This window comes from Martelella lutilitoris, from assembly GCF_005924265.1.
GTDB classification, from domain to species: domain Bacteria; phylum Pseudomonadota; class Alphaproteobacteria; order Rhizobiales; family Rhizobiaceae; genus Martelella; species Martelella lutilitoris.
In genome coordinates this window covers 1-112,746 of record NZ_VCLB01000003.1, presented here as the reverse complement: position 1 = coordinate 112,746, position 112,746 = coordinate 1, and the positions used below count along the sequence as shown (strand labels likewise).

Here is a 112,746-nt window from a genome sequence, read left to right as displayed (position 1 = left end):
GGGGGAGACGTCGGTGGGCGGCATGAAAGCGGAGCCGCCGGCGCGTTCTCGGCGTTTGCATTTGGACTTTCTTCTGGTTATGTCTCCACTTTGGCAACATTTTCCCAACATTTCCGGGATGGAACCTGCCTTGGTCAGAAGAAGACAAGCGCCGCCTGCGTCCAGCAGCACAAAAGACTACAGGATCAATTCCGGCCTTGCGCGCGGCCTGGCGGTTCTCAAGGCGTTCGGCCCTGACAACAGGCCGATCGGCAATGCCGAAATTGCCGCGCGCGTGGGGCTGTCCAAGGCAACCGTCTCGCGACTCACCTTTACGCTAACGGAACTCGGCTATCTCAACTACGACGAGGAAGTGGGGCGCTATTCCCTGGGGCCGGCCGTTCTCACGCTCGGTTATGACGTGATGGCGCAGATGGAAATCCGCGACATCGCGCGGCCCTACATGCAGTCGCTTGCCGAATATGCCAATGCCAGCGTCTATCTCGGCACGGCCGATGGCAATGAGATCATCTATATCGAGGCCTGCCGCACCAAGGCGTCGATGGCCATCCGGCTTGGCGTCGGCTCGCGTATTCCGCTGATCTGCACCGGCATGGGCAGGGCCTATCTTGCGGCTCTGCCGGAAAAGGAACGGGAGGCGCAGATCAGCGCGGTCTCCGGAAATTTCGGCGACAACTGGCCTGCCGTGGAAGCCAAGGCGCGGGCGCAAATCGCCTTCGCTCAGGAGCACGGTTTCGCGCTGAGCGATGGCGACTGGATCGTTGAAGCCAATTCGGCGGGCGCCGTGGTGCGTCGGCCAGATGGGTATCCGGTCTACGGCATCAATGTCGGCGGGCTGCGTTCGATCGTTACCAATGAGCGGCTGGAACGCGACCTTGGTCCCAGGCTTCTGGACGTGGCCCGTGAGATAGAGCACGTCGCCCGCGGCATACTCTGAGCAGGCCGGTTTGGGCAAACGCCGGGCTCTTCTCCTTATGCCTTCGCGGCAGACCCGGCGAGCCTTTGCTCGACAGGCCGATGACGCGCGTCTGCACATTCTCGCGCATGGAGCAGAGGGGGAGGCGCCGCGCATGTTGCCGACCGTTCCCGAAGTCAAAAAAGAGTCAAAAAGGGGAGAATCGCGGCGGTTTGAGCAATTTATGCTGGCAAGTCCTGTCGACATATCCGCGTTTTTGAAATAGAATTTCAAAAGTGGCTGTTGTCCCAGGCCACGGGTTGTTGATCACACGGTGAGGAGAGCCGGCTTGATCGCTTCCCAGGAGGAGGAAACGGGGCTGGGAGGAATTTATGAAGAAATTTGCAGCTTTTGCCGTCGGTCTGTCGATGGCCGTCAGCACATTCGCCGCCGCTGCGAGCGCCGAGCCGATCGTCATCAAGATCGGACACGGTTCGGAGGGTGATCTGCACCTGCCGGGCGCCGGTCGCACGGCCTGTGTCGCGGCAATGAAGGACTATCTGAGCACGTCTTCCGACGGCCAGATCGAGCTTGATGTTTATCCCGACAGTTCGCTTGGCGGCGCCCGCGCGATGATCGAATCGGCGCAGGCCGGCGTGATCCAGATGGTCGGCACCTATACCTCGATCATGGTTCCCTTCTTGCCGGAAATGGCGATCACGCAGATACCCTATGTCTTCCCCGACAGCCTGACCGCCTGGCAGGTGATGGAAGGGCCGCTGGGCGATGAGCTGGCCGATGCTTTCCTTGAGAAAACCGGCCTTCGGGTTCTGGCCTGGCCGGAAGGGGCGGGTTTCCGCAACATCTACTCCGAAAAGCCGATCCACAGCGTTGCCGATATGAATGGCATGAAAATGCGCGTGCCCGAGAATCCCGGGCTTCTGGCCATGTTCCGCTCCTGGGGCGCCAACACGGTGACGATCAGCTGGAGCGAGCTCTATACCGCGCTGCAATCAGGCATGGCGGAAGGTCACGATACCGAGCTTTATTCGATGTATTCGCAGAAGCTCTATGAGGTGAACCCCTACGTCACCATGACCCGGCACAGCTACAACCTGCATCCCATCCTCATCAATGAGGAGTTCTTCCAGTCGCTGTCACCGGAAAACCAGACCTTGATGCTGAGGGCCGGCGATCTCTGCTCGCGCATGGGCAACGCCCAGTCCTATCTCAGCTCGCTGGTGATCCAGGAAGCAATGGAAGCCGAAGGTGCGACCTTCTATTACCCAACTGCCGCCGAACTCAAGGAGTTCCGCGAGCTCGCCCAGCAACCTTACATCGACATGGTGCTGCGCAAGATGGGCGATGACGGCCAGGAGTGGGTCGACCGCATCTTTGCCGCGACCGAGGAGGCTGAAAGCCAGCGCTGAGTTTGCTGGCAAGAACGGGGTTGGCGGCGCCGCGATAACGGTCGATTGATCGATAGCGGTGCCGTTTGCCCTGCGTACGGAAATGCGGGAACCGGGTGTTTGTCGGTTTCCGCAGTCCGCGCGCGCCTCTGGCGGCAGGGAGAATTACACAATGAAAAAGCTTCTTATCGGATACCAGACCGCCGTCGATGGCCTGGAAAAGGCCTGTATGGCCGTCGCAATCGTCCTGACCGGGCTGTTGTTCCTCGTCTCGGCCTACGAGATCATTGCCAACCAGGTCGTGGGAAACTCGCCGGTCTGGGTGGAAGAGGTCAGCAACCTGTTCTTCGCCTGGGCGGTTTTCATCGGCGCCGGCGTGATCGCGCGGCATGGCGGGCATATCGGTGTTGAACTCCTCTACGAGATGGTGGGCCCGTCCCTGCAGTCCGCTCTAAAGGCCGGGTACACGCTACTGACGCTCGTCGTCGTCTTCGTCATGGTCTATTTCGGCTGGAAGATGGCGCTCTTCGTGGGCAAGTACCAGACCTCGCTCTACCTCGATATCTCGCTCTTCTACTATTACCTTTCGGTTCCGGTCGGCGGTGTCCTGCTGGGGCTTTTCAGTGTCGCCGCCGCGCTCCCCGATCCGCGCGAGCAGGCAGACCTCACGCAAACCGCCGGAGTTTGAACCTTGATTGCTATCATTTTTGGCAGCTTCATCCCGATGCTTCTGCTTGGGGTTCCGATTGCGCTCTGCCTCGTGCTGATGACGATTTTCGTCTATGTCGATATCGGCGATCCGCGGCTTTTCCTGCAGATCCCGCAACGCATGTTCACCAGTACGGAGAACATGCTTCTGTTGGCGATTCCGTTCTTCATCATGGCGGGCGAGATCATGAACCGGGCCGGGATTACCGACCGGCTGATGACGCTGTCGTCATCGCTGGTGGGCTGGATTCGTGGCGGCCTTGCCCACACCAATATCGTTTCCAGCATGTTCTTTGCCGGGATTACCGGGTCGGCCGTCTCCGATACGGTCGCTGTCGGCAGCATCATGGTGCCGGCCATGAAGAAGAACGGTTATGGCGAGGACTACAGCGCCGCCGTGACGGCCGCGAGTTCGGTCATCGGTCCGATCATTCCTCCGAGCATCCCGATGCTGATCTATGCCTCGGTCATGAATGTGTCGATTGCCGGCCTGTTCCTCGGCGGCATGGTTCCGGGGGTTCTCGTCGCGCTGGCGCTGATGGTGACGGCCTATATCGTTGCCGTGCGCAAGGGCTATGGCGAGCGCGCCCCCTTCGTCGGCGTCGTCCGCCTGATCGTTGCCTTCATTCACGGCGCTCCCGCGCTATTGCTGCCGGTCATCATCATGGGCGGCATTCTCGGCGGCTTCTTCAGCCCGACGCAGGCATCCGCCGTGGCGGTCATGTATGGCCTGGCCATCGGTTTCCTGTTTTACCGCAAGCTCAAATTGTCGGACCTGGTCCCGATCCTCTCCCATACCGTCAAGGCGACGGCGATGATCATGTTCCTGATGGCATGCGCCAAGACCTTCAGCTGGCTGGTGACCTATTTCAATCTCGTGGAACACGTCACCATCGCCTTCGTGTCGCTGACGGAGAACAAGCTAGTCTTCCTGCTGCTGGTCAATGTCATCTACCTGGTCATCGGCATGTTCCTCGACATGGGCTTCGCCATCATCGTGCTGGGGCCGCTGCTCGCGCCGATCGCCTACAAATACGGCGTCGACCCGATCCATTTCGGCCTGATCACCTGCACCAATTTGACGATAGGATTGGCAACGCCGCCCTTCGGACTTGTGCTGTTCGCGGCCTGCGGGGTGTCAAAGGTCAGTCTGTCACGCATAAGTCGGGCCATCCTGCCTTTTATCGCCGCGGAACTCGTGGTGCTGCTGCTGATCACCTACCTGCCGGCGTTGACCATGTATTTCCCGCGCCTGTTTGGATACGCATAGCGCGCGTTTCGGTCTGATCGGGCAGGGCTGTCGCTCCACGTCCATCAGGCCGAAACTGTCGGCCCGCTCGGTCACGAAACCCATGGTAAAAAGTGCAATGAGGACTCGACATTGCGTCGGGTTTTCGACATGCTTGCTTAAACGATTAAGCAAATCATGGCCTGAATGCAGCAGCGCCCGCCCAAATTGTCCGAGATCGCTGAACGGCTGGATATTTCCGCCGCGACCGTCTCCAATGCGCTTTCAGGCAAGGGGCGGGTTTCAGCGGATCTGGCGAGACGCATCCGTCAGGTGGCCGACGATCTTGGCTATGTTCCAAGCCTTTCGGCCCGCGCGCTGCGCACCGGCCTTACGGGCGTGATCGGGCTTGTTCTGCCCGATATCGGCAATCCGCTTTTTCCGCAGATCGCGCAGGCCATCGAAAACGCGGCCACGGATGCAGGGCTTGGCGTTCTGATCGCGGATTCCCGCGGCAGTATCAAGGCCCAGACCGAGGCGATCCGGCATCTGAAGGATCACGGCGTCGATGGGATGATCGTCGTGCCGCGCCGCGGCACGCGGGTTGCCAATATCGGTTGTCCGGTTGCGATGATCGATTCCCCCTCGACGCCCGGAAATACGGTGTCGGCCGATCATTGGGGCGGCGGTTTCCTGCTGGGCGAGCATCTGGCCGCCCTCGGTCATCGCAAGGTTCTGCTGATTGGCAATAACCACGATTCCATCGTTCAGAACGACCGGCTCGGTGGCGTGCGCGCTGCGCTTTCATCCGGGACGACGGAGACGGTCTGGCTGGACAGCGTCTCTCTTGCGGACGGCGCCGGCTTCGATGCGACCCGATGGTATGCCAGAGGCTTCACGGCCTTCGTCACGGTTTCCGACCTTCAGGCATTGAAGGTGCTGACCCATTTGCAGGACGCCGGCGTCAGCGTTCCGGCCATGGCCTCTGTTTCAGGCTTTGATGACCTGATGTTTGCCAGTGCCGTAACGCCCGCGCTGACAACCGTGCGCATGGATATGCCCGCCGTTGCCGCCATCGCGATCGGGGCTCTCAAACAGGCGATCGAAACCAGAGCCGACGCGGATACCGTGCAGGCCGCACAGGACCGCGTTGCGATGACCCTCGTGATCCGCCGTTCCACCGGACCGGCCCAACAAGAAGAAAGTGAGAAAATCACTTTCACCAGAACCTCAGAAGGAGAACTGAACCCATGAAGACCTTTCTCACATCCGCCGCTATCGCGGCCCTGGCGCTTTCGGCCGGCGCGGCCAATGCCGCCGACAAGACGCTGACGATTTCCGTTTATGCTTTCGCGCAGGACGCGTTCAAGGAGATCGTCTACGATCCCTTCGAGGAAATCTGCAGCTGCGACATCGTCGTTGAAACCGGCAACAGCGTTGAGCGCCTGGCCAAGATGGAGGCCAACAAGCAGAGCCCCGTCGTCGATATGGCCGTCATGTCGATGGCTGATGCGCTTTCGGCCGCGCGCGCGGGGCTGATCGCCGATATCGACTATGCGAAACTCTCCAGCTACGACAAGCTTTACGATATCGCCAAGGATCCGAACGGCGATGGCAAGAGCGTCGGCTACACTTTTTACGCCACATCGATCGCCTACCGCTCCGACAGGGTCTCGATCGACAGTTGGGAAGATCTCCTCAGCCCGGAGTTGGCGGGCCGCGTTGCCTTTGCCAATGTCACCACCAATCAGGGGCCGCCGTCGCTCTACATGCTCGGCAAGGCCATCGGCAATGACGATTACGATCTGAAGGCGCCGATCGAAGCCGTTGCGGAACATCGCGATGATTTCGTCACCTTCTACGTTCGCTCCTCGCAGCTGGCGCAGTTGATGCAGCAGGAGGAAATCTGGGCCGCGCCGATCGGCCGTTTCGCCTGGGGCCGGTTCACTGATATGGGCTTTCCCATTGAATGGGCGACGCCGAAGGAAGGCCAGACCGGCGGTCTGAACGTCATGGTCATGACCAAGGACAGCGGCAATGAAGAGCTTGCCATGCAGTTCATGGATTTCTGGCTTTCCACCGATATCCAGACCAAGCTGGCCGAGGCGCTGGTGGACAGCCCGGCCAACAAGGAGGTCGTGGTTTCCGACGAGGTCGCCAACAATTTGACCTATGGCGCGGAAACGGCAGACAATCTCCACCTTCTGCCTTCCGAAGTTCTGCTCGATAACCGCGACATGTGGCTTGAGCAGTGGAATGAACAGGTCGGCCAGTAGGGCCGACCAGACCCGGCAGACCTTCATCCATCCCGGTTTGTCATATGCACGGCGGCAGCAAGGTCGCCGTGCTGCTTGAGAACAGAAAGTTACCTCCATGTTTCAAAGCCGCGTTGAGGCCATGGCGCTTGTTCTGCCAGCCGCCCTCTTCGCCGGAGTGGTGTTCCTGCTTCCGGTCGTGGTGCTGCTGGCTCAGGGCGTGCACATTGATGGCCAGTGGACGCTTTCGGCCTATGCCGATTTCTTCTCGAAATCGCTCAATCGCACGGTGTTCTTCCGCACATTGAGGCTGGCCGCACTGGTGACCGTCATTGCCGCCATTGTCGGTTATGCCGCGGCTTACGCCACCGTCAGCCTGCCGGAGAAGAGCAAGGGACGGATGGTCGGGCTGATCGTGCTGCCGCTGATGATTTCACCCGTGGCGCGCACCTATGCCTGGATCGTGCTTCTGGGCCGCACCGGCATCATCAACAAGGCGCTGGTCGCAGTCGGGTTATCGGACGAGCCGATCCGCTTTCTCTTCACCGAAACGGCCGTCACCATCGGCCTGTTGCAACTCTTCCTGCCGCTGATGATCATTTCCCTGATCTCCGCGCTTGAAAACATGCCGCGCGATGCCGTGCCGGCCGCACGCGTTCTCGGCGCCAACTGGTTCCAGGTGTTCTGGAAGGTGATCCTGCCGCTCACCCGCGAGGGGCTGATCATCGGCGGAACGCTGGTCTTCACCGGCTCCATGACCGCCTATATCACGCCGGCCATTCTCGGCGGCTCCAAGGTGCTCATGCTGGAAACCCTGCTTTATCAGCGCGTGACCGTTGCCAATGATCTGGTCTCCGCCAGCGTGATTGCCTTCATCCTGATGGCCATGGCCTTTTCCGCCAATTTCCTGCTCAAGAAAATCGCATCCGCGCGAGGTGGCAAATGAAGTCCAAGATCTTCGTCTTCCTGCCGCTCGCGCTGACGCTGGTCTTTCTGATCGGCCCGTTCATCGTTATCGTCATGGCGGGGCTTTCCTCGGGCAATAATCTTGCCTTTCCGCCGCCGGGGCTTTCGCTTAAATGGGTGATCAAGGTCTTCTCCATCGAAAGCTTCCGCGACAGTTTTGCCATGTCGATGTTTCTGGCGATCTTCGGCACGCTGGCCGCGCTGATCCTCGGCATTCCGGCGTCCTATGCCATGTCGCGCTACAAGGTGCCGGGCGCGGAAACCGTGCGGCTGATCGTGTCGTCGCCGATCATCGTGCCGGGCATCATCGTCGGTCTGGCTCTGTTGCGCTATTTCGTCGTGCCGCTGTCGCTGTCGATCACGCTGGCGCTGTTCGTCGCCCATACCGCGCTGATCCTGCCCTATGCGGTGCGCGTCGTTTCGGCGAGCCTCAACAATCTGCGCTCCGATATCGAAGAGGCGGCGATCCTGCTGGGCGCCAGCCGGGCAGGGGCGTTTTTCCGCGTGGTGCTGCCCAATATCCGGGGCGGCGTGCTTTCTGCCTTCATTCTCGGTTTCGTGACGAGTTTCAACCAGGTGCCGGTCTCGCTGTTCCTGTCGGGGCCAGGTGTTCGCACCCTGCCTATCGACATGATCGGCTATATGGAAACCACTTACGATCCATCCGTTGCCGCACTTGCCGCGCTTCTTGCTTTCCTCTCGATCGGCATTGTCTTTGTCGCCGAGCGTTTCCTGGGCTTTACCCGCTATGTCTGAACACACTCTGCTTTCCCTGACCGACCTTTCGCTTTCCTATGGCAAGAACACAGTCGTTGACCGTTTGAATCTTGAGATCGAAAAGGGCGAACTGATTGCGCTTCTCGGGCCTTCGGGCTGCGGCAAGACCACGACCATGCGCGCCATTGCCGGCCTCATGACGCCCTCCGGCGGGAAAATTGTTCTGGATGGCCGCGACATCACCCGCGTTCCGCCGAACAGGCGCGAGGTCGGGCTGATGTTTCAGTCCTACGCCTTGTTTCCGCATCTCTCTGTCTTTGAAAATGTCGCCTTCGGCCTGAAGCTGAAGGGAATGCGCGGCGTCGCATTATCCGAACGCGTGAATGAGGGGCTTCGTGCCGTGGGGCTTGGCGGCTATTCCGACCGGCGCCCCGCCGATCTTTCCGGCGGTCAGCAGCAGCGCGTGGCGCTCGCCCGCTCGCTGGTCATGGACCCGAAGGTGCTGCTGCTGGACGAGCCGCTTTCAAACCTCGATGCGCGCCTCAGACTTGAAATGCGCACCGAGCTTCAGCGCGTGCAAAGGGCCAATGACCTGACCATGGTGTTCGTGACCCACGACCAGTCCGAGGCCCTGTCGCTCGCCGACCGGATCGTGGTGATGCAGGATGGTGCTATCGAGCAGCTTGGCACGCCGGAAGATATCTATAACCGTCCGGAATCCGCCTTCGTTGCCGATTTCGTCGGTTTTGAGAACATCTTTGCCGCCGAGGCGGGCATGCTGAGGGGCAAGGGCGAGGCCTTTATGCTTCCCGAGGCGCTTCCTGCGGATGCAAAAGGTCTGGCATGGCGACCGCGTTTCGTGCGCCTTGGCGAAGGGGCCTTCTCCGGCACTGTGATCGGCGCTGCCTTTGTCGGTCAGATGCGCGAATACGTGCTGGAAACGCCGCTTGGCCAGATCAAGGTCGATGTCGACGCCGGCGACCCGGCGCACAGCCTCGGCAAGGAACTCGCCTTTGATCTTCGGGTCGAAGACGCCGTTGTCCTGAAACGATAGGCATTGATCATGGGCGTCTGGATCGACACGGATATGGGGTTTGACGACATTGCCGCGATCCTCACCGTTCAGGCAAGCGGCAGGGCGATTGATGGTCTGTCGCTGACCTTCGGCAATACGACATTGGCGAAAGTCTGCAGCAATGCCGCCTCGGCGGCAAAGGTTTTCGACTGGGCCTTCACGATCCATGCCGGGGCTGACCGCGCGGTGATGGGGGGCGTTGAAACGGCCGCCTCGATCCTGAGCGATGCCGGCATGCCGACTGCGGGGCTCAGCCTGCCGGAAGCGGCACTTCCGCCATCCGATCCGGCCTTCGCTGCGCTTTGCAACTGGCTTTCGAAGGGTGACGGGCCGAAGCGCCTTCTGGCACTTGGGCCTTTGACCAATATCGCAGCCCTTTGTCTGGCGCGCCCCGACCTTGCCAGCCGGATCAGCGAGATTGTCTGGATGGGCGGCGGTGTCACCAGCGGCAACCACACCGCTTCCGCCGAGTTCAACGCACTGGCAGATCCCGAGGCCGCCGCCATCATCCTGTCGCGCGGCATCCCCTTTGTCATGGCGGACCTCGATTTCTGCCGCAAGGTTACGATCAATGCGGACGATGTGGCGGCGCTGCGCGCTGAAAACGGCAGGAACGCACCGCTTCTGGCCGATCTGACGGAAGGTTTTCTCAACATAGCCGCAAAGCGCGGTGGCACCGAAATGGCGTTTTTTGATCCTGCGGCGGCAGTGGCTTTTTGTCACCCGTCGCTTGTTTCCTTGCAGCCGGTGCATCTGGCCTTTGAAACGGCCGGACACATCACACGCGGACGCAGTGTTGTCGAAACCCGCGCCCACAAGCTGGCGCCGGAGACAAGCTTCAACGCCTCGATCATCACCGAGGTTGATGCCAATGCCGCGCATGACACGATCATGGGCGCATTGCTGGCGGAGGCACGGCGATGAAAAGCATTGACGATCCCGCCATGCGTGCCGCAGCGGTTGAAGCTGCCCGTGGTGAGCGGCCATTCGACCTGCTGATTTCCGGCGGCACAGTCGTGGATGTTGCGACCGGCGAGCTGAGGCAGGCCGATGTCGGCCTTTCCGGCGGGCTGATTGCGGCGGTTATGCCGCCGGGCGCGCGCCGTGACGCCGTGGAAATCATTGATGCAGGCGGGGCCTTCGTCTCGCCCGGTCTGATCGACATGCACATGCATGTCGAAAGCTCGATGGTGACGCCTGCGACCTATGCCAAAGCCGTTCTGCCGCGCGGCGTGACGACCATTGTCTGGGATCCGCATGAACTGGCCAATGTCGCCGGCGTTCCGGCGGTCGACTGGGCGATTGAGGCGAGCCGTCGCCTGCCGCTCGATACCACCCTTCTGGCGCCTTCCTGCGTGCCGTCAGCGCCGGGGCTTGAACGCGCTGGCGCGGATTTCGGGCCGGAAACAATCGCCGGCCTTCTGGCAAGACCGGAAATCGGTGGCATTGCCGAAGTGATGAATATGGAGGGGGTCATTTCCGGCAGCCCGCGCATGAGTGGCATCGTCAATGCCGGACTTGACGCCGGGAAGCCGGTGTTCGGTCACGCGCGCGGATTATCCGGCGACAGGCTTTCCGCCTTCATCAGTGCCGGCGTTTCATCCGATCATGAGCTGACATCGGGCGATGATCTGCTCGAGAAGCTGCGCGCCGGCTTGACGGTCGAGTTGCGCGGCTCTCATCCTTATCTCTTCGATGACTTTGTCGAAGCGCTGAACCAACTGCCCGTCTGGCCGCAGACACTGACGCTGTGCACCGACGACGTCTTTCCCGATGATCTGATGACCGGAGGCGGTATGGTTGCTCTCATCCGGGCGCTGGTCGAGCGCGGTTTACCTGCCGTTCAGGCCCTGCAGGCGGCAACGCTGAATGCGGCGCGGCGTCTGAACCGAACCGATCTCGGGCTCATCGCGGCCGGCAGGCGCGCCAATATCGCGATCTTCGAGGATCTTGATACGTTTTCAACGCGTCATGTCATCGTGGATGGCAAGGTCATCGCCTCTGACGGGCGCCTCAATGCTGCTGTGTCCGATCATCCTTCCGGCATGCTCAAGGGCTCCATGAAGGTCGAGCCGCTTTCACCGGATGATTTCAGGGTCCAGACCGAAGGTACGCGTGTTGAAATCGCCACCATCGACCAGCCGCGCTTTACCCGCTGGGGCAGGACGGAGACGGAGGTGGAAAACGGCTTCGTCGTCGCGCCGGACGATGTTACGCTGATCAGCGTCGTCCATCGCCATGGCAAAGCTGAAGCAAGACCGAAAACCGGCTTCCTGCGCGGCTGGGGCAAGTGGCGCGGCGCATTCGCGACCACGGTTTCGCACGATAGTCATAACCTGACGGTGTTCGGCCGGAACCCGGAAGACATGGCAACCGCCGCCAATGCGCTGATTGAAAGCGGTGGCGGCATGGTTGTGGTTGCTGACGGCAAGGTGGAAGCACTGCTTGCCCTGCCGCTGTTGGGGTTGATCTCCGATGCGCCGCTTGAAGAGGTCGCCCGGAATTTCGAGGCCGTGCGCAATGCCGCCGGCACAATCGTCGACTGGGAGCCGCCCTATCTCACCTTCAAGGCGCTGGTGGGCGCAACGCTTGCCTGCAATGCCGGCCCGCACCAGACCGATCTGGGCATCGCCGATGTTGAAACCGGAACCGTGCTGGAAAGCCCTGTGCTGCGGCAGGTTTTCTAGCCGGCCTTGTTTGGCAGTTCCGTCTCGGTCAGCCGCACCCAGTAGGCCGCGCCATAGCCGATCGCGTCGTCATTGAAGTCATAGCCCGTATTGTGGTGCAGGGCGCCGTCGACGGCAGGGCCATTGCCAAGCCAGACATAGCAGCCCGGCACTTCATTTCCGAAAAAGGCGAAGTCGTCGCCTGCCGTTGACGGTGGAAAGGTCGTGCGCGCCTTCTCGCCGAAGACGGATTCGGCCGCCTTGAACGCCGTCTGCGTCGGTTCGGCGGCATTGACGACCGGCGGAATGCGGCGAATGAACTGATAATCCGCTTCAACGCCGAATGAGGCTGCCATGCCATGGGCCAGCCGTCCGATTTCCTCTTCCAGCTGATCGCGGGTTTCAGGCGAATAGGCCCGCGCCGTGCCGCCGATCTTCACGAAGTCGGGGATCACGTTGAGCGCATTCGGATCGCCGGCCGCAACGGAGCAGGCCGAGATCACGGCGGGCTGAAGCGGATCAACCACGCGCCCGACGATCGTCTGCAACGCGGCAATGAAATGTCCCGAAGCCGTCACCGGGTCGCGGCCGAGATGCGGCTTTGCGCCATGGGTGCCGGTGCCCCTGAAGGTGACCCGCCAGCTGTCGGAGGAGGCAAGCTGCGGCCCCTCGACCACGGCCATTTCATCGACATCGAGGCCCGGCATATTGTGCAGTCCGTAAACCGCATCGCAGGGAAACAGCTCAAACAGCCCGTCCTCGACCATCTTCTTCGCGCCGCCGCGACCTTCTTCGGCGGGCTGAAAGATGAAGTGAACCGTGCCGGAAAACTCTCTCGAACGCGCAAGATAGCGGGCTGCGGCCAAAAGCATCACCGTGTGTCCGTCATGGCCGCAGGCATGCATCTTGCCGTCGACCAGGCTTTTATAGGGTCGTTCGGCGGTCTCCGGCATGGCAAGCGCATCCATATCCGCGCGCAGACCGATGGCCCGGTTGCCGTCGCCAGCTTTCAGCGTGCCGACAACCCCGGTGCCGCCAAGACCGCGGTGGACCTCGATGCCTTCATCGCCGAGGAGCTTTGCCACGATCTCGCTGGTCCGCGTCTCCTCGAAGCCAAGCTCGGGATGTGCATGAAGATCGTGACGCAGGTCCCGCCAGTATTCGATATCCTGCATGATCTCGACAGGAACCGACCTTGCGCCTTCATCTTTTGCATTCATTGTTGTTCAGGCCTTTCGGATCGTTGTCACAAACTGGGGAAATCACGGATACGATCTAAAGCGGTTCAAAGGCAGGATCAATGTGGAGCGCCGCTTGTCGGACGAAACGAGGCCGCGAGATCGTGTTGCCGCCCATACCCGGACCGGGCAACCTTCCGCCGCCCGGTCGCATTGCGGAGGGTTTTCGCGGTTCTACTTGTCGTCTCCCATGCCGTCCATCGTTTTCGCCGCGAAGCTTTCGACCGGCAGATCGACTGTCGCGGAGCCGGCCTTTTCGAAGGTGAGTTCGACCTTGACCGTGTCGCCTTCGATGAGCGGGGCCTTGAGCTTCATGAACATCACATGCAGGCCGCCGGGGGCGAGTTGCACAGTCTCATGGGCGGGCAGGGGAATGCCGTTCTCCATCTGGTACATCTTCATCACCTCGCCTTCCATGCGCATGTTGTGCAACTGCGTCATGCCGGCAAAATCGGCCTTGGCCGAGACCAGCCGGTCATCGCTGTCACCCCGGTTCTCGATGGACAGGAAGGCGCCGCCGACGGGTGCGCCCGGCAGTGTCGCGCGGGCAAAGGCGCCGGTGATCACAAGATCGCCGACCGTCACCGCATCATTCATCCGGTGCATCGGGGCGGTCTGATCTGAAGTGGTTTCGGCGAAGGCGGCCGGGGCAAGGGCGAGCGAAAGGGCGCCGGCAATGGCAAGGCGCGTCAGAACGGTTTTCATCGTCATCTCCATAATTGTCATCGGATTTCGCGCCGCAGAAGGCGCGTCGGGATCAGAAGACAGGAGCCGGAGGGCCGCGCGGATGATAGGAGCTTTGCGCCGGCCTGACGGCACAAGGGCTGTCGTTGCCGCCGAAGGTCTTCGCGACGAGCGGCAGATAGGCGGGTAGCGCCTCTTGCGGCGGGGGCGGCAGGATCGCGGCTTTCAGTCGGCAGGCATGGCAGGGGCCGTGCGCGCTCTGATCGTCGTCAGGCGCGCCGCCGCAGAAGCTGAAATCGGCATTCGTCAGAACAGGAGCCGGATGGGCGAGGGCGGCTCCCGCGGGCTGATAGACAAACACCAGGGCAAAGCAGGCAATGGCCGCAAGGCCTGCCGCAAGCTCAACCCAGATCTTTCGCCAATTGCCGTTCACGCGTTCTTTTTTAAGGACCGGCGGCGCCGGTCTCTCCTCCCTTGCGGTTTGACAGTTCTTAAGCAAAAATGCGGGCTTCGCAAGCGCGACGTCTAGCGTTCGGCGGATTTTCGCGCGCGGCGGCGGCGCCAGCGCGAGCGGCGCCCGGTGGTCTCGGCCGGATTGGGAAAGGCAATCTCGACGGTCAACCCGTCGTCGCGGTAGTGCCGCTCGATCGTGCCTTGCAACTCACCGATGATGTTGGCGTCGATCAGGCGGGTGCCGAAACCCTTGCGTTCGGGCTTGGAGACGGGGCCGCTGCCGCTTTCCTGCCAGAAAACCCTCAGCTTGCGTGTCGCGCCGCTTCCCTCGTAGGACCATGACACGTCCAGGCTGCCGCCGTCGCTCGACATGCCGCCATATTTCAGCGCGTTGGTCGCAAGTTCATGGAAGGTCAGGCTGAAGGCCTGGGTCGCCTTCTCGTCGAGTTCCGCGGACGGGCCGGAAACCTCGTAATGGGCATCTGCGTCGCCGAAGACCTGTTCAAGTTCCTTGGAGAGCAATTCCTTCAAGTCGGCGCGCTGCCAGCGCGAGCGGGTCAGCACATCCTGCGCCGTGGACATGGCCTGCAGCCGGGCGGCGTAGGATTCCATGAACTGCTCGAGGCTTTCGGCGTGATAGGCGGTCTGGCGGGCAATGGCGAGCATGCGGGCGATCGAGTTCTTGATCCGGTGCTTCATCTCCTGAAGCATCAGCTCGCGTTCCTGCAGCGATTTCTGGGTGACGCGCTGGACTTCCCTTGCCGCCGCCAGCGCCTTGATCTGCCACTGGGCGGCAAGCGCGAGCGCCACCGCCAGAAGCAGGGCGACGGAGCCGATGACGAAGGGGGTAATGTCGAATTCGGCCTTCTCGAACGCCGCGCTCGGCGCTATTTGCAGGACCCAGGTCCGCCCTGCAATGTCGACTTCGCGGGTGACTTCGGGGGTGCCGCGTTCAGTCGCAGCCGCGAAATTCGAAGATTTGAAAAGCGGGGTTTCGGGCGCTTGCTTGTCGTAGGCCTCGATCGCGACCGGCGCGGCCGGCACGTCGCCCATCACGGCCTGGTAAAGGTCGCCGGCGCGAAACGGCGCGTAGATGAAGCCGGAGAGAGGCAGATTGCCGTCGGCGGAATTCGGCCCTTCATCCATCTTGAAGGGCAGGTAAAGCAGGAAACCCACCTGCTTTTCGGTTGTGATCTCCTGGACAAGCTCGACCGGGCCGCTGGCGCGGGGCGTGTCCGTGGCGAAGGCATCGGCCATCGCCTCCCGGCGCACCGGATCACTGTACATGTCGAAGCCGATGGCCGCGCTGTTGCGCTCGTCCTCCGGCTCGAGCAGGACGATAGCGGCGCGGTAGTCCTGATCGGTCTCCGGCCAGATCGCGACATCCTCGCCGTAGAAGCGCGCGATCATATCCTCGGCCTTTGCCTCGTTCCCGGTGTAGACCATGCGGGCAAAGCCGATGCCCTGAATGCCGTCATAGCGACCTTCGGTATCGAGCCCCGCGACATAGGTCCGGAAGGCCTCCCGGTCGACCATGCCGTTGGTCGCCTCGAAGAAGGCCTTGGTGGCCTCCAGCAGCGACATGTGCTGGTAGAAGCGCGAGACGATGCGGTCGACGGCATCGCCGGCAACGATTTCGAACTTGGCACGGCGCTCGACTTCCGAGGCGCGGTAGATCGAAAACGACATGCCGAGGCCGATCGCGGTCACGACGACAAACACCAGAGCCGGTAAAAACCGGTTCAGCGAAGGAAGGCTACCCGCTCCAAGTCTATCGAAAATCTTTCGCATGCTTCTTCGCGACTGACCCAAAATTGCAAGGCTTTAATGCCGTTGCCGTTTCATTTCGCCCGGACGGTGAAATGTCTGTTTTCAATGATGTTTCGCCGAATAAACGCTTTGATGGCAAACGTCCGGCCAAGGCGGCGGGTAAGCGCCTGCCGAACTGAAAAACAAAGCGCTTTGACGTACATTCCCTGTTTTTCGGATGTTGTCAATCAACCTGACGCCGCCTTCGAACCGCCGTCTAAACCAGCCGTCGTCACGGAACCCTAGCGATCCGTCGCGCGTTTAAACCACAGAACGACAAAGCAAGCTGAAAGGAGCAGGCTTATGAATTGGGACCGTATCGAAGGCAACTGGAAGCAATTTACGGGCGAAGCCCAGGCCCAGTGGGGCAAATTGACCAATGATGATCTGGATGTCGTCGCCGGCAAGCGTGAAAAACTCATCGGCAAGATTCAGGAGCGCTATGGCAAGGAACGCGATGAAGCCGAGCGCGACGTCGACAACTGGATGTCGCGCATGAACTGATCGCGACAGTGGCAGTCAAGTCAAAGGCAGTGGTGGCAACACCGCTGCCTTTTTTGTACGCGTTTCTGCTCAAGGTGTCCCGACATGAAAAAGGCGGACCGTCCGCAGAGGGTCCGCCTGCAAATTTAAGCTGTGAAGAAAGGTCTACCGGCTGCGCGCGAAATTGACGATCACCGCGACCGCAAAGAACAGCAGGAACAGGAAGAAAAGAATCTGGGCAATACCCGCGGATGCGCCGGCGATACCACCGAAGCCGAGTGCGGCGGCGACAAGGGCAATGACGAGAAAGACAACGGCATAGTAAAGCATGATACTCTCCTTGTGTTTCGTGAAAGTAGAACGCCTTGTCGCCGGCCCGGTTCCCATGAAACGCAAAAAGGCGGCCGAAGCCACCTTTTACGGTTTAAGCATTATAAACCGGCCTTGTCAGGCCGCCTCTTGCTGCCTTTCCTGGAAGAACAGGGCCTGGCTGATCAGCGCCTTGACCATATCCGGGTTGAACGGCTTGGTGACGAGGAATGTCGGCTCGGGCCGCTCGCCGGTCAGAAGGCGCTCGGGGAAGGCGGTGATGAAGATCACCGGAATGGAATCGTGCTCGAGAATGTCGTTGACGGCATCGATGCCGGAGCTGCCGTCGGCAAGCTGGATATCGGCGAGCACCATGCCGGGCTTGGACGTGTTGTAGAGCTCCACTGCCTCCTTGTGGGTGCGCGCGATACCGGTGACCCGGTGGCCGAGGCTTTCGACCATCTGCTCGATATCCATGGCGATCAGCGGTTCGTCCTCGATAATCATGATGTCGGTGGCAACCTGGCGGGCAATCTCCGCCGACGCCTCATCGACGAGGCCGGGAATCTCGTCGGGCTCGACCTCGAGGATCGCCGCCGTTTCCTCATGCGAGAAGTTTTCAAGCGAGATCAGCAGAAAGGCCTGTCGGGGCTTCGCCGGCAGCGCCATCAGATTGGCGGCGGCGCGCTTTTCCCATGAGTACGGCGATTCAATGTCTTCGATCTCGATCGTCGTGGAACTGAACAGGCGTGAAAAGAGTTTATAGAGTGAAACCTTGTCGTCTCCGTCCTCTGGAAAAAGAGAGACATCCTCGATCAGCGTTTCGAGAACGGCGGCAACATAAGCATCGCCGGAGGTTTGCGAACCGGTCACGGCACGGGCGTACCGCCTGAGATATGGCAAATGGGCAGCGATACGGGTTGAAAGCGACATATTTTATAGTCTCCTGCCTCTGTAGAACTGTTGGGAAGGCTCAAAGAGCACTTTCAATGGGATCAAATGCATGAGCGAAAAAAAAGTTCCGACATCGACGGAACTTTTTATCACCGCCGGCGTTTTCGGCTTGAACATGAAATCGAGTATCAACGGGATAAAACTGGTGAAAAGCAATAGCAGTCTGGGGAAAGGAGAGGCGCAGCCGGGCACGGCAAGAAGCCCGGAAGAAGCGATCAGTCGCCGTCTCAAGGCCCTCTACAATGCCGTCGAACAGGAGGAGATACCGGATCGGTTTCTCGACCTGCTCGAACGTCTCGACGCGGCCGAAAGCGCTTCGACGCGCAAAGCAAAAGGGTGACGGCCTTGGTCAGGGAAGACGATACGACCTTCAAGCGCGACATGCTGAAGACGGTGCCGAGCCTGCGCGCCTTTGCGGTGTCTCTGTGCGGGCATCAGGACCTGGCGGACGATCTCGTCCAGGACACGATCATGAAAGCATGGGCCAAGCAGGAAAGCTTTGCCGAGGGTACGAATATCAAGGCCTGGCTGTTCACGATCCTGCGCAACGAATTCTACAGTCAGATGCGCAAGAGCGGTCGCGAGATCCAGGATTCCGACAATGTCTTCACCGAAAGGCTGTCGACGCATCCCGCCCAATACGGCGCGATGGACCTTCGCGATTTCCGCAAGGCGCTGAACAAGCTTCCCGATGATCAGCGCGAGGCGATCATTCTGGTCGGGGCCTCCGGTTTCTCTTATGAGGAAGCGGCCGCAATCTGTGAATGCGCCATCGGCACGATCAAGAGCCGCATCGCGCGTGCGCGCGGCAAGCTGCAGGAGCTTCTCGATATCCAGGGCGAGATCGACTTCGGTCCGGATTCGAATTCCGCTGCCGTCGTCAGCAGCGCCTTTGTTACACGTCCGGCATGAGGATCAGCCGCGACCGTCCCGTCATGAAACGAAGAAACGCCGTGCATTCAGGGGGACGACCCCGGCGCACGGCGTTTTCCGCGTCCTCGGAATTAATTTCGCGGCGGTAGGGAACCTGAGCACTGGTTAGGCGTTGTTGAGCGTGATTGAAATTCCGCGCATCAACACGGTCACCCGAAATATGACGGGAGAAGCACTTTCTTCCGCTCCAGCATGAAGAGCCTAATAGCCAGTGGAACATTTGCCGAGCGATATTGTCGATGCGATCAAGGATCGGGAGAGGTTGGACACGCTATCGCAGACAATCATGCGTGCCGCCGAGGTTGACGAGGATTTCGTCGCGATCGTCGAATCGGCAGCACTTCGCTTTTCATGTCCGGCGGCGCTCATCCTCATTGCAGACTATGACGAGAATTGGGTGCAGGCGGTCCACGGCATAAAGCCGGAGACGGTTCCGACGCGATCGGGCCTCTTCGTCTATCCGATCGCGCTCAAGCGGGACCCGGCTCTGATCCTCAACAATCCGGACGAGCAGGAAGATATCGCGCCGTCCGTGCCGAACTATGAAGGCAGGCCCGTAAAATTCTTCGCCGGCGCGCCGATCAAGGTGCACGGGGTCAATGCCGGCTCGCTGTGCGTCATCGACGGCAAGAACCATCGCGACATTTCCGATGAAGATGCCGAGGCGCTTCGTCGCCTCGCCAATCTCGCCGGCTCGCTTTACGAGCTGAAGGATGCTGCGCGCGGCAAGGCGTCTGCCGACCTCGCCCTGTCTCGCGCCCAGAAGCGCCACTCCATGGCGCTGCGCGCGGGCAATATCGCCGCCTGGAGCTGGGACCGGAAAAGCAGCACGGTGGAGTGCGACAATGCGCTGAGGGAAATGCTCGGGCTTCCGGCCGGAGAGCCGGTCACATGCCGCAGCCTGCTTTCCGCGATCGCGCCCGAAACCCGCTTTCCGCTCATGCGCCGGTTCAAGGCGGCGCTCGATCGCGGCGAGGAGTATCAGTGCGAGTTCAAGGCCGCCAAGACCGGAAAATGGTTGCTGTCGCTGGGCGGCGCGTATGAGAGCGTTCTCGCCGCCGATCAGAACGGGTCGGTCTTCGGCGTCGTGGTCGATATCTCGACCACCAAGGAGTCCGAACAAAAGACGCGGCTATTACTGCGTGAGCTGAACCACCGGGTCAAGAACACGCTCGCCATCGTTCAGTCGATTGCCGGCCAGACGTTGCGGCGCTCGCGCACTTCGGCCGAATTCAACATGGCCTTTTCCGGCCGGCTGCAGGCCTTGTCTGCCGCTCACACCCTGCTTTCAGACGAACAATGGGGCGCAATAGCGCTTGACCGGCTGCTCAGGTCCCAGGTGGCGCCTTACATCGACAGCAACAGCAGGCAGATCGATATTCACGGTAGCGCTGTCTTCCTCGACCCCGATGAGGCGCTGGCGCTCGGCCTTGTCATCCACGAACTGGCAAGCAATGCGGCGAAGTTCGGCGCGCTTTCCACGCGCGCCGGCGTTGTCGATATCACGGTCGCCTGCGGCGACGATGAAAACGGCGCCTCCCGCCTGGAGCTCGACTGGGTGGAAGTTGGCGGCCCGCCAGTCGCCCCGCCCGAACAGCGCGGCTTCGGCAGCGTGCTGATCGAACGCAGCCTCGATAAGATCATCGGCAGCAAGGTCGATGTCGATTTTGCCGATACGGGCCTCAGGGTGCATATCCGTATGCCGCTCCGCTTCTGCTGAGTTCTTTCCTCATTGCCGCCTTCGGGCGCACCCCTCCCGCCGGGTCAGATGCCTCGGCGGGTTTTTTTGACCCCCGGCAGCAAAAAAAACGTATCGAAGCCGGAACAAGGCGTCTGGCGGTACGTTTTGTTGGTGTGCAGCGAGTAATAAAAACGAGAGTAAAAAAAATAATAAAAATGCGCTCGCAAAGAAACACCCCAGAAAAGAGGAGTATTTTTATGCTTCGCAAGATTCTTTCGACTACGGCACTGGTAGCAGTTGTTTCCACCGGCGCAGCTTACGCGCAGGATGCCTCCAATACCGATACGATGGACAAGAAGCCCGCCGCGACAACCGGCATGGAAGCCGGGATGGAAACGGGCGCGACGCCGGTCTTTCCCGAGCGTCAGGCTGCTTCCGAAGACGCAAAGAGCTTCTTCGGCGCCACCGACCAGCAGGTTCTCGCAAGCTCGCTCCTCGGCTGGCCGGTCTATGGTCAGGATGCCGATGATCAGGGCCGCGAACAGGTCGGTGATATCAATGACATCGTGATGGATTCCAACGGCAATGCAACCGCTGCCGTGATCGGCGTCGGCGGCTTCCTCGGCATCGGCGAAAAGGATGTCGCCGTTTCCTTCGACCGGCTCGGCTGGCAGCAGGGCGAGAACGGCAACTGGCTGACGATTGATGCCACCGGCGAGGAGCTGGAGAATGCGCCGTCCTTCGAATATGACGACCCGAATCTCTTGGAGAACGGCACGGCCGCAATGCGTGAGGAGGCTGACCAGCTTCGCACGGCAACCAATGACGCGGCCAGCAATGTCGCCGATGAGACGCAGGATCTCGCCAACACGGCCGGCAACGCCATGAACCAGGCCGGCGAAGCTGCCGGCAATGCGATGAACGACATGGTCGCCGGCGTGAACAAGATGGGTGAGAATGCGGCGGAGAGCATGAACGTCGACAACCCGCGGCTGGAGGGCATGTCAGAAGTCGACATGGCGTCGATTTCCTTCGACGCGCTTGAGGATGCCGCCGTGCTGAGCGCCGATGGCGACAGTGTCGGCGAAGTCTCCGACGTCATGACCCATGGCGACCAGAGCGAGATCATTCTCGTGGTGGATGTCGGCGGTTTCCTCGGCATCGGCGAAAAGCCGGTCGCGATCTCGGCCGATTCGGTCCGGGTCATGAGCGATGGCGACGATTACATCGTCCAGACCAGCTACGATCGCGAGACGCTGGAAAACCAGCCGGAGTTCTCCGAACAGGCTCTGAATGAAAATCCGGATGCCGTTCTTCTGAACTGATAACTCCGGGAGCCGTTCGTTGCGGAAGGCCCGCGATCTTCGGATCGCGGGTTTTTCTTTGGCCGGAGAAAGATCAGACGCCCGGCTTTTCATGCCATTTGCCGCCTTCGCCGCGCTGAAGAAACGGCGTTGAGAAACAGGCATGGATGTTTGCCGCAAGGCCGGGTTCGAAGTCTTCAAGCAGGGCGCGGTGTTTCATTGTCTGCAGCATCGCCGCGCCGACTGCGACCGGGCGGATGCCGCATTTTTCCAGAAGAGACAGACCGGCGATGATCGAGCGCCCCGACGAGATCACGTCGTCGACAAGCGCCACGCGCTTGCCGGTCATAAGCGGCAGCATGCGCGGATCGATGAACAGGCGCTTGTCTTGGTCCGGCGTGGTCACCGAGTTCATCGGCATCGACAGCGCGTCCTCGTACCAGAACTTGCGGGAATTGCCGAGGGGAACGAAGCGGGCGTGGCCGAGCGCCCTGGCAACGCCGGCGGCAAGCGTCAATCCGAGCGTGGGCAGGCCGACGACGATATCGGGGTTGGCTACCGCCAGCCGTTTGGCAAGGTCTTCGGCCAGCGTGTCGCAGACGGAAAAGGAGGCCTGGTTGATGATCAGCGAGGCGAGCCCGCCCTCATCCACCGTGCGGATCGGCAGCAGCAATTGCCGGCCGTCGGCAAGGGTCGCCGGATAGGCGGTGGCAAGCGGCGCATGCGGGTCGTGCGTCTGTGGGGGCAGGAATTCCTGCCAGAAATCATAAGGTTGCATCTGGGCATGTCCTGGTCATGTCGGTCCGTGTTTTCCCCCTTGCGGCCATGGCAAAGATGCCGCCTGGCGGCGCGGCGTCAAAAAACACACTTGCCCTGCCTTTTATGCTTGGGTAGCCAGTAGAGGCAAGCGCGAGGGCAAAAGGCGGGGTTCATATGATCCATCTCTACAGGGTCGGCGGTGTCAAGACGGCCTTGCCGTCGTCGGGCGCGGCGGAGCCGCTTGGCGAAGACGTGATTTGGATCGACATGCTCGATCCGACCGAGGCCGACATGCAGCACATGGAAACGCTTCTGGGCGTGATGCTGCCGACCCGCGAGACGCTGAAGAACATCGAGCCCTCAAGCCGCTATTACACCGAGGGCAATGCCGTCTACATGACCGCCTCGATCGTGATGAACGTGGATTTCGGCCTGGCGCAGCTCACCGATGTCGGCTTCATCCTTGCTGAAGGCCGGCTCGTGACCATCCGTCATGCCGAGCCGAAGCCGTTCTTTCTCTTCGCCGCCGATCTGAAGCGGCTCGATATCGGGCCAGGGCAGGGCGCGCGGGTTCTGGCCCACCTGCTCGACACCATTGTCGACCGCACGGCCGAGATACTGGAACTGGCGGTCGCAAAGATCGACAATATCTCGATTGCCGTCTTCGGCGAGGGGGTGCGCGGACGCCGCCGCCCGCCGGCCGAGCTCGAGGAGCGGCTGATCGAGATTTCGACCTATCACCGGCTTGTCAGCAAGACGCGCGACAGCCTGATCACGCTGGCGCGGCTTTCCACCTATGTGCAGGCGCTCGGCCGCGTGCGTGACGACAAGCCGACCAAGGACCTCTGCCGCATCGTCGCCCACGACATCCAGTCCTTGTCGGAACATGCGAGTTTCGTCTCTTCCAACATTTCCTTCCTGCTCGATTCGTCGCTCGGTCTCGTCAACCTCGAACAGAACAACATCATGAAGCTGTTCTCCGTGGTTTCCGTGGTCTTCGCGCCACCGATGCTGATTGCCGGCATTTACGGCATGAACTTTGACCGCATGCCCGAATTGCATTGGGCATACGGCTATCCGGCCGCCATCGTGGCCATGCTCATGACCGGCATTCTCGCCATCTACTGGCTGCGCTCGCGCGGCTGGTTCTAGGGCTTTGGTCGAACAAATCCTGTTGCGCGATTGCGGTTGCGTGGAAGCTTGACTAGCATGGCCGTGAAAACTATGGTGCGCGCGACTTGACCGGGGGGTCCCAAAGGCTTTATCGCATTGCTGAAACGTCCGCCGAGGCCATTTCGGCCAGGGCAGATTTTCCAGGAAAGCGGATTTGATGGCTGAGGACGGGCAGGAGGACTTGGAAGAACGCCGCAAGCGGTTGGCCAATGAACTTGGCGCGCTGCGGAAAGGGCAGGGTGGAGAAAACGGGAAGAAGGCGGAGACATCCGCCAATGACCGTCGCGAGATGTCGAAGGGCCTGAAGCTTTCGAGCGAATTCATGGCCGCCATTTTCGTCGGTTTCATGATCGGTTTTCTCCTCGACAAGTTTGCCGGAACCGGCCCCTGGGGCATGATCGGCTTTCTGCTTCTCGGTTTTGGCGCCGGGGTCTTGAATGTGTTGCGCTCCGTCGGTTATGTGGCTGAGCCGGAAGACCGTCTTAAGAAAGACGGGAAATAGAGTTTGGTTCTGCGCGCATGGCCGCCCCAAGCGGGCGCGCGCAAGGTGAGAAGAGAGAGCACAGGTGTCAAACGATCCGACCCATCAGTTTCAGATCCACAACATCGTACCGATCAATGTCGGCGGACTGGACTTTTCCTTCACCAATGCATCGCTGTTCATGGCGGTCACGGTGGCCGCTGCCGCCGGATTCATGTATCTGGCGACGTCCAAGCGCGGTCTGATTCCCTCGCGCACCCAGTCGATCGCGGAACTGCTCTACGAATTCGTGGCCTCGATGCTGAGGGAGGGGGCTGGAACGAAGGGCATGGTGTTCTTCCCCTTCGTACTGACGCTCTTCCTGTTCCTGCTGACGGCCAATCTGATCGGCATGTTCCCCTATTTCTTCTCCGTGACCAGCCAGATCGTGGTGACCTTCGCCCTTGCCATTCTGGTGATGAGCGTGGTGGTCGGCTACGGCGTCTACAAGCACGGCTTCGGCTTCTTCAAGGTGTTTGTGCCGTCCGGTGTGCCCGCTGCCCTGCTGCCGCTGGTGACGATGATCGAGATCGTTTCGTTTCTCTCGCGACCCATCAGCCTGTCGGTTCGTCTTTTTGCCAATATGCTGGCCGGCCACATCACGCTCAAGGTTTTTGCCGGCTTCGTCGTCTCGCTGAGCGCGATCGGCACGATCGGAACCGGGGGCGCTATCCTGCCTCTGGCCATGACCGTCGCTCTGACGGCGCTGGAATTCCTGGTGGCCTTCCTGCAGGCCTATGTGTTTGCAGTCCTGACCTGCATGTATCTTAACGATGCCGTCAACGCAGGCGATCACTAGGGAATAAACTCTGTCGGTCCGGCTGGACAGCGCGGACCGGCATCGCTATTAAGCCGCAACAACCCATTCTTTCGAAGGAGTTCTTTTATGGAAGCGGAAGCAGCAAAGTTCATTGGTGCCGGTATTGCATGCCTCGGCATGGGTGCAACCTCCATGGGTCTGGGCCGCATCTTCGGTGACTACCTCACCGGCGCCCTGCGTAACCCCTCTGCAGCCGACAGCCAGTTCGGCCGCCTGGTCTTCGGCTTCGCCGTGACCGAAGCGCTCGGCATCTTCTCGCTGCTCGTCGCTCTTCTCCTGCTCTTCGCCGTTTAAGTTTAAACGGTCTGACGTTTTGGTCACGGCGTTTGGTTAGAACGCCGTGACATCGTTATCGAAGACCTCTGGAGGCGAGCATGATTGTGACACCGGCTCTGGCGCAGACATCGGAAGGCGCGGAAGCGCATACCGAGACCACGCTGGCCGAACTCGAGCATCACGAAGAACAGGTGTTCCCGCCATTTGATTTTGTGACCTTTCCGTCGCAGATCCTGTGGCTGGCCATTACGTTCGGCATCTTCTATCTGGTGATGAAGAGGGTGATCGTTCCGCGCGTCGGCTCCATCCTGGAAGATCGGCATGACCGGATCGCCCAGGACCTGGACGAAGCCGAAAGGCTGCGCAACGAGGCCGATGCCGCGATTGCCGCTTATGAAAAGGAATTGGCCCGGGCGCGTGATGAAGCGCGTTCGATTTCGGCGGCTGCCGCCGAAAAGGCGCGCGCCGAAGCCGAGGCCGAACGGGCCGAGCTTGAAGCCGAGCTTGGCAAGAAGCTTTCCGAAGCCAATGCCCGGATCGAGAAGGTTCGCTCCGAAGCTCTGGCCGAGGTCGGGACCATTGCCGAAGACACCGCCGCCCAGATCGTGACCCACCTCATTGGCGGGCGCGTGGCCAAGGGCGACGTGGAAGCGGCCGTTTCATCGGCCAAGGAGGGCTGATCATGGCACTTGACGCGACATTTTATGCCTTTGTCGGCCTGATCCTGTTCTTCATCGTCGTGGCCTATTTCAAGGTCCCCGGCATCATGCTGCGCTCGCTCGATTCGCGCGCGGATGAGATTCGCGACGAACTGGCGGAAGCCAAGCGTCTGCGCGAGGAGGCCCAGCACGTCTTGGCCGACTACCAGCGCAAGCGCCGCGAGGCCGAGGAAGAAGCCAAGGATATCGTCGCCGCTGCCGAACGCGAAGCCCAGGCGATCAAGGAAGAGGCGCGCCGCAAGACGGAAGAATATGTCGAGCGCCGCACCGCCTTTTCCGAGCAGAAGATCCGCCAGGCCGAGCATGATGCCATCGAGGCCGTGCGTGGCGCTGCAGTCGATGTTGCCGTTGAAGCGGCCCGCATCGTTCTGGAAAAGAAGGCAACGCCTGCCGTTCAGTCGAAGCTGTTTTCGAAGTCCGTCGATTCGGTCAAGACACGGCTCAACTGAGGGCGCAGATGCCTTTTTGAAGAAGAATATCGGCAAGCGCTGCGGCGCTTGCCGTTTTTGTTTTCAGGGCCCAGACGAGGGCGTTGGCATTGACTTTCCGGGAGTGAACAAATGGCAGAACGCATTGACGGCAAGGCGATTGCCGCAGGGGTGATCGAGACGGTCAAGACGGCCACGGCCGAACTGAAACGCGCCAAGGGCGTGGTGCCGGGGCTGGCGGTCGTGATCGTCGGCGATGATGCGGCCAGCCATACCTATGTGACGGCCAAGGGCAAGCGCGCCAAGGAATGCGGCTTTCATTCGGTACAGGTGACGCTTGATGCCGATACCAGCCAGGAAGAGCTTGAAAGGGTCGTCGGCGAACTCAATGCCGATCCTGCGATCCACGGCATTCTCGTGCAGCTTCCGTTGCCCGGCCATCTTGACGAGTTTCCGGTGATCCAGATGATCCGCCCGGAAAAGGACGTCGACGGGCTATCGATCGTCAATGCCGGCAAGCTTGCCGTGGGCGATCTGAAGACCGGCCTGATTTCCTGCACGCCCGCCGGGGCTATGATCCTCGTACGCTCGATCCACGGCGATGACCTCTCTGGCCTAAATGCCGTCGTCGTCGGCCGCTCGAACCTGTTCGGCAAGCCCATGGGGAGGCTTTTGCTGCAGGCGAACGCCACCGTCACCATGGCCCATTCCCGCACCGCCGATCTGGCGACCGTTTGCCGCAGCGCCGATATTCTGGTGGCGGCCACGGGCAGGGCGGAAATGGTCAAGGCCGATTGGGTGAAGCCCGGTGCCACGGTTATCGATGTCGGCATCACCCGCGTCCCGGCGCCCGAGCGCGGCGAGGGCAAGACACGCCTCCTCGGCGATGTCGATTTCGCCGCCTGCGAACCCGTCGCCGGCGCGATCACGCCCGTTCCCGGCGGCGTCGGGCCGATGACGATCACCATGTTGATGGCCAATACCGTGATCGCCGCCTATCGCGCGGCCGGTCTTGAGGCGCCGCGTTTTTGAAGGCTTTCCGGCGGAGGCCGGAAGAGGCCTGGCGCTGATTTTTAGCTGAACGCCTTGAAGGTGACGAGGGTGAAAGTGTCCTTTACCCCGTCGATCGTTTGCAGCTGGTTCGTCACAAAGTGCCCGATATCGACCTCGGCCGGAAGGTAGAACTTGGCGAGGAGGTCGTAGTGGCCGGAGGTCGAGTAGATTTCCGAGGTCTCCTCAAGCGTGCGCACGACAACGTCGGCAACGTCATAGGCCTGGCCGGGATGGCATTTGAACTGCACGAAAATGGTCTGCATGGTTTATCCTGACAGGGGTCACCCGCACGGGCGGCAAGAAGCCACGACCGCGGCTGTTGAAACAGATGTCATCTAGCGGAAATTTGAAGGCTCCGCAAATGATCAACATCTATAAATTTACTATGTTGATACAATATTCCGATATATATAATTAAATAACTGTTCTACGCATTACAGGAAGGCGGAGGCATCTGTTTCGGTTAAGATGTCGAAGCAAGAGCTTTTGCCGGAAGAGCCGGAACAATGACCGCCGGGTTCGGCGTTGAGGAAAAGAGAAAACAGGGAGACGACCCATGGCCATATCGGAACTGCTTACCAGCCGCCTCACGGACAAGACGCTTGCCCGTTCCGGCGCTTTCATCGCCGGAAAATGGACGGAGGCCGCAACCGGCGGCAAGACCTTCAACGTCACCAATCCGGCAACTGGGGAGGTGATCGCGACCCTTCCGGATTGCGGCAGGGAGGATGTCGACAGGGCAATCACAGCCGCGCACGAGGCGCAGAAGAGCTGGGCGAAAAAGACCGGCAAGGAGCGCGCGGCGATGCTGCGCAAGCTCTACGACCTGATGGTCGCCAATGCCGATGACCTGGCAACGATCCTCACCGTCGAGATGGGCAAGCCCTGGGCTGAGGCGCGCGGCGAGATCCTCTATGGCGCGGCCTATGTCGAGTGGTTCGGCGAGGAGGCCAAGCGCGCCTATGGCGATATCATTCCCGGCCACCAGGCCGACAAGCGCATCATGGTCATCCGCCAGCCGGTCGGCGTCGTGGGCGCGATCACGCCGTGGAATTTTCCGAATGCGATGCTTGCGCGCAAGATGGCCCCGGCGCTCGCCGCTGGCTGCTCGATCATTTCCAAGCCGGCGCAGCTGACGCCGCTTTCCGCTCTCGCTTTGGCCTATCTTGCCGAGCAGGCCGGGCTGCCGGCGGGCCTGTTCTCAGTGGTCACGGCCACCTCTTCCTCGATGGTCGGCAAGGCCTTTAGCGAGGATGACCGCGTGCGCAAGGTGACCTTCACCGGCTCGACCGAGGTCGGGCGGATCCTGATGCGCCAGGGCGCCGACCAGATCAAGAAGCTCGGGCTGGAGCTTGGCGGCAATGCCCCCTTCATGGTGTTCGACGACGCCGATCTCGATGCCGCCGTCGAAGGCGCGATTGCCTCCAAATACCGCAATGCCGGGCAGACCTGCGTGTGCGCCAACCGTCTTTATGTGCAGTCCGGCGTTTATGACGCCTTCGCTGAAAAGCTGGCCAAACGGGTGGCGGGTCTGAAGGTCGGAGACGGCATGGCCGAAGGCATGGATATCGGCCCGATGATCGACGAGAATGCCGTCGAGAAGGTGCAGGATCACATTCAGGACGCCGTTTCGAAGGGCGCTGAGATCACGCTCGGCGGCGGGCGTCACGAAAAGGGCGGCCTGTTCTTCCAGCCGACGGTGCTGACCGGCGTGACGCCGGAGATGAAATGCGCGCGCGAAGAGACCTTCGGGCCGGTCGCGCCGTTGTTCCGGTTCGAGACCGAGGAGGATGTGATCCACATGGCGAATGACACCGAATTTGGCCTTGCCTCCTACTTCTTCTCCTCGGACGTGGCGAAGATCTTCCGCGTGGCCGAGGCTCTGGAATACGGCATTGTCGGCGTCAACACGGGTCTCATCTCCACCGAGGTGGCGCCCTTCGGCGGCGTCAAGCAGTCAGGCCTCGGCCGCGAAGGCTCCAAATATGGCCTCGATGACTATACCGAGCTGAAATATATCTGCCTCGGCGGCATCGCGTAGCGAAAACAAAAAAAGGCGGGCTTTGTGCCCGCCTTTCTCATATCGGCAACAAGGGGACATCAGTCCTTGGCGCGCTCCACATAGGAGCCGTCTTCGGTGAGGATCACCACGCGGGTGCCGGCGTCGATATGCGGCGGCACCATGGTGCGCACGCCGTTTGACAGCATCGCGGGCTTGTAAGATGACGAGGCCGTCTGGCCTTTGACCACGGGCTCCGTCTCGGTGATTTCCAGCGTGACATGGCGCGGCAGCTCCAGCGCGATGGCGACGCCCTCATGGATCGACAGGATCACCGTCATGCCTTCCGACAGGTAGTTGGCGGCATCGCCCACATCGTCCGGGCTCATGGTGAGCTGGTCGTAGGTCTGAGGGTTCATGAAATGGAACCCTTCGGCGTCGTTATAGAGGAAGGTGTGGTCGGTGTCCTCGACGAAGGCCCGCTCCACCTGCTCGGTCGTCTTCCAGCGTTCCGAAACCTTGGTGCCGTCGGCAATGCGGCGCATGTCCACCTGGGTCACGGGCGTGCCCTTGCCGGGGTGAAAATTCTGGGCGGTAAGAACGACATAGAGCTTGCCGTCGACATCGACGACATTGCCCTTGCGCAGCGATGAGGCAATGACCTTGACCATGAGACTTCCTTGCTTTGGCGGCCGGGACTATCTATAGACCGCGCATTCCCATTGAATTCGTGAGAGCGGGACTAACGCAAATCCGCCCTGAATTCCAGTGCCAAACGCCGGATTGCACCGAACGGGAAGGAAAGGCTTCAGGAAATATGCCGGACGAAAACGCCGCTGCTCCGTCATCGCCCTGGTGGCTGCCCGACAGGCACCGCGACCGGCGGCCGGCGCTTCTGGCGCGCAGCCGGATCATGGGTGCGATGCGGGCCTGGTTTGCGGATGAGGGTTTCATCGAGGCCGATCTGCCGGCGCTTCAGGTCTCGCCCGGCAACGAAACCCATCTCCACGGTTTTTCCACGGCAATGATCGGCAATGACGGCGCGGCGAAGCCAATGTACCTGCACACCTCGCCGGAATTTGCAGCCAAGAAACTGCTGACGGCGGGCGAGGAACGGCTGGTCACTTTTTCCCATGTCTATCGCAACCGCGAGCGCGGTCCACTGCATCATCCGGAATTCACAATGGTGGAATGGTATCGCGCGCGCGCGCCCTATGCGCGCCTGTTTACCGACTGCGCCGCCCTGCTGGCGCTTGCCGCACGGGCCGCGGGAACCGAGCGCTTCGCCTGGCGGGGGAGTGATTGCGATCCCTTCGCCGAAATCGAGCGGCTGAGCGTTGCCGAGGCCTTCGCGCGTTTTGCCGGGATTGATCTACTCGCCACGATCGGTGCAGATGGCGATACCGACCGCGACGGCCTTGCCGGGCAGATGAGCGGCAAGGGGCTTCGATATGGCGATGATGACAGCTGGTCGGACCTTTTTTCGCGCGTGCTTGTCGAAAAGATCGAACCAAGGCTCGGCCATGGCCGCGCCACGCTGCTCGATGCCTATCCCGCGCCGGAGGCCGCCCTCGCCCGCAAGAGCGAAGAGGAGCCGCGCGTCAGCGAACGCTTCGAGCTCTATGTCTGCGGCGTCGAGCTTGCCAACGGCTTCGGCGAGCTGACGGACGCCAAGGAGCAGCGCCGCCGCTTCGAGGCGGATATGGCGGAGAAAGCGCGCATCTACGACGAGACCTATCCGATCGACGAGGATTTTCTCTCAGCCCTCGAACATATGCCGCCGGCAAGCGGCATCGCGCTCGGCTTCGACCGGCTGGTGATGCTCGCAACCGGCGCGCGCCGGATCGAGGATGTGCTCTGGGCGCCTGTTGCCGGGTGACGCTCAGTCGCCTTCGCCGTTGCAGGCATGGCGGGTCATGTCATTGCCGGCGAGCACGGGCTGAAGCGTGCGCAACTGGGCGCTGCCGCCGTTTCGAAGATCCGGCTGGATGATCATCGGCGCGTTTTTCGGCCACCAGTCGCCGCTTGCCCAATAGGCCCAGCCGATCCAGGCCTTCTGATCGTTCTGGATAATGTCCACGATCTGCTTCAGGCCGCGCAGGCATTCGATCTGGTCGGACGTGCCGAACTCGCCGAGGAATCCCTGGTAGTCGTTGGCGTTCAGCCAGTCGGTGAAGCTCTTGATGGCATCGACCGCACCGTCGATATGGCTGCAGTCATCCGCCTTTCCGGAATAGTCGGCGTCGGAATACTGATGCACCTCGAAGGCAAAAAAGTCCTGAGGGTCAACCACGCCGGTCATCACCGAGGCATTGGATGGGCCGTAGAAGGTCTGTTCCCAGCTATGGGCGCCGGTCCAGGCCGTGCCCGGAACGAGGATCAGGTTGCCGGCTCCGATATTGCGGATCGCCGCGATCGCCGCGTTGGCGGCGGTCAGCCATTCCGGCGCCTCGATGTCGTGCGGCTCGTTCATCAGGCCGAAGATGATATCATCGTCATTGGCGAAGACGGCCGAGAGCCGCTTCCAGAAATCTGCGAAGGCGTCGACCGGAACATCCGGGCTTCCGATCACCTGGCCGCGATAGCGCGCATAATTGTGCGGATCGAGGATGACGACCATGTTGTTGTCGCGGGCGTCGGAGACCGTTGCCTGGATACGCGCCATTTCCGCCGGGTCGAAAACCCCGTTCAAAGAGGGCTGGAGCCTTTCCCAGAGAAAGGGCAGGCGGATGGCATTGAACTTGTCCTTGGCAAGCGAGTCGATCGTGTCCTCGGAAGGGTAGATATAGCCCTGGCCGTAAGGGTCTCCGGGCTTGCCGAATTCGGCGCCGGCGACGTTGATCCCGTGCAGCGTCATTTCACAGTTCTGCGCGGCAAGGGCAGTTGATGACATTGCCAGGGACAAGGCCGTCGCTGCGATGGCTGCGGTCGACAGCCGCGACTTGAACTTTGTCATAAAAGACTGGCATGGCGCGGATCCCCTCAAGCGACGCATATACTGATACTCCAATCATCCATTCCGCCTTCGGGCGGGTCGGCCCCTGTTATGACAGCTATTATCGGACTATAGCGCGTGTGGGCCCGCTGAAGTCAAGCCGCCCTCTTTGCCGGTAACGATAGTGTGCGGTCCGGCGGATGAAAACAAACGGAGAGGCGCGATTGGCGGCAATCCGCATCTTTGAGTCGTGGATGCTACAGCAGAGACCGCCGCGACATAGTCTGATGGCTCATCGGGCGGTTGAAAGCGCACCCGCCAGCCTTTATGACCGGTCGGCTGCCTGAACGGGCGGCGGCCGGCGCTCACTGAACGGGAAACGACAATGAAAGACTTCGTGCTCACGGTAACATGCCCTTCAACGCGCGGCATTGTCGCGGCGATTTCCGGCTATCTGGCGGCGGAGGGCTGCAACATCATCGACAGTTCCCAGTTCGATGATCTGGAGACCGGTCGCTTCTTCATCAGGATCAGCTTCATCTCCGAGACCGGAACCGGGCTTGAAGCGTTGAGGGACGGTTTTGCCGCGATCGCCGCGCCCTTCGACATGGACTACAATTTCCATGACGGCGAATACCGGTTGAAGACGCTGATCATGGTCTCGCGCTTCGGCCATTGCCTCAACGACCTTCTCTACCGCTGGCGCATCGGCGCACTGCCGATCGACATTGTCGGCGTGGTGTCGAACCACCTCGACTACCAGAAGCTCGTCGTCAATCATGACATCCCCTTCTACCACATTCCGGTGACGAAGGAGACGAAGCCCGCCGCCGAGGCGCGGCTTTTCGAACTCATCGACCAGACGGAGGCCGAATTGGTGGTGCTGGCGCGCTACATGCAGGTCCTCTCCGACGATCTGTGCCGCAAGATGGCCGGGCAGGTGATCAATATCCATCATTCCTTCCTGCCAAGCTTCAAGGGCGCGAACCCCTACAAGCAGGCCTATCAGCGCGGCGTGAAGCTGATCGGGGCGACGGCGCATTATGTCACAGCCGATCTCGACGAAGGCCCGATCATCGAGCAGGAGACGGTGCGCATCACCCACGCGCAAAGCCCGCAGGACTATGTCGCGCTCGGCCGCGATGTCGAGGCGCTGGTGCTGGCGCGCGCCATCCATGCCCATATTCACCACCGCGTATTCGTCAACGGCAACCGCACGGTTGTCTTTCCGCCGTCAGCCGGCTCCTACGCGTCGGAACGGATGGGCTGATCACAGTCCTTTCCGTCTGTTTTCTGCAGTCAAAGGTTGTATTCTTGAGGGGCGCTCGAATTTTCGGGCCGCCCCTCTTGTCTGTTGCGCCGACCTCTCTATCTAGAGGAAAGCTGCCTGCCGCGGTCCCGACGGAAGAGCATTCATTTTTCGTCATCGCCAGCGTTTTGACATGTTTTTGAAGAATTTCGACGATATGAACAAAATATAAGCTTGGTTTTGATTCGGGTTTTCGGGTAAAACCTGTTCCATCGCAATCTTGTCCAACCCTTCGCAATGCGGGAGCGTTCAATGTCTTTCGAGGCGCTGAAAACAACAAACATGAACGAAGCCGGATACGCGACGGGTGTACTCCGATGCTGTCGCACGAGCGCCAGGGCCATTCGGGTCGCACATCAGGGTTGAAACAAATTGGCCGGTCATTTGCAGGCCGGAGTTGATGATCATGAAAAAGCAGATGGTTGAATTCGGTGGTCAGCCGGTCGGGATCGTTGTTCCCGAAAACGGACGGCTGAGGTTTGTCGCCGTCAAGTTTCACGTCCACGCGCTGGATGGCGGTCTTTATGCCACAATGGAAGAATTGCGCGCCGCAATCCGGGAGCATCTCTCGCGCTGGTCGGGCGATGATCCTGCCCGGGTGGCTGCTGCCGGCTAATCGGTCGCGCGGCTTGCGTCCCGCGCCTTGATATCTATTGTGCCGGCCTCATGCCGGGCGTAAACTTCGCCTGTCGGCACGCGGCATTCATTTCGGTTTCGCGCCGGAAAATCGGCGTCGGCATGCCGGAACAAACAGGACGCTTGCGCGTTGGTGAGTGCAGTGGCCGAACTCAAATTTGGGAGATCCAATATGGCAGAAAGCAAAAGCACCGGTGGACAGGCTGGCAAGACGACCGAGGCCGACATCCAGGCGCAGATCGACCAACTGCGCGAGGATATTGCCGGCCTGACGAAGCTGATCGGCTCACTTGGCAATGAAAAGGCCTCCGACGCACGGGCACGCGCCGAAAAATTCCGCGATGACGCGACCAAGAAAGGCCAGGAGGCCTACGACCGGGCGCGCGAGGAAGCGATGTCGATCGAAGAAGATATCGAGGATCACATCCGCAGCCGTCCGCTGCAGTCCATCCTGATGGCTGCCGGTTTCGGCTTCCTGGCCGCGCTGCTGACGCGGCGTTAAGGCATGGATCGGTTCATCTCCCTGGCGGCGGCCATCATGGCAATTGATGGCCGCATGGTCGTGCGTTCAGCCAAGCGGAATGCGGTTCTGGTCGTCGTCCTGCTGTTTCTGTTCATGTCCGCCTATGTGAGCGGCGTGATAGCGCTCGCCATCTATCTGGCGGAGATTTTTGGCCCGTTGGGCGCGGCGCTGACCGTGGCAATCGCCTCGCTGACGCTCGCGATCTTGGTGCTTGCCTATGCGATGCTGATGAACCGCGCGGAGCGGCGGCGTTACCGCGCTGCAAAGTACGCGACCGAGGAAATGCTTGAAGGCGTCCTCGGCGTTGTTCCCGTGATGATGAAGCAGAAGCCGATCTCCGGACTGACTGCGGTCGCGGGGCTCGCCTTCGTTCTGGCGCGGGCCTTCCAGAAGAAATAGCGCCGGCTTTGGCCGGACCGGGCGGCGCGAGGCCGCCTTTTTGATGCTCCCGGCAAACGCGCCGGGAGGTCGCGTCAGCGTCCGTCGAACGGACATGGTTTTCTCGGGGGAGCTTTCATGACAATTGCACCAAAAGATTTGCCGAAACGCCAACTCGGCGCCACCGACATGATGATTACCCGCGCCGGTTTCGGCGCCTGGGCCGTCGGAGGCGGCGGATGGGCAGCCGGATGGGGCGCGCAGGACGACAGCGATTCCATTGCCGCCATTCGAAGGGCGATCGATGCCGGGATAAATTGGATCGACACGGCGTCCGTTTACGGTCTCGGCCATTCGGAAGAGGTCGTCGGCAGGGCGATTGCCGACATGGCGCCGTCGCAACGGCCCTATATTTTCACGAAATGCGGTATGGTCTGGAACGATGACGACCCGATGGAAACGCCGAAACGGATCGGCAATCCGGACAGCCTGAGGGCGCAGACGGAAGCCTCGCTGAAGCGGCTCGGCGTCGAGGTCATCGACCTGATGCAGATCCACTGGCCGTCGAACGATGTGCCGCTTGCCGAATACTGGGGCGCGATGTGCGAGCTGAAGGCAGAAGGCAAGGTGCGGGCAATCGGCCTTTCCAACCACGGCATAGACCAGCTCGAAGAGGCCGAGGCGATCGGTCATGTCGATACGCTGCAGCCGCCCTTTTCGGCGATCCGCCGTGATACGGCGGCGGAGCTTCTGCCCTGGGCGCGCGCCAACGACACCGGCGTGATCTGCTACAGCCCGATGCAGGCCGGCCTTTTGACGGGGCGCTTCTCCAAGGAGCGTGCTGCCGCGCTGCCCGATGACGACTGGCGCAAGAACAGCGGAAATTTCAATGGCGAGGCGCTTGAGGCCAATCTGGCGCTGGCCGAAGCGCTGAAGCCGGCGGCCGAGCGCCACGGCGTCAGCCAGGCGGCCATTGCCATTGCCTGGGTTCTGGCCTGGCCAGGTTTGACCGGGGCGATTGTCGGCGCGCGCAAGCCCGAGCAGATCGATGGCTGGGTTGCCGCCGCCAGCCTGGAACTTGATGATGACGACCTCGACGCGATCGCCGCTGCGATCGAGAAGACCGGCGCCGGCAGCGGGCCCAAACGCCCCTGAGCCGCCGCGACGCACAGAAGTCTGGAGACGAAAACATGAAAACCATCAACGGCATTCCCCAGATTGGCTTCGGCACATGGAAGAGACGCGGCGACGAGGCCTACAGGACGGTGCTTGCAGCCCTGGAGGCGGGCTATCGCCATATCGATACGGCCCAGGCCTATGGCAATGAGGCCGAGGTTGGCCGCGCGCTTGCCGATTGCGGTCTGAGCCGGGACGAGATTTTCGTGACGACCAAGGTGTGGATCGACAATTACGGCGAGGATGCTTTCCGAAAGAGCGTCGAGGAGAGCTTCGAAAAGCTCGGCGGCGCGGAAATTGATCTCCTTCTGTTGCACTGGCCGGGTCGCGCCGACGGGCCGGCATTCGAGGACTATATCGGCCGACTGGCCGACGTGCATGATGCCGGCCTTGCCAAACGGATCGGCGTTTCCAATTTCACCCGCGGGCTTATGGACAGGGCTGCCGGGTTGCTCGGCGATCGGAAGATCGCAGCCAATCAGGTCGAATGCCATGTCTTCCACCAGAACCGGCTGGTTGCCGATTATTGCGACAGCCATGGCATCGCCTTCACCGCCTATTCTCCTCTGGCGCAGGGCAAGATTGCGGGAGAACCGACACTTAAGGCAATCGGCGCGGCCCATGGCGTGTCCGAAGGCGAGATTGCACTCGCTTTCCTGATGGCGGAAGGCCATGTGGTGATCCCGACCTCGAGCAAGCCGCAACGGGTGAAGTCGAACCTCGCGGCAGCCGATATCGAACTCTCGCAGGATGAAATCGGACGTTTGAGAGCCCTCGACAAGGGCGAACGGCTGATCGACCCGGAATGGGCGCCGGACTGGGACTGAGCGACAACACGCTTGGCAGCACTTGCGGAGGAGTGCTGCCAAGCCTTTGAAAAATATCGCAAAAATCAAATTTCGGATTGAAGCCGTCGCGAAAATACGTCAGCCTTTGAAATTGTCAACGACAATGAGGTGGAACATGCGATTTGCTTCGGAACTTGAAATGCAGCTTGCCGGCTACGGGCTGACCACGGCCCATATTTTCTATCGTCTCCCCGACTTCGACAGCCTCCTGCAGACCTATCTCTGGCAGGACTACGATCTCGCGCCCGATTTTCCGCAAATGCACAAATTTCTCGATTTCTGGAAGCAGAACCTCGACGGTCCGCTGCATTCGGTCCGCTATGCCCACAAGCGGCTGATCGGCCCGAATGAATGGCGTCAGGTCTCCGGCGAGATCACGCTGCACTGATCGCGCTCAGGCTTCGCCGATCCGCTTGATCACCAGCGGGCGGTCGGCGGGCGCTTCATCCCCGACTATATAGGCGTCGCGCAGCGTCTGCATTGCGGCCTCGCAATCGCCCGCCGTTGCCGCGTGGACGAGACCCAGCGGCGCGCCTGCCTCGACAAACGCGCCGAGCGGCAGGAGCCCGGAAAAGCCGACGCGATGGTCGATGCGCTCGCCGGGCTTGCTGCGCCCGCCGCCAAGCGTGACCACGCCAATGCCCAGCGCCCGTGCGTCCGATGCGACGAGATAGCCCGATCGTCCCGCCGCGACGGGGCGGATGACGGGTGCTGCCGGCAGATAGGTTTCGGATTTCTCGATGAAATCGGACGGTCCGCCGAGTGCCGCGACCATCTTCGAGAAGGTTTCCATCGCGCGGCCGCTTGAGAGCGCATTCGCGGCAATGGCTTGGGCAGATGCCCGATCCTCGGCGAGACCCGCGCCGACAATCATCTCGGCGGCAAGTTCCATGACGACCGTCTCAAGCCGTGTGCCCGTCTTCTCGCCCCTGAGAAAGGAAAGCGCGTTTTCGATCTCGACGGCATTGCCGACCGCATCGGCAAGCGGCTCGTTCATGTCGGTCACCAGCGCGCTCGTTGGCAGGCCGGCGCCATTGGCGACCGTGACAAGGCGTCGCGCGAGATCCGCAGCGTCGGCGGCGCTCGTCATGAAGGCGCCGCTGCCGAACTTGACGTCGAGCACCAGCGACTGGAGACCGGCGGCCAGTTTCTTCGACAGAATGGAGGAAACGATCAGCGGCATGGATTCCACCGTCGCCGTAACGTCGCGGATCGCGTAAAGCCGTTTGTCGGCAGGCGCCAGCGCGCCGGTCTGGCCGACAATGGCGCAGCCGGCCTCGGCAATTGCGCGGCGCAGGCTTGCCGCGTCCGGGCTCACGTCATAGCCGGGGATCGATTCCAGCTTGTCGAGCGTGCCGCCGGTGGGACCGAGACCGCGACCGGAGATCATCGGCACGGCAAGGCCGGCTGCCGCGGCGATCGGCGCCAGCATCAACGAGACATTGTCGCCGATCCCGCCGGTCGAGTGCTTGTCGGCCACCGGGCGGTCAATGTCGGGCCAGGCGAGAACCGTGCCGCTGTCGCGCATGGCGAGGGTCAGCGCCACGGTCTCCGCCTCGTCCATGCCCTGGAAATAGACGGCCATGGCGAAGGCGGCGGCCTGCGCTTCGGACAGCGTTTCGTTGGAAAGCGCGCGGACGAATTCGGAAATCTCGGCCGCCGCAAGCGCGAAGCCGTCCCGTTTCCTTCGGATCGTCTCCTGCGCCAGCATCGGCCGCCTAGTAGCCGCCGCCGGTCACGGTCGAGTGCCTGCCCGCGAGCACGCCCTGGATATCATCGAGAAGTCCGGAAGCGCCGAAGCGGAAGGTTGTCGGCATCACCCAGCCCTCGCCCATCACCGTTTCGGCGAGGCTCAGGTAAAGCTGCGCGTCGCGCACCGAGGAGATGCCGCCGGCGGGCTTGAAGCCGACCTTGCGACCGGCCTCGCGGATGACGCCGAGCATGATGTCGGCGGCTTCCAGCGTGGCATTCACCTTGACCTTGCCGGTCGAGGTCTTGATGAAATCGGCGCCCTCGGCAATGGCGATCGTGGCCGCCTTGCGGATGAGGGCCGCATCGGCCAGTTCGCCCGTTTCGAGGATCACCTTGAGCGTAACCGGTTCGCGGCAGAGAAAGCGGATGGCGCGGACCATCTCGCTGACGGCCCATTCATTGCCGGCCTTCAGCTTGTTGTAGGGGATCACGAGATCGATCTCGTCCGCCCCATCGCGGATCGCCTGTTCGGTCTCTTCTTCCACCGCGCTGATCGACATGTCGCCCGAGGGGAAATTGACCACGGTGGCGATCTTGATCATGTGATCGGTTCCGAGCATCTGCCGGGCGAGGCTCACAAAGCGCGGCCAGATGCAGATCGCCGCCGGCGTGCCGTAGGGCGTGTAGGCGCGCGCGATCAGCGCCTCGATATCCTTTTCGGTGCAATCGTCGGAAAGGTTCGTCAGGTCCAGAAGCGAGAGCGAAACCGAGGCGGCTTCCTGCTCTGTATGATGTTTCATGGCTTACCCCTCGCCAATCAGGCGTTTGACAATGGCGGCCAGCTTGCGGCCGCCGATCGGCGCCATCTCCTTGGTTTCCTCATGGCCGAGTTCACCCTGGCTCATGCCCGCGCCGAAATTCGTGATGACGGAAGCCGCGGCGACCTTCAGACCCAGAAAGCGCGCCAGAATGACCTCGGGCACCGTGGACATGCCGACAGCGTCGGCGCCCAGCGTCCGGGCCATGCGGATTTCCGCCGGTGTTTCGAAACTCGGTCCTGAAAACCACATATAGACGCCTTCGGCAAGCTGAATATCCAAATCGCGGGACGCCTGCCGCATCGCGTCCGCCAAACCGGCATCATAGGCCTGGCTCATGCCGGTGAAGCGCCGGTCGGATTTCTCGCCGATCAGCGGGTTCATGCCGGAATAGTTGATATGGTCGGTAATCAGCATCACCGAGCCCGGCGGCATGTCCTCTCTCAGCGATCCGGCGGCGTTGGTCAGCAGGAGTTCCTCGATCCCGAGAGCGGCGAGCGCCTCGAGCGGAACGCGCATCGCCGCAGCGTCGCCCTGTTCATAATAATGCACCCGGCCCGACAGCATGATCACCGGCGTGCCGGCAAGCCTGCCGATCACGACCGAGCCTTCGTGGCCGCTGACGGCGCTTAAGGGAAAGCCCGGCAGTTCGGAAAAGGCGAAATACTGTTTGTCGGAAAGCGCTTCCGTCAGCCCGCCAAGGCCGGAGCCGAGGACCATGGCGGTGCGGGGTTTCAGGTCGCCAAGCGCCTCGCGCAGCAGAAGGGCAGCGTCGCTCATCCGATCTCACCGGTGGCAAAGGCGTGCGGCAGCAGTTCGGCCACGGTCACCGTTTCGCGAACGCCGCCATCGTCACAAAGGTAGACCTTGGTGTCGGGGTCGGAAAACTCGGCAAGCTTCTGCCGGCAGCCGCCGCAGGGCGGGCAGAGTGCGAGGCGCGGCGCATAGACGGCCGCAGCCTTTATCTTCAGCGCGCCGCCCATCACCATATGGCCGATCGCGACGCCTTCCGCGCAGATGCCCTCGGGAAAGGCGAGGTTCTCGACATTGGCGCCGGCGAAGACCTGGCCGTCATCCGTCAGAAGGGCAGCGCCCACCGGAAACTTCGAATAGGGCGCATAGGCCCTGGCGCTGGCCGCGCGGGCCGTCTCGAAAAGCTCCTCAGCCGTTGCCATCGTCTCACCGCTCCTTGGTGTAGGGAATGCCGCCGGCCTTGGGCGGACGCGCGGTGCCGATGAAGCCGGCCAGAAGCACGCAGGTGAGGATATAGGGCAGGGCCTGATAGAACTGAACCGGAACTTCGCCGATCAGCGGCATGGATTTGCCCTGCATGAAGTTCGAAAACGCACCGAGGAAACCGAACAGCAGGCAGGCAAACATCACCGGAATCGGTTTCCACTTGGCGAAGATCAGCGCCGCCAGCGCAATATAGCCCTTGCCGGCCGACATGTTGTTGATGAAGGAGGCGGACTGGGCGATCGCGAGATAGGTGCCGGAGAAGCCGCAGAGGAAGCCGGCGATGATAACGGCGCGGTAGCGCAGCCAGACGACCGAGATGCCGGCGGTATCGACCGCGCCCGGGTTCTCGCCGACGGCCCGCAATCTCAGGCCGAAGCGGGTCTTGTAGACCACCCACCAGACGATCGGAACGGTGATGAAAGCGAGGTAGACGAGGATGTTCTGACCCGAGATCACATCGGCATAGAATTTGCCGAGAAAGCCCGTATCTCTTACCGCCTCCGCGCCTGGAAATTCGATCTCGGTAAAGCGAGCGGTGTTCGCAAGCTGCGGCGTGCGTCCGCCCTGGCGGAACCAGGCATTGCCGAGCACGACGGTCAGACCGGCGGCGACGAAATTGAGCGCCACGCCGGAGACAATCTGGTTGCCGCGCGCGGTGATCGACGCATAGCCGTGAACGAGGCTGAAGAGGATGGAGACGAGGATGCCGCCCAGAAGTCCCAGCCAGGGGGAGCCGGTATAATAGGCAACCACGGCGGAGGCGAAGGCCGACGCCAGCATCTTGCCCTCAAGGCCGATGTCGAAAATGCCGGAGCGTTCCGAAAAAAGACCGGCCAGCGCCGTGAAGATCAGCGGGATGGAAAGACGGATGGTCGAGCCGAGCATGCCGACAATGATATCAATCGTTTGCATGGCTCAGGCCTCCGCCAACATCTGTCGTCTGGAAAACACCCTGGCAAGGGCCGGTCGGTAGAGGAACTCAAGCGCGCCGGCGAACAGGATGACGAGACCCTGGATCATCACGATCATGTCGCGGGTGATCTGCGGCATCATGAAGGAAAGCTGGGCGCCGCCCTGATAGAGAATGCCGAACAGGATCGCCGCCAGCAGAATGCCGAGCGGATGGTTGCGGCCCATCAGCGACACGGCGATGCCGACAAAGCCCGCGCCGCCGACGAATTCTACCTGCAGCCGGTCTGCCGACCCCATCACTACATTGAGCGCCATCATGCCGGCAAGCCCGCCGGAAAGCAGCATGGTGACGATAACCGTGCGGGCATAGGGAATGCCGGCATAGGTGGCGGCCGTCTTGCTCATGCCCAGCGCGCGCACCGAATAGCCGAATTTGGTGCGCCAGATCAGGAACCACACGGCAACGCACATGACCAGGCCGATGATGAAGGAGACGTTGAGCGGCGCAGGGCCGAGCCTTGAGCCAAACATCGCCATCAGCCAGTCGAGATCCGGCAGTTGTCCGCCGGGCGCAAAGCCGCGGGTTTCAGGCGACATGGCCCCGGCGGGCTTCAGCACATGCACCAGGAGATAGACCATCAGAGCCGCGCCGATGAAGTTGAACATGATCGTGGTGATGACGATGTGGCTGCCGCGCTTGGCCTGCAGCCATGCGGGGATGAAGGCCCAGGCGGCGCCGAAGATGCCGGCGCCGAGAATGGCAAAGGGCATGGTCACATACCACGGCACATACTGGTCGAGCGCCAGCGCCACGAGCGCGCAGCCAAGCCCGCCGACATAGGCCTGACCTTCCGAGCCGATGTTGAAGAGACCCGCATGATAGGCCATCGCCACGGAAAGCCCGGTGAAGATGAAGTTGGTGGCGTAATAAAGGGTGAAGCCGATCCCCATGCCGTTGCCAAGCGCGCCGTTGAGGAGGTAGCCCAGGGCCTCGAAGGGGTTCTGGCCGATCATCCAGATCACCAGTCCCGAAATGACCAGAGCGGTGACAAGGTTCAAGAGCGGCATCAGGAAGAATGTGACCCAGCCGGGCAGGGGCGTGTTGGCAGCGCTCATTTCGACCTCAAGACGCTATGCCGGCCATCATCAGGCCGAGTTGCTGTTCGCCTGCATCGGGCTTTGCCTCGCCGACATTCTCGCCGGCGAACATTACCAGAATGCGGTCGGCAAGGGCGCGGATCTCGTCGAGCTCGACGGAGACCAGAAGCACGGCCTTGCCGCTGTCGCGCATGTCGATGATGCGCCGGTGGATGAACTCGATCGCGCCGATATCGACGCCGCGCGTCGGCTGGCCGACGAGCAGGATATCCGGATCGCGCTCGATTTCGCGGGCCACTACAATCTTCTGCTGGTTGCCGCCGGAGAAATTGGCGGTCTTCAGCAGCGGGTTCGGCGGGCGGATATCGTATTTCTCGATCTTCTCGCGCGCGTCATCGAGGATCGCCTGGCGGTTCAGTACGCCGCCGCGGCCATATTCCTCGCGCTGGTGATAGCCGAGAATACTGTTCTCGCGCTCCTCGAAGGGCAGGATCAGGCCCATATGGTGCCGGTCTTCGGGAATATGGGCGACGCCGATCTTGCGATATGTGGCGGGATTGGCGTTGACGATCTTCTTGCCGTGTACATAGATCTCGCCCGAATGCGGTTTGCGGATGCCGGAGAGCGCCTCCAGAAGCTCCGACTGGCCGTTGCCGGCAACGCCGGCAATGCCGACGATCTCGCCGGCGCGCACGTCGAAGGAGACGTTCTTGACCATCGGCACGCCGCGATTGTCGTGGACGGTCAGATTGCGCACCGAAAGGGCGACATCGCCTGGATTAGCCTCGCCCTTTTCGACGCGCAGCAGCACGCGGCGGCCGACCATCAGTTCTGCCAGTTCCTCCACCGTCGTCTCGGCGGTCTTGCGGGTCGCGACCATCTCGCCGCGGCGCATGACGGAGACCTCGTCCGTGATCGCCATGATCTCGCGCAACTTGTGTGTAATGAGGATGATCGTATGGCCCTGGTCGCGCAGCATGCCGAGAATGCGGAACAGGTGATCGGCTTCCGAGGGCGTCAGCACGCCCGTCGGTTCGTCGAGGATCAGGATCTCCGCGCCGCGAAACATGGCCTTGAGGATTTCGACGCGCTGCTGAAGGCCGACGGGCAATTGCTCGATGATCGCGTCGGGATCGACCTCGAGGCCGTATTCGCTTTCCAGTCGCTTCAGCTCCTTGCGGGCCTTGCTTTCGCCCTTGTTGAGGAGCGAGCCGCCCTCGGCGCCGAGCATGACGTTCTCCAGTACGGTAAAATCCTCCACCAGCATGAAATGCTGATGGACCATGCCGATTCCGGCGGCAATGGCGTCGTCGCTGTCGGCGATTTCAAGCGCTTTGCCGTTGACGCGGATTTCGCCGCGATCGGCCTGGTAGAAGCCGTAGAGGATCGACATCAGGGTCGATTTCCCGGCCCCGTTTTCACCGATAATGCCGTGGATGGAGCCCTTCTCAACCTTCAGATTGATATTCTTGTTGGCGTGAACGGGCCCGAAGCTCTTGTCGATACCGATAAGTTCGATTGCGGGCGGTGTGCTCAAAAGCTTAAAAACTCCCAAACGAGGATCGCGCGCCGTTGACGGCGCTCAGGAGGCCCTGCTCAGGGCAGGCGAAACGGGTTTCCGGCGCGCACGGGCACGCAGAAGCGCGCCCGTGCGAAGCTTGAGCCGGATCAGTAGGGGCAGGTGTTGTCGACGGAGTAGTCGTGCACCTCGATCTCGCCCGAGACGATACCTTCCTTGGCCTTTTCGACGGCGGCGAGCATGTCTTCGGTGATCAGCGGCTTGTTGTACTCGTCATAGGCCCAGCCAACACCATTGTCGGCAACGCCGAGGGAGTTGATCCCGGCTTCGAACTTGCCGTCCTGGCTCGCCTTGAAGGCGTCATAGACGGCGTTGTCGACGCGCTTGACCATCGAGGTCAGGACCGAGCCCGGGTGAACATAGTTCTGGTTGCTGTCGACGCCGATCGAATATTTCTCGGCATCGGCTGCGGCCTGCAGCACGCCGAGGCCCGAGGCGCCGGCCGCCGCGTAGATCACGTCGGCGCCCTGGTCCATCTGGTTCTTGGTCAGCTCACCGGCGGTGACCGGGTCGTTCCAGGCCGCACCCGTGGTGCCGACGAAATTGCGCAGGATGGTGGCGTCGCTGTTTGCCGCCTTGGCGCCCTGGGCATAGCCGCAGCCGAATTTGTGGATCAGCGGAATGTCCATGCCGCCGACAAAGCCGACCGTGCCGGTTTCCGACTTCATCGCCGCCAGAAGGCCGACGAGATAGGAACCCTGTTCTTCCTTGAAGACGACGGACTGGACATTCGGCGCCTCGATCACGTCATCGACGATGTAGAATTCGGTATCGGGGAACTGCGGCGCAATCTTCTCGACAGCGGATTTCCAGGCGAAGGAAAGGGCCACGACGGGGTTGAAGCCCATGGAGGCGAAGTTGAGGATCGCCTGTTCGCCCTGGGCGTCGCCGGTCGGCTCGAAGTCGCGATATTCGACGCCGGTGTCGGCCTTGAATTTTTCCGCGCCGTTATAGGCCGACTCGTTGAAGGATTTGTCGAACTTGCCGCCGGTTCCGTAGACAAGCGCCGGCTTGAAATCGGCCAGTGCGGTCGTTGACATGGCGGTAAGCGCGATAAGGCTCAGGATAGTTTTTTTCATAACGCTGCTCTGTTCCCTTTGAGTGTGCTCATGGACCCTGTTCGGCGGCAGGCGCGATGCCCCCTCCTGAACACGACCGGCCGCAACCGGCCGGATTGGAGCTTATCGTTGCACGGCTTCGACAAAATTTCATCACAAAATTTACCCCTTGGGCAAAAATGGCGTGCACAGTGCGAAAGCGCGTCGGCGGCGCATGAAAAAGGGAGCGCGGCGGCGCTCCCTCGGTTTCGTCCTTCTCTTGCCGGTGCGTCTCAGCCGGCCGGGCAGGAGACGCCGGTGCCCTTCAGACCGCAATAGCCGGCGGGGTTCTTGGCGAGATATTGCTGGTGATAATCCTCGGCCATGTAGAATGCGCCGGCGGGGGCAATTTCCGTCGTGATCACATCATTGCGGCCATTATCCTGCAGCGCCTGCTGAAAACGGTCGCGCATCGTTTCGGCAAGCCTCAGGTCGTCCGCGTTCTCAAGATAGATCGCCGAACGATAGGTGGTGCCGATATCATTGCCCTGGCGCATGCCCTGGGTTGGGTCATGGGCTTCGAAGAACAGCCTGAGAAGGCGCTCGAGACCGACTTCGGCAGGATCATAGATGACCCGCACCACCTCGGCATGACCGGTCAGCCCGGTACAGGTTTCCTCATAGGTGGGGTTGGGCGTTATCCCGCCCGCATAACCGGCAGCGGTGACGTAGACGCCCGGCGTCTGCCACAAAAGCCGCTCCGCCCCCCAGAAGCAGCCCATGCCCAACTGCACCTCTTTCATGCCGTCCGGATAAGGCGGCGCAAGCGCGCGGCCGTTGACGAAATGGCGCTCTGCCGTGGGGATGGGGTCCGATCGGCCGGGCAGAGCGGTGTCCGGCGACGGCATGACTGTCTTTTGCCTGTTGAAGGCGGAAAGAAACATGATGGTCTCCCTGGAGCATTTCGCCGACAGATGGCCTTCCCGGCTTTGGCGAACATGCATCAAAACAATCAAAGAACGGAGCGAAAGGGCCTTTCAGCGAAAATGCGCTTTTCTGCGCCGATCCGGTGGAACGAATAGATAGAGCTTCCGGTTCCCCCGCCTCAAAAGCAATTGAAGGCCGGCGGGCGACGTCTCTTTCTTCTCAGATAAGAAGCGAAATGCGCCGCAACAAGACGGTCTTTGCGCAAGGCCGCCTGCTGCCTGCCCTTCGCGGCGCTTCGCGCCGTACCCGCTGCGCTTCGGTCCCGCCGCACTTTGTTGCGGTGCCTTATGCGCTTTCGAAACAATTCAAAAATCTGTCAGATTCGGGTTGATCATCGCCACGGCATCGGTATATATCGCGCCGGTCCCACCCTTCGGTTTTACCGAGGCCGGCACCGGGACGGACAGGTGGCCGAGTGGTCGAAGGCGCACGCCTGGAACGCGTGTATACGGGCAACCGTATCGAGGGTTCGAATCCCTCTCTGTCCGCCATCTCTGCTTGCGCTTCGCCACCCTCCAACCTAAAGCGTACCCACTTTTCGAGAATCGTTTTCTCGAACCCGCCGCTCTCCGGGTGAAGGCTCGATTTCATTCCATCGCAAGCAGCGCGCTTGCCAGCGGCTCGTCGACGACGAGGTGCGTCACGAGGCTTCCATTGATTGCCGCGCGGGTCGCCTGCAGGCGGTCGGCGCCGCAAACGACGAGGAGGCGTTTTCGCGCCGTCTTCAGGTTGTCGATGCTTGCGGCGATGATCCGCTCCTGGGGTTCGAGCGGCATGTCGTTGCCGTCGGCGTCGATATAGCGGCAGCAGTAGATGCCGACGCAACCCGCCTGCCGGGCAGTGTGCAACGCCGCAGGCGTCGCCATGCCGGCGGTGACCAGATGGGTGTCGTCGGCGACATTGCCGACGGAGGCGATCGTGAGGTCGAGGTCGGCGAGGCGGGCAAGCTGCGTCCTGATCGTGGGTTCGCTGCGAAAGGCCTCGGCCAGCGCCACGGTCGAGACAATTCCCGGCGCATGCAGGGTGAAACAGTCGGCGCCGAGCTTGTTGGCGACCTCGATGGCGCAGATCTCGGACGCCGGAACGCGATCGGAATCCTTGGAACCGATCAACTGGCACACCTCGATATCGCTCATCGGGGCGCGCGGCATGGCCTTCGCCATGGCGGCAATCGTCTCGCCCCAGGCGACGCCGATCCTGTCGCCGGCTTCTGCGATATCGAGCACCGCCATGGCCGCGACCCGGGCGACCAGAGGCAGGTTCTCGGCCCTGCCGCCGGCAGACGGCGCGGCTTCGCCGCTTGCCACATAGACATCCTCAAGGCCGTAGCGCGCGCAAAGGTCACGCGACAAGCTGGAGGCGGCAAGGAGCGCGCCGTCGACCTGGATTTCGACAATGCCCTTTTCGCGGCACTCGCGCAGCATGTTGACGACGGTTGCCCGCGAGATCTTGAACCGCCGGGCGATCTCGCCCTGCGTCAGGCCCTCGCCGTAATAAAGGAGGGCGACATTGGAAAGGAGCGCATCCTTTTCCCCGCCTGCCGAGGTGTGACGCTGCGCGTGTTTCATGAGCTAGCTGCTGACGTCCTTGTTTCCCGATTGTCCGTAGTTCTTGCGGAACCAGTTATAGCAGCGGGCCTGCTCTTCGGCAGACAATTCTTCAACGTCTCCGCGCAGCAGGGCAAAATGCGTGGTTTTTGCCGCCTCCTCCAGGTACATGGCAATGGACGTGGCCTCTTTTGCAGAGGTTCCCATGGTGAACACGCCATGCGCCTTGACGAGTGCCGCCCAGCCGCCGTCCGCCGCTTCAACCACAGCACGGCCGGTATCGACCTCGCCCGGCGTCGCATAGCGCGAGCAGGGCACGTCGCGGCCGATCATGTGGGTGATCGGCGTGAGCACGGCGGGGATCCGCTCGCCACGCGCGGCAAAGCTCGTTGCATAGGGCGAATGGGTGTGGGCGATGCCGAAGACATCGTCGCGATGGCGGTAGATATAAAGATGGACTCCGGTGTCGACCGAGGGTTTCATTTGGCCTTCGACGATATTGCCATCGAGATCGACCACCACCATGGTCTCCGGCGTCAGCTTGGCGAATTTGACGCCCGATGGTTTTATCACGACGAGGCCGGTTTCCGGGTCGCGTCCCGAGACATTTCCGCCTGAGCCGACGACAAGGCCGGCCGCCGGCAGCTCGTGGTTCTGTTCGCAGACGATTTCCTTGAGTTCTTCCAGCATCAGGCTGCCTCCTTGCCCGGTATGCCGTGGGGGTAGACGACGATCTTCAGCGATTTTTCCGCCTCGACCAGCATGCGGAATGCCTCGGCGCTGTCTTCAATGCCAAAACGGTGCGAAATGGCGTCTTCCGCCCTGATCCGTCCGGCTTCCAAGAGGCGGATATAACTGTAGGTGTCGCGGTGGTCGGACGAGTAGCGCGAGGTGACGGTGATCTGGTCGAAATAGGCCTTGTGGCCGTCCTGGACCCAGTCTGTTCCCGGTGGCAGCGGCGCGCCGAGATGCAGGCAGCCGCCCGGCTCGACCAACGCCATCGCCTGTTCCCAGGCTGACGGGAAGGGGGCAATGACGATCACGGTGTCCGCGAGCCGCCCATTGTTGAGCGCGCGCATTTCGGCAACCGCATCGGCGGTCTTCGGGTTGATCGTGTGGGTCGCGCCGAAGAACCGCGCCTTTTCCAGCCGCCACTCGGAAAAATCGAGCGAGACGACCTTGCCGGCGCCGAAAAGCGGCGCCAGATGCACGAAGCCCTGGCCCATGAAACCGGCCCCGACGACGGCGACCGTATCGCCCGGCTGGATATTGCAAACCTTCAGCCCGGAAAGCACGCAGGACCAGGGCTCGATCGTCGTCGCCGCCTCGTTGGAAATGCTGTCGGGGAGTTTATGAGCATCCATGGCCAGATGCTGGGCGGTGACGCGGTAATATTCGCAGACCCCGCCCGGATCGAGTTTCATCGACGAGTAGAACGGGTCGCGGGTGAAGTGGCCGCGCAGCGACCAGTGGGAATTCACCCGACCGACATGATGATTGACGAACAGACGGTCGCCGGGTTTGTAGTCGGTGACGCCTTCGCCGACCTTCACCACTTCGCCGACGGGCTCGTGGCCGAGCACCTTGGGCTGCGCCTTCTTGTACCATGCCATGGTCTCGCCACCGCACAAGCCGCAGGCCAGCGTCTTCAGGAGAACCTCGCCGGGGCCGATCTCGGGAACGGGCCTGTCTTCCAGCCGGATATCGTCAAGGGCGTGGTAGACGGCCGCTCTCATCATTGCGTTCATGGGTTCTCCTCCTTCAGGCTGTTGAGGGCGGTCTGAAGGGTGCGCATGGCTGAAGAGATCAGCGCGTAGCGGCGATAGACCGCGCAATATTGTTCGTGGATTTCGGGCCGGGCGCGATAGACTGTGGGGGTCTCCTCGCGCTTCGAAAGGGCAATCGCGTCGCCGAGGCCGGCAGCCGCGGCGCCCAGGCAGGCAGCGCCCCACAAGCCCTGGTCGGAGGCCGGCGACACCTCGATGTCCTGGCCGATCACATCGGCGATGATCTGGCACCAGACCGGATTTTTCGATCCGCCGCCGGTCAGTTGCACCGGCGCCGGGGGCAGGCCGTCTTCCGCCTCGAAACAATGGCGCAGGCTCATCGCCGTGCCTTCCATGACGGCGCGGCCCATCTCCGCCTTGGTCGTGTCTGCCCTCAGCCCGTGGAACTGGGCGCGGATATCGGGGGAGACGAAGGGCGCGCGCTCGCCGTTCAGATAGGGCAGGAAGGTCACGCCGTTGGCGCCCGGCGGCACGTCCTCGACCAGCGCATTGAGCTTGCCGGCAATCTCTTCGGTCGATTCGCCGCCGAGGCTTTTCGGGTGAAGGGCGGTGAACCAGTCGAACGCGGCAGCACCGGTTGAGGGCGCAAGAATACGGATGATCGCCTCGCTTGTCGGATGCAGCGCCGATGCGCCGACCGGCTTTTCTGTGGGCGTCACATGATCGGTCAGGATATTTACAACGGCCGTCGTGCCGAGGATCATCATCGTCTGGCCCGGGCGATCGAGCCCCATGCCGACGATCATCGCTGCAAGGTCGAGCGTGCCGACGGAGACCGGCAGCCCGGCAGGAAGCCCGGTCTTTCTTGCGGCGTCCGGCGACAATGCGCCGAGTTTTTCCGAAGCCCGTTTGGGGGCTGCGAGAATCGCGCCAAGATCATTGCATTCAAGCAGGTCGAGCTGGCGCGGGCCATAGCTGCGGGTTTCAAAATCGATGAGAGGGATGGAGGCATTGGAGAAATCGGTCGCGATCTTGCCGGTGAGCCGGAAGCCGATCCAGTCGGCGCAGGTAAAGGATGCCCTGGCGCATGCGGCGGCTTCGGGACGGTTCCTGCGCAGCCAGCGCCACAGCATGGCCGAGGTTCCGGGCCACAGGTCAGTGTGGCAGCCAAGCCCCACGGCGCCCGTTGCGCCTCTTTGCGCCAGGGTCTCAAGATCGGCGGAGGCGCGGGTATCGTTCCACAGCATGGCGTTGCCGCAGGGCTTGCCGGCTTCATCCATCAGCCACAGGCCATCGCCCTGAGCGCAGACCCCGAGCGCGGCAAAGGACGCGCCTTCGCATTTCGCCGACAATTCGCTGAGGCATTCGGCCGTCAGCGTCCAGATCGTGTCCATATCCTGTTCGGCATGGCCCGGCGCGGGGCGCGATACCTTGTTGACGCGGGCAGCACTGGCCATGCATTCGCCCTCCGGCGTGTAGGCAGCGACCTTAATTGCGGTCGTGCCGACATCCAGTCCTATTCTCAGTTCAGTCACGCATGCTCCTCCATGGATTTCTACAATTGAAATATTTCTTGACTTTTGTAAAGCGAATTGTTCTTGTTCTGGGGACACTGCGGTGTCACGAAGTTCTAAGGGAGGAGAACATGAAAAAATTCGTCGCTGCGGCCTTCATGGCCGCTGCTGCAGGCCTGTACGCCATTCCGGCTGCGGCCCAGGAAGACGGTCTGTCGCTTGAGGGCAAGACCATCGGCGTCGCCGTCGTCGGAACCCAGCATTTCTGGGACCGCGAAGCCTTCAACGGCGCCACCACCACGGTTGAGGAACTTGGCGGCACGGTCGTCCCGGTCGATGGCGGTCGCGACAACCAGGTCCACGCCGACAACCACGATGTGCTCTTGAACCGTGGGGTCGACGCCGTAATCTCGATCCTTGGCGACGGCGCCGTCGAGCCGAAATTCGAGGCGCTGAAGAATGCCGGCATTCCGGTCTTCACCGTCGATCATCCCTCGCCCTATTCGACCAATAACACGACGTCCGACAATTACACGATGGGCACGACCATCGGCCGCTACATGGCGGACGCTATCGGCGGCAAGGGCAAGGTCGCGGTCTTCAACGCCTTCGAGGAATCGCTGCGCATTTGCGGCATCCGCACCGGGCTTTGGAAATACGTGCTGCAGGACTATCCGGAAATCGAGATCATCCAGCCGGAACTGGCCGAGGAATTCGCCAATGCGCCGGAAGATGCCCGTCGTCAGACGCTCGATCTCTTAAGCCAGTATCCGGAGGGTACGATCGATGCGATCCATGTCGGTTGCTGGGACCAGCCCGCCATCGGCATCGTGCAGGCGCTGGAGGAAACCGGCCGCACGGAGATCAAGGTCACCGCGCTTGACGGCGGACCCGAGACGCTGGAAATCATGGCCGAGGAGGGAAGCCCCTTCGTCGCCAATGTGGCCCAGCAGCCCTATCTGATCGGGGCGACATCGGCTGAAAACGTCGCGCGCTATTTTGCCGGCGAGGAGCTTCTGCCGCAGACCTATGTGGATGTCATGCCGGTAAACGGTCCGGAAGAGGCCCGCCAGGCCTATGAGGACCTGGGCTACGGCAGCCTGAACTAGACTGCCCTTCCGATCAGTGCGGCCGCCCGCAAACGCATGGCGGCCGCCCCCTGAAAAGGCAGCGCAAAGAACAATAATATGCGAGGCGAAATGTCCGATACTGCGTTTCGGCTGAAGGACATCGTCAAGGTTTTTCCCGGCGTCAAGGCGCTCGACGGCGCCAGTCTTGACGTTCGGCCTGGCGAGGTGCACGGCCTTGTCGGCGAGAACGGCGCGGGAAAATCGACGATCATCAAGGTTCTGGCGGGCATCTACCAGCCCGAAGGCGGCACAATCGAGATCGGCGGAGACGCACTCGATCCGGCGACGCCGGACAATGTGCATGCCGCCGGTGTGCGGTTCATCCACCAGGAATTGCATCTGGTTCCCCATTTCACGGTGACCGAATCGGTGTTCATGGGGCAGGAGATCGCCGGCCCGCTCGGCCTTGCACGGCGCGCCATGCGGCGCAAGGCGGAGACCTTTCTGCGCGATACGCTGGGCATCGAACTGCCCGGAAACCGGCTGATCCGCGATATCGGCCCTGCAGAGCGCAAGCTCGTGCAGGTCGCCCGCGCGCTGATCGACGGTCACGCGAAGGTCGTCGTCTTTGACGAACCGACGGCCCCGCTTGCGAGCGAGGAGGTGTTGAAGGTGATGCATGCGATTGCCAGGCTTAAGCGCCAGGGAATCGCGATCCTTTACGTTTCGCATTATCTGAACGAGATCACCGAAATCTGCGACCGGGTGACGGTCTTCCGCCAGGGGCGGGATGTCAGCCTGTTCGAGACGGTGACGGACGATATCGCGCCGGCGCTCGTCTCCGCCATGATCGGGCGAGAGCTCTCCGCCTTCTTCCCGGATAATCGCCGCACCCCGGGCGAAATCGCGCTTCGTATCGAAGGTCTCGGCGACGGCCATGCGTTCGAGGGCATCGACCTTTCCGTCCGTCGCGGCGAAATCTTCGGCATAGCCGGGCTGATCGGCTCGGGGCGCGAGGAACTGGTCGACACGCTTTACGGGCTTCGCCGCGCCGAGGCCGGCTCGGTCTCGCTCGACGGAAAGCCGATACAGCTGAAAACGGCGGCGCGGGCGGTCGAGCAGGGCTTCGTGCTGGTACCGCGCGACCGTCGCCATGACGGGCTGGTGCTGTCGATGACGGTTGAGGAAAACGCGACGCTGTCGACGCTCGACGAAAATGCCGCTTTCGGTCTTGTCGACAGGAAGAAGGCGCGGGCGAAGACCGAGGAACTGATCGGCGAACTCGATATCCGCCCGGCCAATCCCGCCGCCGTCACCCGTTTCTTAAGCGGCGGCAACCAGCAGAAGGTGGTTCTGGCCCGCTGGCTCGCCAAGGATGCGCGGGTCTTCATTTTCGACGAGCCCACGGTCGGCGTCGATGTCGGCGCGAAGGCGGAAATCTACCAGCTGATCGAACGGCTCGCCGAGGCCGGCGCGGTTGTTCTGATTTCATCATCAGACCCGGTCGAGCTTGTCGGCGTCTGCGACCGCGTTGCGGTGATGATGCGCGGCGCCGTCAGCCGGACGATCGATCGCGAGGCGCTGCAGGTCGACCGCCTCGTTGCGGCAACCACGGGCGCGGACGAAAGACGGGAGGCGGCCCATGCTTAGCAGATCCATCGCCCGCCATCGGCTGATGGCGGAGCTTGTCGGCTTCCTGCCGCTGATCATCTTTCTGGCGCTTCTGACCTATGTCGGGCTCAACGCGCCCAATTTCATGACGCTGTTCAACCTGAAGCTCGTCCTGATGCAGAGCCTGCCGGTGGTCCTGCTGGTGACCGGCCTGTCGGCCGTTGTCATGGCCGGCGGCGATGATGTGGTCTCCGGCGGCATCGATCTTTCGATCCCGGCAACGGCCGTGCTTTGCGCCGGCATCACGGCAGTCCTTCTGGCTTCGGGCCTGTCGCTTTTCGTAGCGTCGCTCGCCGCCCTTGCCGCAGCGCTTGCCGCCGGCGCGGTCAATGCCGTCTTGATCACGCGTCTCAGGATGACGCCGCTTCTGACCACGCTTGCCATGTTCGTGGCGCTGGTCGGCATCAACAACATGGTGACGTCGCGGCGGCGCATTAACCTGACCGATGGTCATATCGGGCTCTTGCGCGAGGACTTTGTCTTCGGCATTCCGCTCGGCATCGTGATCGTCGCCCTCGTCGTGATCGTCGCCTATCACCTCCTGCATCGCACGCGCTGGGGGCTCAACCTCCAGGCAGCCGGCGGCAGCCGCGATGCGGCGGAAATTTCAGGACTCAAGGTCGACCGGCTGGTTGCCCAGTCCTATCTGCTCGCCGCCTTCATGGGCTTCCTGACGGGCTTTTTCGTGCTGGCGCGCGGCAATGGCTATTCGCCGGGCGTTGAAAACAATCTCATGCTGGAAATGGTGCTGGCGAACTTCCTGGGGGCCGCCTTTTCGCCCCGCCGGGTGGTGACCATGTGGGGGGCCGTGCTGGGCGCGGTTCTGGTCGCCGCCATCTCGATCGGGCTGAAGACCATCGGCGTCAATGTCTTCTGGACCGACCTCGTCAAGGGCGCGCTGATCCTTGTGGTCGTGGCCCTGTCGGCAATTTCGCAAAGGGTGCAGTAATGGCAAGTGAAACCGCAAGCACGCCGCTCTGGCGCGATATCGTCGTCCGGTTCGGATTCCTCATCGTCTTTGCCCTCTTCGTCGTGTTCTTCGCCGCCTGGAACCCGGTTTTCGTCCAGGGCCAGAACCTGATGAACATCGTTGAAGGGTCCGCGATCCTGATGATCATCGCGCTCGGCATGACGCTGATCGTGGCGACCGGCGGCATCGATCTGTCCGTGGGCATCGCGCTCGATTTCGGCGCCGCCTTCGCGATTGTCGCCATGAAGAGCTTTGGCATTCACTGGTTCGGCGCGGCCTGTATCGGCATTGCCGGCGGCGCACTGGTCGGGTTGTTGAACGCGGCGCTGGTGGTCGGCCTGCGCATCAGCCCGTTTCTGGCGACGCTCGGCACCTTCTTCATCGGCTCCTCCGTGCAGCGCATCTTCACCAATGGCGGCGGGCCGATTTCCTATCGACAGATGCCGGATGAGTTCCGCAGCCTTGCCCTTGGCGACTTGTTCGGCATTCCCTCCGAAGTCATCATCGCGCTCGTGCTGGCCGCGATCTATTTCTTCGTGCTGGAACGCTCCGTCTGGGGCCGGCGCATTCATGCCATGGGCATGCAGCGTTCGGCGGCTGTCGTTGCCGGCATCAAGGTCAACCGGATCCTGTTCTTATGCTTTGTCATGGCGTCGGCGACCTGCGCTTTCGGCGGGCTGATTGCCGCTGCCAATATCCGCATGTTCACCCCGCTTTCAGGCTTTGCCTATCTGCTGGATGCCATTGCCGCCGTCTTCATCGGCGCAGCGCTTCATCCGCGCGGGCGGCCCAATATTCCGGGCACGGTGGCGGGCGTTCTGTTCCTCGGCGTGGTCACCAACGGGCTTAACCTGATGGGGCTGAACTTCAACACCAAGGACGCGCTTTCCGGCATCATCCTCGTTGCCGCCCTTGCGCTGGCCGTCGCCCAGCGCAACATGCGCAAGAGCTGAGACCACAGCGGCCCCGCTCAGGCGGGGCTGAACGTTCATGCGATCGGCGGACGGTCGATGGAAAGCGCGGGCAGGGGGCGGTCCCATTTTTCCACCCGCACAAGGCAGGTGTGGGCGATATTGCCCTGCGACAGGCCCGAGCAGCCCTTGTCGATGGTGAGCGCATTTGGATTGCCATGGACTTCCAGCAAAGCGCCGTCGACGATCTGCGGATCGTACCACGCGCCCGTCGGCAGGAAGATGCAGTCGGGCCTCAGCCCCTCATCGAACCGAAGCCCGGCAAGGCAGGCGCCGCGTTGGTTGGAGAGGCGGATAATATCGCGTTCGGCCAGTCCGTTGGCGCGCGCCGTTTCGGGATGCAGGTAGGCGGCCTCGCGGCACTTCACCTTGTCGGCAAGCGATTCCGAGCCGCGATCGTTCTGCGAGTGCAGCCGGGTGTCCGGCTGGCCGGAGATCAGCTGCAGCATGCCGTCTTTTGCTGCGCCGAGCCATTCGACCGGCGGCATCCAGGTCGGGTGGCCGGGGCAGTCGGCAAGCCCCATGGCGGCAATCTTTTCGTTGAAAAGGGTGATCCGGCCGCTTTCGGTGGCAAGCGGTGAACCTTCCGGATCGGCGGCAAAGGCGGACAGCGCGAGGCGCACCTCCTCCTCGTCAGGAATATCGAACCGGCCCTCGGCCTTGAAGGTTTCGAAATCAGGCAGGGCAAAGCCATGGGCCTCGGCCACCTTTTCGGCGCGCTCCCAGAGATGCTCCAGCCATTCGGCAGCGCTCTTGCCCTTGGTGAAGGACTCGCCAAAACCCATCCGCCCGGCAAGGCGGGCGAAGATCTCGTGGTCGTCCAGCGCCTCGCCCATCGGCGCATCGAGCGCTGACATGTAGATCAGGGCCGGATCGCGCCGGTTCATCATGATGTCTTCGCGCTCCAGCGGCGTCGTCGCCGGCAGCACGATATCGGCCCGGCGCGCCGTTGCCGTCCAGCTGTGCTCGTTGACGATTACCGTTTCGGGGCGCTGCCAGGCTTTCTCCAGCCGGTGAAGGTCCTGATGATGGTGAAACGGATTACCGCCGGTCCACCAGATGAGGCGGATATCCGCATAGGTGCGGGTCTCGCCATTATAGGCGTATTGCGATCCCGGATTGAGCAGCATATCGGCGATGCGGGCAACGGGAATGAAATCGCTGACCGGATTGATACCCTGCGGCAGGGATGGCCAGGGGATCAGCCGCGTCGGGCGGCCGACCGGCGTGGTGCAGCCGTAGCCAAAGGCATAGCCGCCGCCCGGCAGGCCGATCTGGCCGATGATGGCGGCAAGGGCGAGCCCGGCCCAGATCGGCTGTTCGCCATGGTCGCCGCGCTGCATCGACCATGTCATCGAGATCAGGCTGCGTTTTTCAGTCAGTTCCAGCGCGGTCTCGCGGATCGTATCGGCCGGAATATCGCAGATATCCGCAGCCCATTCGGCTGACTTCGCCGTACCGTCTGTCTTGCCCGCGAGATAATCGCGGAATGTGTCATAGCCGCTGGTGCAGCGCTTGAGGAAATCGTCATTCGCCCGTCCGGTGGCGATGATCTCCTGGCAGAGCGCCAGTAGGAGCGCGGTATCCGTGCCGGGCCGGATCGCCCACCATTCGGCCTTTTCAAGGTCGCCGCGACGCGGCGAGACCGAGATCAGCCGCGTCTTTCCATTGGCGAGGTTTTCAAGCCAGGGCGCAACCTCGTGCCGGGACGTGCCGGAGGAAGCGACCTGCGCGGTTCTGGGCGAAATGCCGCCAAAGGCGAGCATCAGTTCGCAGGCCCCGCTGACGGAAGGCATGGCCGTGACCTCATCCTGAAAGGCCCGGTTGGAGAGCCCCAGAATGTGGGGAAACAGCACTTCGGCGGCGGCGTGCGAATAGGTTTCGCGCGCCCCGACAAAACCACCGGCCAGATTGAGAAAGCGGCGCATCTGGCTTTGGGCATGGTGAAAGCGTCCGGCGCTCGACCAGCCATAGGAGCCGCCGAAAATCGCGCCATTGCCATGGGTCTCGCGCACCCTTGTCAGTTCCGACGCGCAATGCTCAAGCGCCTCGTCCCAACTGACTTCGAGATAACGGTCGCCCGAGCGCCCTGCACCGCCATCCCCTTCAAGCCAGCCCTTGCGGATGGCAGGTCGCATGATGCGGCTGTTACGGTCGCGTGAGGCGCTGGTCCAACCCTTGCCGATCCGCGAGGGTTGCGGATCACCCTCGACAGGCAAAAGCGTGCCGGTGTCGCGGTCGATGCGGTAGCTTCCCCAATGGGCGGCCGTATAGGGCATGTGAACCTCACATTTGCGGGTCGAGAATGATCTTGATCTGCACCTCGTCCGGCTCGGGACGTCGTTCGAGTGCTTCCTCGAACGCTTCCAGCGGATAGGTGTGCGTGACGCAGGCATCCCCATCTATAAGCCCGCGGCTCATCAAGTCCAGCGCCGTGCGATAGGTAAAGGGGGCCAGATGCCCGCCACGGATGTCGAGTTCCTTGAACTCCCCGAAAATGTTGAGGTCGACGGCGACCGGCTTCTTGTAGACGCCGAAGACGACAAGCCGGCCCGCTTTGCGCAGGAGTTCCAGGCCCAGCGTGAAGGCCTGTGTCTGGCCGGAGGCTTCGAGAAAAACATCCGCGCCGCGTCCATCCGTCAGGTCCGCCAAAGCCGTCTTCAGTTCGGGATCGTCCGGGTGGAAGGCCATGTCGGCGCCAAGCCTCAGGGCAAGCCTGCGTTTTGCGGCGCCGGGATTGACGAGGATGAGCTTGCGCGGCGTCTTCAGCCGGGCCGCCTGCAGCATCCCCATGCCGATCGGGCCGGCGCCGGAGACGACGACCACGTCCTCGAAGCCGATATCGGCGCGCTCGACTCCGTGAATGGCATTGGCCAGCGGTTCGGTGTAACAGGCCGCCGCGTTGGAGAGGTTTTCCGGCACCTTGTGGATCACGGCGTCGGCCGGATAGATCATGTATTGCGCCCAGCCGCCGTCGAGCGTCGCGCCGATCACGTCCATCCTGTCGGCGAGGTGGTAGAGGCCGCGCTGGCGGAAGAAGTCATTGCCGTAGGTGATGTTGAGTTCTGCCACGGCCCGGTCGCCGGCCTTAACGCCATGCCGCGCGCCGGCGCCGTCTCCCAGCTCGACCACCGTCCCCGTAAACTCATGGCCGGGCGTGAAGGGGAAGGGCAGCGACCAGGGGCCGGAACCGTCCCACATGGCCCGGTCTGCGGCGCAGATGCCGCTTGCATCGACCCTGACCAGAACCTCTCCCGGCTTCGGCTTCGGCACTTCGATGCCCGTCTCCAAACGATGCTGATAGCCAAAGCCGAGGCACCGCACGGCCTTCATTGTCGTCATTCCATCCTCCCTTTCTGCAGGCGGCTTCTCCCAAGCCGCGCGGCGGCGAATGTAGTGGCAAAGCCCGTCGACATAAACCGCTTGATTTTTACATTTGACTGAATTAATGACTTTTGTAAAGTTTGAAGGAGGAGCCCAGTGAGAAATTCCAAGACCACCGAAGAGGTCGCTCTCGGCATTCGCCGCCGCGTTTTCGAGCATTCGATCCGCAATAATGGCGGCTATCTCAGCCAGGCCTGTTCGGCCGGCGAGCAGCTTGCCTGGCTTTACAATGAGGAGCTCACTCTCGGCGCGCCGACGCTGCCGATGGTGCCGAAGCCGTTTGAGGGCGTGCCCTCGGCGCAGAATCCCGACTATCATACGGGCGCGGGCTATAACGGCCCCGCGACCCCGGAATTCGACCGGCTGTTCATCGCGCCTGCCCATTATGCGCTGGTGGCCTATGCGACGCTGATCGAGGTCGGCCGCATGGCGCCGGAGGGGCTTGCCATGTTCAACAAGGATGGTTCCTCCGTCGAGATGATCGGCGCGGAGCATTCGCCGGGCATGGAGGTGCATAACGGCACGCTCGGCATCGGTCTTTCAACGGCGGCGGGGCTGGCTTACGGTCGCAGAAGGCGCGGCGATACCGGCCGGACCTGGGTGTTCATGTCCGACGGCGAAGTGCAGGAAGGGCAGACCTGGGAGGCGGTTCAGGCGGCGGCCTATCACGGCATCGACAATCTCTATGCGATCATGGACGTCAACGACCAGCAATGCGACGGGGCGATGAGCTCGGTCATGGAGGTCGGCGATATCCGCACCAAGTTCAACAATTTCGGCGCCGTCTGCGTGGAGATCGACGGGCACGATGTCGACGCGATGCGCGAGGCGGTGAAGGAGCCGCATGCGGGCAAGCCGCTGATCATCCTGGCGCGGACAAACCCGTTCAACGCCATGCCGATCCTGGAGGAGCGGTTCCCGCGGCTTCATTACGTCCGCTTCAAGTCGGAAGACGAGCGCCAGCGCATGAATGTGTCGATCGCCAGGGATCTCGGCATCGAGCCGATCGACTACGCACACTGAGGAGACGGGAAATGGTAGAAATGGTGTCACGCCCCTATGCAACGGCGTTCGAGAAATTTGCCGCAGGCAATCCCGATATTCTCTGCCTTTCGGCGGATCTGACCTCATCTTGCGAAGTGGACGGGTTTCGCGACCGGCATCCCGATCAGTTCCTCTCGCTCGGCATGGCGGAGCAGAACATGATGAGTTTCGCCGGCGGGCTGGGGCTTGCCGGCTTCCGGCCGTTCATCCACACATTCGGCGTCTTCATGTATCGCCGGCCCTATGACCAGTTGATGGCCTCGATTGCCTATCCGCGTCGCAAGGTGCGGCTGATGGGCTTCCTTCCCGGTGTCACTACGCCCGGCGGCATGACCCATCAGTCGATCGAGGACATTGCGGTGATGCGGTCGATCCCGAACATGACCATCCTCGAAACCGGCGATGCGACCGAGGTGGAAAGCATCTGCGAGGCCGCCGACAGCATTGACGGGCCGGTCTGGTGCCGGGTGCTGCGGGGCTCCGTGCCGCGCTTGTTCGACACGCCGATCAAGGTCGGCGAGATGCGCGAACTGAGCGGCGGCGACGACGTTCTGGTGGTCACCGCAGGCATTACCACGGAAGAGGCGATGCGGGCGCGCTCGGCGTTGAAGAATGCCGGTCTTTCGATCCGCCATCTTCATCTCCACACGATCAAGCCGTTTGACGCCAAGGCGCTGCTCGATCATGTCGGTTCGGTGCGCCACGGGGTGATCACGCTGGAAAACCATGTGACCGAAGGCGGCATCGGCTCGCTTGTCGCCGAAACCATGGCGGACGCCGGCGTCGGCAAGCGGTTGATCCGCCTTGGCCTCAAGGACACCTATGCCCATGGCGGCTCGCGCGCCTATCTGATGCGCCACTATGGCCTCGATGCACTGGCGCTGGTGCGCGGCGTCGAGGACCTCGTCGGCGAAAGCTTCGGCATCGACGAGAGCGATCTTGATTCGGCCCGCGTCGAGGACGTCCATTCGCTGGTCAAGGCGGAGGCGCTTTAGCGCCGGCCTAAAGCAGAGCCGGGCGGTTTCGCCCGGCAGTCCTTCGCCCATGCGGCGCTCTGACAAAGGCGACAGGAGCGTTGCGAACTGGTAGAAAGCGTGCATGGAGAAGACACGCGACATACCGGTTTTCAGCCTTTTCGGAGAGACGACGCCGTTTCCGGACGTCGTTCACTGCGAGCGCTTTCGCGACCGCGCGCCGCAGCATGACTGGCATATCGGCGCCCATCGTCACGGGCAGATGGCGCAGGTCTTCATCATGCATCGCGGCGAGGCGATGATCCGGATCGACGAAGGGACGAGCCTGCTCGGCGACGGGCGGTTTCACTATGTCGCGCCGCAGGTGGTGCACGCGCTCACCATTGCCGGCGGCTCCGACGGCCATGTAATCTCCATCCCGGCCTTCGTGCTTTCAGGCATCGCCTCATCCTCCGCCGAGCTCGGCGAGCGTCTCGCCCGTCCCTTTTGCGGCGCCGCCGATCCGGCAATGCTTGGAATTCTCGGCGAGTTGACCGAGTGCTTTCGCTCCGCCCGGCCCTATCGCAATATGGTGCTGGTCGGCCTCACTCAGGCCTTTCTTGCCGCGATCGCGGCGGGGCAGGCCGATGCGCCTGATCCGGCCGCTTCGGGCTATGAACGCCAGCGCCGCCGCCTGGATGCATTGATGGCGGAACATCTCGGTGATCGCTGGCGACCGAAGGATTATGCCCGCGCCCTTTCCATTACCACCGGTCATCTGAGCCGGGTCTGCCGGGAGACCGTCGGACAAAGCGCCACGGATTATATCGAAAACGCCGTTCTCGCTGAAGCGTGCCGTCTGCTCGCCTTTACGCGCGAACCCGTGGCCGAGATCGGCTACAGGCTCGGCTATCGCGATCCCTCCTATTTCTCGCGCCGGTTCAGAGCGCTGAAAGACGTAACGCCCAGCGAATACCGCGAACGCTTCTCCACGGCGGCGGACTGAGCATCAGACAATCCGGCGAAGGTTCTGCTGCATTTTCACAAGCTGCGGAAGATAGGTCTCGACCAGCGTTTCGGCCGGCTCTGCGGTCGCCGCCATGCCGGTGTTGAGCGCGGCGAGCGTCTGGCCGCGACCGTCGATGATGGGAACGGCGATTGAGCGCAGGCCGGTCTCCACTTCCTGGTCGATCAGGGCGAAGCCGTCGCGCCGCGCCGCGGCGATCTTCTCCATGATCTCGTCGGGCGAGGAGAGGCTTGCCGGCGTGCGCGGGGAAAGGTCCGCGCTTTCGATCCGCGTCCGCGCCTCGGCCTCGGGCAGGGCGGCAAGCAGCACGCGGCCCATGGAGGTGCAATGGGCGGGAAGCCTGGAACCCGGCATCAGCCCGATCGACATCACCCGCCGCTGCGCCGCGCGCGCGATGTAGACGATCTCGGTGCTGTCGAGGATCGCGACCGAGCAGGACTGGCCGATCCGCTCGGACAGCTGGTCGAGCCAGGGCTGGACAAGCTGCGGCAGCGGCAGTGCGTTGAGCGCGCTCATGCCGAGCCGCAAGGCCTGCGGCGTCAGCGCGAAATACTTGCCGTCATAGCTGGCATAGCCCTCGGCATGCAGCGTCAGCAGGCAGCGCCGTGCGGTGGCCCGGTCAAGCCCGGTTGCCGCTGACACTTCGGCAATGGAAAGCCGGGGCGTATCGGCGCCGAAACAGGTGATGACGCGCAGGCCCTTGGCGAAGGAGGCGATGGTATCGGTCGGCCTGTCCATGGTCGGTCCTGTGTGCATAATGCGAACAATGGCCGCATTGTGCATGGTGCAGCCATTCCCGGCAAGCGAAACCGCGCTAAAGTCGAACGGGCAGGGGGGCTGCCAGGACGCGGGGTTTCAGCGTGGACACGGCGGCATCTTCGGGAGCGGCGGCTGCGATGCGGCACCAGGCGGCCCTGTAGAAGAGGTTCGCGGTCAGCAATGCAAAATCATGCGCTTCCTGCGACGGATCACCGGCTACGACAAGCCGCGCGCGCCAGTCCTGCCAGGCGGACAGGAGCGACGTCACATCGGCTTCATCGCCGCCAAGCTCACCGATCAAGACGGCAAAGGCATCGGCCCCCGCGCCACCGGCAAAGCGCAGGCCGCGCGTTGCCGTCGTCAGCGCGTGGATGCCGTTTGCGCCTTCATAGATGGCGGTGATGCGCGCGTCGCGCCAGACCTGCGACAGGCCGTATTCGGTCAGATAGCCATAGCCGCCGAGCACCTGAATGCCGAGATCGGCGGCGCGGATGCCGGCCTCGGAGGCAAACAGCTTGCAGACGGGGGTGAGGAAATCGACGAGCGCCGGGCGGTCTCCAAGCGCCATTTCCACCAGCGCCACATGGCACATGGCGCGGGCGCCAAGCGCAAGCGCCCTTTGTTCGTCGAGCATGCGCCGCACATCGGCATGGTCCGAGAGCATGGCCGGGTTGCCGTCCGCCTTGCGGCCCTGCTGGCGCTCGCCGGCATAGGCCGTTGCGATCGCGGATGCGCGTGCGGCATGGGCCACGCCCTGCAGCGAAACATCGATGCGGGCGTGGTTCATCACGGTGAACATCGCCTTCAGGCCCTCGCCCTCGACGCCGATCAGTTCGGCCGGTGTATCGTCGAACGCCATCTGGCAGGTGGGCGAGGCATGGAGGCCGAGCTTTTCCTCAATGCGGGTGATTTTGAGCGCGTCGCCGGCGCTGTTCTTGTCGCAGAGGAAAAGCGAAAGGCCCTTCACCCCGTCCTCGGCCGCGCCCGTGCGGGCAAGCACCAGATGCAGGATATTGTCGGAGATGTCCTGATCGCCGCCGGAGATGAAGATCTTCTCGCCGTTCAGCCGCCATACTTCGCCGTCCCTGCGGCCCGTGGTGCGGATGCGGCCGAGATCGGAGCCGGCGCCGGGCTCGGTCAGACACATGGTCGACAGCGTCTCTCCCGAAATCATTGACGGGATCCAGTCCTGTTGCTGCTTCTCGGTTCCGAAGCGCAACAGCGTCTCGACCGCCGCCGGCACCAGGCTCGAGACCATTTGCAGCGCATGATTGGCCCCGGAAAAGATTTCGGAGACCGCAGACGCGATGACCGGCGAAAGCCCCATGCCGCCGAAATCTTCCGGCGCGGTCAACCCCTGCCAGCCGCCGTCCGCCAACTGGCGAAAGGCATCGGCGAAGCCTTCCGGCATCTTAACCCGGCCATCTTCCAGGCGACAGCCCTCGGCATCGCCCGTGGCGTTGATGGGGGCGATCACCCCTTCGGCAAAATCGGCAAAATGACCGATGATCTCGGAGGCGAGCGCCTCGTCCCAGTCGGGCAGACGGTCGGCGCGGGCGACATCGCGCAGCGAGAACAGGATATCGTCAACGGGAGCAGAAAACGGGATCATCTCAGGCCTCCACGCCCAAAAGCCGCATGGCGTTTTCCTTCAGGATCAGCGGCCGCACCTCGTCGCGGAAGGCCGCCTTGTCGAAGGCGTCGAGCCATTTCTCCGGCGCGATCATCGGCCAGTCGGAGCCGAACAGCATTTTCTTCTTCAGAAGCGTGTTGGCGTAGCGCACCAGAATGTCCGGGAAATATTTCGGGCTCCAGCCGGAGAGATCGATATAGACATTCGGCTTGTGCTGGGCGACCGACAGGCTCTCCTCCTGCCAGGGGAAGGAGGGGTGAGCGAGAATGATCGGCATGTCGGGAAAATCGACCGCGACATCGTCGATATACATCGGATCGGAGTATTTCAGCCGCATGCCGTTGCCGCCTTTCATGCCGGAACCGACGCCCGTTTGACCGGTGTGAAACAGGGCCGGCTTGCCGGTCTCTGCAATTGCTTCATAAAGCGGATAGGCCATCCGGTCGTTCGGATAAAAACCCTGCATGGTTGGGTGGAACTTGAACCCCTGGACGCCGTGGTTCTCGACCAGATCGCGGACCTCCCGCGCGCCGAGCTTGCCCTTGGCCGGGTCGATGGAGGCGAAGGGAATGAGGATATCGCTTTCCTTGGCGCAGGCCTCGGCCACCTCGTAATTGTTGTATCGGCGATATCCGGTCTCGCGTTCGGCATCGACGGGGAAGATCACGGCGGCGATGTTCATTTTGCGATAATGCGCGGCCGTTTCCGGAATGGTTGGCGGGTGTGACCAGGGCGCGTTGAAATATTTCGCCATCGCCGACTGCAGCTCGTCATAGCCGTCATCTGCGTGGCAGCCGCAGCTTTCCTCGGCGTGTGTATGAAAATCGATGGCGCGAACCTTGGAGAAATCAACCATGTCTTTGTCCTTCAGACCCGGATCAGGGCCGGATCCTGGTTATCATAGAGCCGTTCGAGCAGCTCGGCACGGCGGGTGATGATCTTGCGGGTGTTGAGCGAGCCCTTGTCGGTGACCTCGCCATCCTTCAGGCTCGGGGGCTCGGCGAGAATGATGGCGCGGGCGATGCGTCGGGCAGAGCCGGTGGCCTTGCGCGCCAGAAGCCGAAGCTCCCAGTGGATCGCCGCCTGGAGATGCGCGTCGATCACCGCGCCCTCCGAGGTGTTGCCGTCATGCACGGCGTTCGGGTGCGGGAAGATGAAGAGGCCGATCTCGCCGCGGTCATGGCCGCAGACGACGACATCGCGCACCTGGCCTTTCAGCGCTTCCAGCGCTTCAAGTCTCAGGCGGCCGGCCTGCACCCAGGTGCCCGTCATCAGCTTGAAATCCTCAGAGACGCGGCCGTCGAAATAAAGCCCCCGGTCGTAGTCCTCGGGGTCGACGAAGCGCAGCGCATCGCCGGTGATGAGAAAGCCTTCCTCGTCGAAGCTTTCGGCGGTCTTTTCTTGGTCGCCAAAATAGCCGGGCATGACGTTGATGCCCTTGACCCTCACTTCACAACGCATCTCCGCGTCGGGCATGAGCTTGACCTCGGTGCCGGGAAGCGGCACGCCAATCACGCCGGATCGGCCAATCTGCTCGTGCAGCATGATTGTTGCCGGCGCGGTCTCCGTCATGCCCCAGGAGGCGATCATCAGCGGCAGCCGGCCCTGCACCTCCATCGCCATCTCCTCGAGCCTCGTCCAGATATCCTGCGGCAGCGAAGCGCCGGCGTAAAACAGCATGTCAAGGTCGCCGAAGAAGGCTTCGCGCAGGTGAAGGTCCTTCTCCATGGCGTGGACCAGCATGGAAAAGCCGACCGGCACGTTGAAGGCGAGGTTTCCCGGGTGCATCTTGATGTTCTCGATGCTCGTTGAAATGTCCCGCGCCGTTGGTTTGCCGTGGTCGATATAGAGGCTGCCGCCATGGGCCAGCATCATGTTGACATTGTGCGAGCCGCCAAAGACATGGTTCCACGGCAGCCAGTCGCAGATCACCGGCGGACGCTCCTTGATGAAGGGCAGGACCGAGGCCATCTGGCTCTGGTTGGCGCACATCATCCGCTGGGTCGTCATCACCGCCTTGGGGTTGGAGGTCGAGCCGGAGGTAAACAGCAGTTTCGCCAGCGTGTCGGGTCCGACCTTCGCATGGGCGGCGGCGAGATCAACCGCTGGATCGCCTTTCAACAGGTCCGAAAAGGCAATGACGGGGCGTGGTGCACCTTCGGTTTTTACAGCGACAACGGGAATATGATCGAACTCCGGCCGCGAAAGGGCGGCCGCGAACTTTCCCGCGTCGTCGACAAAGGCGAGCCCCGGATTGATTTTCGAGATCGCGTAGGCGAGCCGTCCGTGGGCCTCCTCTATCAGCGAATATTGTTCGGCGAGCGGCGCAGTCGGTATGCCGGCATATTGTGCGGCGAAGGAAAGCAGCGCGTGATCAACGCCGTTTCCGGACATGATCAGGATCGGCCGCTCGGGCCCGAAACCACGTGCGATAAGGCCTGCGGCGAGGGCGCGCACCATCTCCAGCACCTCGGCGTAGCCGTGTTCGCGCCAGCCTGCCCCGGCGCGTTCGGCAAGGAATGTGCGGTTCGGCGCTTGCCGCGCCCATTTCTCCAGCCATTCGCCGGTGTGGCGGACAACCGGGTCAAGCGGCACGTTGGACGTGGCCAAAAGCGTGCCGTCAGCGCGTTTTTCGATATTCACCGAATGCGCGACGAGCGTCAGTTCCTTTGCGCGGACTTCCATGTCTCATCCTCCCGAGGCTTTCGGGCCGCAAGCGCCGCGAAAGACCTCTCCTCTCAAAAAATCTTCGCTGACGGCGAGAAACCTCCTCCGCCTCTCGTCTTCAGAGCGCGCTGCTCACCCGCTGGAGCAGGCTCAGGAGAAGCGCCCGCTCCCCCGCATCCAGGATGGGGCCGAAAAGCGCTGTCTCATGGGCGTCCACCACCGCGCGCGCCTTCTCCCACAGCCGCCGTCCTTTCGGCGTCGCCCGCAGTGCATAGGTGCGCCGGTCGCCGGGCACGCGGTTGCGTGAAATGAGGTCGTCGCCTTCCAGCGCGTCAACCAGAACCACCATGCCGGAGCGCTCCAGCTTCAGGACCTGGGCAAGCTGCGACTGGGAGATATCCGGGTTCTCGACGACGACCGAGAGGGCCGAGAATGTCGCGACCTTGAGGCCGAGCGGGTCGAGCACGCGCTGCAGGTCCTCGCGCACGACGATGAAGCTCCGCTTCATGTTGTAGCCGATGAACGCGCGCAGCATGTCGTCGGTCGCGGTTGGCGCGTTGCGGTCGGCGTCTGCGGGTTCGTTTTTTTCGGGTCTGGCCATGTCTTAACCTTTCTCTCAGCCCGCGACGAGATCCACGAGCCAGAAGCTGAGCGCCGGAAACGCGATCAGCAGGATGATGCGCAGGAGTTCCGACAGGATGAAGGGGATGGTCCCGCCGAAGATGGTCTTGAGCGGTATGTGTTTTGCCATGGACGAGATGACAAAGAGATTCATGCCGACCGGCGGCGTGATCATGCCGACCTCGACCACCACAAGCGTGATGATGCCGAACCACAATGCTGTGTGCTCGGGCGTGAGCCCGAAGTCGAGTGCCATCACGGTCGGGAAGAACACCGGCACGGTGAGCAGGATCATCGAAAGGCTGTCCATGACGCAACCCATGATCAGATAGAAAACCACGATTGCGAGCATCACCGTCATCGGCGGCAGGCCCGACTGCGCGAACCATGCGGCGATGTCCGTCGGCATGCGGCTCAATGCCAGCGCCACGTTGAAGATGTCCGCGCCGAAGACGATGGCGAAGATCATTGCCGAGGCGGCTGCGGTGTCGATCAGCGAGCCGATCAGGTCGCGGACTGTGAGGCCTCCCGTCAGGACGCCGACCAGCAATGTCAGAACCACGCCCACCGATGCGCCCTCGGCGGGCGTGAAGAAGCCGCCATAGATGCCGCCGAGCACGACGACGAAGATGCCGACGATGTGCCAGATGCCGAGCACGGCGCGGAAGCGTTCGCGATAGGGCACGGGGTCGTGGTTCGGTCCCTGTTCGGGAAACAGCCGCACCACGATGGCAATGGCGATGAAGAAGCCGATGACGGCGATCGTCGCCGGAATGGTTGCCGCCAGGAACAGTTTGACGATGTTCTGCTCTGTCAGGAGTGCATAGATGATCAGCACCACCGAGGGCGGAATGAGGATACCAAGCGTGCCGCCGGCTGCCAGCGATCCGGCCGACAGCGCGCCGGAATAGCCGTGCTTGCGCATTTCCGGCAGGGCTACGCGGGCCATGGTGGAGGCCGTGGCGAGCGAGGAGCCCGAGATCGAACCGAACATGGCGCAACCGGCAACGGCCGCCATGGCGAGCCCCCCGCGAAAATGCCCGATCCAGGCGTTCGATGCGCCGAAGAGTTTCGCGGAAATGCCGCTGCGGGTGGCGATGTGACCCATCAGGATGAAGAGCGGCACGATCGCCAGCTCATACGACATGAACTTGTCGACCCAGGCGGTGTCGAGATAGAAGATCAGGCTCGAGGCGCCGCCGAGCAGGATATAGCCCGCCGCGCCGACGGCGCCCATGGCAAGGGCGATCGGCATTCTGAGAAAGATCAGCGCCAGCAGGATGACGATCATGCCAAGCGCAATGGCCATCGGTTCCATTACGCGCCCTCCGTCATGGGATTGCTTGCGCGGGCATTGACCAGATCGTCGATGCCGGTGATGAAGGCGACGAGCGCCGAAAGCCCGGTTCCGGCAACCGCCGGCAGATAGATCAGCCACAGGGGAAAGCCGAGCAGCATAGTGCGGTCGCCATAGCCGTAGATCGTCTCGAGGCCATGGGTCAGCCGCCAGCAGATCACCGTCCAACCAAGGCCGAACAGCACTGTCCAGAAACCATCGAGACGGCGCTGGCCGGCGGCGGGAAGCCAGTTGGTGAAGAGATCGACCATGACGTGGCCCTTGGTGAACTGGCAGTAGGGCAGAAAAAGCGAGGCGCAGGCCGCACAGACGAGTTCAACCGCTTCGAAATCGCCGCGGATGCCGCCAAAGCCGAAAATGCGCATCAGCACGGAAAGCGTGACCATCAGCGCGGCGGCGAAGGCGGCAAGCCCGCCCGCGCCGGCTGCGACGAGGCAAAGCCGGTAGAGCCAGACGAAGCGGGGGCGCGACGCCCCCCGCTTCTGAAGGCTGGATGGGGTTTTCTCCGCCATCAATCAGCCCTGATCCAGCAGTTCGTTGGCGCGCTTGAGGATTGCCGCGCCGTCATAGCCCTTGTCATCGAGCTTCTTCTGCCAGTTGGCGACGACCGGTTCGGAGACCTTGCGCCATTCGGCGATCACGTTGGCCGGGATCTCGACGATCTCGTTGCCATGTTCTCGGACAACCTTTTCGCCGGCGGCCTCGGCCTGGTCGAAGGAGATGCCGAGACGCTTCGACAGTTCGGGGCCGGAATGGGCGTCGAGTGCCTTGCGGGCGTCCTCGGGCATGGCCTCATAGGCGCGTTCGTTCATCACCAGCGAGAAGGTGTTGGTGTAGATGCCGCGCGCGCCGGGGGCGGGCATGGCGGAATAGCGCGTCAGTTCCTGCAGTTTGAAGGCCGGCACCACCTCGAAGGGCAGGCAGCAACCGTCGATCACGCCGTTGGAAAGGCCGACGACCATCTCGGTAACCGGGAAGAACACGACTTCCGCGCCGAGGTTCGTCAGCAGTTCGCCCGTCGACTGGTTGGGCGCGCGAAGCCGCATGCCGCTCATGTCGGCGGTTGAGGTGATCCCCTTGTCGCGGGTGTGCAGCTTGCCGCCGGCATGGGTATGGAAGGCAAGCGGCTTCATGCCCTTGTATTCGTCCTGACCGAATTCGCGCATCAGCGTATCCATCGCCACGGAGGTCTTTTCCGCGTCCGTGACCATGAAGGGCAGCGCCATGGTCTCGGCAACCGGAAAACGGTCCGGTGTGTAGACCGGCAGCGTCCAGGCGATATCGACGATCCCCTGGCGGGCCTGATCGGCGAGCTGCGGCGCCTTGCCGCCAAGCTGCATGGCCGGGAAAATCTGCACCTCGATCGCCCCGTTGGAGGCCTCGGCGAGTTCCTTGGCCCAAGGCTCGAACACTTGTCTTTGCACCGGCGCCATGGCCGGCAGGAAGTGGTGCAGTTTCAGCGTCACCTCGGCCGCATGCGCCTGGCGCAGGAATACGGGGGCGGCCAGCGCCGTGCCCAATGCGGCAAGCGCCGTGCGGCGGGTCATTTTCAAACGATCAGTCATGACGGTTCTCCTCCCTTAAGACTGACTGGACGATATACGCGTGGTTTTTCGCCCGCCTCTCTCTCGGCGGAAGCAAAAGCCGGTCTAACGAAAGACCGGCGCGCGCTTTTGCAGAAAAGCATTGAGGCCTTCTTCGGCATCCGCGCTCGTCTGCGATACGGCCGCGCACAGGCTTTCGGCAAAGAGCCCGTCCGCGCGCGGCATGTCTGCGATCCGGCTGATCGCCTGGATCATCATGTAATTCGAAAGCTGGGCGTTCTTCGCGATCCTGGCCGCCAGCTCGCGGGCCATGGGCAGCGCCTCGCCGTCGCCGACGCTGTAATGGGTGAGGCCCAGCATCAGGCCTTCCTCGGCATTGTATTTGCGCCCCGTCAGCATCATCTCGCGCATCCGGTCGGGGCCGAGGATGCGGCCGACGCCGACGGTCGCGCCGCCGCCGACGAAGATGCCGCGCATGCCTTCCGGCAGCTGGAAGATCGTCGAGGGCTCGGCGATGCGCACATGGGTGGCGGATGCAAGCTCCAGCCCGCCGCCGATCACCGCGCCGAACATGGCGGAGACGACCGGCAGGCCGGAAAACTGGATGCGTTCCATCACCCGGTGCCAGTTGCGCGAATGATACATCGTGCCCTCCGCGTCGCGGGCGACATGTTCTGCAAGGTCGAGACCGGAGCAGTAGTGCCCGCCGGCGCCGGTCAGGATGATGACGCGGATGTCCTGCGGCGGCTTGCTGAAGAAGGCATCCAGCGCGTCCAGCAGGGCATCGCACATGGCATTGCGCTTTTCGGGCCGGTTCATGGTCAAGGTCGCGACCGGGCCGTCGATCTCGACCGTCAGGATATCGGCGCTGTCAAAGTGGGTCTTGGTCATGCGTTCTGTTCTTTCTCGAATTCGTCTCGCCGGCTTCTATTTCGGCGGCATCCGCGCCGCGGCGTCGAGCCTGATCACCGAACCGTTCAGCATCGGGTTCTCGACGATCTGCTCCGCCAGCCGGGCATATTCATCAGGCAGGCCCATCCGGCTCGGAAAGGGCACGTTGGCGAGGATTTCGGCGCGAATGTCATCCGGCAGGCCGGCGCTCATGCCTGTCTCGAAGAGTCCGGGCGCGATGGTCATGACGCGGATACCGAAACGGGCGAGCTCGCGGGCGGCCGGCAGCGTCATCGCGGTGACCCCGCCCTTGGAGGCGGAATAGGCTGCCTGGCCGATCTGCCCGTCTTCATAGGCGACGGAGGCGGTGTTGACGATCACGCCGCGCGCGCCGTCCTCGTCAAGCGGCGCGGCCGCGGCCATGACGCGCGCAGCGATATTCATCACTGTGTAGGTGCCCAGAAGGTTGATCCGGAGCGTGCGTTCGAAGAGGTCGATGGTCAGCGACCCGTCGCGCGGCAGGATGCGCGATGCCGTTCCGATCCCGGCGCAGGAGACCACGATGCGCGGCGCGCCGTGTTCACGCGTCACGTCCGTGAAAATAGCCTCGACGGCCGAGGCGTCGGAGACGTCGGCGCCATAACCGACGCCGCCGATTTCCGCTGCCGTTTTCTCGGCGGCCTCCGCCGACAGGTCGAGGACGACGACCTTCGCGCCGCGAGCGGAAAGCCTTCTCGCCGTTGCCTCTCCGAGGCCACTCGCGGCCCCCGTGACCAGCGCCACTTCACCTTCGATCTTCATGCAATCTCCTCAACTCCCGATCGTGATTAGAGCCAGCTTTAAATTGTTTTGTCAATGAACAGTTTTTATAATCTCATAATTTTTGATAAACCACAGGAATGCACGATTAGTGCCATTCATTGCCGTTTTCGTGCATTTCCTGCGGCTCGGCGCGGCGTTAACGTCAAGCCGCAAGGACGGAGGAGGTCTTTCATGAAAACGCAAGTCGCCATTATCGGGGGCGGGCCGTCCGGCCTGCTTCTGTCCCAGCTTTTGAACCGGCAGGGCATCGAAACCGTTATTCTCGAGCGGTCCAGCCGCGATCACGTTCTGTCGCGCATCCGTGCCGGCATTCTCGAATGGGGCGCGGTCGAACTGTTGCGCGAGGCCGGCGTCGGCCAGCGCATGGATGCCGAAGGCATCGCTCACGACGGATGTGTGCTCTCCGACAATGATCTTCAGGTGCGCATCGATTTTACCGGGCTTACCGGTCGCAAGGTCATGGTCTACGGCCAGACCGAGGTGACTGCCGACCTCTACGCGGCTCAGGACGCCATGGGAACTCCAGTATTTCATGGCGTCGAGGACGTGGTGATCGGTGACCTCGATCAGGAGCAGTCGAGCGTGAGCTTCACCCATGAGGGGGGGCGCAAGACGATCGCCTGTTCCTATGTCGCCGGTTGCGACGGCTTTCACGGCGTGTCCCGCCGGACCATTCCCGCGGAGAAGCGCCGGGAATTCGAGCGCGTCTATCCCTTCGGCTGGCTCGGCATCCTGTCGCGCACGCCGCCGGTGCATGACGAACTGATCTACGCCAATTCCGACCGCGGTTTCGCGCTCGCCTCCATGCGCAGCAAGACGCTGAGCCGCTATTATGTGCAGGTGCCGCTTTCCGATAAGGCCGAGGACTGGTCGGACGCTGCCTTCTGGGACGAGTTGAAACGTCGCCTACCGAGCGAAGTCTCTGCACGATTGGTGACAGGAGATTCGATCGAGAAGAGCATCGCGCCGTTGCGCTCCTTCGTTTCCGAGCCGCTTCGCTGGGGCAATCTCTTCCTCGTCGGCGATGCCGCGCACATCGTGCCGCCGACCGGCGCCAAGGGGCTCAATCTCGCCGCCTCCGATGTCTGGTATCTCTTCCATGCGCTCGTCGAGCGGTTCGGTTCCGGCTCTTCGGCGGGCATCGACGCCTATTCCGGCCGGGCGCTGCAACGCATCTGGAAGGCGATGCGCTTCAGTTGGCAGATGACCATGCTGTTGCATCGCTTCGATGACGAGGACAGTTTTGCCGCCGAGATGCGCAAGGCGAGCCTCTTGCACCTGTCGCAATCGGAGACCGCGCGACGGGAATTGGCCGAAAATTACATCGGTCTGCCTTACTGAGGCGCCTTGTCCCTGATGACCCGGCCCTTCTTCAAGGGGAGCCGGGCCGATATTCACATGCAGTGCGTCAAAGCCGCTCGACCGCGACGGCAATGCCCTGACCAACGCCGATGCACATGGCGGACAGCGCCTTTTCGCCCGGCTTCAGTTCCAGCATGGCCGTACCGGTGATGCGCGCGCCGGACATGCCGAGGGGATGGCCAAGCGCGATCGCCCCGCCGTTCGGGTTGACGCGCGGATCGTCATCGGCAATGCCGAGGTCGCGCAATGTCGCAAGCGCCTGCGAGGCAAAGGCCTCGTTGAGCTCTACCACCGAGAAATCGCCGGTCTGAAGCCCGAGCCGGCGCATCAGCTTGCGCGCCGCAATCGCCGGGCCGAAGCCCATGATGCGCGGCGCGACCCCGGCGGTTGCGCCGCCAAGCACGCGTGCGATCGGGTTGAGGCCGTGCCGTACGGCGGCCGCTTCGCTCGCCAGAACGAGCGCGGCCGCGCCGTCATTGACGCCCGACGCGTTGCCGGCCGTCACCGTGCCGCCGGCGCGGAAAGGCGTGGGGAGACGGGAGAGCACCTCGACGGTCGTTTCCGGGCGGGGCTGTTCGTCGCTCGCGACGATCCTCGGCTCGCCCTTGCGCTGGGGGACGGAGACCGGCGTGATCTCCTGCGCCAGTCGGCCGTTGTCCAGCGCGCGCGCTGCCTTTTGCTGCGAGGCGCAGGCAAAGGCGTCCTGGTCTTCCCGGCTGATGGAAAAGTCGTCCGCTACGTTCTCGCCGGTCTCCGGCATGGAGTCGACGCCGTAGCGCGCCTTCATCTCGGGGTTCACGAAACGCCAGCCAATAGTCGTGTCGTAGATTTCCGCGTTGCGCGAAAAGGCCGTTTCGGCCTTCGGCATTACAAAGGGCGCGCGGGACATGGATTCCACGCCGCCGGCAATGATCAGTTCCGCCTCCTCGGCGCGAATGGCGCGCGCGGCGGTGATGACGGCGTCCATGCCGGAGCCGCAGAGCCGGTTCATGGTCGTGCCCGGCACTTCGACCGGCAGGCCGGCAAGCAGTGCGGCCATGCGCGCCACATTGCGGTTGTCCTCGCCTGCCTGGTTGGCGCAGCCGAGGATCACCTCGTCGACGCCCGACCAGTCGGTCTTCGAGTGGCGCTCCATCAGCGCGCGGATCGGGATCGCGGCAAGATCATCGGCCCTGACGGCGGAAAGCGCGCCGCCGAAACGGCCGATCGGGGTGCGGATATAGTCGCAGATATAGACGTCTTTCATGGATCACATTTCCGGTACGGTGAGCTCCGCCACGTCGCCCTCGATGTGAAGGGGCGCGCCGGTCAGCGCCTGCAGTTCGTCGAAGGACAGGGCGGCAAGTTTCTCGCGGAGAACGAAATGGCCGTCGGTGATATCGATGACGGCAAGCGAGGTGTAGACCCGCGTGACGCAGGCCACGCCCGTGAGCGGCAGCGAGCAGCTTCTCACCAGCTTTGGCGCACCCTTCTTGGTCACGTGGTCGGTGACGACGGCGACGCGCCTTGCGCCATGGACGAGGTCCATCGCCCCGCCGACGGCGGGAACGCCGCCCTTGCCGGTCGACCAGTTGGCAAGGTCTCCGTTCTCGGCCACTTCGTAGGCGCCAAGGATGGCGACATCCAGATGGCCGCCGCGCACCATGGCGAAACTGTCGGCGTGGTGGAAGAAGGCCGTACCGGGGCGCAGCGTGATCGCCTTCTTGCCGGCATTGATGAGGTCCCAGTCCTCCTCGCCCGGTTCCGGCGCGGGCCCGAAATCGAGCACGCCGTTTTCGGTGTGGAAGATCGCCTGCCGGCCCTCGGGTTGGAATTTCGCCACCATTTCGGGAAAGCCGATACCGAGATTGACATAGGCGCCGTCCTCGATGTCCTGGGCGGCGCGCCAGGCGATCTGGGCATTGGAAAGCTTGATGTCGTCGACGGAAATCATGGGTAGACGGCCTCCTGCCGGGTGAGGAGTTCCTCCTGCGCGGGCGCGGCGACCTCGACGACGGAGGAGACGAAGATGCCGGGCGTGATTACCTGCTCGGGGTCGATGCCGCCGGGCGCGACAACGCGGCTCGCCTGGACGATGGTGGTTGTCGCGGCCATCGCCATCAGCGGATTGAAGTTGCGCGCCGCCATGCGGTAGGTGAGGTTGCCGTGGGTGTCGGCCGTTTCCGCCTTGATCAGCGCGAAATCGGCTTTCAGCCAGCGCTCCTGCACGTAGGGCCGTCCGTCGAATTCGGCGACCGGCTTGCCGTCGGCAAGTTCGGTGCCGTAACCGGTCGGCGTATAGAAGGCGGGTATGCCGGCGCCGCCGGCGCGGATCCGCTCGGCGAGCGTGCCTTGCGGCACCAACTCCAGCTCGATCTTTCCGGCAAGATAGCGTTCGTTGAACACCGTGGCGTTTGAGGAGCGCGGAAAGGAGCAGATCATCCGGCGCACGCGGTTCTGCTCGATCAGGGCCGCAAGCCCGACATGACCGTTGCCGGCATTGTTGTTGATGACCGTGAGGTCCTTTGCGCCCTGGTCAATCAATGCATGAATGAGCTCGATCGGCGCGCCCGATCCGCCGAAACCGCCGATCATGACGGTGGCGCCGTCGAAGATGGGCTGAACGGCTGCTTCAATCGAGGAAATTGTCTTGTCCATGATGTCGACCTCCTACCGACGACCCGGACTTTAGGGGCAAGTCGGACGAAAGTCAGTTTGAAAGTTCACATGGCGAATTTTGTTCGTATGACGAGCTTCAGCGTGCGTCAGGCGAACGGCAGCGCGGCACCCTCAGCCGTCTATCCTTGCACGAAGGCGTTCAGGGTTTGGCAGGGCCGCGAGGATCGGCATCATCAGGGCAAAGAGTTCCGCCTGGGACGATATCCCGCAGCGCTGGTAAAGCTGCCTTCTGAAGACCTTCACCGTGTGGGTGCTGAGCCCGAGCCTTGCGGCAATGGAGAGCGAGGAGTGTCCCTTGAGGATCAGAAGGGCGACTTCGGTCTGCCGCCGCGTCAGCGTGACGCCGTGGCTCTCCTGCATGCCGCAGAAAAGCGCCGCAAGCACATCCTCCTCGCTCGGCGCGCTGCCGGCGGCGCGGATTTCGCTCCAGTTCCGAGTCGAAAGGGCGTTGACGACCGGCGCGACCTGTCGGGCGCGGGCAAGCGTGGCAGTTGAGAACCGCCGTCCGGAGGTGGCATCGCGCCCGAGGCAGATGTGGAGCGAAACATCGCTCGCCGGCGCGGCGACAAAGGCGATTTCGTCCACCAGCGTCGTCGCCCGGTAATAGGTCATGTAGTAGTCCGACCGGCTGAACTGGTCCGGCGCGATGTCGCTCAACCGATAAAGACCGTCTGGCGCGCGCCGGGCATGGAGCGCGTAGAAGGGGTCGAGCAGGTACGAGCCGGCGCGGTAAACCGTATCGAAGCCGGCATGCACCGATTTCTCCCGGGCTTCCGTATAGAGCCCCGTCGGCGGACTTCCGTCCGCATAGGCCAGAATGGTGATGTTGTCGAAGGCAAGCGCCAGGCGCAGCCAGGCCGCAAGCGACGGCGCAAACCCTTCGCTGTGAAGCGCGGCAATGGCATCGCCCAGCAATATTTCGGCCTGACCCGGCGGGACGCGCATACTACCTCCATGGGGTTATATACTCCTCATTTATCCATGATTAGCCTCTGCTTCAATATCAGGTGGTATAGGGCAGCCAGGCGGTCCCTGTCCGCCTCAACGTTATGACCAAAAAGCGGAACAGTGGAGAACAGCATGGCAATCGACCTTCCGGTGCTTACACGCGACATTCTCAAGAGCGACGACCATCTCGTCCAGTCGTTCGCCGATCTCAACGCGCTGAAACAGCAGGGCGCGCGCACGGCCATCGTCAGCGCCAAGGGTACGATGGTAACCGACAGCGACGGCAATGAACTGATTGATGGCATCGGCGGGCTGTGGTGCGTCAATGTCGGCCACGGGCGGCGCGAGATCATCGATGCCATCCGTGATCAGCTTGAAACGCTCGACTTCTATTCGACTTTCTACACCTTCACCCATCCGGCGGCCGCCGCGCTGGCGCAAAAACTCGGTCAGCTTGCCCCCGGTAACCTCAACAAGGTCTATTTCGGCAATTCCGGTTCGGTCGCCAATGATTCGGCCGTGCGCATCCTGCAGCATTATTACCGGCGCCTCGGCCGCCCGGAAAAGCGTCTGGTCCTCAGCCGCAACGGCGCCTATCACGGCTCCACCTTCCTTGCCATCGCCATGACCACGCCGGAATACTCCAAGGGCTGGGACAAGGCGGACAACATGGTCCATCATCTGAAGAAGCCGCATTACTGGCGCGAGGGCGACGGCATGAGCGAAGCCGAATTCCTCGACATGCTGATGGAGGACATGCGCGCCTCGATCGAGCGGATCGGCGCGGAAAACATCGCCTGCTTCATCGCCGAGCCGATCATGGGAGCTGGCGGGGTCATCGTGCCGCCCGAGGGCTACCACCGCCGGGCCGGGGACATCTGCCGGGCCTATGACATCAAGTTCGTCGCTGATGAGGTCGTCACCGCCTTCGGCAGGCTCGGACATTTCTTCGCATCGCAGGATGTTTTCGGCACCACGCCAGACATCATCAACACCGCCAAGGGGCTGACCTCCGGATACCAGCCGCTCTCTGCGACGATCATGAGCGACGAGATCCATGAGGTGATATCCGGGCCGGACGGCGTGTTCCTGCACGGCATGACCTATTCCGGTCATCCGGCGGCCTCGGCCGCGGCACTTGCCAATATTGCATTGATGGAACAAGAGCAGATCCCCGAACGCGTGCGCACTACCGGTAAGCTGTTCGAAAAGACGCTGAAGGCGCTGGAAGACATCGAGATCGTCGGGGAGGTGCGCGGCAGCCATTTCATGGCGGGCATCGAATTCGTCTCCGACAAGCAATCCAAGGCGCTTTTCCCCGAGGCGATGAATATCGGCATGAAGGTTGCGCGACGGGCGCAGGCCAGGGGGCTGATCGCCCGTCCGCTCGGCCATATCCTCATTCTCTCGCCGACGCTCATCCTGTCCGAGGCCGAGATCGCCCGCATCGGCGACATACTGCGCGAGAGCATTCTGGACGTGATGGCCGAGGTGCGGGGCTGAGGGCCCGCACGGCTGATTGAATTCAGAAAATCCTAAGTCCCGGGAAGAAAGACTTTAATCGACTTTAACTCCCGGGCGATGGAACATTCCCCCATAAGATTTGGGGATTTTGAATGGATAATCAGGAATTCGATTTCATCATTGTCGGCGCGGGTTCGGCCGGCTGCGTTCTTGCAAACAGGCTTTCGGCCGACAGCGCCAATCGCGTGCTGATTGTCGAGGGCGGCGGGCAGGAAAATGCCGTCAACGTCTCGGTGCCCGCCGGCATCCTGTCGCTCTATGGCAACCCCAAATATGACTATGCCTATGTCGGCGTGCCGCAGAAGGAAATGAACAACCGCCGCATTCCGGTCAATCGCGGCAAGGCGCTTGGCGGTTCCTCCACCATCAATTCCATGGTGTTCATCCGCGGCGCATGTTCAGATTATGACGAATGGGCAAACCTCGGCTGCGACGGCTGGCGCTGGGACGACGTGCTGCCGGTGTTCAAGAGCCTCGAGCGCAACATGAACGGCCAGTCGCCCGACTGGCACGGTTTTGACGGCGAGCTTTTCGTCAACCGCGCGCGCGATCCCAATATCGTCTCGAAGATGTTCATCGCCGCCGGCCGCGCCGTCGGCCTTGCCGAAAAGACCGATTTCAACGACGGCACGATGGAAGGCGTCGGCATTTACGATGTCACCCAGAAGGACGGCAAGCGCTGGTCGTCCTATCGCGCCTTTCTGAAGCCGGTGCAGGATAGGCCGAACCTCACCGTCATGACCGGCGTCGAAACCCGCCGTCTGGTGATGGACGGCAGACGGGTTACCGGTATCGAGATTTCCGGCGCGGATGGCGTCAAGGTGCTGAAGGCAGGCCGTGAGGTCATCCTGTCGGCCGGCTCGATCGGTTCGCCGGCAATCCTGATGCGCTCCGGCATCGGGCCGGGGGCGATGCTGAAGGAGGCCGGGGTGGCGGTCGTGCATGACCTTCCGGGCGTCGGCCAGAACCTGCGCGACCATGTCGACGGGATGATCACCACGCGTTCGGCATCCACCAAGACGCTCGGCCTTTCCGTCGCCAACCTGCCGGCGATGATTGCCGCGCCGTTTCAATACCTTTTCGCCCGCAAGGGCATGCTGACAACCAATTATGTCGAGGCGGGCGGGTTTGCGAGAACGAAATATGCGGGCGCGGAACCGGACATCCAGTTCCATTTCGTCCCCGGTTATCGCAGCCATCGCGGCAGGCTGATCGAATATGGTCACGGCTATGCCATCCACACCTGCGTCCTGCGGCCGAAATCGAACGGCGAGCTGCGGCTGACGGGTGACGGCGCTGTGGAGATCGATCACCGGTTCTTCTCCGACCCGCAGGATCTCGAGACGCTGGTCGAGGGCATCAAGGTTGCCCGCGCGATCATGGCCGATCCGGTGTTCGAGCCCATTCGCGGCAAGGAAATGCTGCCGGGCCCCGATGTCGTCAGCGATGACGAGATCCGCGCCTATCTCAGGGCCGAGGCGCTGACCGTCTATCACCCGGTCGGCACGGCCAGGATGGGCACGGATGCCATGGCCGTCTGCGACCCGAAGAGCCTGAAGGTCAATGGCGTAGAGGGGCTGCGCGTTGCCGATGCCTCGGTCATGCCGACCTTGATCGGCGGCAATACCAATGTGCCCACCATGATGATCGGCGAGCGTTGCGCCCGCATGGTCCTGTCCGCCTGACAACGAGGGGGGTGGGAGCCACAGCATGCAGGACCGACGGTTGACAAGGGGCTGGCCATGATCCGCACGGGCGCTCAATACCGGGACAGCATTCGCGCCGGGCGCGACATTCACGTCAATGGCGAACGGGTCAGGGATGTTGCCGCGCATCCGATGTTCCGTCCGCTCGTGGATATCCGCGCCCGCATCTACGATATGGCGCACGAGCCGGAGACCGCCGAGGCAATGACCGTGCGGCGCGACGAGGCGCTGCAGGCCGTGGGCAACGCCATGCCCTTCAGCCAGGGCGACTGGTGGGCCAAGCGCCGCGCCGCCGACCTGGTGATGGAGACGATCGGCGGCGTCGTCACCCGCGTCGGAGACGAGACCGTCGGCGAAATGTGGTCGCTGCATGACGCGGCCGAGGCGCTGGACGAGATCGATCCGCGTTTTTCGGCGAACATCGCGCGCCATGTCGCGCGCGTCGTCAATGACGATGTCTTCCATATCTCCGCCAATGCCGATCCGAAGGGAAACCGTTCGCTGCCGCCCGTGGCGCAGGATCCCGACATGCTGCTGCACGTCGTCAGGGAAACGGATGCCGGCGTCATCGTCAGCGGCGCCAAGTTCGAGACGGCTGCCGCCTATGCCAACCAGTCCTTCACCAAGCCGACGATCGCCAATTGGGGGGACGTCGACCAGTCCGACTATGTGATCGGCTTCATCTCGGATCTCGATGCGCCGGGATTGAAGTTCATCTGTCGCACCGGGTTTGCCGGGCGCGCGCCGGCAGCGGATTATCCGCTTTCCAACCGGTTTGATGAAGTTGATACGCTCGTCGTCTTCGATCAGGTCCTGGTTCCCTGGGAAAATGTCCTTTTCTACAGGCACACGAGGGCGGCAAAGCTCGTGCGCGCCACGCTGCACCGCTACTCTGCCTTCCCCTATATCCAGCGCAACCTGAAGCTGGCCGACATGCTGATCGGCGCGGCGCTTTATAACGTGCGACAGACCGGACTTGAGCGGGAGCAGGCGGTTCAGGAAAAGCTGGCGATGCTCGCCTGCTACCGCGAGGGCATCAATGCGCATCTGACGTCGGCCATCGCGCTTGCCGAACGCAGCCCTGCCGGGCTGATGATGCCGAACCAGTCGCTCGTCTATGCGGGGCGGGTGCTTGCCTGCTCGAAGCTCAACGAGATGATGCATATCGCCCGCGAACTCTGCGGCGGCCAGATCGCCCTGACGCCGGACGCTGCCGCCTTTTCCGCACCGGAAACGGCGGATTTTCTTCAGAAATATTATTCGGTGAGCGCCGAATGGGGCGCCGAGGATCGCCGAAAGCTTCTGGCCTTTGCGCGCGACCTCCTGAATTCGGACTATGCCGGCCACCGTTTGACCTTCCAGCTCTTCGGCCAGGCGCCGCCCTTCACCCACCTTGCCGCCGTCTACCGGAATTTCGATTTTGACGGTCCGCTTGCCTTCGTCAGGCATGCGGCGGGCCTTTCGGACGAGGTGATGGACGAGAAGGCGGGCGCTGACGCTTCCTCATCCCTGTCGGCGTGGTTTTCCACCCGTCTGGCGGGCGACGGCAGGGACGCAGCGGAATGAGCCGGAACCAGAATTTGCACCTTGCACAAGAATTTCAGAAATGCCGGAAAGGACTGGGAAATGTCGGTTGAAAAAACAGAAGTGCTCGTTGTCGGCGGCGGTCAGGCCGGCATCGCGATGAGCGAACACCTGTCGAAATGCGGCGTGTCGCATCTTGTGCTGGAGCGTGACCGGATCGCCGAGCGCTGGCGCACGGCCCGCTGGGATTCGCTGGTGGCCAACGGCCCGGCATGGCATGACCGGTTCCCGGGCCTCGCCTTCGAAAGCGCCGATCCCGACAGTTTCGTGGCCAAGGACGAGATCGCCGACTACTTTGTCGACTATGTGCAGAAGATCGGCGCGCCGGTGCGCTGCGGCGTCGAGGTGACGGAGGTGCGGCGCAACCAGGGCCGTCCTGGCTTTCGCGCCGAAACATCCGAGGGCGTGATCGAGGCCGATTACGTGGTCGCGGCAACCGGCGCGTTCCAGACGCCGGTGATCCCGCCGGTCATTCCGGAAAGTGCCGGCGTCACCCAGATCCATTCTGCTTCCTACCGGCATCCCGGCCAGCTTGAAGACGGCGCAATCCTCATCGTCGGCGCGGGCTCCTCCGGCGTACAGATTGCCGAGGAGCTTCTGGAAAACGGCCGCGAGGTTTTTCTTTCTGTCGGCCCGCATGACCGTCCGCCGCGCCGTTATCGCGGCCGCGATTTCGTCTGGTGGCTCGGCGTGCTCAACAAGTGGGACATGGAGGCCGTTCCCGGTGTCGAGCATACGACAATCGCCGTCTCCGGCGCGCATGGCGGCAAGACGGTGGATTTCCGCAAACTGGCGGAACGGGGCATGGTGCTGCTTGGAAGGACCGAGGCGTGTGAGGACGGCAAGCTGCGTTTTGCCGACGATCTCAGGAAGAATGTCGAGGCGGGCGACGCCAATTATCTTTCGCTTCTGGAGGAAGCCGATGCCTATGTGGTTCGCAACGGGCTCGATCTGCCGGAAGAACCGGAGGCCCACGTGATCGGCCCGGACCCGGACTGCATTGCCAATCCCTTGCAGACGCTCGACCTTGCCGAGGCCGGCATCGCCACGGTCATCTGGGCAACTGGCTTCGGCGTCGATTATGGCTGGCTGAAGGTCGATGCGCTGGACGAAAACGGCAGGCCTGCCCATCATCGCGGCATTTCCGCCGAACCGGGGGTCTATTTCCTCGGCCTGCCATGGCAGACGCGGCGCGGCTCGTCCTTCATCTGGGGCGTCTGGCACGACGCGAAATACATCGCCGACCATATCTGCAAGCAGCGCGGCTATCTTGCCTATGAAGGGCCGGTGACCGCGAAAGCCGAAACCGTTTAACCGTTTTTTTGACCGATGGAGTGCCGGATGGCCCATACCCGTATCCGCAAGTTCAACACAAAGGACACCTATCCCGAGCAGAAGCTCGACAACGACCTCTGCCAAGCCGTCGTCGCGCGCGGCACGACGATTTTCCTGCGCGGCCAGTGCCCGCAGGATCTCGATACCGCGAAGAACATTGAAAGCCATGACCCGGTGGAGCAGACCCACAAGGTGATGCAGAATATCCGCCAGCTGATCGAGGAAGCCGGCGGCAGCATGGAGCACTTGTGCAAGGTGGTGGTCTATCTCACAGACGTGCGCCACCGCGAGGCGGTCTACCGCACCATGGGCGAATACATCAAAGGCGTTCACCCGGTTTCGACCGGCGTCGTCGTCACCGCGCTTGCCCGGCCCGACTGGCTGGTCGAGATCGACGCCACCGCCGTTATTCCGGATGCTTAGTTTCAACAGGTTAGAGCGTTCTTTGTGCGTTCGAATGGACGAACGGCGCTCTCAGGAGATGTCATGACCTTTTCCATCGTCGCCCGTTGCCGGAAAACAGGCCAGTTCGGCATGGCCATTTCATCCTCGTCGCCGGCCGTTGCCGCGCGTTGCGCCTTCGCGCGTGCGGGCGTCGGCGCGGCCGCCACGCAAAATGTCACCAACCCGGCTCTCGGTCCGGCCATGCTTGATCGTCTCGCTTCCGGAAAGGATGCGCAGACGGCGGTGGAAGAGGCGGTTTCCGGCGACGGATTTGCGGCTTACCGGCAGCTCATCGCCATCGGCCGGGATGGCCCGCCCGCCATCCATTCCGGTCCGAACGCGCTCGGCGTCTGGTCGTCAGCCAGGGGCGAGGACTGCGCGGCGGGCGGCAATCTGCTGGCGGAGGAGAGCGTTCCGCAAAAGATGGTCACAGCTTTCGATGCGTCCGACGGCACGCTTGCCGAGCGACTGATTTCCGCCATGCGGGCAGGGCTGGCCGCAGGCGGCGAGGCAGGGCCGGTTCATTCCGCCGGGCTGCTGGTCGTGGATGAGCGAGACTGGCCCTATATCGAACTGCGTTGCGACTGGCTTGCCGAGGCCTGCCCGATCGCCAATATCGCAGCCGCATTGAAGACGTATCAACCGCAGGCCGACGACTATGTGACGCGGGCGCTAAACCCGGCCGCGGCCCCTTCCTATGGCGTTCCCGGAGATGAATGATGCAAAGCCTTGAACATTACACCGAAAAAGCCGCGACGCTTTCGTTGCGCAACCAGTGCTGGATCGATGGCAAATATGTCGCCTCTGTTTCCGGCGCGCGTTTTGATAGCATCAACCCGGCAACGGGCGCGGTGCTGACCGACGTTGCGCGCGGCGGGGCCGAGGATATCGACCGCGCAGTCAAGGCCGCGCGCGCCGCTTTTGCCGATGGGCGCTGGTCGGGCAAGACGCCGGCGCAACGCAAGGAGGCGCTGCTGAAGCTCGCCGCATTGCTGCGCGAGAACCTCGAGGAATTTGCCCTGCTCGACACGCTCGACATGGGAAAGCCGATCACCGAGACGATGACCGGCGATGTGCCCGGCGCCGCCCATTTCTTCCAGTGGCATGGCGAGGCGATCGATAAACTCTATGACGAGGTCGCCCCCACGGGCGGTCGCGATCTGGCGCTGATCCGGCGCGTGCCGCTCGGCGTCATCGGCGCCGTCGTGCCGTGGAACTTTCCGCTCGACATGGCGACCTGGAAGCTTGCGCCGGCGCTGGCGGCAGGCAATTCGGTCGTGCTGAAACCGGCGGAACAGTCGCCGCTTTCGGCGCTGAGGCTCGGAGAACTGGCGGCGGAAGCCGGCCTGCCGGACGGTGTCCTGAATGTGGTTCCGGGCTTTGGCGAGGATGCCGGCCAGGCGCTCGGCCGGCATCCGGACGTGGATTGTCTGGTCTTCACCGGCTCGACCGTCGTCGGCAAGCTGTTCCAGCGCTATGCCGGCGAGAGCAACATGAAACAGGTGTGGCTGGAGACCGGCGGCAAGAGCCCGAACATCATTTTCCCTGACGCCGATCTCGATGCCGCAGCCGACATGGCCGCCTTCGGCATTTTCTACAATCAGGGCGAGGTCTGCTCGGCCAATTCGCGCATGCTCGTGCATGAGAGCATTGCCGAGGACATGCTGGAGCGGATGAAGACGCGCGCCGAGGCGATTACGGTTGGTAACCCGCTGTCGCCGGAGACGACGATGGGCGCCATGGTCGACGCCAACCATGCGACCCGCGTCGAAGGTTTCCTCAAGGCGGGGCGCGAGAGCGCGCGGCTGGTGACCGGCGGCGAACGGCTGACCATTGGCGGCTCCGACGCCTTCATCGCGCCGACGATTTTCGCTGATGTGCCGATGGAGGCGAAGATCGCCTCGGAGGAGATTTTCGGCCCGGTCCTTTCCGTCCAGACCTTCCGCGACGAGGACGAGGCCGTTGCGATCGCCAACAACACGATCTACGGCCTTGCCGCTTCCGTCTGGACCAGGGACATTTCCCGCGCTGTCTCGATGTCGGACCGGCTGCATGCCGGAACGGTCTCGGTCAACACGGTCGACGCGCTGTCGGCGATGACGCCGTTCGGCGGCATGAAACAGTCCGGTTTCGGTCGCGACCTGTCCCTGCACTCCTTCGACAAGTATTCGGCGCTGAAGACCGTCTGGATCAAGTATTGACAATTGGCTGGGCGCGGGCGCTATTGGCTTAGGGAGGGGCGAACCTGAACTATAGCTGGATTAGAGATGGCCTTACGCTTCACGCTCCGTCAACTGGAGTATTTTCTAGCCGTCGGCGAATGCGGGTCCATCGCGCTCGCCGCCGAGCGCATCAACGTCTCCTCGCCGTCGATCTCGGCGGCGATCTCCCAGCTTGAAGCCGAATTCGGCCTGAAGCTTTTCGTCCGCCGGCATGCGCACGGACTGTCGCTGACCCAGGGCGGCCAGCGCTTCATGGAACAGGTGCGTGCCCTGCTCGGCCAGGCCGCCGGCCTCAATGCGCTTGCCAACGAGATCACCGGCAATGTGCGCGGGCCGCTCAATATCGGTTGCCTGCTCACCTTCGCCCAGATCGTTCTGCCGCAGATCAGGCGCAGCTTCGTTGACCTCAACCCGGAAGTTCAGGTCCGCCAGTTCGAGCGCGACCAGGCCGAGCTTTTCGATGCGCTGCGCACCGCCCGCATCGACCTTGCGCTGACCTATGATCTCAATATTCCTTCCGACCTGACCTTCCTGCCGCTGATCGAGTTGCCGCCCTATGCGCTGATCAACGAGACGCATGATCTTGCCCACCGCGAAAGCGTGGCGCCCTCCGAGCTTGCCGAATATCCGATGGTCCTGCTCGATCTGCCAATGAGCGCGGAATATTTCCTGTCCTTCTTCAGCGCCGTCGGCGTCACGCCGCAGATTTCCGAGCGGACCCGCGACATGGCGGTGATGCGGTCGCTGGTGGCTAATGGCTTCGGCTATTCGCTTGCCAATATCCGTCCGCGGACCGATCTCGCGCCCGATGGCCGCAAGCTGCGCTTCGTGCCGCTGACCGGACCTGTCAGGGCGTTGAAACTCGGACTGCTGATGTCGGAAGGCTGGGATCAGTCGCTGACGACCAGGGCCTTTGTCGATCATGCCCGCAGCCGCATTACCGATATGGGCGCGCCGGGCATGCATGTCCGGCCAAACGGGCTCCGACGCGACTTTTAGAAATCGCGCGCCCGGTGGGTTCATCACGACTGAGGAGTTGCGAAATTGCCCGGTTCCTGGGCTGGGGCTGCCCAAGTCTGAGGCTTTTGCTTACCCCTTATGCAATTAGGCATAGCCTAATCCAGAGTTTCACAAGCCATAATTTACTTCATCCAGCGTTCCGCCAAATTGACTGCATTGCAAATGTCAAACTGGCTGCTTTCGGCGCTCTTGTCCGCTTTCCGGCGGGCCAGGCAGAAGCCGGGCAGCGGAAGTCCGGAGCTGCTTGATGGCGCGAGGCCGAGCTGTAGAAGTGTTTGAAGTGTCGAAGCATTTCGGCGACTATCAGGCGCTCGACCATGTCAGCTTCACCATTCACGAGAACGAGTTTTTCACCCTGCTCGGCCCGTCCGGCTGCGGCAAGACCACGCTTTTGCGCATGATCGCCGGTTTCGAGACGCCGTCTTCCGGCGATATCGCGCTGATGGGCGAGGTCATCGACGCGCTCCCCGCGCACAGGCGCCGGGTCAATACCGTGTTTCAGAGCTACGCCCTGTTTCCGCACATGACGCTGGCCCAGAACATCGCCTTCGGCCTCGAAAATCTCGGCTGGGAGAAGACGCGACGGCAGCAGCGGGTCGAAGAGATGCTGTCGCTCGTGCATATGGAGACGTTCGCCTCCCGCCGTCCGGCCCAGCTTTCCGGCGGCCAGCGCCAGCGCATCGCCCTTGCCCGCGCATTGGCGCCCGCACCGCAGGTGCTGCTGCTCGACGAACCGCTGTCCGCGCTCGACCTGAAGCTGAGGCAGGCGATGCGCGACGAGTTGCGCAGCCTGCAGCGCAAAACCGGCATCACCTTCATCTTCGTCACCCACGATCAGGAGGAAGCGCTCGACATGTCCGATCGCATCTGCGTGATGGGCGAGGGCAGGGTGCAGCAGATCGGCACGCCCGACGAGGTCTATGAGGAGCCGGAAAATGCCTTCGTCGCCGATTTCGTGGGCGAGACCAACTTCATGCAATGCGAGGTCCTGGGCGTCGACGGCGACAAGGCCCGGGTGAGGACGCCCTTCGGCCTTGAACTCACCGCGCCGCAAAAAGGCGTTTCAGGCGCCGGTAGCGCAACCATGTCGCTGCGACCGGAGAAGATCGGCATGGAAAACCAGGCGGTCGGCGAAATGCTGACCGGCACGGTTGCCGCCCGAAACTATATGGGCGGCTATACCCATTACACGGTCGAGACCGGCGGCGTCTCCTTGCGCGTCTTCCGGCGTAATGCCGTCTCCCACGCCGAAAGCTATGCGATCGGCCAGGAGGTCCGTGTCGGCTTCAACGGCGACAGCATCAGGATACTGGGCCGATGAGGAAGGGCGCCTTCTTCGGGCTTCTGCCCGCCTGGCTGGTGATGGCGCTGACGCTGGTCGTGCCGATCGGCATCGTCATTGCCGTCAGTCTTGCCGAGCGCGGCGCCTATGGCGGCTTCGAATGGGGCTTTTCCTTTGAGGCCTACCGCCAGATCCTGTTCACCGAAGGATGGTCGGGCGAACTCGAATTCGATCCGAAATATCTGATCATCATCGGGCGGACCGTGCTTCTGGCGGTGGCGACCATGCTGATCTGCATGGTCATCGCGCTGCCCGTCGCCTATGTGATTTCGCTTTGCAGGCCGAAGACCAAGACGCTGCTGCTCTATTTGGTCACACTGCCCTTCTGGGTCTCCATGATCGTGCGCGTCTATGCCTGGCAGATCATTCTCGGCAATAACGGCATCATCGAGAAGGCCTGGCAGCTCTTCGGCGGTGGCGATATCGGCACGCTTCTGTTCACCCCCGGGGCGATGCTGACGGGGATGGTCTACAGCTATATCCCGCTGATGGTGCTGCCGGTCTATGCGACGGTGGAAAAGCTCGACGGGGCGCTTCTGGAGGCAAGCCACGACCTCTACGCCAATCGCTGGGTAACGCTTCGCCGCATCATCCTGCCGCTCTCATGGCCTGGGCTGGCCGCAGGCGCCATTCTCGTCTTCGTGCCCGCGCTCGGCACGGTGCTCGAGCCGATGATCCTTGGCGGCGGCAAGCAGATGATGATGGGCACGCTGATCCAGACCCAGTTCGGCGGCGGGCGCAACTGGCCCTTCGGCTCGGCGGTGGCGGTCGTGCTGATGGCGATGGCCGCAATCGTGCTCACCATCAACGCCCAGCGCGCGCGCAAGAACGCGATGAAGGGGCTTTCATGAGCGAGACAGCCAATATCCGCCATTATCCGGGAAGCCGGCTGTTCACCGCCGTCTTCTTCATCTGGCTCTACCTGCCGATCGCAGTGGTCATCTGGTATTCCTTCAACGAGAACCGCATCGTCTCGGTCTGGACCGGGTTTTCGACCAAATGGTATGCGAGCGCGCTGGAGAACCGCGCCCTGCTGTCGGCGGTCGAGGTGTCGCTGACGGTTGCCGTCATCGCCACCATCTGTTCGACGCTGATTGCCCTTGCCGCCGCGCTGGTGCTGACGCGAACGCCCGGCCTGAAATTCGCGAGGCTCTCCGAAACCATCGTCAACCTGCCGCTGCTTCTGCCGGAGATCGTCGTCGCGGTCGCCGTGCTGATCCTGTTTTCCCAGCTCGGCATTTCCGACGGCATGGTCAAGCTCGCCATTGCCCACACCACCTTCTGCACGCCCTTTGCCTTCCTGCCCATCCGGGCCCGGCTCCAGGGCATGAGCCCGGATTACGACGAGGCGGCGCGCGACCTCTATGCGACGCCGATGATGGCCTTTCGCCGCGTCACGCTGCCGCTGATCGCGCCGGGACTGTTTGCCGGCATGATGCTCGCCTTCGTCATGTCGATGGATGATTTCATCACTTCGAACATGCTGAATTCCGGCGGCGCGACGACGCTGCCGGTCTACATCTTCGGTCTCGTGAAACAGGGCACGACACCGGAGCTGAACGCGATTTCCACCCTCATCATTCTCGTCTCGCTGGTTCTGGCGACGGTGGCGCTTCTTGCAAGCGCCCGCGCCATGCGACGGGAATGAGGACATCAGAAAAGTCTGGTCGGGCCTGGCCCGCCGCAAGAAGCGCAAAAGCGCCGCTAATCAAGGTAAAACGAAGGAGAGTGAACATGAAGAAATACCTCTTGGCGACAGCCGTCATTTCCGTCGCCGCCGCCACCCCCGCCCTGGCGGACGGCACGCTCAACATCTACGCATGGTCGGATTCCATCTCGCCTGAGGTCATCGAGAACTTCTCGAAGGAAACCGGCATCACCGTCAATGTCGACGCCTTCAACTCGAACGAGGACGTTCTGACCAAGCTGCAGGCCGGCGCCTCCGGCTACGATCTCGTGACGCCGTCGCAGCATTTCGTGAAGATCATGGTCGATCAGGGGCTTCTGGAGGATATCGACGCGAAAGACATGGCGGCCTTCGGCCAGGTGGATGATCGCTGGAAGGGCGAATGGTGGGATCCGGAAAACGACTATTCCATCCCGCTCGCCTATGGCACGGCCGGCTATGCGGTCAATCGCGACCTCTACAAGGGGCCGATCGACAGCTGGTCCTACTTTTTCGAGCCGTCGGAAGAGCTGAAAGGCAAGATCGCCTCACTGTCCTATCCCGATGAAGTGGTCGGCGCTGCCGAGCTCTATCTCGGCGTTCCCTTCTGCTCGGAAGACAAGTCGGAGATGAAGAAGATCTATGACCTGCTGCAGGCGCAGAAGCCTTTCGTCGCGGCCTATTCCTCCGACAATATCGAGAACCGGCTCGGCTCCGGCGAGGTTGCCATGCACTTCTGGTGGGACGGCAATGAAGGCCGTGCCCGCCGCGACGGCGCCAATCTCGAATATGCCATGCCGAAGGAAGGCCTCGTCGGCTGGATCGACAGCTTCGTCGTGCCGAAGGGCGCTGAAAACGTCGACAATGCCAAGGCCTTCATCGATTACATCTCGACCGTCGATAACGCCACGATCCAGTACAATTACTACGGCCATTCCGCGCCGGTTGCCCTGGACGAAAGCAAGGCGGTCTTCACCCCGGAAAACGCGCCGGAACTGTTCCCGACCGTGCCGGTGAAATTTTCCGAAGCCTGCAGCCCGGAAGCGCAGGATCTCGTCACCAAGGTCTGGACCGACCTGCTGCAGTAATCCGCCGGAATATCAGGACGGGCCCGGCTTGCATGCGTAAGCCGGGCCCGTCTTCCTGTCTTCAAGGAGGCCGCCATGGCAATCGACCGCGTCTGCGAAATCCTGGAAAGGCTCATCGCCTTCCCAACCATCTCGTCAGCCTCCAATCTCGATCTCGTCGCCTGGGTCGAGGCCTTTCTTGAAGAGGCCGGTTTCAGCGTCACCCGCATTCCCTCCGCCTGCGGCAACAAGGCCGGGCTGCTGGCCCGTTTCGGCGAAGGCGAGGGCGGGGCGCTGCTGTCTGCCCACACCGATGTCGTGCCTGTGGAAGGGCAGGCCTGGAGCCGCGACCCTTTCAAGCTTCATGAGGAAAACGGCAGGCTTTACGGGCGCGGTGCGACCGATATGAAGGGCTTCATCGCCTGCGTTCTGGCGCTTGCCGAAACCTCTCGGGAACGCCAGCCGAAGCGTCCGGTGATGATTGCCCTGAGCTTTGACGAGGAAGTCGGCTGTCGGGGCATTCCGCAGATGATCGACCATGTCATTCCAACGCTTGGCCGGCCGGATTTTGCCATTGTCGGCGAACCGACACTGATGCGCCCCGCCATCGGCCACAAGGGCAAGGCAAGCTACCATGCCGTCTGCCACGGCACGCCGGGGCACAGCGCCATGGCGCCGAAGTTCCAGAACGCGCTGCACCTTGCCGCCGACCTGATCATGGCGCTGAGGGCCGAACAGGCGCGGCTCATGGCAGAGGGTGCGCGCGACAGAGAGTGCGACCCGCCCTGTTCCACGGTCCACGCCGGTATCCTGCGAGGCGGCAAGGCGCTCAACATCGTCCCCGACCGGGCCGATGTCGATTTCGAAATCCGCCATCTTGCCGCCGAAACACCAGGCGATATTCTGGGAAGTGTCCGCGCCGGCCTGCCCGACGGCATCGAGATCACCGAGACCGGCGCCTATCCGGGCCTTGATACCGATCCGCAGGACCCGGCGCTGCGCCCGGTCATGGAGGCGCTTGACGAGGCGGTCCCGCTCAAACTTGCCTTCGGCACGGAAGCCGGCTTTTTCTCGCACCTCGGCCTGCCGACCGTCGTCTGCGGACCGGGCACGATGGATGACGGTCATCAGCCCGACGAGTCCATTGCCATCGACCAGCTCGTCGCCTGCCTCGCCTTTCTCAAGCGGATCAGCGGCGCGCAGCCGTAACGGGTCCCCGGCCTATGGGCGCATCAGGACCGAGTTCAGCGGGAAATCGCTGGCGAAATTGTCTTTCAGCGGCGCGATGAACACGTTTTCGGTGCGGGTCCTGCTGATCTTCCACGCGCCATCGATCCTGACGAAGGCGTTGTTCAGCCGGCTGGAGCGCAACAACGCGCTGCCGTCGGCGTAGAGCCATGGCTGACAGTGGACCCACTGGCCTTCGGCACGGTCGCCGTCCACATGGATCTGCTCCGATGTCAGATAGTGGACATTGAGCACCAGTTTCGGTCTGCGCTCCGGGCTCCAGAATTTTTCGAAATGAGCGCGGATTTCGTCCTTTCCGGTACAGCGGCCGAACTGGCCGTCATAATATTCTCCGACGCCTTCCCAGATCGCATCTTCGGCGTAAAGGGCGAGGATGGCGTCGATGCGTTCGGCGTCGCTTGCGACGGCATATTCAGGGCAGGGCGTGTCGCACAGGAACATGTAGCGGGCCTGCAGGCGGCGGATTTCGGCTTCCGCCTCCAGCCTTTCGACGCGGGCCGCCAGCAGGGCCAGCCTGTCCGCATCCGTCGGGGTGTTCATCGTTGCTTTCCTGTCATTTCCGTTCATAAGCTGTTTGCCTTCTGCCACCGCTGCAATTATGCAGTGCGAACCTCCCGATCCGCAGCGCTCAACTGACTGAAGATAGCCAGATGGAAAACTCAGATAAGCCGACACTTCCATTCCAATCGAAGGCGGAATGGCCGTTTTACTGGATTACCCGTGTCAGCGCGCGCTACACGTTCGAAATGGACCGCCTGCTGAAGCAGCAGGGGCTCGATGTCTCGCGCTGGCGCGTCCTGTCCTCGTTGCGCGAGCATGGAAACCTCAGCGTTTCGGAGATCGCCGAATTCTGCATTCTCAAGCTCAACACGACGACCAAGATTGTCCAGCGCATGGCCGCCGAGGGTCTGGTCAAGACCCGCGTCTCCCCCAGCGATGCCCGGGTGACCGAGGTCAGCCTGACGGAAGCTGGGGCCGAGGCCGGGTTGAAGGCCGCGAAGACGGCAAGCCGCGTGTTTGAAAGAACCTTCACGGATATCAGCGAGGAAGACCTTCGCCGCGTCAATCAGGTTCTTGAAGAAATTTTCGAGCGTCTTGCCTGAGCCGCGCGGCGCTCCAGCGGGCTTGTCAAACGACAAGCCGGCCGGAATGCTTCTGGCTTTTCGTCAAAGCGCGGGAATTTCCAGCGCGCGCCCCATCCGGGCCTCGATGCGCATGTAGCGCCACAACCGGTACTCGCCGACCTCGATCGTACGGAACAGGTTGCAGGCGGCCTTGACGCTGTCGCGATCCGGGCAGTCGGCGAGGATATAGCAGGTCCACGGAAAGCCGTCCGGCGAAGTGCCGACCATGGTCTCGTCGTCATCCATCGTGCCGAGCACGGTGACGCCGGGAAGATCGGCGACGCCGCGCAGGAACGCCGAAAAACCCTTCCAGACCAGGCCGATATCGCTGAAGGGCAGGTCGAAGAAGTTTTGATGCACTGCAATGCAAAACAGCGTTCTCAGTGGCTTTTGTTCACTCATTTCAGTTCCCCATTTCTGTTGATCCGAACGGCCTTCGACCGTGGCGCGCGAAGGTCTGAGAGACTCTTTCGAAAGCCCTTTCGAGGCTGCCCGCGACGTCGCTGATGGCCGGTTCGTTTGCGAAAGGTGGCTGAAAAAACATGAAAAATAAAGTGAAAAATATCATAAATTTGAGGCGAAAGCCGGAATGCTTGCATTGGCAGAGTTGACAACCTGCAATTTTACGGTAATTTTCATCTAAATCAAAAACACGGGAACAGCATCGCAACAGCAGAAGGAATTGCCTCCCGGCGTGAGAGACGTCACTTCCAGACATTGAACGACAGGGCCGGATGACGGCACCGGAGCGGACGCAGGCGGCGCTTGCGGATGAGGATGCCTTGCGTCTTCGTAGATGCGAACAGGCGAGCCTTGTCCGGCAGTGCGCGCTGACTTCGACTACTCTTGCCGAAAGACGTCCGCAACAGACAGTCGCAGATGAAAGATCCGGAGACCTGATCCGGCTTCACCGACCACAGCATTGCTGGGGCGGGACGGTGAAGCTGTGCCCGAATGAGAGCGGATGAACCAGGTTTCGCTCTTGAAATGCGTCCGGTTTGCCGGGCGGACGAAGAAATGAATGACGATCGTGACAAACGAGAAGGGGAATGAAGGTGAAAACGCTTTTGAAATTCTGTCGTGGGGCCGTGGTCGCGGCCGTGGCGCTGGCCGGGTCTGCGGCCCTTGCCGCCGAGACGCTGACCATGTCGGTCTGGCTGCCTCCGGCGCATCCGCTGGTCAGCGACGTGCTGATGCCGATGGTCAAGGAGATCGAGACGGCCACGGATGGCGATGTCACTGTCAAGGTTCTGCCTGCGCCGCTCGGGCCGCCCGGCGCGCATTATGACCTTGCTGCAAACGGCGTTGCCGACATTGTCATGGGCGTCCAGAACTATACCGCCGGCCGGTTCCGCACCTCCGAACTCGCCGAGATGCCGTTTCTCGGCGATGATACGGTGGCCCGCTCGCTGGCCTATTGGAAGGTCTTCAACGACACGCTGAGCAAGGCGAACGAGTATGAACGGGTCAAGGTTCTGGCCGTCTTCACCCATGGCCCGGGCGAAGCCTTCTCCAAGGAGAAGCCGCTGACGGCAAGCGACGCTTTCGACGGCATGAAGATCCGCGTCGGCGGCGGCATGGCCCATGATGTTGCCGTCGCCGTCGGCGGGGTTCCGATCGAAGGCCCGGCCTCCAAGGCCTACGAACTCCTGTCGCAGGGCGTTGCCGACGGCCTGTTCTTCCCGTTCGAATCGGTCGAGTCCTTCGGGCTTCTGCCGCTGATGCACAAGGGCATGACCGTTCCCGGCGGCCTGTACAGCACTTCGATGTTCATCGTCATGAACAAGGCCAAGTGGGATCGTCTTTCGCCTGAGGATCAGGCCGCGATCGAAAACGTCACCGGTGAGCACCTGATCACGCGCGCCGGCGAGATGTGGGAACGCGTCGACGACCAGGCCCGCGAGGCGATGAAGGGCAAGATCGACGTCAGCGCGGCAACCGCCGAGCAGATGGAGTTCCTCCATTCACGGCTTGATCCGCTGATCGAGAAGAAGCTCGCCGATATTTCTGAGGCGACCGGCATTGACGCCAAGGCGGCCTTTGCCGAGATGCAGGCCGAGATCGCAGCAGCGGCCAAATAATGAACCGGGTCGTCGAAGGTCATGGAAAACCGGGCGCGCGCCAATACGCCCGCCTCTCGCTGGCGGTCGTCTGCGCGCTGCTTCTGGTCACGATCATGATGATCACCGTTGTCGACGTGATCGGCCGCTATATTCTGAATGCGCCGCTGATGGGCGCGACCGAACTGACGGAACTGTTGCTGTGCGCCGTCATCTTCCTGGGTCTGCCCGCCGTCTGTCTGGATGATGCCCATATCCGCGTCGACATCCTGCTTTCCCGCGTCCCGCCTGTATTGGAGCCGCTGCGCAAGATCGCCGTGAGCCTGCTCTCCGCGATTGTGCTCGGTTTGATCGCCTGGCGGCTGTGGGGCCATGCCGGCAATCTGGCAGGCTATGCCCAGAGCACCAACACCCTGAAGATCCCGGTTGCCCCGCTCGCCTATCTGACCTCCGTGGCCGTCGCGGTTTCCGTCGTGATCACGGTCGTCAACGGCATCACCGGTGGCGATGCCAAGACCGGAGAGGCGGGATTATGATCAGCTGGCCTGTTGGCGTCTTTATCCTTCTCGTGATGCTGCTTTCGGGGTTGCCGATCGCCTTCTCGCTGACGCTGGTCGGCTTTGTCGGAACCCTCTCGATCATCGGCTGGCAGCCGGCATTGTCGCTGCTTGGCCAGACCTTCTTCGACAATTCGCTGAGCTATTCGCTTTCGATCGTGCCGCTGTTCCTGATGATGGGCAATTTCGTTGTGCTCTCCGGCGTGGCCCAGGAAATGTACGAGGCCGCCCATGCCTGGATGCGGCATCGCCGCGGCGGGCTTGCGATCGCCACCGTTGTTGCGAGCGGCGGCTTCTCCTCCGTCTGCGGTTCCTCGCTGGCAACCGCTGCCACCATGGCGAAAATCTCCATGCCGTCGATGCGCCGCTTCGGCTATTCTGATGCGCTGTCCACGGCCTCGATCGCCGCCGGCGGCACGCTGGGGATTCTGATACCGCCGTCGATCATTCTGGTGCTTTACGGCATCATGACGCAGAGCGATATCGGCAAATTGTTCCTGGCGGGGATCGTGCCCGGCATTATCGGCATCATCGGCTACTGTCTTGCGGTGGTGCTGTCGCTGATGATCTCAGGCCAGAAGCTCCCCGTGATGGATCGTCTGCCGCTTGCAAAACGGTTTGCGGCGATGAAGGGGACGCTCGGCGCGGGCGCGCTGTTCATCTTCGTCATGGGCGGCATCTATTTCGGCGTCTTCACCCCGACCGAAAGCGCGGCGATGGGGGCCTTTGGCGCCTTTCTTCTGGTCCTGGCCAAACGGCGGTTCTCCGTCCAGGCCGTGCTGATGTCGCTGTTTGAAAGTGCCAAGACCAGCGCGATGATGTTCTTCATCCTGTTCGGGGCGCTGACCTTTACAAATTACGTCAATCTCTCGGGCATGTCGGCCGATATCCAGTCGCTGCTGACGGTCTTCGGCGATTCGAGGATCAGCATCCTGCTGGTGATCATGGCGATCTATCTGGTGCTTGGCTGCCTTCTGGAAGGCATGGCGATGATCACGCTGACCGTGCCGATGTTCTATCCGGTCGTCGCGGCCAACGGGATTGATCTGATCTGGTTCGGCATTTTCGTCGTCGTCGTCACCGAGATCAGCTACATCACGCCGCCGGTCGGGCTGAACGCCTTTGTGCTCCGGGCCGTGGTGCGCGACGTCAATCTGGCGACGATCTTCCGCGGGCTGGGGCCGTTTCTGCTAATGGATGTCATCAGGGTGCTGCTGCTCATCGCCTTTCCCGCGCTCGTTCTGCTGGTGCCTTACTCGATGTAGGGCGGGAGCAACCGGGAAGTCTGCCCAGGAAAAAACGAAAGCAACGGGTTCATTCTTGATTTATGTGAAAAATAACGGTAATATTACCGTAATAGCGAACGACAAGAAAAGGCCGAAGGCCCGGTTCGCGACAAGGGAACAGGAATAAGATGCACTCAGCTCAACCGGCCGATGCCGCGTTGTCGCGCCCTCTCTTTGTGGGTGGCGATGGCCCGGAAGTGGCGATCAAGGAATGCCTGGCGATCAAGGGAATCGTTACCCGCTGCGGGTCGCGCGCCCTCGCGGAAGGCCCCGTCGCAGATGAGAACGCCGCCGTGGTCGATGCTCTTCTCGCTAGGGGCTGCCACATCATCGGTACGGCAAACATGCACGAACTGGCCTTCGGCGTCACCGGCGTCAACGCCTTTCTCGGCACGCCCGTCAACGCGAAATGGCCGGACAGGATCCCCGGCGGCTCGTCTTCCGGTTCGGCGGCTCTGGTGGCGGCCGGGCGCTGCGATTTCGCGGTGGGCACGGATACGGGCGGCTCGGTGCGCATGCCGGCCTGCTGTTGCGGCGTTTTCGGCATGAAGCCGACCTATGGCCGCATCTCCCGCGCCGGCGCCATTCCGGCGGAAAGTTCGCTGGATTGCATCGGCCCCTTTGCCGCCACGGCCAAAATGCTGACAAAGGCCATGAGCCTGATGGACCCAAGCTTTGCCGCGCGTCCGCCCGCCACTGAATTCCGCCTCGGCAGGATTGCCGTGTCTGCCGAACCGCAAATCGTTGCTGCCTTTGAACGGGCGCTTGCCGGTGTCCGCGCTGCGGAAATCACGCTTGAGCATTTCGAAGCGGCCTACGAGGCCGGCCTTGTCATCATCAATGCCGAGGCGGCGGACGCCTTTGCCGCGCTCGCACATGAAGACAACGGCATGGATGAAACGGTGCGCGCGCGCATTCTTGCCGCCGAGGCCGGCCGGTTGGATGCCGACATCAGCCGTGCGGAAGAGATCCGCCTAATGTTCCGGAGCGAGGTCGACCACGCACTGGAAGACTGCGACGCCCTTGTTCTGCCGACCATGCCTGTCGTGCCGCCGCTTCTTGCCGATGCCGTCGACATGCGGGCGCTCATTCCGCTGACCGCGCTGGTGCGGCCCTTCAACCTGAGCGGCCACCCGGCGATCACCATTCCCATCCTCACAGAAGACGGCCTGCCTGCGGGCGTCCAGCTTGTTGGCCGGATCGGCGGGGATGAGGCACTCTGCGCCATCGCCGAGGGCCTAGCAGCCACAATCGACATCAATCCCGAAGCATTTGCCGGAGACAAACGCAATGGACACTAGAAGCCAGGCCGCCGCCGCGCCTGCGGTGACCCTCACATCGGTTCTCGACGAAATAAGGACCCGGCGCGCCGAGTTTGAAAAACTCACCTATGTGCCGCTCGACATGGTCGAGAAGCTGCAGGCTGTCGGCGCCTATCGCGCCTTCGTGCCGAAATCGCTCGGCGGCGACGAAGTCACGCCGGCCGCCTTTCTCGAACTGATCGAGACGCTCTCGACCGCCGATGCCTCGACCGGCTGGGTGGCAAGCTTCGGCGTGTCGTCGACCTATCTTGCGGCGCTTCCGCCGGAAACCTTTGCGGCGATCTATGGCAAGGATCCCGACACCGTCTTTGCCGGCGCGATCTTTCCGCCGCAGCCGGCTGAACGTGTTCCGGGCGGTTTTTCCGTCAAGGGCCGCTGGCCCTACTGTTCCGGCTGCATGGGCGCGTCCCTGATCGGCGCCGGCATCAAGGTCGACGACAAGGGGACGGGCGGCCTGCCGCGCATGGCGGTGATGAAGCGCGAGGACGTTTCGATCAAGCATAGCTGGGACACGCTCGGCCTGACGGCGACCGGCAGCCACGACATCGTCGCCGAGGACGTGATCGTGCCCGAGGAATGGACCTTCGTGCGCGGTTCGCCCGCCAAGCGCGACGAGCCGGCCTTCCGCTATCCGCCCATGGCGCTCGCCGCGCAGGTTCTGGCCGTTGTCGGCCTCGGCGCGGCGCGCGAGGCGCTCGACTGGATCCGCGCCGAGGCGCTCGAGACGCCCTCGATCACCGGCGCGCCGACGCTTGGCGCCCGCGCCTATATCCAGGCCGAATATGGCAAGGCGGAAGCGCGGCTGAAAAGCGCGCGCGCCTATTTCTACGAGGCGACCGAGAAGGCATGGGAGACCGTGGTCAGCGGCGATGCCGTCGATAAGGCGGGCGTGATCGAATTGCGCATGGCGGCAAGCCATGCCGCAAGCGAAGGGGCAGCCGTCGCGCATATGGCCTTCCGCATGGCCGGCACGCGGGCGCTGGCCCGCGGTCACGTTCTCGGCCGTTGCCTGATCGATGCCAATGCCGTTGCCCAGCACGCCTTTCTCGGCCTTGGAACATGGACATCGGCGGGCGCCGCGATGTTCGAGCAACAGACCCCGCCCGGCTATCCGTGAGCGTCGCCCCGCTCGCCAGAAGCCTTTTGTGACAGGAGACAGAAAGATGGATGTCGCAGTAACAAAGACCAAGACCGCCTATGCCGATCTTGTGCGCGACGATCGCGTTGCCACGCAGATGTACACTGACCCCGACCTCTTCGAAATCGAGATGGACGAGATTTTCGGCAAGACCTGGGTGTGGGTCGGCCATACCTCGGAAGTGCCGGAAAAGGGCAGTTTCAAGCGCTCATGGGTCGGCCGTCAGCCCGTCATCATCTCGCGCGACCGGAAGAACGAGATTCATGTCCTGATCAACCGCTGCCGCCACCGCGCCGCAACCGTGTGCGAGCACAACAAGGGCAAGACCAGTTCCTTCCAGTGCCCCTATCACGGCTGGGGTTACGCGCTCGACGGCTCGCTGCGCGGCCTGCCCTATGCCGAGGGTTATCACGAGAGCTTCGACAAGAAGGAATTCGGCCTTCCGAAGCTCAAGGTCGGCATCTATAACGGCATGATCTTCGCCTCGCTCAATGACGAGGTCGAGCCGATCGAGGACTTCCTCGGCAATGCCAAAGCGTGGATCGACCTGTTCATGAAGCAGGGCGGCGGCTTTCCGGTAAAGGTTCTGGGCGAGCACCAGTTCTCGTTTCCTGGCAACTGGAAGATCCAGCTCGAAAACACCACCGACGCCTATCACTTCCCGGTGGTACACAAGCCCTTTCTGCAGTCGCTCGATTCCGAGACGGAGGACCTGTTTTCCTTCCTCGATGGCGACGGCTTCGTGGAAGACCTCGGCAATGGCCATTCGGTGATGGTGATGATGCCGTCGCTGATCGACCTCGACGAGGACAATGGCTGGGAAATCCCCGCCCGCTTTGCCGAGCTCGCCGAGAGCCTGCGCGACCGCTACAGCGAGGAGCAGGTGCGCCGTATCGTCAAGGCGGTCGGCGGCACGGGCTTCAACCTCAATCTCTTCCCCAATGCGGCCTGCTCGCTCTCCTTCTTCCGCATCATGCGGCCGGTCTCCGTCGACGAGACCCATATCCGCCACATCGCCATCGGCATGGATGGCGGGCCGGAGGAGGCCAACCGCATGCGCCTACGCCTGCATGAGCATTTCCAGGGGCCGATGGGTTTCGGCAGCCCGGATGACGCAGAGGTCTGGGAACGCGTCCAGCGCGGAACCGCCGGCGGTCCCGAACTCGACATCATGGTCAACCGCGACAAGGGGCTGGAAAAGGACGGGCCGAACGGCCTGCCGCGCGGGACCGTGAGCTCCGAGACCGGCATGCGCGCCGCCTACAACATGTGGAAAAGGATGATGAGCCGATGAGCGATATGATGACCACCGAGACCGGGATCACGCTTGCCGAAGCGCAGCAGTTCATCTGGCTTGAGGCCGATATTCTCGACCGCGCTGACTACGACGCCTGGCTGAAGCTCTGGACCGAGGATGGCCACTACGTCATCCCGGTCGAGCATGACGCGACGAATTTCCGCGACAATCTCAACATCGTCTTCGATGACGCCAAGATGCGGAAGATGCGTGTCGAGCGGCTGCAGGGCGGCTTCGCCATTTCGGCCACGCCGGCGGCGCGCACGGTGCGCCTTTCCTCGCGCTTCGTCGTCACCGAGACGTTGCCGGGCTCGCTGAAGGTGCGCTCAGCCATGCATCTGACCGAGGACAAGTTCGGCCGCCAGCGCACTTTTCTTGCCGATGTCGAGCATCATCTCGTGCGCCGCGACGGCCAGTTGCTGATCCACGACAAGGTCGTTCGCCTGATCAATTCCGAGGGAGTGCTGACGTCGATCAGCTATCTGTTCTGATGCCGGCGCCGCTTCCGATAGAGACCCAGACGGCCGTCGTCACCGGTGCCGCCCGCGGCGTCGGCGCCGCCATTGCCCGCGCGCTGCATGCGGCCGGCTACCGGGTGATCCTCGCCGATATCGACGAGAAGGCCTGCGATGCGCTGGCCGAGGAACTGGACCTTGCCTCCGAAACGGCTCTGACGACCAAGCTCGACATCGCGCGGCCCGAGGATTTCGAGCATGTCCTGGAAAAATGCGTTGCCCGCTGGGGCAGCGTCGAGGTTCTGGTCAACAATGCCGCCGTGACCCGTGCCGAGCCGGTACTCGATATCGACACCGAAACCTTCAACGCGATCATGGCCGTCAATGCCGGCGGCACCTTTACCGGGTGCAAGGTCTTTGGCCGGCATTTCAAGGAACGCGGCTATGGCCGGATCGTCAATATGGCCTCGCTTGCGGGCCAGAACGGCGGCACGGCGACGGGCGCGCATTATGCCGCCTCCAAGGGCGCGATCCTGACGCTGACCAAGGTGTTTGCCCGCGATCTCGCCCCCTTCGGGGTCACAGTCAACGCGATCTCGCCTGGGCCGATGGATACGCCGATGGTGCGCGACATCGTGCCGGAGGCGGCACTTGCCGGGTTCCTGAAGAACATTCCCGTCGGCAAGCTTGGCGATGCGGATTTCATCGGCGAGATGGCCGCCTTCCTGGCCTCGCCGAAGGCCTTCTTCGTCAACGGCGCCTGCTGGGACGTGAATGGCGGGCTCTATGTCCGCTGACAAGGATTGAACGGAACATGACCGACCAGAAGCTTTTCCTGAAGGTCGTCGAGCGGATCGATGACCGGGGCGATATCATCCGGCTCGTTCTGGAGGATGCCGAGGGCAAACCGCTTCCATCCTTCGAGGCTGGAGCGCATCTTGCGATCGAGGTTCGCGATGGCGAGAAGGTGTTTCATCGCCAGTACTCGCTCTGTGGTTCGCCATCGGAGACCGGTTGTTACCGGCTCGGCATTCTGAAGGACGCGGCAAGCCGGGGCGGGTCGGCCGCCATTCATAGGCAGGCAAGGCCCGGTGCGGTGTTTGTTTCGGATGCGCCGGCAAATCTCTTTCCGCTGGCGGATGGTGCAAGACGCTCGATCCTCTTTGGCGGCGGCATCGGCATCACGCCGATGATCGCCATGGCGCATGCCCTGGAGGCCAGTTGTAGTGAATATGAGATCCACTACTGCACCCGCTCGAAATCTGTGACCGCCTTTGCCGATGTGATCGAGACGGCAGCCTTTGCCGGCCATGTTCATTTTCACCATGATGATGACGGCACGGCGCTGTCGCCTGAGGACTTTCCGGCCTATGAGGCGGGCACGCATCTTTATGTCTGCGGCCCGGAAGGCTTCATGGACTGGATCATCGGCCTTGCCGCAAAGGCCGGCTTTCCCGCCGACAGCATTCACCGCGAATATTTCACCGTCGATGTCGATGTTTCCGGCGAAAGCTTCGAGGTCGAGGCGCGCGCCTCCGGCGTCACCGTCACCGTCGGGCCGGACGACACCATCGCCAAGGCGCTGAAGAGCGCCGGCGTCGATGTCGAGGTCAAATGCGAAGAGGGCATTTGCGGCACCTGCATGACCGAGATCCTGGAAGGCGAGGCCGATCATCGCGACAAATTCCTGACGGACGAGGAAAAGGCGGAGAATTTCGAGATGGCGCTCTGCTGCTCGCGCGCCAAGGGCAAGAAGCTGGTCCTCGATATCTGAGTGAAGGAGACCACCATGAACGACACCGCGATGATTTTCCGCGAGGGCATGAGCCGGCTTGGGGCCGCGGTCAATCTGGTCACGACCGACGGGCCGGAAGGCCGCCACGGCATGACGGCGTCTGCCGTCTGCTCGATCACCGATCAGCCACCGACGCTTCTGGTCTGCGTCAACCGGCAGAACCGCTCGCATGACCGGTTCAACGCCAATGGCAAGCTCTGCGTCAATGTTCTGGCCGGCCGCCACGAGGCGCTGGCCACCGCCTTTGCCAGTCGGGGCAGCGAGGACCGTTTTGCCGTCGACAGCTGGATCCGGCTTGCGACCGGCGCGCCGGTGCTGGAAAGCGCCGTGGTCGCCTTTGACTGCAAGATCGTGGAGCGCAAGGTGATCGGCACCCATTCGGTCTTTTACGCCCAGGTCGAGGCAACCCGGCTGGGCGCAGAGCCGGCAGAGGCGCTTGTCTGGTTCGACCGGCGCTTCCATCCGCTGACGGCGCGCATGCCGGAGAAGGTTTAGGTCGCCTTTCGGCAGGCATCGCGTTCCCGCCGGAAAAATCGGGAGCCAACCACTTTATTGAACAAAAACAAGGGAACAATGCGAAATGAAGATCACGGTTCTGGGCGGCGGCAATGGTTCATATGCCGCGGTGGCCGATTTTGTCGAGGCGGGGCATGATGTGCGCTGGTGGCGGCGCGACCGCGCGCGCTTTGCCGAAATCACCGAGGCCGGCGGCATTACGGTCACCGACTTCAACGGCACGCGCCCGGTTGCGATTGCGCCGACCGATGATCTGGAAGCCGCGCTCGACGGCGCCGAGCTGATCGTTTCGCCGACGCCCGCCAACGCCCAGGAGGATCTGGCGGCAAGGCTTGCCCCGCACATGCGCGACGGGCAGGTGATCTATCTGCCGCCGGGCACGTTCGGCTCCTATATCATGGCGAAGATCATGCGTGATGCTGGCTGCACCGCTGATTTCTCCATCGCCGAAACCGGGACGCTGCCCTGGCTGACCCGCAAGCAGAGCGAAACCGAAGTGCGCATCACCACCCGCGCCTCGCGCCTGCCGACCGGGGTTTTCCCTGCGCGCAACACCGAGAGTGCGCTCGCCGTCATCGGCGCGGCCTTTCCCGGGGCCATCGAGAAGTCCGAGGATGCGCTGTCCGGCGCGCTGATGAATGCCGGGCCGATCATCCATCCGCCACTGATCCTGATGAATGCCGGACCGATCGAGCATTTCGATCAGTGGGACATCCACAATGAGGGTACGCAGCCGTCGATCCGCCGCGTTCATACCGCGCTCGACAATGAGCGGATCGCGATCCGCGAGGCGCTCGGCTACGGCGCGCCGCATTTTCCGCTTGCCGATCACTACGAGACCAGCGACTGGATGTATGGCAATCTCGCCCATGACAAGCTGGTGGGCTCGGGCGACTGGCATGAGCACCTCGATCTTAAGTCTCATCGCTATATGCGCGAAGATACCGGGCTCGGTCTTGCCTTTCTGGTTTCCGTCGGCGAATGGGCGGGCGTGCCGTGCCCGGTCGCGGCCGGGCTGTTATCGGTTGCCGGCGCGGTTGCCGGCGACGATTTCCGCGCCGATGGCCGAACAATTGAACGGCTCGGCCTTGCGGGCATGACCGTGGGCGATGTGCAGACCATGCTGAAGGACGGGATTTGATGACGAAGCCCATGACCCAAGCCATGACCCAAGCCATGACATTGGCCTCCATCGGGGCAGGGCGGATGGGCCGAGGCATTGCCCAGTGCGTCGCCTATCACGGCCACCATGTGCGCCTGATCGATGCCAAGACGCGCTCCGGCGAGGCCTTCGCGGAACTCGAAGAAGGCGCCATTGCCGAGATCGAGCGCGACCTGACGCTGATGGCCGAGCTTGGCGCCTTTGACAAGACCGCCGTGCCCGCCATCATGGCGCGCATCAGCGTGGTGGCGCATGAGGATGCCGGCGCAGCCCTTTGCGAGGCTTCGATCGTGTTCGAGGCCGTGCCGGAAGTGCGCGCGGCCAAGGAACAGGCCTTCGCGCTGTTTGACCGCTTCGCCGGCGAGGAAGCGATCCTCGCCTCGACCACGTCGACCATGCTGTCATCCGACCTCGTCGCGCTGACCGAGAATAAGGCCCGTTTCCTGAACGCGCACTGGCTGAACCCCGCCTTTCTCGTGCCGCTGGTCGAGCTCTCGCCTGCCGGTGAAACGGCACCGGAGACGACGCAAACGCTGAAGCGCTTTCTCGAAGACATCGGCAAGGTGCCCGTCGTCTGCAGTGCCTCGCCCGGCTATATCGTGCCGCGCATTCAGGCGCTGGCGATGAATGAGGCGGCGCGACTGGTGGAAGAGGGCGTCGCCAGCGCGGAGGATGTGGACAAGGCCGTGCTTTACGGCTTCGGCCTGCGCTTTGCCGTGCTCGGCCTCCTGGAATTCGTCGACTGGGGCGGCGGCGACATCCTCTATTACGCCAGCCGCTACCTGCAGGGCGCGCTTGAAACCGACCGTTTCGAAGCGCCGGAGATCGTTCAGCGCAACATGGAAGAAGGCCGGATCGGTATGAAAACCGGCCAGGGCTTCTACGACTATGGCGAGATGGATGTCGACGCCTACCGCAAGGACCGGCTGAAAGCCTTCATCCAGGCCGTCGACCGCGCGGGCCTGAGGCGGGATCCCGTACTGGCGAAGTCGTAAGGCTCTCCGGGCGGTACAGGAAACGCCGGTACCTGCGGGCTTCCTGCCTCGGTGTTCCAGACAAGGTCCGCGATCTTTCGTCAAAGTAATACCTGGCTGGACAAGTAGGACTCGGATGTCTCGCAGCCCATGACTGGGTGTTAATGCCTATTGAGGCCGCAGTGGTGGAGCGAGACAAAGCATTATGCTGGGAGAAGCCGACATTTCTCCGCGAAAAGGTACCCCTCCTGCCTGATTTTCCTCTGAAAAGGAGTTCATGGTCAGTGCGCCGATTGTCGGTCTTGGTCGCACAACAGTGAGTCCCATGCATCAACCCGTGAGAAAAAAAGCGGGTAAATCTTTACTACATGTAGGATTGTTTTGCTTGTAGGCTGAGTATAATACCGTATAGGTTGCATCCTGCAACCGCATGACCAGCAAGCTCAGCCCAGGAGGAAGGGTGACAATGAAGAACAATGGACTCCCGCTCTTTTATAGCACGCCGCAGGTTCTGCGTTTCGAGGATCACAAGGATCTTGTTCTCGAACGCAAACAGGACTTCTCCTTTGCGGCGAAGACCAATGCGGTACCGCTGTCGCCGGTCGAATTCGTTCCGGCTTCGCGTCATTATCCGATCGTGTTCGTCAAAGGTGATTCTTTGCCGACGGCAGTTGCGGTCACCGGACTGAAGGAGGGACAGAACCTTTTCGTGGACTCGGACGGCAAATGGCGTGAGGGGACCTATATCCCCGCCTATGTGCGCCGCTACCCGTTTATTCTGATCCAGTCGGAGGACAAGAGCCAAACGGTTCTCGGCTTTGACGGGAGTTGCGACCGCATCAAGTCGGCCAGCGAAGCCGAGGACGGTGCGGCCCTTTTTGCCGAAGACGGCAAGGCCGGCGAGGCGACGGCCCCGATGATGGAATTCTGCAACAGCTTTCATCAATCCAGCCTGCGCGGCAATGACTTCGCGAAGGCGCTGGCGGAACAGAACCTTCTGGTCGACAAACAGGTCAACATGTCCTTCGCCGACAAAAGCCATTACCGCCTCGATGGGCTGCTAGTGGTCGATGAAGAGCGGTTCCGCGACTTGCCGCAGGATGTGCTGATCGATTGGCACAAGAGAGGTTTCAACGACGCAGTCGTGCTTCATCTGGCTTCGACACAGAACTGGCAGACGCTTCTCGACCTCAATGAAAAGGCCGCGCCTGCCAAGGCGGCCTGACCGAATGGAGCGGGGGTCGACCCTCATCATCATCGAATATGAATGAACCGGGAAATCAAGGGGAAATATATGAAAACGATCACAGGTTTTGTCGCCCTCGCGGGTGCCTTATTGATCACCACCGCTGCCTCAGCCCAGCAATCAGAGCCGGTCGCGGCCTCCGATACGACCGTTTCCTACGGTGACTGGTCGCAGCACTGCATGCTTGTGCAGATTCAGAAGGCCGATGAGAAAGAGCCCGGCCCGCCACAGCGCGTTTGCGAGGCAACGCAGACGCTGAACGTACAGCAGCAGGATGGTGGGCAGGTTCAGCGCATCCTGACGGTTGCCGTGGGGTCGCTGCCAGGCGTCGATGCACCGCGTCTTGTGGTGCAGACGCCCTCAAACGTCGATCTGCGCGCCGGCGTGAGTTTCACCGTTGGCGGCGAACCGGCCGGGCAACCTGTGAAAGGTGGCGCTGTCGGCTCTACCGACGCAGGCAAGGAACTGAAGATGACCTATGTGACCTGTGGTCAGGTCTGCGCTGCGGATATGGAGCTTTCTGCCGCTCAACTGAAGGAGTTGAAGGAGACAAAGAGCGCCTCGGTTACCTTCAAGATCATGAACGGTCAGCAAATCGCACTGCCCCTTTCGATGAAGGGGTTTTCCGCAGCCGTGTCGGCCGCTCCGCCGGTCAACTGAGTCATCACACTTGAGCCGGGTAGGTTGGTGCACTTCTCTGATAGTTCCAGGTGACATTATCTGGCTGCTCGGAGATCAAAGCGGCAAGCAATGACAAGACCAAGGCCGGCGGTTTGCTCTCCTTGCCGGAATGCCGCGTGAACCTGGTTGCAACGGAATCGAGAAAATGCCCGGTCGCCTCGGACGTCATCCTCGGGCCTGTCCCGACGATCTAACCACCGTTCCGCGCGAACGGCGTTGGGGTTCCGCAAAATATTGTATTAAATACATTTTTCCGTCCGGCATGCTTGTCGCGGTGATGCGTGATTAGTTGCTCGGGACAGGACCGAACATGACCAAAGAGGGTGACGTACGGTTCGCCAACAAACTGATGCCGGGCGCAAGGCCCGGCATTTTGCTGTCTGGTTATCCCTGAGACCGGGCGTGATCAGAAGCGCAGGTTGAGGCGTCCGACCACGTTCTGGCTCTGATAGTCGGACGCGAACAGGCCGATATAGTTGACCTCGACGTCCAGGCTTTCGTTGAGCGAGGTCTGCAGCCCGACATTGAAGATCGCTTGATCCTTGGCGATCGGCGCGCCTGTGATCTCGAACGCCGTGCCGCCGGCAAAGGCCAGCGAGCCGACGCCTTCGAGATCGCCGTAGCCGCGCCGCCACCCAGCCGATGCCACGACCTGCCCGGTGAAGCTTTCGCTCTCCAGCGCGTAGCTGGTGCGAACGCCCAGCGTGGTAAAGCCGGTGTTCATATCCGAGCCGGCGCGGGTGAGCGCCGCCATGCCGCCCGTCTCGGTGAAACCGTCGGTCTGCTGGTTGACATAGGCAGCATCGGCGAAGGGACCCGCGGCGAAGTTCGAGGCGAGTTCGAACATGTAGTCGACATCGCCGTAGACCTGATAGGTGCCGGCGCCGTAGTCGGCGCTTTCCTGTTCGCTCAGGCCGGGAATGACGATCCGGCGATCGGCCGAGACCCGATGCCAGGTATAAGCCGTGCCGAAATTGATGCCCCAGTTGTCGAAGTCCCCGCCGCCGTAAAGGCCGAAGGTCCAGTCGTTGCTGGTCGCCGAGGTGCCGCGGGCGCTGATATCATAGCTGCTGCTGCCGTAACCTGCGACCGCACCGAAGCGCATCGTGTCGAAGACCGGGATGTCCGCGCCGATGAAGACGCCGCCGACATTGTTCTTCATTTCCGCCGTATCGCCTGTGGCCTTGTAGTCGCTCCAGGAACCATAGGCCGTCATCCAGGCGCCGGTGCCGGGCGCGTCTTCAGCCAGCGTCTGGCCCGTGCCGTCGACCTCCGCATAGTTGCTCGCCATGGACGGGGCGGGTTTCTGCGGATCGCGGTAGGTCTGGCGAAGCCGGGTATTGGTGGCATCGCGCACATAGCGGCTGTCATCGACCATGGCTGAGGCGATCGAGGAGTAGCCCTCGCCGGAAAGCTGGTCGAGCGACGGACCGAGTTGATCTTTGGGCAGGCCCTTGATGATCTTCACCAGAGGATCATTGGGACCAAGGGAATTGATGCCGCCCGCCGTATTGCACTGGTTGGCGGTCAGCCCGGGAATGCACAGCGTGGTCCCGTTATTGGTCAGATCCTTCAAAGTCAGGAAGACAGTGTTGGCGGTATAGCCGATATCCGCGCCGACAAAGGCGGAGGTTGAAGCAACATCGGAATTGAAGCCTGCTGTGCCGTCCCCGTCAGCATCTGTCCGGGTCACGCTGTCGTCCGAGGAGACGATTGTGACTGTCGTGCCGTCAACGACCGAGCCGCCTTCGGCAGCGACGGTGACCTGGCCGCCCGAAACGGTGACAGCGCCGCTGGCATCGAGCAGGTCGGCCTTGGTTTCCACGCCGTCGGCGGTATTTTTCGAGACGACATTGGCGTAAAGACCGGACCCCGGCGCGAAGCTCAGCGTATTCATCGACAGCGTGTCGATGCTGTCAGTCGTGCCGGCCGTGATGCGGCCGCCCTTAATGGCCGCGACGCGATCAAGCAGGCCGTTGCCGCTCAGCAACCCGTTGCCAGTGACGGTCGTCTCCCCGCCGAGCTTGCCGGAGACCGAGAGGCCGCCATTGGAGACCGTGGTCGTGCCGGAGAAAGCCGAGCTGTCGGCGGTCAGCGTGGTCGTGCCCGTGCCCATCTGGTTGAACCGACCGGCGCCGGAGAGTTCTCCGTTAAACACCCAATTGGCGGAGCGCATGACATCGACAATGGCATTCGTGTTGATGGCGATGTCGCCGACAAGCGAGCCGGTTGCTCCGCCATTGCCCAGTTGCAGCGTGCCGTCTTCAACGGTCGTCTTGCCGGTATAGGTGTTGTCATCGGTCATCACCAGCGTGCCGCTGCCGGTTTTCGTCAGGCTGCCGGTCTGGCCGGTCGCGTTGACGAAACGGCCGGTTGCGGTCAGTGTGTCGGCGCCTGCGGCAATGTCGATCGTGCCGCCATTGCCGGTGAGCTGGAATGTGCGTGCCGTGGAAAAGCTCGATGCGGTCGAGAGCCGGCCGCCGTCGAGCAGCACGCCGCCGGTCGCCGCGCCGAGATTCTGGTCCTTGCCGATGGAGACCGTGCCCTCGCGGATGGCCGTGCCGCCGGAATAGGTGTTGTTGCCGGCAAGCGCGAGGGTTCCCGCGCCCGTCTTTTCCAGAACGCCGCCGCCATTGCCCGGTTCATCGGAAATGACGCCGGTGGCCGTCAGCGTATCGCTGCCGTTTTCGACGTCGATCGTGCCGCCATGCTTGTCGACGGTCATCGACCGGCCGGTGGAAAAGCCGGTCGTCGCCTTCAACGTACCGCCTGCAAAGGCAATGCCTGCCGAGGACGCGCCGAGATTGGCGTCTTTCGAAACCGTCAGCACGCCGCCCGTCAGGCGGGTTCCGCCCGAATAGAGGTTGTCGCCGGCAAGAACGAGTTCACCCGCGCCGGTCTTGTTGATGCCGGCGGTGCCGTCGAGAACAGAATTGATCGTTGCCGTCGTCGCGGCGCCGGGGCCGACCGCGATTTCCGCCAGATTGTCGGCATTGGCGGAAACGAGCGTCAGCGTGTCGCCGGAAATCGCGTAGCCGGGTTTGGCGAATTGAAGACCGCCGGCTTCAACCGGGTTTGCGCCGTTTTGGGTCTGGATGTTGACCACGCCGGCATTGCCGGTGAAGATCGCGATGTCGCCCTGTTTCCAGTCGCCGTGTGCCGTCGGCGGGTCGGCATCGCCCCAGTTTGTGTTGATCGCGTCAAATGTGTTCCAATTGCCGTTCCCGCCGGAGATGGGAGCGGTGCCGCTTGTGGTCAGGCCGTCCCAATAGACAAATTGCGGGCCGGAAGGGCCGCTGCCCGCCAGGTTCAGATAGACATGGCCGACCGGCGTATAGGTCACGTAACTGCCGGTCGGGATATTGCTGCCCAGCACAAACTGGTTGGCCGGGTTCGGGGCCGAAGGCGCGGTCGCTGAATTGATCAGGGCATAAGGACCGCCGGGCGCGCCAACGGAATCGACGTTGATAGTGGTCGCGCCTACTCCGCCGAGCGTCAGTGTATTCGAGGTGAAGATCGGCGTGGTCGAGGGGGTGTTGAGGCCGACCTGGAGCGTGGTTCCCGTCTGGAAGGCGAGATCGCCTGCAATGGCGAGAACGCCGTTCTGGTCGCCGAAAAGCGTCGCGCCCGTATTGATGGCGACATCGCCGCCGACGCTGCCGGCGCCGCCGAAATGGGCGGATGAAGCGACCGTGGCGCCGCCGGTCAGGCCGCCGGCCTGGCCGCCATTGCCGAGGCGCAGCGTCCCTTCCGACACCGTTGTCAGCCCGGTATAGGATTTGGTGCCGGTGAAGACGAGTGTGCCGGCACCGGTTTTCTCCAGAGTGCTGACCACGGCGCCTGGGCCTGAAGCGCTGTAATTGTTGCCGTTGCCGATATCGACAGCGATCGTCGCGGTCTGTCCGCCATTGGTGACGGCAATCTGGCCGCTTCCGGCGGAATAGGGCGAGAGCGAGAGCGCGTTGCCGGCCCCGCCTTCGATACTGTAGTTATCCACGGCAAATTCCAGCCTGTCGAATCCCATTGTGCTGCCGACTGTCACCTGGCCGCCGTTTTGACCGGCGAAGATACCGACGGAGCCTGCCCAGGCAGCATTGCCCTCACCGTTGATGGTCGACCATTTGTTGGAGGCGGTTGTCCAGGAGCCGCTTCCG

Annotated in this window: 110 protein-coding genes and 1 tRNA gene; 69 read left to right on the top strand and 42 right to left on the bottom strand. The window is 62.3% G+C overall.

From position 1 onward, the window contains the following. Positions 1–130: 130 nt before the first annotated feature. From FF124_RS05630 to FF124_RS05580, 11 genes are all read left to right on the top strand, one after another. Positions 131–937, top strand: coding sequence for an IclR family transcriptional regulator (locus tag FF124_RS05630; RefSeq protein WP_187326826.1), 807 nt, complete (start codon positions 131–133; stop codon positions 935–937). 350 nt (positions 938–1,287) lie between these two features. Then, positions 1,288–2,325 carry a TRAP transporter substrate-binding protein gene (locus FF124_RS05625; RefSeq protein ID WP_138747519.1) on the top strand — a complete coding sequence of 346 codons (1,038 nt, stop codon included), beginning with the start codon at positions 1,288–1,290 and terminating at the stop codon, positions 2,323–2,325. Between the two features lie 151 nt (positions 2,326–2,476). After that, positions 2,477–2,992, top strand: coding sequence for a TRAP transporter small permease (locus FF124_RS05620; RefSeq protein WP_187326825.1), 516 nt, complete (start codon positions 2,477–2,479; stop codon positions 2,990–2,992). Positions 2,993–2,995: 3 nt separating this feature from the next. Continuing rightward, positions 2,996–4,282, top strand: a complete 1,287-nt coding sequence (locus FF124_RS05615) for a TRAP transporter large permease (RefSeq protein ID WP_138747517.1) — start codon at positions 2,996–2,998, stop codon at positions 4,280–4,282. 165 nt (positions 4,283–4,447) lie between these two features. After that, complete coding sequence (locus FF124_RS05610) at positions 4,448–5,494, top strand: LacI family DNA-binding transcriptional regulator (RefSeq protein ID WP_138747516.1); 1,047 nt, start codon at positions 4,448–4,450, stop codon at positions 5,492–5,494. Continuing rightward, positions 5,491–6,516, top strand: coding sequence for an ABC transporter substrate-binding protein (locus FF124_RS05605; RefSeq protein ID WP_138747515.1), 1,026 nt, complete (start codon positions 5,491–5,493; stop codon positions 6,514–6,516). Before FF124_RS05610 ends, FF124_RS05605 begins: the two co-directional genes overlap by 4 nt. 97 nt (positions 6,517–6,613) lie before the next feature. Further along, complete coding sequence (locus tag FF124_RS05600) at positions 6,614–7,441, top strand: ABC transporter permease (RefSeq protein ID WP_138747514.1); 828 nt, start codon at positions 6,614–6,616, stop codon at positions 7,439–7,441. Continuing rightward, on the top strand, positions 7,438–8,217 hold the full coding sequence (locus tag FF124_RS05595; RefSeq protein WP_138747513.1) for an ABC transporter permease: 780 nt from the start codon (positions 7,438–7,440) through the stop codon (positions 8,215–8,217). The genes FF124_RS05600 and FF124_RS05595 overlap by 4 nt, the downstream gene beginning before the upstream one ends. Beyond that, entirely contained in the window at positions 8,210–9,232 is a 1,023-nt protein-coding gene (locus FF124_RS05590; protein WP_138747512.1) for an ABC transporter ATP-binding protein, read from the top strand. The genes FF124_RS05595 and FF124_RS05590 overlap by 8 nt, the downstream gene beginning before the upstream one ends. Before the next feature lie 9 nt (positions 9,233–9,241). Continuing rightward, the gene (locus FF124_RS05585; RefSeq protein ID WP_138747511.1) at positions 9,242–10,177 is read left to right on the top strand and encodes a nucleoside hydrolase; all 936 of its coding nucleotides are present in this window, start codon (positions 9,242–9,244) and stop codon (positions 10,175–10,177) included. Further along, positions 10,174–11,940, top strand: a complete 1,767-nt coding sequence (locus tag FF124_RS05580) for an adenine deaminase (protein WP_138747510.1) — start codon at positions 10,174–10,176, stop codon at positions 11,938–11,940. Before FF124_RS05585 ends, FF124_RS05580 begins: the two co-directional genes overlap by 4 nt. Here FF124_RS05580 and FF124_RS05575 read toward each other — a convergent pair. From FF124_RS05575 to FF124_RS05560, 4 genes are all read right to left on the bottom strand, one after another. After that, complete coding sequence (locus tag FF124_RS05575) at positions 11,937–13,094, bottom strand: M20 aminoacylase family protein (RefSeq protein WP_138747820.1); 1,158 nt, start codon at positions 13,092–13,094, stop codon at positions 11,937–11,939. The two genes, FF124_RS05580 and FF124_RS05575, sit on opposite strands and share 4 nt — an antisense overlap. A gap of 237 nt (positions 13,095–13,331) precedes the next feature. Continuing rightward, the gene (locus FF124_RS05570) at positions 13,332–13,862 is read right to left on the bottom strand and encodes a copper chaperone PCu(A)C (protein ID WP_246072199.1); all 531 of its coding nucleotides are present in this window, start codon (positions 13,860–13,862) and stop codon (positions 13,332–13,334) included. A gap of 52 nt (positions 13,863–13,914) precedes the next feature. Further along, on the bottom strand, positions 13,915–14,274 hold the full coding sequence (locus FF124_RS05565) for a hypothetical protein (RefSeq protein WP_138747508.1): 360 nt from the start codon (positions 14,272–14,274) through the stop codon (positions 13,915–13,917). A gap of 92 nt (positions 14,275–14,366) precedes the next feature. Beyond that, positions 14,367–16,085, bottom strand: a complete 1,719-nt coding sequence (locus tag FF124_RS05560; protein WP_138747507.1) for a CHASE domain-containing protein — start codon at positions 16,083–16,085, stop codon at positions 14,367–14,369. 321 nt (positions 16,086–16,406) lie between these two features. Between FF124_RS05560 and FF124_RS05555 the strand changes: the two genes are divergently transcribed. Next, complete coding sequence (locus FF124_RS05555) at positions 16,407–16,607, top strand: CsbD family protein (protein ID WP_138747506.1); 201 nt, start codon at positions 16,407–16,409, stop codon at positions 16,605–16,607. Positions 16,608–16,751: 144 nt separating this feature from the next. Here FF124_RS05555 and FF124_RS05550 read toward each other — a convergent pair whose 3' ends face one another. Further along, positions 16,752–16,916 (bottom strand): DUF1328 domain-containing protein, encoded by a 165-nt coding sequence (locus FF124_RS05550; RefSeq protein WP_018064841.1) that lies wholly within the window; start codon positions 16,914–16,916, stop codon positions 16,752–16,754. Positions 16,917–17,033: 117 nt separating this feature from the next. Beyond that, positions 17,034–17,828, bottom strand: a complete 795-nt coding sequence (locus FF124_RS05545; RefSeq protein WP_138747505.1) for a response regulator — start codon at positions 17,826–17,828, stop codon at positions 17,034–17,036. Positions 17,829–17,898: 70 nt separating this feature from the next. Between FF124_RS05545 and FF124_RS21000 the strand changes: the two genes are divergently transcribed. The 4 genes from FF124_RS21000 (at position 17,899) to FF124_RS05525 (ending at position 21,788) form a co-directional block, all read left to right on the top strand. After that, the gene (locus FF124_RS21000) at positions 17,899–18,189 is read left to right on the top strand and encodes a NepR family anti-sigma factor (protein ID WP_138747504.1); all 291 of its coding nucleotides are present in this window, start codon (positions 17,899–17,901) and stop codon (positions 18,187–18,189) included. A 5-nt stretch (positions 18,190–18,194) separates the two neighbouring features. Then, positions 18,195–18,761 carry an RNA polymerase sigma factor gene (locus FF124_RS05535; protein WP_281285231.1) on the top strand — a complete coding sequence of 189 codons (567 nt, stop codon included), beginning with the start codon at positions 18,195–18,197 and terminating at the stop codon, positions 18,759–18,761. Between the two features lie 232 nt (positions 18,762–18,993). After that, the gene (locus tag FF124_RS05530) at positions 18,994–20,502 is read left to right on the top strand and encodes a sensor histidine kinase (RefSeq protein WP_138747503.1); all 1,509 of its coding nucleotides are present in this window, start codon (positions 18,994–18,996) and stop codon (positions 20,500–20,502) included. Positions 20,503–20,720: 218 nt separating this feature from the next. Continuing rightward, on the top strand, positions 20,721–21,788 hold the full coding sequence (locus FF124_RS05525; RefSeq protein WP_187326824.1) for a PRC-barrel domain-containing protein: 1,068 nt from the start codon (positions 20,721–20,723) through the stop codon (positions 21,786–21,788). Between the two features lie 73 nt (positions 21,789–21,861). Here the strand turns inward: FF124_RS05525 and FF124_RS05520 are convergent, their stop codons facing one another. After that, positions 21,862–22,545, bottom strand: a complete 684-nt coding sequence (locus FF124_RS05520) for a phosphoribosyltransferase (RefSeq protein WP_138747501.1) — start codon at positions 22,543–22,545, stop codon at positions 21,862–21,864. Between the two features lie 155 nt (positions 22,546–22,700). Between FF124_RS05520 and FF124_RS05515 the strand changes: the two genes are divergently transcribed. The 7 genes from FF124_RS05515 (at position 22,701) to FF124_RS05485 (ending at position 27,494) form a co-directional block, all read left to right on the top strand. After that, complete coding sequence (locus FF124_RS05515) at positions 22,701–23,678, top strand: magnesium transporter CorA family protein (protein ID WP_138747500.1); 978 nt, start codon at positions 22,701–22,703, stop codon at positions 23,676–23,678. 178 nt (positions 23,679–23,856) lie between these two features. Continuing rightward, a complete protein-coding gene (locus FF124_RS05510) occupies positions 23,857–24,201 on the top strand; it encodes an AtpZ/AtpI family protein (protein ID WP_138747499.1) in 345 nt (114 codons plus the stop codon). A gap of 64 nt (positions 24,202–24,265) precedes the next feature. Beyond that, positions 24,266–25,018 (top strand): F0F1 ATP synthase subunit A, encoded by a 753-nt coding sequence (locus FF124_RS05505; RefSeq protein ID WP_138747498.1) that lies wholly within the window; start codon positions 24,266–24,268, stop codon positions 25,016–25,018. Positions 25,019–25,105: 87 nt separating this feature from the next. Next, positions 25,106–25,333, top strand: coding sequence for a F0F1 ATP synthase subunit C (locus FF124_RS05500; RefSeq protein WP_018063478.1), 228 nt, complete (start codon positions 25,106–25,108; stop codon positions 25,331–25,333). Between the two features lie 80 nt (positions 25,334–25,413). After that, a complete protein-coding gene (locus FF124_RS05495) occupies positions 25,414–25,995 on the top strand; it encodes a F0F1 ATP synthase subunit B (RefSeq protein WP_138747497.1) in 582 nt (193 codons plus the stop codon). A 2-nt stretch (positions 25,996–25,997) separates the two neighbouring features. Beyond that, positions 25,998–26,483: a F0F1 ATP synthase subunit B gene (locus FF124_RS05490; protein ID WP_024706029.1), complete on the top strand. Its 486-nt coding sequence runs from the start codon at positions 25,998–26,000 to the stop codon at positions 26,481–26,483. Positions 26,484–26,594: 111 nt separating this feature from the next. Further along, positions 26,595–27,494: a bifunctional methylenetetrahydrofolate dehydrogenase/methenyltetrahydrofolate cyclohydrolase gene (locus FF124_RS05485; RefSeq protein ID WP_138747496.1), complete on the top strand. Its 900-nt coding sequence runs from the start codon at positions 26,595–26,597 to the stop codon at positions 27,492–27,494. Between the two features lie 41 nt (positions 27,495–27,535). On the opposite strand, the gene FF124_RS05480 is transcribed toward FF124_RS05485, so the two are convergent. Then, positions 27,536–27,778 carry an Lrp/AsnC family transcriptional regulator gene (locus FF124_RS05480; protein WP_138747495.1) on the bottom strand — a complete coding sequence of 81 codons (243 nt, stop codon included), beginning with the start codon at positions 27,776–27,778 and terminating at the stop codon, positions 27,536–27,538. A 293-nt stretch (positions 27,779–28,071) separates the two neighbouring features. Here FF124_RS05480 and FF124_RS05475 point away from each other — a divergent pair, with 293 nt between their 5' ends. Beyond that, positions 28,072–29,556 carry an NAD-dependent succinate-semialdehyde dehydrogenase gene (locus FF124_RS05475; protein ID WP_138747494.1) on the top strand — a complete coding sequence of 495 codons (1,485 nt, stop codon included), beginning with the start codon at positions 28,072–28,074 and terminating at the stop codon, positions 29,554–29,556. Between the two features lie 59 nt (positions 29,557–29,615). Here FF124_RS05475 and efp read toward each other — a convergent pair whose 3' ends face one another. Next, positions 29,616–30,185 carry an elongation factor P gene (efp, locus tag FF124_RS05470; RefSeq protein WP_138747493.1) on the bottom strand — a complete coding sequence of 190 codons (570 nt, stop codon included), beginning with the start codon at positions 30,183–30,185 and terminating at the stop codon, positions 29,616–29,618. 146 nt (positions 30,186–30,331) lie between these two features. Between efp and epmA the strand changes: the two genes are divergently transcribed. Further along, complete coding sequence (epmA, locus tag FF124_RS05465) at positions 30,332–31,393, top strand: EF-P lysine aminoacylase EpmA (RefSeq protein ID WP_138747492.1); 1,062 nt, start codon at positions 30,332–30,334, stop codon at positions 31,391–31,393. Between the two features lie 3 nt (positions 31,394–31,396). Here the strand turns inward: epmA and cel5A are convergent, their stop codons facing one another. Further along, positions 31,397–32,371 (bottom strand): endoglucanase Cel5A, encoded by a 975-nt coding sequence (gene cel5A / locus FF124_RS05460; protein ID WP_246072197.1) that lies wholly within the window; start codon positions 32,369–32,371, stop codon positions 31,397–31,399. 463 nt (positions 32,372–32,834) lie between these two features. Between cel5A and purU the strand changes: the two genes are divergently transcribed. From purU to FF124_RS05425, 7 genes are all read left to right on the top strand, one after another. Beyond that, a complete protein-coding gene (purU, locus tag FF124_RS05455) occupies positions 32,835–33,719 on the top strand; it encodes a formyltetrahydrofolate deformylase (RefSeq protein ID WP_138747490.1) in 885 nt (294 codons plus the stop codon). Positions 33,720–34,164: 445 nt separating this feature from the next. Continuing rightward, entirely contained in the window at positions 34,165–34,374 is a 210-nt protein-coding gene (locus FF124_RS05450; protein ID WP_187326823.1) for a hypothetical protein, read from the top strand. Positions 34,375–34,566: 192 nt separating this feature from the next. Continuing rightward, positions 34,567–34,896, top strand: coding sequence for an ElaB/YgaM/YqjD family protein (locus FF124_RS05445; RefSeq protein WP_138747489.1), 330 nt, complete (start codon positions 34,567–34,569; stop codon positions 34,894–34,896). 3 nt (positions 34,897–34,899) lie between these two features. Further along, a complete protein-coding gene (locus tag FF124_RS05440) occupies positions 34,900–35,316 on the top strand; it encodes a hypothetical protein (RefSeq protein WP_138747488.1) in 417 nt (138 codons plus the stop codon). Positions 35,317–35,433: 117 nt separating this feature from the next. Continuing rightward, entirely contained in the window at positions 35,434–36,450 is a 1,017-nt protein-coding gene (locus FF124_RS05435) for an aldo/keto reductase (protein WP_210237442.1), read from the top strand. Between the two features lie 35 nt (positions 36,451–36,485). Beyond that, positions 36,486–37,298 carry an aldo/keto reductase gene (locus FF124_RS05430; protein ID WP_138747487.1) on the top strand — a complete coding sequence of 271 codons (813 nt, stop codon included), beginning with the start codon at positions 36,486–36,488 and terminating at the stop codon, positions 37,296–37,298. Positions 37,299–37,434: 136 nt separating this feature from the next. Beyond that, positions 37,435–37,707: an usg protein gene (locus tag FF124_RS05425; RefSeq protein WP_138747486.1), complete on the top strand. Its 273-nt coding sequence runs from the start codon at positions 37,435–37,437 to the stop codon at positions 37,705–37,707. 6 nt (positions 37,708–37,713) lie between these two features. Here the strand turns inward: FF124_RS05425 and deoA are convergent, their stop codons facing one another. The 9 genes from deoA to msrA all read right to left on the bottom strand — a co-directional run bounded on the left by deoA (position 37,714) and on the right by msrA (position 46,638). Then, complete coding sequence (deoA, locus tag FF124_RS05420; protein ID WP_138747485.1) at positions 37,714–39,030, bottom strand: thymidine phosphorylase; 1,317 nt, start codon at positions 39,028–39,030, stop codon at positions 37,714–37,716. A 7-nt stretch (positions 39,031–39,037) separates the two neighbouring features. Then, a complete protein-coding gene (deoC, locus tag FF124_RS05415) occupies positions 39,038–39,811 on the bottom strand; it encodes a deoxyribose-phosphate aldolase (protein WP_138747484.1) in 774 nt (257 codons plus the stop codon). A gap of 3 nt (positions 39,812–39,814) precedes the next feature. Beyond that, positions 39,815–40,609, bottom strand: a complete 795-nt coding sequence (locus FF124_RS05410; protein ID WP_138747483.1) for a purine-nucleoside phosphorylase — start codon at positions 40,607–40,609, stop codon at positions 39,815–39,817. Beyond that, positions 40,606–41,004 (bottom strand): cytidine deaminase, encoded by a 399-nt coding sequence (gene cdd, locus FF124_RS05405; protein WP_138747482.1) that lies wholly within the window; start codon positions 41,002–41,004, stop codon positions 40,606–40,608. Before cdd ends, FF124_RS05410 begins: the two co-directional genes overlap by 4 nt. A 4-nt stretch (positions 41,005–41,008) precedes the next feature. Further along, positions 41,009–41,980: an ABC transporter permease gene (locus FF124_RS05400; protein WP_138747481.1), complete on the bottom strand. Its 972-nt coding sequence runs from the start codon at positions 41,978–41,980 to the stop codon at positions 41,009–41,011. A gap of 3 nt (positions 41,981–41,983) precedes the next feature. Further along, positions 41,984–43,096 (bottom strand): ABC transporter permease, encoded by a 1,113-nt coding sequence (locus tag FF124_RS05395; RefSeq protein WP_138747480.1) that lies wholly within the window; start codon positions 43,094–43,096, stop codon positions 41,984–41,986. A 7-nt stretch (positions 43,097–43,103) separates the two neighbouring features. After that, positions 43,104–44,615 carry an ABC transporter ATP-binding protein gene (locus FF124_RS05390; protein WP_138747479.1) on the bottom strand — a complete coding sequence of 504 codons (1,512 nt, stop codon included), beginning with the start codon at positions 44,613–44,615 and terminating at the stop codon, positions 43,104–43,106. Positions 44,616–44,746: 131 nt separating this feature from the next. Further along, entirely contained in the window at positions 44,747–45,736 is a 990-nt protein-coding gene (locus FF124_RS05385; protein ID WP_138747478.1) for a BMP family lipoprotein, read from the bottom strand. A gap of 251 nt (positions 45,737–45,987) precedes the next feature. Continuing rightward, the gene (gene msrA, locus FF124_RS05380) at positions 45,988–46,638 is read right to left on the bottom strand and encodes a peptide-methionine (S)-S-oxide reductase MsrA (protein ID WP_138747477.1); all 651 of its coding nucleotides are present in this window, start codon (positions 46,636–46,638) and stop codon (positions 45,988–45,990) included. 444 nt (positions 46,639–47,082) lie between these two features. Here msrA and FF124_RS05375 point away from each other — a divergent pair. Beyond that, positions 47,083–47,172, top strand: a tRNA-Ser gene (locus FF124_RS05375). 96 nt (positions 47,173–47,268) lie between these two features. Here the strand turns inward: FF124_RS05375 and FF124_RS05370 are convergent. From FF124_RS05370 to FF124_RS05355, 4 genes are read right to left on the bottom strand one after another with little or no spacing between them, the layout of a single operon-like run. Next, positions 47,269–48,249 (bottom strand): sugar-binding transcriptional regulator, encoded by a 981-nt coding sequence (locus FF124_RS05370; RefSeq protein ID WP_138747476.1) that lies wholly within the window; start codon positions 48,247–48,249, stop codon positions 47,269–47,271. A gap of 3 nt (positions 48,250–48,252) precedes the next feature. Next, a complete protein-coding gene (locus FF124_RS05365) occupies positions 48,253–48,918 on the bottom strand; it encodes a class II aldolase/adducin family protein (protein WP_138747475.1) in 666 nt (221 codons plus the stop codon). Then, entirely contained in the window at positions 48,918–49,976 is a 1,059-nt protein-coding gene (locus tag FF124_RS05360; protein WP_138747474.1) for an alcohol dehydrogenase catalytic domain-containing protein, read from the bottom strand. The genes FF124_RS05365 and FF124_RS05360 overlap by 1 nt, the downstream gene beginning before the upstream one ends. Next, positions 49,973–51,490: an FGGY-family carbohydrate kinase gene (locus FF124_RS05355; RefSeq protein ID WP_138747473.1), complete on the bottom strand. Its 1,518-nt coding sequence runs from the start codon at positions 51,488–51,490 to the stop codon at positions 49,973–49,975. The genes FF124_RS05360 and FF124_RS05355 overlap by 4 nt, the downstream gene beginning before the upstream one ends. A gap of 110 nt (positions 51,491–51,600) precedes the next feature. Between FF124_RS05355 and FF124_RS05350 the strand changes: the two genes are divergently transcribed. From FF124_RS05350 to FF124_RS05335, 4 genes are all read left to right on the top strand, one after another. Further along, positions 51,601–52,578, top strand: coding sequence for a sugar ABC transporter substrate-binding protein (locus tag FF124_RS05350; protein WP_138747472.1), 978 nt, complete (start codon positions 51,601–51,603; stop codon positions 52,576–52,578). Between the two features lie 90 nt (positions 52,579–52,668). After that, on the top strand, positions 52,669–54,189 hold the full coding sequence (locus FF124_RS05345; RefSeq protein ID WP_210237441.1) for a sugar ABC transporter ATP-binding protein: 1,521 nt from the start codon (positions 52,669–52,671) through the stop codon (positions 54,187–54,189). Next, the gene (locus FF124_RS05340) at positions 54,182–55,159 is read left to right on the top strand and encodes an ABC transporter permease (protein ID WP_138747470.1); all 978 of its coding nucleotides are present in this window, start codon (positions 54,182–54,184) and stop codon (positions 55,157–55,159) included. The genes FF124_RS05345 and FF124_RS05340 overlap by 8 nt, the downstream gene beginning before the upstream one ends. Beyond that, a complete protein-coding gene (locus tag FF124_RS05335) occupies positions 55,159–56,133 on the top strand; it encodes an ABC transporter permease (protein ID WP_138747469.1) in 975 nt (324 codons plus the stop codon). Before FF124_RS05340 ends, FF124_RS05335 begins: the two co-directional genes overlap by 1 nt. A 35-nt stretch (positions 56,134–56,168) precedes the next feature. Here FF124_RS05335 and FF124_RS05330 read toward each other — a convergent pair whose 3' ends face one another. Both FF124_RS05330 and FF124_RS05325 read right to left on the bottom strand, forming a co-directional pair. After that, on the bottom strand, positions 56,169–58,430 hold the full coding sequence (locus FF124_RS05330) for a molybdopterin-dependent oxidoreductase (protein ID WP_138747468.1): 2,262 nt from the start codon (positions 58,428–58,430) through the stop codon (positions 56,169–56,171). A gap of 7 nt (positions 58,431–58,437) precedes the next feature. Next, positions 58,438–59,493, bottom strand: a complete 1,056-nt coding sequence (locus tag FF124_RS05325; RefSeq protein WP_187326822.1) for a zinc-binding dehydrogenase — start codon at positions 59,491–59,493, stop codon at positions 58,438–58,440. Positions 59,494–59,631: 138 nt separating this feature from the next. On the opposite strand from FF124_RS05325, the gene FF124_RS05320 reads away from it, so the two are divergent. The 3 genes from FF124_RS05320 (at position 59,632) to FF124_RS05310 (ending at position 62,538) form a co-directional block, all read left to right on the top strand. Then, the gene (locus FF124_RS05320) at positions 59,632–60,558 is read left to right on the top strand and encodes a thiamine pyrophosphate-dependent enzyme (RefSeq protein WP_138747466.1); all 927 of its coding nucleotides are present in this window, start codon (positions 59,632–59,634) and stop codon (positions 60,556–60,558) included. Between the two features lie 11 nt (positions 60,559–60,569). Then, complete coding sequence (locus FF124_RS05315; protein ID WP_138747465.1) at positions 60,570–61,574, top strand: transketolase family protein; 1,005 nt, start codon at positions 60,570–60,572, stop codon at positions 61,572–61,574. Positions 61,575–61,677: 103 nt separating this feature from the next. Continuing rightward, on the top strand, positions 61,678–62,538 hold the full coding sequence (locus tag FF124_RS05310; RefSeq protein ID WP_138747464.1) for a helix-turn-helix domain-containing protein: 861 nt from the start codon (positions 61,678–61,680) through the stop codon (positions 62,536–62,538). A gap of 3 nt (positions 62,539–62,541) precedes the next feature. Here the strand turns inward: FF124_RS05310 and FF124_RS05305 are convergent, their stop codons facing one another. The 10 genes from FF124_RS05305 to FF124_RS05260 form a co-directional block, all read right to left on the bottom strand. Next, positions 62,542–63,297, bottom strand: coding sequence for an IclR family transcriptional regulator domain-containing protein (locus FF124_RS05305; RefSeq protein WP_138747463.1), 756 nt, complete (start codon positions 63,295–63,297; stop codon positions 62,542–62,544). A 76-nt stretch (positions 63,298–63,373) separates the two neighbouring features. Beyond that, complete coding sequence (locus FF124_RS05300; protein WP_138747462.1) at positions 63,374–64,930, bottom strand: acyl-CoA dehydrogenase family protein; 1,557 nt, start codon at positions 64,928–64,930, stop codon at positions 63,374–63,376. Between the two features lies 1 nt (position 64,931). Then, positions 64,932–65,807, bottom strand: a complete 876-nt coding sequence (locus FF124_RS05295) for an amidohydrolase family protein (RefSeq protein ID WP_138747461.1) — start codon at positions 65,805–65,807, stop codon at positions 64,932–64,934. 11 nt (positions 65,808–65,818) lie between these two features. Continuing rightward, the gene (locus FF124_RS05290; RefSeq protein WP_138747460.1) at positions 65,819–67,636 is read right to left on the bottom strand and encodes a feruloyl-CoA synthase; all 1,818 of its coding nucleotides are present in this window, start codon (positions 67,634–67,636) and stop codon (positions 65,819–65,821) included. Between the two features lie 100 nt (positions 67,637–67,736). Beyond that, on the bottom strand, positions 67,737–68,219 hold the full coding sequence (locus tag FF124_RS05285) for a MarR family winged helix-turn-helix transcriptional regulator (protein WP_138747459.1): 483 nt from the start codon (positions 68,217–68,219) through the stop codon (positions 67,737–67,739). A 15-nt stretch (positions 68,220–68,234) separates the two neighbouring features. After that, positions 68,235–69,557, bottom strand: coding sequence for a TRAP transporter large permease (locus FF124_RS05280; RefSeq protein WP_138747458.1), 1,323 nt, complete (start codon positions 69,555–69,557; stop codon positions 68,235–68,237). Then, positions 69,557–70,108, bottom strand: a complete 552-nt coding sequence (locus FF124_RS05275; protein ID WP_138747457.1) for a TRAP transporter small permease — start codon at positions 70,106–70,108, stop codon at positions 69,557–69,559. The genes FF124_RS05280 and FF124_RS05275 overlap by 1 nt, the downstream gene beginning before the upstream one ends. A 3-nt stretch (positions 70,109–70,111) precedes the next feature. Beyond that, a complete protein-coding gene (locus FF124_RS05270; RefSeq protein WP_210237440.1) occupies positions 70,112–71,161 on the bottom strand; it encodes a TRAP transporter substrate-binding protein in 1,050 nt (349 codons plus the stop codon). 84 nt (positions 71,162–71,245) lie between these two features. Then, entirely contained in the window at positions 71,246–72,031 is a 786-nt protein-coding gene (locus tag FF124_RS05265) for a crotonase/enoyl-CoA hydratase family protein (protein ID WP_138747456.1), read from the bottom strand. Between the two features lie 36 nt (positions 72,032–72,067). Continuing rightward, positions 72,068–72,832 carry an SDR family NAD(P)-dependent oxidoreductase gene (locus FF124_RS05260; protein WP_138747455.1) on the bottom strand — a complete coding sequence of 255 codons (765 nt, stop codon included), beginning with the start codon at positions 72,830–72,832 and terminating at the stop codon, positions 72,068–72,070. Between the two features lie 192 nt (positions 72,833–73,024). Here FF124_RS05260 and pobA point away from each other — a divergent pair, with 192 nt between their 5' ends. Beyond that, positions 73,025–74,194 carry a 4-hydroxybenzoate 3-monooxygenase gene (gene pobA / locus FF124_RS05255; protein WP_138747454.1) on the top strand — a complete coding sequence of 390 codons (1,170 nt, stop codon included), beginning with the start codon at positions 73,025–73,027 and terminating at the stop codon, positions 74,192–74,194. A gap of 67 nt (positions 74,195–74,261) precedes the next feature. Here pobA and pcaF read toward each other — a convergent pair whose 3' ends face one another. The 4 genes from pcaF to FF124_RS05235 all read right to left on the bottom strand — a co-directional run bounded on the left by pcaF (position 74,262) and on the right by FF124_RS05235 (position 77,818). Further along, positions 74,262–75,461, bottom strand: coding sequence for a 3-oxoadipyl-CoA thiolase (gene pcaF, locus FF124_RS05250; RefSeq protein ID WP_138747453.1), 1,200 nt, complete (start codon positions 75,459–75,461; stop codon positions 74,262–74,264). Between the two features lie 3 nt (positions 75,462–75,464). Next, on the bottom strand, positions 75,465–76,148 hold the full coding sequence (locus FF124_RS05245) for a 3-oxoacid CoA-transferase subunit B (RefSeq protein WP_138747452.1): 684 nt from the start codon (positions 76,146–76,148) through the stop codon (positions 75,465–75,467). After that, on the bottom strand, positions 76,145–76,852 hold the full coding sequence (locus FF124_RS05240; RefSeq protein WP_138747451.1) for a 3-oxoacid CoA-transferase subunit A: 708 nt from the start codon (positions 76,850–76,852) through the stop codon (positions 76,145–76,147). The genes FF124_RS05245 and FF124_RS05240 overlap by 4 nt, the downstream gene beginning before the upstream one ends. Positions 76,853–76,984: 132 nt before the next feature. Further along, positions 76,985–77,818, bottom strand: coding sequence for a helix-turn-helix transcriptional regulator (locus FF124_RS05235; protein WP_138747450.1), 834 nt, complete (start codon positions 77,816–77,818; stop codon positions 76,985–76,987). 135 nt (positions 77,819–77,953) lie between these two features. Between FF124_RS05235 and FF124_RS05230 the strand changes: the two genes are divergently transcribed. From FF124_RS05230 to argE, 13 genes are all read left to right on the top strand, one after another. After that, positions 77,954–79,324 (top strand): aminotransferase class III-fold pyridoxal phosphate-dependent enzyme, encoded by a 1,371-nt coding sequence (locus tag FF124_RS05230; protein WP_138747449.1) that lies wholly within the window; start codon positions 77,954–77,956, stop codon positions 79,322–79,324. A 113-nt stretch (positions 79,325–79,437) separates the two neighbouring features. Next, positions 79,438–81,030, top strand: coding sequence for a GMC family oxidoreductase (locus tag FF124_RS05225; protein WP_138747448.1), 1,593 nt, complete (start codon positions 79,438–79,440; stop codon positions 81,028–81,030). Positions 81,031–81,087: 57 nt separating this feature from the next. After that, positions 81,088–82,617 carry a 4-hydroxyphenylacetate 3-hydroxylase family protein gene (locus FF124_RS05220; protein ID WP_138747447.1) on the top strand — a complete coding sequence of 510 codons (1,530 nt, stop codon included), beginning with the start codon at positions 81,088–81,090 and terminating at the stop codon, positions 82,615–82,617. Positions 82,618–82,677: 60 nt separating this feature from the next. Beyond that, positions 82,678–83,949 carry a flavin-containing monooxygenase gene (locus tag FF124_RS05215; protein WP_138747446.1) on the top strand — a complete coding sequence of 424 codons (1,272 nt, stop codon included), beginning with the start codon at positions 82,678–82,680 and terminating at the stop codon, positions 83,947–83,949. A gap of 27 nt (positions 83,950–83,976) precedes the next feature. Beyond that, on the top strand, positions 83,977–84,393 hold the full coding sequence (locus FF124_RS05210) for a RidA family protein (protein WP_138747445.1): 417 nt from the start codon (positions 83,977–83,979) through the stop codon (positions 84,391–84,393). A 63-nt stretch (positions 84,394–84,456) separates the two neighbouring features. Next, the gene (locus FF124_RS05205; protein WP_138747444.1) at positions 84,457–85,134 is read left to right on the top strand and encodes a DUF1028 domain-containing protein; all 678 of its coding nucleotides are present in this window, start codon (positions 84,457–84,459) and stop codon (positions 85,132–85,134) included. After that, on the top strand, positions 85,134–86,615 hold the full coding sequence (locus FF124_RS05200; protein WP_138747443.1) for an aldehyde dehydrogenase: 1,482 nt from the start codon (positions 85,134–85,136) through the stop codon (positions 86,613–86,615). Before FF124_RS05205 ends, FF124_RS05200 begins: the two co-directional genes overlap by 1 nt. A gap of 66 nt (positions 86,616–86,681) precedes the next feature. Next, positions 86,682–87,635, top strand: coding sequence for a LysR substrate-binding domain-containing protein (locus tag FF124_RS05195; protein ID WP_138747442.1), 954 nt, complete (start codon positions 86,682–86,684; stop codon positions 87,633–87,635). A gap of 301 nt (positions 87,636–87,936) precedes the next feature. Then, the gene (locus tag FF124_RS05190) at positions 87,937–88,977 is read left to right on the top strand and encodes an ABC transporter ATP-binding protein (RefSeq protein ID WP_210237439.1); all 1,041 of its coding nucleotides are present in this window, start codon (positions 87,937–87,939) and stop codon (positions 88,975–88,977) included. Beyond that, entirely contained in the window at positions 88,974–89,849 is an 876-nt protein-coding gene (locus FF124_RS05185; protein ID WP_138747440.1) for an ABC transporter permease, read from the top strand. The genes FF124_RS05190 and FF124_RS05185 overlap by 4 nt, the downstream gene beginning before the upstream one ends. Further along, positions 89,846–90,646, top strand: coding sequence for an ABC transporter permease (locus FF124_RS05180; RefSeq protein WP_138747439.1), 801 nt, complete (start codon positions 89,846–89,848; stop codon positions 90,644–90,646). Before FF124_RS05185 ends, FF124_RS05180 begins: the two co-directional genes overlap by 4 nt. An 86-nt stretch (positions 90,647–90,732) precedes the next feature. Further along, complete coding sequence (locus FF124_RS05175; RefSeq protein WP_138747438.1) at positions 90,733–91,752, top strand: extracellular solute-binding protein; 1,020 nt, start codon at positions 90,733–90,735, stop codon at positions 91,750–91,752. Between the two features lie 75 nt (positions 91,753–91,827). Further along, entirely contained in the window at positions 91,828–92,940 is a 1,113-nt protein-coding gene (gene argE, locus FF124_RS05170) for an acetylornithine deacetylase (protein ID WP_138747437.1), read from the top strand. 12 nt (positions 92,941–92,952) lie between these two features. Here argE and FF124_RS05165 read toward each other — a convergent pair whose 3' ends face one another. Beyond that, positions 92,953–93,519: a nuclear transport factor 2 family protein gene (locus FF124_RS05165; RefSeq protein ID WP_138747436.1), complete on the bottom strand. Its 567-nt coding sequence runs from the start codon at positions 93,517–93,519 to the stop codon at positions 92,953–92,955. Positions 93,520–93,629: 110 nt separating this feature from the next. Here FF124_RS05165 and FF124_RS05160 point away from each other — a divergent pair, with 110 nt between their 5' ends. Beyond that, positions 93,630–94,082 (top strand): MarR family winged helix-turn-helix transcriptional regulator, encoded by a 453-nt coding sequence (locus tag FF124_RS05160; RefSeq protein WP_138747435.1) that lies wholly within the window; start codon positions 93,630–93,632, stop codon positions 94,080–94,082. Positions 94,083–94,145: 63 nt separating this feature from the next. On the opposite strand, the gene FF124_RS05155 is transcribed toward FF124_RS05160, so the two are convergent. After that, on the bottom strand, positions 94,146–94,505 hold the full coding sequence (locus tag FF124_RS05155; protein WP_138747434.1) for a hypothetical protein: 360 nt from the start codon (positions 94,503–94,505) through the stop codon (positions 94,146–94,148). A 647-nt stretch (positions 94,506–95,152) separates the two neighbouring features. Between FF124_RS05155 and FF124_RS05150 the strand changes: the two genes are divergently transcribed. From FF124_RS05150 to FF124_RS05085, 14 genes are all read left to right on the top strand, one after another. Next, positions 95,153–96,184 (top strand): TRAP transporter substrate-binding protein, encoded by a 1,032-nt coding sequence (locus tag FF124_RS05150; protein ID WP_138747433.1) that lies wholly within the window; start codon positions 95,153–95,155, stop codon positions 96,182–96,184. After that, positions 96,184–96,699: a TRAP transporter small permease gene (locus FF124_RS05145; protein WP_138747432.1), complete on the top strand. Its 516-nt coding sequence runs from the start codon at positions 96,184–96,186 to the stop codon at positions 96,697–96,699. The genes FF124_RS05150 and FF124_RS05145 overlap by 1 nt, the downstream gene beginning before the upstream one ends. After that, the gene (locus FF124_RS05140; protein ID WP_138747431.1) at positions 96,696–97,985 is read left to right on the top strand and encodes a TRAP transporter large permease; all 1,290 of its coding nucleotides are present in this window, start codon (positions 96,696–96,698) and stop codon (positions 97,983–97,985) included. Before FF124_RS05145 ends, FF124_RS05140 begins: the two co-directional genes overlap by 4 nt. A 149-nt stretch (positions 97,986–98,134) precedes the next feature. Next, a complete protein-coding gene (locus tag FF124_RS05135; protein WP_138747430.1) occupies positions 98,135–99,307 on the top strand; it encodes an amidase in 1,173 nt (390 codons plus the stop codon). After that, entirely contained in the window at positions 99,297–100,445 is a 1,149-nt protein-coding gene (locus tag FF124_RS05130) for an acyl-CoA dehydrogenase family protein (RefSeq protein WP_138747429.1), read from the top strand. Before FF124_RS05135 ends, FF124_RS05130 begins: the two co-directional genes overlap by 11 nt. 46 nt (positions 100,446–100,491) lie before the next feature. Continuing rightward, on the top strand, positions 100,492–101,760 hold the full coding sequence (locus tag FF124_RS05125) for an aromatic ring-hydroxylating oxygenase subunit alpha (protein WP_138747428.1): 1,269 nt from the start codon (positions 100,492–100,494) through the stop codon (positions 101,758–101,760). Further along, on the top strand, positions 101,757–102,254 hold the full coding sequence (locus FF124_RS05120; protein ID WP_138747427.1) for an aromatic-ring-hydroxylating dioxygenase subunit beta: 498 nt from the start codon (positions 101,757–101,759) through the stop codon (positions 102,252–102,254). The genes FF124_RS05125 and FF124_RS05120 overlap by 4 nt, the downstream gene beginning before the upstream one ends. Continuing rightward, complete coding sequence (locus FF124_RS05115) at positions 102,254–103,015, top strand: SDR family NAD(P)-dependent oxidoreductase (protein ID WP_138747426.1); 762 nt, start codon at positions 102,254–102,256, stop codon at positions 103,013–103,015. Before FF124_RS05120 ends, FF124_RS05115 begins: the two co-directional genes overlap by 1 nt. A gap of 17 nt (positions 103,016–103,032) precedes the next feature. Further along, the gene (locus FF124_RS05110) at positions 103,033–103,992 is read left to right on the top strand and encodes a PDR/VanB family oxidoreductase (protein ID WP_138747425.1); all 960 of its coding nucleotides are present in this window, start codon (positions 103,033–103,035) and stop codon (positions 103,990–103,992) included. Between the two features lie 15 nt (positions 103,993–104,007). Then, the gene (locus FF124_RS05105; protein WP_187326821.1) at positions 104,008–104,508 is read left to right on the top strand and encodes a flavin reductase; all 501 of its coding nucleotides are present in this window, start codon (positions 104,008–104,010) and stop codon (positions 104,506–104,508) included. Between the two features lie 85 nt (positions 104,509–104,593). After that, complete coding sequence (locus tag FF124_RS05100; RefSeq protein ID WP_138747424.1) at positions 104,594–105,670, top strand: NAD/NADP-dependent octopine/nopaline dehydrogenase family protein; 1,077 nt, start codon at positions 104,594–104,596, stop codon at positions 105,668–105,670. Positions 105,671–105,693: 23 nt separating this feature from the next. Further along, on the top strand, positions 105,694–106,686 hold the full coding sequence (locus FF124_RS05095) for a 3-hydroxybutyryl-CoA dehydrogenase (RefSeq protein ID WP_138747814.1): 993 nt from the start codon (positions 105,694–105,696) through the stop codon (positions 106,684–106,686). 445 nt (positions 106,687–107,131) lie between these two features. Continuing rightward, entirely contained in the window at positions 107,132–107,890 is a 759-nt protein-coding gene (locus tag FF124_RS05090) for a SapC family protein (protein ID WP_138747423.1), read from the top strand. A 69-nt stretch (positions 107,891–107,959) separates the two neighbouring features. Beyond that, entirely contained in the window at positions 107,960–108,571 is a 612-nt protein-coding gene (locus FF124_RS05085; RefSeq protein WP_187326820.1) for an invasion associated locus B family protein, read from the top strand. Positions 108,572–108,998: 427 nt separating this feature from the next. Here FF124_RS05085 and FF124_RS05080 read toward each other — a convergent pair. Beyond that, positions 108,999–112,746: autotransporter domain-containing protein (locus FF124_RS05080; RefSeq protein ID WP_138747421.1), on the bottom strand; the 3,748-nt coding region annotated here is incomplete at its 5' end.

What these genes read in the sequence shown, in the direction of transcription:
- FF124_RS05625 (WP_138747519.1), top strand. Translation starts at nt 1,288, where the DNA reads ATGAAGAAATTTGCAGCTTTTGCCGTCGGTCTGTCGATGGCCGTCAGC.
- FF124_RS05620 (WP_187326825.1), top strand. Translation starts at nt 2,477, where the DNA reads ATGAAAAAGCTTCTTATCGGATACCAGACCGCCGTCGATGGCCTGGAA.
- FF124_RS05610 (WP_138747516.1), top strand. Translation starts at nt 4,448, where the DNA reads ATGCAGCAGCGCCCGCCCAAATTGTCCGAGATCGCTGAACGGCTGGAT.
- FF124_RS05605 (WP_138747515.1), top strand. Translation starts at nt 5,491, where the DNA reads ATGAAGACCTTTCTCACATCCGCCGCTATCGCGGCCCTGGCGCTTTCG.
- FF124_RS05600 (WP_138747514.1), top strand. Translation starts at nt 6,614, where the DNA reads ATGTTTCAAAGCCGCGTTGAGGCCATGGCGCTTGTTCTGCCAGCCGCC.
- FF124_RS05595 (WP_138747513.1), top strand. Translation starts at nt 7,438, where the DNA reads ATGAAGTCCAAGATCTTCGTCTTCCTGCCGCTCGCGCTGACGCTGGTC.
- FF124_RS05590 (WP_138747512.1), top strand. Translation starts at nt 8,210, where the DNA reads ATGTCTGAACACACTCTGCTTTCCCTGACCGACCTTTCGCTTTCCTAT.
- FF124_RS05585 (WP_138747511.1), top strand. Translation starts at nt 9,242, where the DNA reads ATGGGCGTCTGGATCGACACGGATATGGGGTTTGACGACATTGCCGCG.
- FF124_RS05580 (WP_138747510.1), top strand. Translation starts at nt 10,174, where the DNA reads ATGAAAAGCATTGACGATCCCGCCATGCGTGCCGCAGCGGTTGAAGCT.
- FF124_RS05575 (WP_138747820.1), bottom strand. Translation starts at nt 13,094, where the DNA reads ATGCAGGATATCGAATACTGGCGGGACCTGCGTCACGATCTTCATGCA.
- FF124_RS05570 (WP_246072199.1), bottom strand. Translation starts at nt 13,862, where the DNA reads ATGAAAACCGTTCTGACGCGCCTTGCCATTGCCGGCGCCCTTTCGCTC.
- FF124_RS05560 (WP_138747507.1), bottom strand. Translation starts at nt 16,085, where the DNA reads ATGCGAAAGATTTTCGATAGACTTGGAGCGGGTAGCCTTCCTTCGCTG.
- FF124_RS05555 (WP_138747506.1), top strand. Translation starts at nt 16,407, where the DNA reads ATGAATTGGGACCGTATCGAAGGCAACTGGAAGCAATTTACGGGCGAA.
- FF124_RS05550 (WP_018064841.1), bottom strand. Translation starts at nt 16,916, where the DNA reads ATGCTTTACTATGCCGTTGTCTTTCTCGTCATTGCCCTTGTCGCCGCC.
- FF124_RS05545 (WP_138747505.1), bottom strand. Translation starts at nt 17,828, where the DNA reads ATGTCGCTTTCAACCCGTATCGCTGCCCATTTGCCATATCTCAGGCGG.
- FF124_RS21000 (WP_138747504.1), top strand. Translation starts at nt 17,899, where the DNA reads ATGAGCGAAAAAAAAGTTCCGACATCGACGGAACTTTTTATCACCGCC.
- FF124_RS05525 (WP_187326824.1), top strand. Translation starts at nt 20,721, where the DNA reads ATGCTTCGCAAGATTCTTTCGACTACGGCACTGGTAGCAGTTGTTTCC.
- FF124_RS05520 (WP_138747501.1), bottom strand. Translation starts at nt 22,545, where the DNA reads ATGCAACCTTATGATTTCTGGCAGGAATTCCTGCCCCCACAGACGCAC.
- FF124_RS05515 (WP_138747500.1), top strand. Translation starts at nt 22,701, where the DNA reads ATGATCCATCTCTACAGGGTCGGCGGTGTCAAGACGGCCTTGCCGTCG.
- FF124_RS05510 (WP_138747499.1), top strand. Translation starts at nt 23,857, where the DNA reads ATGGCTGAGGACGGGCAGGAGGACTTGGAAGAACGCCGCAAGCGGTTG.
- FF124_RS05500 (WP_018063478.1), top strand. Translation starts at nt 25,106, where the DNA reads ATGGAAGCGGAAGCAGCAAAGTTCATTGGTGCCGGTATTGCATGCCTC.
- FF124_RS05495 (WP_138747497.1), top strand. Translation starts at nt 25,414, where the DNA reads ATGATTGTGACACCGGCTCTGGCGCAGACATCGGAAGGCGCGGAAGCG.
- FF124_RS05490 (WP_024706029.1), top strand. Translation starts at nt 25,998, where the DNA reads ATGGCACTTGACGCGACATTTTATGCCTTTGTCGGCCTGATCCTGTTC.
- FF124_RS05485 (WP_138747496.1), top strand. Translation starts at nt 26,595, where the DNA reads ATGGCAGAACGCATTGACGGCAAGGCGATTGCCGCAGGGGTGATCGAG.
- FF124_RS05480 (WP_138747495.1), bottom strand. Translation starts at nt 27,778, where the DNA reads ATGCAGACCATTTTCGTGCAGTTCAAATGCCATCCCGGCCAGGCCTAT.
- FF124_RS05475 (WP_138747494.1), top strand. Translation starts at nt 28,072, where the DNA reads ATGGCCATATCGGAACTGCTTACCAGCCGCCTCACGGACAAGACGCTT.
- efp (WP_138747493.1), bottom strand. Translation starts at nt 30,185, where the DNA reads ATGGTCAAGGTCATTGCCTCATCGCTGCGCAAGGGCAATGTCGTCGAT.
- epmA (WP_138747492.1), top strand. Translation starts at nt 30,332, where the DNA reads ATGCCGGACGAAAACGCCGCTGCTCCGTCATCGCCCTGGTGGCTGCCC.
- cel5A (WP_246072197.1), bottom strand. Translation starts at nt 32,371, where the DNA reads ATGACGCTGCACGGGATCAACGTCGCCGGCGCCGAATTCGGCAAGCCC.
- purU (WP_138747490.1), top strand. Translation starts at nt 32,835, where the DNA reads ATGAAAGACTTCGTGCTCACGGTAACATGCCCTTCAACGCGCGGCATT.
- FF124_RS05450 (WP_187326823.1), top strand. Translation starts at nt 34,165, where the DNA reads ATGAAAAAGCAGATGGTTGAATTCGGTGGTCAGCCGGTCGGGATCGTT.
- FF124_RS05445 (WP_138747489.1), top strand. Translation starts at nt 34,567, where the DNA reads ATGGCAGAAAGCAAAAGCACCGGTGGACAGGCTGGCAAGACGACCGAG.
- FF124_RS05440 (WP_138747488.1), top strand. Translation starts at nt 34,900, where the DNA reads ATGGATCGGTTCATCTCCCTGGCGGCGGCCATCATGGCAATTGATGGC.
- FF124_RS05435 (WP_210237442.1), top strand. Translation starts at nt 35,434, where the DNA reads ATGACAATTGCACCAAAAGATTTGCCGAAACGCCAACTCGGCGCCACC.
- FF124_RS05430 (WP_138747487.1), top strand. Translation starts at nt 36,486, where the DNA reads ATGAAAACCATCAACGGCATTCCCCAGATTGGCTTCGGCACATGGAAG.
- FF124_RS05425 (WP_138747486.1), top strand. Translation starts at nt 37,435, where the DNA reads ATGCGATTTGCTTCGGAACTTGAAATGCAGCTTGCCGGCTACGGGCTG.
- deoA (WP_138747485.1), bottom strand. Translation starts at nt 39,030, where the DNA reads ATGCTGGCGCAGGAGACGATCCGAAGGAAACGGGACGGCTTCGCGCTT.
- deoC (WP_138747484.1), bottom strand. Translation starts at nt 39,811, where the DNA reads ATGAAACATCATACAGAGCAGGAAGCCGCCTCGGTTTCGCTCTCGCTT.
- FF124_RS05410 (WP_138747483.1), bottom strand. Translation starts at nt 40,609, where the DNA reads ATGAGCGACGCTGCCCTTCTGCTGCGCGAGGCGCTTGGCGACCTGAAA.
- cdd (WP_138747482.1), bottom strand. Translation starts at nt 41,004, where the DNA reads ATGGCAACGGCTGAGGAGCTTTTCGAGACGGCCCGCGCGGCCAGCGCC.
- FF124_RS05400 (WP_138747481.1), bottom strand. Translation starts at nt 41,980, where the DNA reads ATGCAAACGATTGATATCATTGTCGGCATGCTCGGCTCGACCATCCGT.
- FF124_RS05395 (WP_138747480.1), bottom strand. Translation starts at nt 43,096, where the DNA reads ATGAGCGCTGCCAACACGCCCCTGCCCGGCTGGGTCACATTCTTCCTG.
- FF124_RS05385 (WP_138747478.1), bottom strand. Translation starts at nt 45,736, where the DNA reads ATGAAAAAAACTATCCTGAGCCTTATCGCGCTTACCGCCATGTCAACG.
- msrA (WP_138747477.1), bottom strand. Translation starts at nt 46,638, where the DNA reads ATGTTTCTTTCCGCCTTCAACAGGCAAAAGACAGTCATGCCGTCGCCG.
- FF124_RS05370 (WP_138747476.1), bottom strand. Translation starts at nt 48,249, where the DNA reads ATGAAACACGCGCAGCGTCACACCTCGGCAGGCGGGGAAAAGGATGCG.
- FF124_RS05365 (WP_138747475.1), bottom strand. Translation starts at nt 48,918, where the DNA reads ATGCTGGAAGAACTCAAGGAAATCGTCTGCGAACAGAACCACGAGCTG.
- FF124_RS05360 (WP_138747474.1), bottom strand. Translation starts at nt 49,976, where the DNA reads ATGAACGCAATGATGAGAGCGGCCGTCTACCACGCCCTTGACGATATC.
- FF124_RS05350 (WP_138747472.1), top strand. Translation starts at nt 51,601, where the DNA reads ATGAAAAAATTCGTCGCTGCGGCCTTCATGGCCGCTGCTGCAGGCCTG.
- FF124_RS05345 (WP_210237441.1), top strand. Translation starts at nt 52,669, where the DNA reads ATGTCCGATACTGCGTTTCGGCTGAAGGACATCGTCAAGGTTTTTCCC.
- FF124_RS05340 (WP_138747470.1), top strand. Translation starts at nt 54,182, where the DNA reads ATGCTTAGCAGATCCATCGCCCGCCATCGGCTGATGGCGGAGCTTGTC.
- FF124_RS05335 (WP_138747469.1), top strand. Translation starts at nt 55,159, where the DNA reads ATGGCAAGTGAAACCGCAAGCACGCCGCTCTGGCGCGATATCGTCGTC.
- FF124_RS05330 (WP_138747468.1), bottom strand. Translation starts at nt 58,430, where the DNA reads ATGCCCTATACGGCCGCCCATTGGGGAAGCTACCGCATCGACCGCGAC.
- FF124_RS05325 (WP_187326822.1), bottom strand. Translation starts at nt 59,493, where the DNA reads ATGACGACAATGAAGGCCGTGCGGTGCCTCGGCTTTGGCTATCAGCAT.
- FF124_RS05315 (WP_138747465.1), top strand. Translation starts at nt 60,570, where the DNA reads ATGGTAGAAATGGTGTCACGCCCCTATGCAACGGCGTTCGAGAAATTT.
- FF124_RS05310 (WP_138747464.1), top strand. Translation starts at nt 61,678, where the DNA reads ATGGAGAAGACACGCGACATACCGGTTTTCAGCCTTTTCGGAGAGACG.
- FF124_RS05305 (WP_138747463.1), bottom strand. Translation starts at nt 63,297, where the DNA reads ATGGACAGGCCGACCGATACCATCGCCTCCTTCGCCAAGGGCCTGCGC.
- FF124_RS05300 (WP_138747462.1), bottom strand. Translation starts at nt 64,930, where the DNA reads ATGATCCCGTTTTCTGCTCCCGTTGACGATATCCTGTTCTCGCTGCGC.
- FF124_RS05295 (WP_138747461.1), bottom strand. Translation starts at nt 65,807, where the DNA reads ATGGTTGATTTCTCCAAGGTTCGCGCCATCGATTTTCATACACACGCC.
- FF124_RS05290 (WP_138747460.1), bottom strand. Translation starts at nt 67,636, where the DNA reads ATGGAAGTCCGCGCAAAGGAACTGACGCTCGTCGCGCATTCGGTGAAT.
- FF124_RS05285 (WP_138747459.1), bottom strand. Translation starts at nt 68,219, where the DNA reads ATGGCCAGACCCGAAAAAAACGAACCCGCAGACGCCGACCGCAACGCG.
- FF124_RS05280 (WP_138747458.1), bottom strand. Translation starts at nt 69,557, where the DNA reads ATGGAACCGATGGCCATTGCGCTTGGCATGATCGTCATCCTGCTGGCG.
- FF124_RS05275 (WP_138747457.1), bottom strand. Translation starts at nt 70,108, where the DNA reads ATGGCGGAGAAAACCCCATCCAGCCTTCAGAAGCGGGGGGCGTCGCGC.
- FF124_RS05270 (WP_210237440.1), bottom strand. Translation starts at nt 71,161, where the DNA reads ATGACTGATCGTTTGAAAATGACCCGCCGCACGGCGCTTGCCGCATTG.
- FF124_RS05265 (WP_138747456.1), bottom strand. Translation starts at nt 72,031, where the DNA reads ATGACCAAGACCCACTTTGACAGCGCCGATATCCTGACGGTCGAGATC.
- FF124_RS05260 (WP_138747455.1), bottom strand. Translation starts at nt 72,832, where the DNA reads ATGAAGATCGAAGGTGAAGTGGCGCTGGTCACGGGGGCCGCGAGTGGC.
- pobA (WP_138747454.1), top strand. Translation starts at nt 73,025, where the DNA reads ATGAAAACGCAAGTCGCCATTATCGGGGGCGGGCCGTCCGGCCTGCTT.
- pcaF (WP_138747453.1), bottom strand. Translation starts at nt 75,461, where the DNA reads ATGAAAGACGTCTATATCTGCGACTATATCCGCACCCCGATCGGCCGT.
- FF124_RS05245 (WP_138747452.1), bottom strand. Translation starts at nt 76,148, where the DNA reads ATGATTTCCGTCGACGACATCAAGCTTTCCAATGCCCAGATCGCCTGG.
- FF124_RS05240 (WP_138747451.1), bottom strand. Translation starts at nt 76,852, where the DNA reads ATGGACAAGACAATTTCCTCGATTGAAGCAGCCGTTCAGCCCATCTTC.
- FF124_RS05235 (WP_138747450.1), bottom strand. Translation starts at nt 77,818, where the DNA reads ATGCGCGTCCCGCCGGGTCAGGCCGAAATATTGCTGGGCGATGCCATT.
- FF124_RS05230 (WP_138747449.1), top strand. Translation starts at nt 77,954, where the DNA reads ATGGCAATCGACCTTCCGGTGCTTACACGCGACATTCTCAAGAGCGAC.
- FF124_RS05225 (WP_138747448.1), top strand. Translation starts at nt 79,438, where the DNA reads ATGGATAATCAGGAATTCGATTTCATCATTGTCGGCGCGGGTTCGGCC.
- FF124_RS05220 (WP_138747447.1), top strand. Translation starts at nt 81,088, where the DNA reads ATGATCCGCACGGGCGCTCAATACCGGGACAGCATTCGCGCCGGGCGC.
- FF124_RS05215 (WP_138747446.1), top strand. Translation starts at nt 82,678, where the DNA reads ATGTCGGTTGAAAAAACAGAAGTGCTCGTTGTCGGCGGCGGTCAGGCC.
- FF124_RS05210 (WP_138747445.1), top strand. Translation starts at nt 83,977, where the DNA reads ATGGCCCATACCCGTATCCGCAAGTTCAACACAAAGGACACCTATCCC.
- FF124_RS05205 (WP_138747444.1), top strand. Translation starts at nt 84,457, where the DNA reads ATGACCTTTTCCATCGTCGCCCGTTGCCGGAAAACAGGCCAGTTCGGC.
- FF124_RS05200 (WP_138747443.1), top strand. Translation starts at nt 85,134, where the DNA reads ATGCAAAGCCTTGAACATTACACCGAAAAAGCCGCGACGCTTTCGTTG.
- FF124_RS05195 (WP_138747442.1), top strand. Translation starts at nt 86,682, where the DNA reads ATGGCCTTACGCTTCACGCTCCGTCAACTGGAGTATTTTCTAGCCGTC.
- FF124_RS05185 (WP_138747440.1), top strand. Translation starts at nt 88,974, where the DNA reads ATGAGGAAGGGCGCCTTCTTCGGGCTTCTGCCCGCCTGGCTGGTGATG.
- FF124_RS05180 (WP_138747439.1), top strand. Translation starts at nt 89,846, where the DNA reads ATGAGCGAGACAGCCAATATCCGCCATTATCCGGGAAGCCGGCTGTTC.
- FF124_RS05175 (WP_138747438.1), top strand. Translation starts at nt 90,733, where the DNA reads ATGAAGAAATACCTCTTGGCGACAGCCGTCATTTCCGTCGCCGCCGCC.
- argE (WP_138747437.1), top strand. Translation starts at nt 91,828, where the DNA reads ATGGCAATCGACCGCGTCTGCGAAATCCTGGAAAGGCTCATCGCCTTC.
- FF124_RS05165 (WP_138747436.1), bottom strand. Translation starts at nt 93,519, where the DNA reads ATGAACACCCCGACGGATGCGGACAGGCTGGCCCTGCTGGCGGCCCGC.
- FF124_RS05160 (WP_138747435.1), top strand. Translation starts at nt 93,630, where the DNA reads ATGGAAAACTCAGATAAGCCGACACTTCCATTCCAATCGAAGGCGGAA.
- FF124_RS05155 (WP_138747434.1), bottom strand. Translation starts at nt 94,505, where the DNA reads ATGAGTGAACAAAAGCCACTGAGAACGCTGTTTTGCATTGCAGTGCAT.
- FF124_RS05150 (WP_138747433.1), top strand. Translation starts at nt 95,153, where the DNA reads ATGAAGGTGAAAACGCTTTTGAAATTCTGTCGTGGGGCCGTGGTCGCG.
- FF124_RS05145 (WP_138747432.1), top strand. Translation starts at nt 96,184, where the DNA reads ATGAACCGGGTCGTCGAAGGTCATGGAAAACCGGGCGCGCGCCAATAC.
- FF124_RS05140 (WP_138747431.1), top strand. Translation starts at nt 96,696, where the DNA reads ATGATCAGCTGGCCTGTTGGCGTCTTTATCCTTCTCGTGATGCTGCTT.
- FF124_RS05135 (WP_138747430.1), top strand. Translation starts at nt 98,135, where the DNA reads ATGCACTCAGCTCAACCGGCCGATGCCGCGTTGTCGCGCCCTCTCTTT.
- FF124_RS05130 (WP_138747429.1), top strand. Translation starts at nt 99,297, where the DNA reads ATGGACACTAGAAGCCAGGCCGCCGCCGCGCCTGCGGTGACCCTCACA.
- FF124_RS05125 (WP_138747428.1), top strand. Translation starts at nt 100,492, where the DNA reads ATGGATGTCGCAGTAACAAAGACCAAGACCGCCTATGCCGATCTTGTG.
- FF124_RS05120 (WP_138747427.1), top strand. Translation starts at nt 101,757, where the DNA reads ATGAGCGATATGATGACCACCGAGACCGGGATCACGCTTGCCGAAGCG.
- FF124_RS05115 (WP_138747426.1), top strand. Translation starts at nt 102,254, where the DNA reads ATGCCGGCGCCGCTTCCGATAGAGACCCAGACGGCCGTCGTCACCGGT.
- FF124_RS05110 (WP_138747425.1), top strand. Translation starts at nt 103,033, where the DNA reads ATGACCGACCAGAAGCTTTTCCTGAAGGTCGTCGAGCGGATCGATGAC.
- FF124_RS05105 (WP_187326821.1), top strand. Translation starts at nt 104,008, where the DNA reads ATGAACGACACCGCGATGATTTTCCGCGAGGGCATGAGCCGGCTTGGG.
- FF124_RS05100 (WP_138747424.1), top strand. Translation starts at nt 104,594, where the DNA reads ATGAAGATCACGGTTCTGGGCGGCGGCAATGGTTCATATGCCGCGGTG.
- FF124_RS05095 (WP_138747814.1), top strand. Translation starts at nt 105,694, where the DNA reads ATGACCCAAGCCATGACATTGGCCTCCATCGGGGCAGGGCGGATGGGC.
- FF124_RS05090 (WP_138747423.1), top strand. Translation starts at nt 107,132, where the DNA reads ATGAAGAACAATGGACTCCCGCTCTTTTATAGCACGCCGCAGGTTCTG.
- FF124_RS05085 (WP_187326820.1), top strand. Translation starts at nt 107,960, where the DNA reads ATGAAAACGATCACAGGTTTTGTCGCCCTCGCGGGTGCCTTATTGATC.